The sequence below is a fragment of the Peribacillus frigoritolerans genome (genome assembly GCF_040250305.1).
In the GTDB taxonomy this organism is placed as follows: Bacteria; Bacillota; Bacilli; order Bacillales; family DSM-1321; genus Peribacillus.
Map to the genome: position 1 here is coordinate 2,879,801 of NZ_CP158190.1, position 115,343 is coordinate 2,995,143.

General features: G+C 39.3%; 108 protein-coding genes, 2 pseudogenes and 1 riboswitch (2 of these 111 running past the window's edge). Of the genes and pseudogenes, 20 read left to right on the forward strand and 90 right to left on the reverse strand.

Annotation, left to right across the window (positions count from 1 at the left end; translation table 11 throughout):
• On the reverse strand, nucleotides 1-453 hold the 5' portion of the coding sequence (locus tag ABOA58_RS14135; protein ID WP_350298894.1) for a hypothetical protein. It extends 327 nt beyond the left edge of the window; only the first 453 of its 780 coding nucleotides appear in the window; the start codon lies at nucleotides 451-453; its stop codon lies beyond the left edge, outside the window.
• Nucleotides 454-677: 224 nt separating this feature from the next.
• On the opposite strand from ABOA58_RS14135, the pseudogene ABOA58_RS27765 reads away from it, so the two are divergent.
• Nucleotides 678-769 (forward strand): annotated as a pseudogene (locus tag ABOA58_RS27765) (hypothetical protein); the annotation flags it as partial.
• Between the two features lie 485 nt (nucleotides 770-1,254).
• Here the strand turns inward: ABOA58_RS27765 and ABOA58_RS14140 are convergent.
• The 7 genes from ABOA58_RS14140 to ABOA58_RS14170 all read right to left on the reverse strand — a co-directional run bounded on the left by ABOA58_RS14140 (nucleotide 1,255) and on the right by ABOA58_RS14170 (nucleotide 5,802).
• Nucleotides 1,255-1,680 carry a VOC family protein gene (locus tag ABOA58_RS14140; RefSeq protein WP_350298895.1) on the reverse strand — a complete coding sequence of 142 codons (426 nt, stop codon included), beginning with the start codon at nucleotides 1,678-1,680 and terminating at the stop codon, nucleotides 1,255-1,257.
• Nucleotides 1,681-2,126: 446 nt separating this feature from the next.
• Nucleotides 2,127-2,555, reverse strand: coding sequence for a DoxX family protein (locus tag ABOA58_RS14145; protein ID WP_350298896.1), 429 nt, complete (start codon nucleotides 2,553-2,555; stop codon nucleotides 2,127-2,129).
• A gap of 71 nt (nucleotides 2,556-2,626) precedes the next feature.
• Nucleotides 2,627-3,454 carry a M56 family metallopeptidase gene (locus ABOA58_RS14150; RefSeq protein ID WP_350298897.1) on the reverse strand — a complete coding sequence of 276 codons (828 nt, stop codon included), beginning with the start codon at nucleotides 3,452-3,454 and terminating at the stop codon, nucleotides 2,627-2,629.
• A 23-nt stretch (nucleotides 3,455-3,477) separates the two neighbouring features.
• Nucleotides 3,478-3,894 carry a BlaI/MecI/CopY family transcriptional regulator gene (locus ABOA58_RS14155; protein ID WP_101225362.1) on the reverse strand — a complete coding sequence of 139 codons (417 nt, stop codon included), beginning with the start codon at nucleotides 3,892-3,894 and terminating at the stop codon, nucleotides 3,478-3,480.
• A 251-nt stretch (nucleotides 3,895-4,145) separates the two neighbouring features.
• Nucleotides 4,146-4,817 (reverse strand): NAD(P)H-binding protein, encoded by a 672-nt coding sequence (locus ABOA58_RS14160; protein ID WP_350298898.1) that lies wholly within the window; start codon nucleotides 4,815-4,817, stop codon nucleotides 4,146-4,148.
• Between the two features lie 41 nt (nucleotides 4,818-4,858).
• Nucleotides 4,859-5,392, reverse strand: a complete 534-nt coding sequence (locus ABOA58_RS14165; RefSeq protein WP_350298899.1) for a histidine phosphatase family protein — start codon at nucleotides 5,390-5,392, stop codon at nucleotides 4,859-4,861.
• A 65-nt stretch (nucleotides 5,393-5,457) separates the two neighbouring features.
• Nucleotides 5,458-5,802, reverse strand: coding sequence for a n-acetylglutamate synthase (locus ABOA58_RS14170; protein ID WP_350298900.1), 345 nt, complete (start codon nucleotides 5,800-5,802; stop codon nucleotides 5,458-5,460).
• Nucleotides 5,803-6,041: 239 nt separating this feature from the next.
• On the opposite strand from ABOA58_RS14170, the gene ABOA58_RS14175 reads away from it, so the two are divergent.
• Entirely contained in the window at nucleotides 6,042-6,563 is a 522-nt protein-coding gene (locus tag ABOA58_RS14175) for a DUF2179 domain-containing protein (protein ID WP_350298901.1), read from the forward strand.
• A gap of 41 nt (nucleotides 6,564-6,604) precedes the next feature.
• On the opposite strand, the gene ABOA58_RS14180 is transcribed toward ABOA58_RS14175, so the two are convergent.
• From ABOA58_RS14180 to ABOA58_RS14240, 13 genes are all read right to left on the reverse strand, one after another.
• Nucleotides 6,605-6,883, reverse strand: coding sequence for an HNH endonuclease (locus ABOA58_RS14180; RefSeq protein ID WP_350298902.1), 279 nt, complete (start codon nucleotides 6,881-6,883; stop codon nucleotides 6,605-6,607).
• A gap of 15 nt (nucleotides 6,884-6,898) precedes the next feature.
• Nucleotides 6,899-7,303, reverse strand: a complete 405-nt coding sequence (locus tag ABOA58_RS14185; protein ID WP_350298903.1) for a cytosolic protein — start codon at nucleotides 7,301-7,303, stop codon at nucleotides 6,899-6,901.
• A gap of 63 nt (nucleotides 7,304-7,366) precedes the next feature.
• Nucleotides 7,367-8,122 (reverse strand): exodeoxyribonuclease III, encoded by a 756-nt coding sequence (locus ABOA58_RS14190; RefSeq protein ID WP_350298904.1) that lies wholly within the window; start codon nucleotides 8,120-8,122, stop codon nucleotides 7,367-7,369.
• A 75-nt stretch (nucleotides 8,123-8,197) separates the two neighbouring features.
• Nucleotides 8,198-9,703 (reverse strand): cardiolipin synthase, encoded by a 1,506-nt coding sequence (cls, locus tag ABOA58_RS14195; RefSeq protein WP_350298905.1) that lies wholly within the window; start codon nucleotides 9,701-9,703, stop codon nucleotides 8,198-8,200.
• A 126-nt stretch (nucleotides 9,704-9,829) separates the two neighbouring features.
• Nucleotides 9,830-11,266 (reverse strand): glycogen synthase GlgA, encoded by a 1,437-nt coding sequence (gene glgA / locus ABOA58_RS14200; RefSeq protein ID WP_350298906.1) that lies wholly within the window; start codon nucleotides 11,264-11,266, stop codon nucleotides 9,830-9,832.
• Nucleotides 11,267-11,282: 16 nt separating this feature from the next.
• On the reverse strand, nucleotides 11,283-12,389 hold the full coding sequence (gene glgD / locus ABOA58_RS14205) for a glucose-1-phosphate adenylyltransferase subunit GlgD (protein ID WP_350298907.1): 1,107 nt from the start codon (nucleotides 12,387-12,389) through the stop codon (nucleotides 11,283-11,285).
• A gap of 17 nt (nucleotides 12,390-12,406) precedes the next feature.
• Nucleotides 12,407-13,573, reverse strand: a complete 1,167-nt coding sequence (locus ABOA58_RS14210; protein WP_350298908.1) for a glucose-1-phosphate adenylyltransferase — start codon at nucleotides 13,571-13,573, stop codon at nucleotides 12,407-12,409.
• Nucleotides 13,573-15,501, reverse strand: a complete 1,929-nt coding sequence (gene glgB / locus ABOA58_RS14215) for a 1,4-alpha-glucan branching protein GlgB (RefSeq protein ID WP_350302875.1) — start codon at nucleotides 15,499-15,501, stop codon at nucleotides 13,573-13,575. The genes ABOA58_RS14210 and glgB overlap by 1 nt, the downstream gene beginning before the upstream one ends.
• Nucleotides 15,502-15,759: 258 nt before the next feature.
• Nucleotides 15,760-16,773 (reverse strand): glycoside hydrolase family 15 protein, encoded by a 1,014-nt coding sequence (locus ABOA58_RS14220; protein ID WP_350298909.1) that lies wholly within the window; start codon nucleotides 16,771-16,773, stop codon nucleotides 15,760-15,762.
• Between the two features lie 320 nt (nucleotides 16,774-17,093).
• Nucleotides 17,094-17,291, reverse strand: coding sequence for a hypothetical protein (locus ABOA58_RS14225; protein ID WP_350298910.1), 198 nt, complete (start codon nucleotides 17,289-17,291; stop codon nucleotides 17,094-17,096).
• 686 nt (nucleotides 17,292-17,977) lie between these two features.
• Nucleotides 17,978-18,496 (reverse strand): mismatch-specific DNA-glycosylase, encoded by a 519-nt coding sequence (locus ABOA58_RS14230; protein ID WP_350298911.1) that lies wholly within the window; start codon nucleotides 18,494-18,496, stop codon nucleotides 17,978-17,980.
• 400 nt (nucleotides 18,497-18,896) lie between these two features.
• Nucleotides 18,897-19,112 (reverse strand): hypothetical protein, encoded by a 216-nt coding sequence (locus ABOA58_RS14235; RefSeq protein WP_350298912.1) that lies wholly within the window; start codon nucleotides 19,110-19,112, stop codon nucleotides 18,897-18,899.
• A gap of 13 nt (nucleotides 19,113-19,125) precedes the next feature.
• A complete protein-coding gene (locus tag ABOA58_RS14240; protein WP_350298913.1) occupies nucleotides 19,126-19,434 on the reverse strand; it encodes a DUF2642 domain-containing protein in 309 nt (102 codons plus the stop codon).
• A gap of 446 nt (nucleotides 19,435-19,880) precedes the next feature.
• On the opposite strand from ABOA58_RS14240, the gene ABOA58_RS14245 reads away from it, so the two are divergent.
• Together ABOA58_RS14245 and ABOA58_RS14250 are read left to right on the forward strand one after the other, a co-directional pair.
• Nucleotides 19,881-20,168 (forward strand): hypothetical protein, encoded by a 288-nt coding sequence (locus ABOA58_RS14245; protein ID WP_350298914.1) that lies wholly within the window; start codon nucleotides 19,881-19,883, stop codon nucleotides 20,166-20,168.
• Entirely contained in the window at nucleotides 20,165-21,310 is a 1,146-nt protein-coding gene (locus ABOA58_RS14250; RefSeq protein WP_350298915.1) for a glycosyltransferase, read from the forward strand. The genes ABOA58_RS14245 and ABOA58_RS14250 overlap by 4 nt, the downstream gene beginning before the upstream one ends.
• A 303-nt stretch (nucleotides 21,311-21,613) precedes the next feature.
• On the opposite strand, the gene ABOA58_RS14255 is transcribed toward ABOA58_RS14250, so the two are convergent.
• The 15 genes from ABOA58_RS14255 to pdxS all read right to left on the reverse strand — a co-directional run bounded on the left by ABOA58_RS14255 (nucleotide 21,614) and on the right by pdxS (nucleotide 34,051).
• Nucleotides 21,614-22,513, reverse strand: coding sequence for a sulfite exporter TauE/SafE family protein (locus ABOA58_RS14255; protein WP_350298916.1), 900 nt, complete (start codon nucleotides 22,511-22,513; stop codon nucleotides 21,614-21,616).
• A 162-nt stretch (nucleotides 22,514-22,675) separates the two neighbouring features.
• The gene (locus ABOA58_RS14260) at nucleotides 22,676-23,290 is read right to left on the reverse strand and encodes an NAD(P)-binding protein (protein WP_241590770.1); all 615 of its coding nucleotides are present in this window, start codon (nucleotides 23,288-23,290) and stop codon (nucleotides 22,676-22,678) included.
• Complete coding sequence (locus ABOA58_RS14265) at nucleotides 23,271-24,032, reverse strand: sirohydrochlorin chelatase (RefSeq protein ID WP_350298917.1); 762 nt, start codon at nucleotides 24,030-24,032, stop codon at nucleotides 23,271-23,273. The genes ABOA58_RS14260 and ABOA58_RS14265 overlap by 20 nt, the downstream gene beginning before the upstream one ends.
• Entirely contained in the window at nucleotides 24,032-24,808 is a 777-nt protein-coding gene (gene cobA / locus ABOA58_RS14270; RefSeq protein ID WP_350298918.1) for a uroporphyrinogen-III C-methyltransferase, read from the reverse strand. The genes ABOA58_RS14265 and cobA overlap by 1 nt, the downstream gene beginning before the upstream one ends.
• 19 nt (nucleotides 24,809-24,827) lie before the next feature.
• A complete protein-coding gene (locus tag ABOA58_RS14275; RefSeq protein ID WP_350298919.1) occupies nucleotides 24,828-25,043 on the reverse strand; it encodes a DUF3906 family protein in 216 nt (71 codons plus the stop codon).
• Between the two features lie 20 nt (nucleotides 25,044-25,063).
• The gene (locus ABOA58_RS14280) at nucleotides 25,064-26,689 is read right to left on the reverse strand and encodes a nitrite/sulfite reductase (RefSeq protein WP_350298920.1); all 1,626 of its coding nucleotides are present in this window, start codon (nucleotides 26,687-26,689) and stop codon (nucleotides 25,064-25,066) included.
• 17 nt (nucleotides 26,690-26,706) lie between these two features.
• Nucleotides 26,707-27,306, reverse strand: a complete 600-nt coding sequence (gene cysC / locus ABOA58_RS14285) for an adenylyl-sulfate kinase (RefSeq protein ID WP_283914658.1) — start codon at nucleotides 27,304-27,306, stop codon at nucleotides 26,707-26,709.
• 42 nt (nucleotides 27,307-27,348) lie between these two features.
• Nucleotides 27,349-28,497: a sulfate adenylyltransferase gene (gene sat / locus ABOA58_RS14290; protein WP_350298921.1), complete on the reverse strand. Its 1,149-nt coding sequence runs from the start codon at nucleotides 28,495-28,497 to the stop codon at nucleotides 27,349-27,351.
• Nucleotides 28,498-28,572: 75 nt separating this feature from the next.
• Nucleotides 28,573-29,277 (reverse strand): phosphoadenylyl-sulfate reductase, encoded by a 705-nt coding sequence (locus ABOA58_RS14295; protein ID WP_387549249.1) that lies wholly within the window; start codon nucleotides 29,275-29,277, stop codon nucleotides 28,573-28,575.
• Nucleotides 29,278-29,448: 171 nt separating this feature from the next.
• On the reverse strand, nucleotides 29,449-29,592 hold the full coding sequence (locus ABOA58_RS14300; protein WP_072273036.1) for a YezD family protein: 144 nt from the start codon (nucleotides 29,590-29,592) through the stop codon (nucleotides 29,449-29,451).
• Nucleotides 29,593-29,763: 171 nt separating this feature from the next.
• A riboswitch (SAM riboswitch) is annotated at nucleotides 29,764-29,872 on the reverse strand.
• A 281-nt stretch (nucleotides 29,873-30,153) separates the two neighbouring features.
• Nucleotides 30,154-30,687, reverse strand: a complete 534-nt coding sequence (gene ssuE / locus ABOA58_RS14305) for an NADPH-dependent FMN reductase (protein ID WP_350298922.1) — start codon at nucleotides 30,685-30,687, stop codon at nucleotides 30,154-30,156.
• A 211-nt stretch (nucleotides 30,688-30,898) separates the two neighbouring features.
• Nucleotides 30,899-31,486, reverse strand: a complete 588-nt coding sequence (locus ABOA58_RS14310) for a TetR/AcrR family transcriptional regulator (protein ID WP_350298923.1) — start codon at nucleotides 31,484-31,486, stop codon at nucleotides 30,899-30,901.
• Between the two features lie 173 nt (nucleotides 31,487-31,659).
• Nucleotides 31,660-32,406 (reverse strand): SDR family NAD(P)-dependent oxidoreductase, encoded by a 747-nt coding sequence (locus ABOA58_RS14315; protein ID WP_350298924.1) that lies wholly within the window; start codon nucleotides 32,404-32,406, stop codon nucleotides 31,660-31,662.
• Between the two features lie 156 nt (nucleotides 32,407-32,562).
• On the reverse strand, nucleotides 32,563-33,162 hold the full coding sequence (pdxT, locus tag ABOA58_RS14320) for a pyridoxal 5'-phosphate synthase glutaminase subunit PdxT (protein WP_260357991.1): 600 nt from the start codon (nucleotides 33,160-33,162) through the stop codon (nucleotides 32,563-32,565).
• Nucleotide 33,163: 1 nt separating this feature from the next.
• Nucleotides 33,164-34,051 carry a pyridoxal 5'-phosphate synthase lyase subunit PdxS gene (gene pdxS / locus ABOA58_RS14325; protein ID WP_350298925.1) on the reverse strand — a complete coding sequence of 296 codons (888 nt, stop codon included), beginning with the start codon at nucleotides 34,049-34,051 and terminating at the stop codon, nucleotides 33,164-33,166.
• 134 nt (nucleotides 34,052-34,185) lie between these two features.
• Between pdxS and ABOA58_RS14330 the strand changes: the two genes are divergently transcribed.
• A complete protein-coding gene (locus ABOA58_RS14330) occupies nucleotides 34,186-35,580 on the forward strand; it encodes a PLP-dependent aminotransferase family protein (protein WP_350298926.1) in 1,395 nt (464 codons plus the stop codon).
• A 499-nt stretch (nucleotides 35,581-36,079) separates the two neighbouring features.
• On the opposite strand, the gene ABOA58_RS14335 is transcribed toward ABOA58_RS14330, so the two are convergent.
• The 9 genes and pseudogenes from ABOA58_RS14335 to ABOA58_RS14375 form a co-directional block, all read right to left on the reverse strand.
• A complete protein-coding gene (locus ABOA58_RS14335; protein WP_350302876.1) occupies nucleotides 36,080-37,411 on the reverse strand; it encodes a D-serine ammonia-lyase in 1,332 nt (443 codons plus the stop codon).
• Nucleotides 37,412-37,512: 101 nt separating this feature from the next.
• Nucleotides 37,513-39,261 (reverse strand): aminodeoxychorismate synthase component I, encoded by a 1,749-nt coding sequence (gene pabB / locus ABOA58_RS14340; protein ID WP_350298927.1) that lies wholly within the window; start codon nucleotides 39,259-39,261, stop codon nucleotides 37,513-37,515.
• A gap of 92 nt (nucleotides 39,262-39,353) precedes the next feature.
• A complete protein-coding gene (locus tag ABOA58_RS14345) occupies nucleotides 39,354-40,376 on the reverse strand; it encodes an LLM class flavin-dependent oxidoreductase (protein ID WP_350298928.1) in 1,023 nt (340 codons plus the stop codon).
• Nucleotides 40,377-40,469: 93 nt separating this feature from the next.
• Entirely contained in the window at nucleotides 40,470-41,468 is a 999-nt protein-coding gene (locus ABOA58_RS14350) for an LLM class flavin-dependent oxidoreductase (RefSeq protein WP_350298929.1), read from the reverse strand.
• 386 nt (nucleotides 41,469-41,854) lie between these two features.
• Nucleotides 41,855-42,112 (reverse strand): annotated as a pseudogene (locus ABOA58_RS14355) (transposase); the annotation flags it as partial.
• Nucleotides 42,113-42,399: 287 nt separating this feature from the next.
• Entirely contained in the window at nucleotides 42,400-44,646 is a 2,247-nt protein-coding gene (locus tag ABOA58_RS14360; RefSeq protein WP_350298930.1) for an AAA domain-containing protein, read from the reverse strand.
• 229 nt (nucleotides 44,647-44,875) lie between these two features.
• Entirely contained in the window at nucleotides 44,876-46,672 is a 1,797-nt protein-coding gene (gene pepF, locus ABOA58_RS14365; RefSeq protein ID WP_350302877.1) for an oligoendopeptidase F, read from the reverse strand.
• 117 nt (nucleotides 46,673-46,789) lie between these two features.
• Complete coding sequence (locus ABOA58_RS14370) at nucleotides 46,790-47,416, reverse strand: FMN-dependent NADH-azoreductase (RefSeq protein ID WP_350298931.1); 627 nt, start codon at nucleotides 47,414-47,416, stop codon at nucleotides 46,790-46,792.
• Between the two features lie 229 nt (nucleotides 47,417-47,645).
• Nucleotides 47,646-48,380 (reverse strand): YqcI/YcgG family protein, encoded by a 735-nt coding sequence (locus ABOA58_RS14375; protein ID WP_101225402.1) that lies wholly within the window; start codon nucleotides 48,378-48,380, stop codon nucleotides 47,646-47,648.
• Between the two features lie 225 nt (nucleotides 48,381-48,605).
• On the opposite strand from ABOA58_RS14375, the gene ABOA58_RS14380 reads away from it, so the two are divergent.
• Entirely contained in the window at nucleotides 48,606-48,860 is a 255-nt protein-coding gene (locus ABOA58_RS14380) for an alpha/beta-type small acid-soluble spore protein (RefSeq protein ID WP_350298932.1), read from the forward strand.
• A gap of 147 nt (nucleotides 48,861-49,007) precedes the next feature.
• Here the strand turns inward: ABOA58_RS14380 and ABOA58_RS14385 are convergent, their stop codons facing one another.
• Together ABOA58_RS14385 and ABOA58_RS14390 are read right to left on the reverse strand one after the other, a co-directional pair.
• Entirely contained in the window at nucleotides 49,008-50,219 is a 1,212-nt protein-coding gene (locus ABOA58_RS14385) for an iron-containing alcohol dehydrogenase (protein ID WP_350298933.1), read from the reverse strand.
• A 125-nt stretch (nucleotides 50,220-50,344) separates the two neighbouring features.
• Nucleotides 50,345-51,232, reverse strand: a complete 888-nt coding sequence (locus ABOA58_RS14390; protein WP_350298934.1) for a R2-like ligand-binding oxidase — start codon at nucleotides 51,230-51,232, stop codon at nucleotides 50,345-50,347.
• Nucleotides 51,233-51,363: 131 nt separating this feature from the next.
• On the opposite strand from ABOA58_RS14390, the gene ABOA58_RS14395 reads away from it, so the two are divergent.
• Complete coding sequence (locus ABOA58_RS14395; protein ID WP_350298935.1) at nucleotides 51,364-52,050, forward strand: response regulator transcription factor; 687 nt, start codon at nucleotides 51,364-51,366, stop codon at nucleotides 52,048-52,050.
• Nucleotides 52,051-52,422: 372 nt separating this feature from the next.
• Here ABOA58_RS14395 and ABOA58_RS14400 read toward each other — a convergent pair whose 3' ends face one another.
• The gene (locus ABOA58_RS14400; protein ID WP_350298936.1) at nucleotides 52,423-53,511 is read right to left on the reverse strand and encodes a branched-chain amino acid aminotransferase; all 1,089 of its coding nucleotides are present in this window, start codon (nucleotides 53,509-53,511) and stop codon (nucleotides 52,423-52,425) included.
• A gap of 663 nt (nucleotides 53,512-54,174) precedes the next feature.
• Between ABOA58_RS14400 and ABOA58_RS14405 the strand changes: the two genes are divergently transcribed.
• Both ABOA58_RS14405 and ABOA58_RS14410 read left to right on the forward strand, forming a co-directional pair.
• Nucleotides 54,175-55,443 carry an L-lactate MFS transporter gene (locus ABOA58_RS14405; protein WP_350298937.1) on the forward strand — a complete coding sequence of 423 codons (1,269 nt, stop codon included), beginning with the start codon at nucleotides 54,175-54,177 and terminating at the stop codon, nucleotides 55,441-55,443.
• Between the two features lie 482 nt (nucleotides 55,444-55,925).
• Nucleotides 55,926-56,993 (forward strand): AI-2E family transporter, encoded by a 1,068-nt coding sequence (locus tag ABOA58_RS14410; RefSeq protein WP_350298938.1) that lies wholly within the window; start codon nucleotides 55,926-55,928, stop codon nucleotides 56,991-56,993.
• 231 nt (nucleotides 56,994-57,224) lie between these two features.
• Here the strand turns inward: ABOA58_RS14410 and ABOA58_RS14415 are convergent, their stop codons facing one another.
• On the reverse strand, nucleotides 57,225-57,674 hold the full coding sequence (locus ABOA58_RS14415) for a YueI family protein (protein WP_350298939.1): 450 nt from the start codon (nucleotides 57,672-57,674) through the stop codon (nucleotides 57,225-57,227).
• A gap of 225 nt (nucleotides 57,675-57,899) precedes the next feature.
• Between ABOA58_RS14415 and ABOA58_RS14420 the strand changes: the two genes are divergently transcribed.
• Nucleotides 57,900-58,643, forward strand: a complete 744-nt coding sequence (locus ABOA58_RS14420; RefSeq protein WP_350298940.1) for a L,D-transpeptidase family protein — start codon at nucleotides 57,900-57,902, stop codon at nucleotides 58,641-58,643.
• A gap of 399 nt (nucleotides 58,644-59,042) precedes the next feature.
• On the opposite strand, the gene ABOA58_RS14425 is transcribed toward ABOA58_RS14420, so the two are convergent.
• The 10 genes from ABOA58_RS14425 to ABOA58_RS14470 all read right to left on the reverse strand — a co-directional run bounded on the left by ABOA58_RS14425 (nucleotide 59,043) and on the right by ABOA58_RS14470 (nucleotide 66,242).
• The gene (locus ABOA58_RS14425; RefSeq protein WP_272492815.1) at nucleotides 59,043-59,165 is read right to left on the reverse strand and encodes a hypothetical protein; all 123 of its coding nucleotides are present in this window, start codon (nucleotides 59,163-59,165) and stop codon (nucleotides 59,043-59,045) included.
• Between the two features lie 109 nt (nucleotides 59,166-59,274).
• Nucleotides 59,275-59,697 (reverse strand): nucleoside 2-deoxyribosyltransferase, encoded by a 423-nt coding sequence (locus tag ABOA58_RS14430; protein ID WP_350298941.1) that lies wholly within the window; start codon nucleotides 59,695-59,697, stop codon nucleotides 59,275-59,277.
• Between the two features lie 644 nt (nucleotides 59,698-60,341).
• Entirely contained in the window at nucleotides 60,342-60,662 is a 321-nt protein-coding gene (locus tag ABOA58_RS14435) for a type II toxin-antitoxin system HicB family antitoxin (RefSeq protein WP_048686335.1), read from the reverse strand.
• A 111-nt stretch (nucleotides 60,663-60,773) separates the two neighbouring features.
• Nucleotides 60,774-61,055, reverse strand: coding sequence for a DUF4190 domain-containing protein (locus tag ABOA58_RS14440; RefSeq protein ID WP_350298942.1), 282 nt, complete (start codon nucleotides 61,053-61,055; stop codon nucleotides 60,774-60,776).
• Nucleotides 61,056-61,286: 231 nt separating this feature from the next.
• On the reverse strand, nucleotides 61,287-61,937 hold the full coding sequence (locus ABOA58_RS14445; protein ID WP_034307000.1) for an amino acid ABC transporter permease: 651 nt from the start codon (nucleotides 61,935-61,937) through the stop codon (nucleotides 61,287-61,289).
• 14 nt (nucleotides 61,938-61,951) lie between these two features.
• Entirely contained in the window at nucleotides 61,952-62,590 is a 639-nt protein-coding gene (locus ABOA58_RS14450) for an amino acid ABC transporter permease (RefSeq protein ID WP_350298943.1), read from the reverse strand.
• 105 nt (nucleotides 62,591-62,695) lie between these two features.
• Nucleotides 62,696-63,523, reverse strand: a complete 828-nt coding sequence (locus tag ABOA58_RS14455; RefSeq protein ID WP_101225415.1) for a transporter substrate-binding domain-containing protein — start codon at nucleotides 63,521-63,523, stop codon at nucleotides 62,696-62,698.
• A gap of 19 nt (nucleotides 63,524-63,542) precedes the next feature.
• Complete coding sequence (locus ABOA58_RS14460) at nucleotides 63,543-64,271, reverse strand: amino acid ABC transporter ATP-binding protein (RefSeq protein WP_048687119.1); 729 nt, start codon at nucleotides 64,269-64,271, stop codon at nucleotides 63,543-63,545.
• Nucleotides 64,272-64,693: 422 nt separating this feature from the next.
• Nucleotides 64,694-65,104, reverse strand: coding sequence for a hypothetical protein (locus ABOA58_RS14465; protein ID WP_350298944.1), 411 nt, complete (start codon nucleotides 65,102-65,104; stop codon nucleotides 64,694-64,696).
• 235 nt (nucleotides 65,105-65,339) lie between these two features.
• Nucleotides 65,340-66,242: an AEC family transporter gene (locus ABOA58_RS14470; RefSeq protein WP_350298945.1), complete on the reverse strand. Its 903-nt coding sequence runs from the start codon at nucleotides 66,240-66,242 to the stop codon at nucleotides 65,340-65,342.
• A 258-nt stretch (nucleotides 66,243-66,500) separates the two neighbouring features.
• On the opposite strand from ABOA58_RS14470, the gene ABOA58_RS14475 reads away from it, so the two are divergent.
• From ABOA58_RS14475 to ABOA58_RS14485, 3 genes are all read left to right on the forward strand, one after another.
• Entirely contained in the window at nucleotides 66,501-66,953 is a 453-nt protein-coding gene (locus ABOA58_RS14475; RefSeq protein WP_350302878.1) for a nucleoside deaminase, read from the forward strand.
• 31 nt (nucleotides 66,954-66,984) lie between these two features.
• Nucleotides 66,985-68,736, forward strand: coding sequence for an adenine deaminase (gene ade, locus ABOA58_RS14480; RefSeq protein ID WP_350298946.1), 1,752 nt, complete (start codon nucleotides 66,985-66,987; stop codon nucleotides 68,734-68,736).
• A 149-nt stretch (nucleotides 68,737-68,885) separates the two neighbouring features.
• Nucleotides 68,886-69,944, forward strand: a complete 1,059-nt coding sequence (locus ABOA58_RS14485; protein ID WP_350298947.1) for a lactonase family protein — start codon at nucleotides 68,886-68,888, stop codon at nucleotides 69,942-69,944.
• 60 nt (nucleotides 69,945-70,004) lie between these two features.
• Here the strand turns inward: ABOA58_RS14485 and ABOA58_RS14490 are convergent, their stop codons facing one another.
• The 5 genes from ABOA58_RS14490 to ABOA58_RS14510 all read right to left on the reverse strand — a co-directional run bounded on the left by ABOA58_RS14490 (nucleotide 70,005) and on the right by ABOA58_RS14510 (nucleotide 75,432).
• Complete coding sequence (locus ABOA58_RS14490; protein ID WP_350298948.1) at nucleotides 70,005-70,802, reverse strand: endonuclease I family protein; 798 nt, start codon at nucleotides 70,800-70,802, stop codon at nucleotides 70,005-70,007.
• A 94-nt stretch (nucleotides 70,803-70,896) separates the two neighbouring features.
• Nucleotides 70,897-71,511 (reverse strand): NUDIX hydrolase, encoded by a 615-nt coding sequence (locus ABOA58_RS14495; RefSeq protein WP_101225421.1) that lies wholly within the window; start codon nucleotides 71,509-71,511, stop codon nucleotides 70,897-70,899.
• 284 nt (nucleotides 71,512-71,795) lie between these two features.
• A complete protein-coding gene (locus ABOA58_RS14500) occupies nucleotides 71,796-73,136 on the reverse strand; it encodes an aspartate aminotransferase family protein (protein WP_350298949.1) in 1,341 nt (446 codons plus the stop codon).
• Nucleotides 73,137-73,207: 71 nt separating this feature from the next.
• On the reverse strand, nucleotides 73,208-74,665 hold the full coding sequence (locus tag ABOA58_RS14505; RefSeq protein ID WP_350298950.1) for a CoA-acylating methylmalonate-semialdehyde dehydrogenase: 1,458 nt from the start codon (nucleotides 74,663-74,665) through the stop codon (nucleotides 73,208-73,210).
• Between the two features lie 218 nt (nucleotides 74,666-74,883).
• Nucleotides 74,884-75,432: a GNAT family N-acetyltransferase gene (locus tag ABOA58_RS14510; RefSeq protein ID WP_350298951.1), complete on the reverse strand. Its 549-nt coding sequence runs from the start codon at nucleotides 75,430-75,432 to the stop codon at nucleotides 74,884-74,886.
• Between the two features lie 123 nt (nucleotides 75,433-75,555).
• Here ABOA58_RS14510 and ABOA58_RS14515 point away from each other — a divergent pair, with 123 nt between their 5' ends.
• Together ABOA58_RS14515 and ABOA58_RS14520 are read left to right on the forward strand one after the other, a co-directional pair.
• Nucleotides 75,556-76,512, forward strand: coding sequence for a D-2-hydroxyacid dehydrogenase (locus tag ABOA58_RS14515; protein WP_350298952.1), 957 nt, complete (start codon nucleotides 75,556-75,558; stop codon nucleotides 76,510-76,512).
• Nucleotides 76,513-76,696: 184 nt separating this feature from the next.
• On the forward strand, nucleotides 76,697-76,897 hold the full coding sequence (locus ABOA58_RS14520) for a cold-shock protein (protein WP_029714163.1): 201 nt from the start codon (nucleotides 76,697-76,699) through the stop codon (nucleotides 76,895-76,897).
• A 218-nt stretch (nucleotides 76,898-77,115) separates the two neighbouring features.
• On the opposite strand, the gene ABOA58_RS14525 is transcribed toward ABOA58_RS14520, so the two are convergent.
• The 8 genes from ABOA58_RS14525 to ABOA58_RS14560 all read right to left on the reverse strand — a co-directional run bounded on the left by ABOA58_RS14525 (nucleotide 77,116) and on the right by ABOA58_RS14560 (nucleotide 85,723).
• A complete protein-coding gene (locus tag ABOA58_RS14525; protein ID WP_350298953.1) occupies nucleotides 77,116-77,970 on the reverse strand; it encodes a crotonase/enoyl-CoA hydratase family protein in 855 nt (284 codons plus the stop codon).
• A gap of 204 nt (nucleotides 77,971-78,174) precedes the next feature.
• The gene (locus ABOA58_RS14530; RefSeq protein WP_076369598.1) at nucleotides 78,175-79,167 is read right to left on the reverse strand and encodes an ABC transporter ATP-binding protein; all 993 of its coding nucleotides are present in this window, start codon (nucleotides 79,165-79,167) and stop codon (nucleotides 78,175-78,177) included.
• Between the two features lie 13 nt (nucleotides 79,168-79,180).
• On the reverse strand, nucleotides 79,181-80,194 hold the full coding sequence (locus tag ABOA58_RS14535) for an ABC transporter ATP-binding protein (RefSeq protein WP_350298954.1): 1,014 nt from the start codon (nucleotides 80,192-80,194) through the stop codon (nucleotides 79,181-79,183).
• A 48-nt stretch (nucleotides 80,195-80,242) separates the two neighbouring features.
• On the reverse strand, nucleotides 80,243-81,172 hold the full coding sequence (locus ABOA58_RS14540) for an ABC transporter permease (RefSeq protein ID WP_076369602.1): 930 nt from the start codon (nucleotides 81,170-81,172) through the stop codon (nucleotides 80,243-80,245).
• On the reverse strand, nucleotides 81,172-82,101 hold the full coding sequence (locus ABOA58_RS14545; protein ID WP_034311122.1) for an ABC transporter permease: 930 nt from the start codon (nucleotides 82,099-82,101) through the stop codon (nucleotides 81,172-81,174). Before ABOA58_RS14545 ends, ABOA58_RS14540 begins: the two co-directional genes overlap by 1 nt.
• A gap of 133 nt (nucleotides 82,102-82,234) precedes the next feature.
• The gene (locus ABOA58_RS14550; protein ID WP_230175882.1) at nucleotides 82,235-83,869 is read right to left on the reverse strand and encodes a peptide ABC transporter substrate-binding protein; all 1,635 of its coding nucleotides are present in this window, start codon (nucleotides 83,867-83,869) and stop codon (nucleotides 82,235-82,237) included.
• A 685-nt stretch (nucleotides 83,870-84,554) separates the two neighbouring features.
• On the reverse strand, nucleotides 84,555-84,989 hold the full coding sequence (locus tag ABOA58_RS14555; RefSeq protein WP_137017639.1) for a DMT family transporter: 435 nt from the start codon (nucleotides 84,987-84,989) through the stop codon (nucleotides 84,555-84,557).
• 155 nt (nucleotides 84,990-85,144) lie between these two features.
• The gene (locus ABOA58_RS14560; RefSeq protein WP_350298955.1) at nucleotides 85,145-85,723 is read right to left on the reverse strand and encodes a GNAT family N-acetyltransferase; all 579 of its coding nucleotides are present in this window, start codon (nucleotides 85,721-85,723) and stop codon (nucleotides 85,145-85,147) included.
• 522 nt (nucleotides 85,724-86,245) lie between these two features.
• On the opposite strand from ABOA58_RS14560, the gene ABOA58_RS14565 reads away from it, so the two are divergent.
• The 3 genes from ABOA58_RS14565 (at nucleotide 86,246) to ABOA58_RS14575 (ending at nucleotide 89,035) form a co-directional block, all read left to right on the forward strand.
• A complete protein-coding gene (locus tag ABOA58_RS14565; RefSeq protein ID WP_350298956.1) occupies nucleotides 86,246-86,872 on the forward strand; it encodes a CAP domain-containing protein in 627 nt (208 codons plus the stop codon).
• A gap of 268 nt (nucleotides 86,873-87,140) precedes the next feature.
• A complete protein-coding gene (locus ABOA58_RS14570; RefSeq protein ID WP_350298957.1) occupies nucleotides 87,141-88,022 on the forward strand; it encodes a helix-turn-helix domain-containing protein in 882 nt (293 codons plus the stop codon).
• A gap of 413 nt (nucleotides 88,023-88,435) precedes the next feature.
• On the forward strand, nucleotides 88,436-89,035 hold the full coding sequence (locus ABOA58_RS14575; RefSeq protein ID WP_350298958.1) for an exonuclease domain-containing protein: 600 nt from the start codon (nucleotides 88,436-88,438) through the stop codon (nucleotides 89,033-89,035).
• Between the two features lie 17 nt (nucleotides 89,036-89,052).
• Here the strand turns inward: ABOA58_RS14575 and ABOA58_RS14580 are convergent, their stop codons facing one another.
• The 9 genes from ABOA58_RS14580 to ABOA58_RS14620 form a co-directional block, all read right to left on the reverse strand.
• Entirely contained in the window at nucleotides 89,053-89,235 is a 183-nt protein-coding gene (locus ABOA58_RS14580) for a hypothetical protein (RefSeq protein ID WP_350298959.1), read from the reverse strand.
• Nucleotides 89,232-91,628 (reverse strand): YhgE/Pip domain-containing protein, encoded by a 2,397-nt coding sequence (locus ABOA58_RS14585; RefSeq protein ID WP_350298960.1) that lies wholly within the window; start codon nucleotides 91,626-91,628, stop codon nucleotides 89,232-89,234. The genes ABOA58_RS14580 and ABOA58_RS14585 overlap by 4 nt, the downstream gene beginning before the upstream one ends.
• A 407-nt stretch (nucleotides 91,629-92,035) precedes the next feature.
• Nucleotides 92,036-93,034 carry an NAD(P)H-dependent flavin oxidoreductase gene (locus tag ABOA58_RS14590; protein ID WP_350298961.1) on the reverse strand — a complete coding sequence of 333 codons (999 nt, stop codon included), beginning with the start codon at nucleotides 93,032-93,034 and terminating at the stop codon, nucleotides 92,036-92,038.
• A gap of 151 nt (nucleotides 93,035-93,185) precedes the next feature.
• A complete protein-coding gene (locus ABOA58_RS14595) occupies nucleotides 93,186-93,929 on the reverse strand; it encodes a Cof-type HAD-IIB family hydrolase (RefSeq protein WP_350298962.1) in 744 nt (247 codons plus the stop codon).
• Between the two features lie 167 nt (nucleotides 93,930-94,096).
• Nucleotides 94,097-95,092 (reverse strand): cation diffusion facilitator family transporter, encoded by a 996-nt coding sequence (locus ABOA58_RS14600; RefSeq protein WP_350298963.1) that lies wholly within the window; start codon nucleotides 95,090-95,092, stop codon nucleotides 94,097-94,099.
• Nucleotides 95,093-95,381: 289 nt separating this feature from the next.
• Nucleotides 95,382-96,134: a hypothetical protein gene (locus tag ABOA58_RS14605; RefSeq protein ID WP_350298964.1), complete on the reverse strand. Its 753-nt coding sequence runs from the start codon at nucleotides 96,132-96,134 to the stop codon at nucleotides 95,382-95,384.
• A gap of 229 nt (nucleotides 96,135-96,363) precedes the next feature.
• Complete coding sequence (locus ABOA58_RS14610; protein WP_350302879.1) at nucleotides 96,364-97,782, reverse strand: amino acid permease; 1,419 nt, start codon at nucleotides 97,780-97,782, stop codon at nucleotides 96,364-96,366.
• A 777-nt stretch (nucleotides 97,783-98,559) separates the two neighbouring features.
• A complete protein-coding gene (locus tag ABOA58_RS14615) occupies nucleotides 98,560-99,702 on the reverse strand; it encodes a histidine kinase N-terminal domain-containing protein (RefSeq protein ID WP_350298965.1) in 1,143 nt (380 codons plus the stop codon).
• 232 nt (nucleotides 99,703-99,934) lie between these two features.
• Nucleotides 99,935-101,767, reverse strand: a complete 1,833-nt coding sequence (locus ABOA58_RS14620) for a sigma-54-dependent Fis family transcriptional regulator (RefSeq protein WP_350298966.1) — start codon at nucleotides 101,765-101,767, stop codon at nucleotides 99,935-99,937.
• Between the two features lie 501 nt (nucleotides 101,768-102,268).
• Between ABOA58_RS14620 and ABOA58_RS14625 the strand changes: the two genes are divergently transcribed.
• Nucleotides 102,269-103,750, forward strand: coding sequence for an aldehyde dehydrogenase family protein (locus tag ABOA58_RS14625; RefSeq protein ID WP_241590872.1), 1,482 nt, complete (start codon nucleotides 102,269-102,271; stop codon nucleotides 103,748-103,750).
• 189 nt (nucleotides 103,751-103,939) lie between these two features.
• On the opposite strand, the gene ABOA58_RS14630 is transcribed toward ABOA58_RS14625, so the two are convergent.
• The 4 genes from ABOA58_RS14630 to ABOA58_RS14645 form a co-directional block, all read right to left on the reverse strand.
• Nucleotides 103,940-104,644, reverse strand: a complete 705-nt coding sequence (locus ABOA58_RS14630) for a TerC family protein (protein ID WP_350302880.1) — start codon at nucleotides 104,642-104,644, stop codon at nucleotides 103,940-103,942.
• Nucleotides 104,645-104,966: 322 nt separating this feature from the next.
• Nucleotides 104,967-106,454, reverse strand: coding sequence for a tagaturonate reductase (locus ABOA58_RS14635; protein WP_350298967.1), 1,488 nt, complete (start codon nucleotides 106,452-106,454; stop codon nucleotides 104,967-104,969).
• A gap of 82 nt (nucleotides 106,455-106,536) precedes the next feature.
• Nucleotides 106,537-107,550, reverse strand: coding sequence for a zinc-binding alcohol dehydrogenase family protein (locus ABOA58_RS14640; protein WP_350298968.1), 1,014 nt, complete (start codon nucleotides 107,548-107,550; stop codon nucleotides 106,537-106,539).
• Between the two features lie 45 nt (nucleotides 107,551-107,595).
• The gene (locus ABOA58_RS14645) at nucleotides 107,596-109,101 is read right to left on the reverse strand and encodes a UxaA family hydrolase (protein WP_350298969.1); all 1,506 of its coding nucleotides are present in this window, start codon (nucleotides 109,099-109,101) and stop codon (nucleotides 107,596-107,598) included.
• 194 nt (nucleotides 109,102-109,295) lie between these two features.
• Between ABOA58_RS14645 and ABOA58_RS14650 the strand changes: the two genes are divergently transcribed.
• Entirely contained in the window at nucleotides 109,296-110,162 is an 867-nt protein-coding gene (locus ABOA58_RS14650) for an AraC family transcriptional regulator (RefSeq protein ID WP_350298970.1), read from the forward strand.
• Between the two features lie 68 nt (nucleotides 110,163-110,230).
• On the opposite strand, the gene ABOA58_RS14655 is transcribed toward ABOA58_RS14650, so the two are convergent.
• The 5 genes from ABOA58_RS14655 to ABOA58_RS14675 all read right to left on the reverse strand — a co-directional run.
• Nucleotides 110,231-111,472: an MFS transporter gene (locus ABOA58_RS14655; protein WP_350298971.1), complete on the reverse strand. Its 1,242-nt coding sequence runs from the start codon at nucleotides 111,470-111,472 to the stop codon at nucleotides 110,231-110,233.
• Nucleotides 111,473-111,630: 158 nt separating this feature from the next.
• A complete protein-coding gene (locus tag ABOA58_RS14660) occupies nucleotides 111,631-112,632 on the reverse strand; it encodes a LacI family DNA-binding transcriptional regulator (RefSeq protein WP_350298972.1) in 1,002 nt (333 codons plus the stop codon).
• A 186-nt stretch (nucleotides 112,633-112,818) separates the two neighbouring features.
• Entirely contained in the window at nucleotides 112,819-113,655 is an 837-nt protein-coding gene (locus ABOA58_RS14665) for an SDR family oxidoreductase (protein ID WP_350298973.1), read from the reverse strand.
• Nucleotides 113,652-114,728 carry a mannonate dehydratase gene (uxuA, locus tag ABOA58_RS14670; RefSeq protein WP_350298974.1) on the reverse strand — a complete coding sequence of 359 codons (1,077 nt, stop codon included), beginning with the start codon at nucleotides 114,726-114,728 and terminating at the stop codon, nucleotides 113,652-113,654. The genes ABOA58_RS14665 and uxuA overlap by 4 nt, the downstream gene beginning before the upstream one ends.
• A 12-nt stretch (nucleotides 114,729-114,740) precedes the next feature.
• On the reverse strand, nucleotides 114,741-115,343 hold the 3' portion of the coding sequence (locus tag ABOA58_RS14675) for a bifunctional 2-keto-4-hydroxyglutarate aldolase/2-keto-3-deoxy-6-phosphogluconate aldolase (RefSeq protein WP_350298975.1). 18 nt of this gene lie beyond the right edge of the window; 603 of the gene's 621 nt are visible here — the last part of the coding sequence; its start codon lies beyond the right edge, outside the window — the gene reads right to left on this strand; it ends in the stop codon at nucleotides 114,741-114,743.

Here is a 115,343-nt window from a genome sequence, read left to right on the forward strand (position 1 = left end):
GAACATATCCCTTTGCTGAATCAATATTCTTTTTGCAGTTTCATGAAGTTCTTCGATTCCTTCTATATGCTTATCTTGAGTTTGTATTTTCAATTTTAATCGGTGTATGATTTCGTCCTTATTTTGATCTATAAAATCATTTATAGCCAGCTTTGAAGCAGTTTCATCGCTTATGTATCCAGTGTTCCTCTTTCCGTTTCCCGCCTTTTTAATTTTACCTTCACGAAGCCAGCGCCTAACAGTTTGTAAGCTATTACTTTCTGTTATTCCTGCATCTTTTAACATTTCAAATGCTTGATCTGTGTCATCCATTATGTATCCAGTTTTTCTAATCCCGTTTCCTCCCTCATATTTAATCTTACCTTCACGAAGCCAGCGTCTAACAGTTTGTATACTGCTGCTTTCTGTTACTCCTGCATCCTTTAACAGGTCGAAAGCTTGATCTGTGTTCACGTTGTTCCCCCTTCCCCCTTATTACGCAATGTAATATTACTTCGATTGATATTAGCCTATTAAAAGGAATATATTTTACAAACAATGCGGCTAATTTGTATGCCAATGTTTTAAATGATAGCATAGCCATTTTCTAAACAAAGAACAAACAGATGAAGAATATATGACGAATATCACAGAGAGATAACGATAAGGTATCAAAGTTAAAAGTGGACCAGCACGGAGCACGGAAAATTGTAGATAAGGACAAATGACAGCGAGAGCCCGTATGGCAGTGAAGAAAGCACGTGAATTGACCCGGAGGAAAAGTGTTTTATTTTGGAATCTTTCTGAAGGCCTATATAATACATAAACGTGGTCTTACCTGACATGATATCCTACCGCCGGAATGAACTTAGACAGCATGGGAAAAGCGATAGGTATCATACCTATAATTCCATAAGCAGTAATGTTAAGGATACACACCAATATTAAAAATCCCAATCCCTCAGTGATATTTAATTGAGAAATTGGGTTTTTTATTAAAGCTGTTTTCGCATACTTTGTTGCTATTTACTAAGTAGTGCGGTGTGGTTGATTTCCCCTCCAGATGCTCGCTTCCCGCGGGGCGGGCGGTGAGCCTCCTCGGCGTAAACGCCTGTGGGGTCTCACCTGTCCCGCTGCTCCCGCAGGAGTCTCGCACTTCCGCTCCAATCAACCTTAAATAGTTTCGTTTTAAAAACAACAATCTTTACGAAAAGAGCCTTTAATAACAGTTGTAACTAATATTCACCAAAGCAGCTGCTATTATTTTACTAGAGATTATTGTTGACCCTCTGTATACACTTGAAAGGTTACACCGAATTTGTCTGTTACAATTCCATATGCAGGGCTGAAAAAAGCTTCCTGCAGCGGCATTTTCACTTCTCCGCCTTGAGACAAAGTTTCAAAGATTCTTTTTGATTTTTCAATATCGTTTATTGAAATACAGATCGTGACTTGATCTCCAGATTGACTGGGTTGACCTGGAAACGTATCGGAAAACATGAGGTCCGTTTCCCCAACCCTTAACATTGCGTGTGCCACAAGATTTTTTGCTTCTTCTGGCAGAGGAAATTCCGGATTTTCTGGCATTTCTCCAAAAGATTGATTAAAAAGGACTTTTGCATCCAATGCTTGTTCGTAAAATTGGATCGCTTCCTTCGCATTTCCGTTCATCATTAAATATGGAGATAATCGCATGGTCATAATTAAATTGCTCCTTTTGCTATAAATTTTTATAAAGCGTAACTCAAATTCAAAGTTTCCTTTTGAACTGGTCAGTGGAATCAACCACTATACCATTATTACCCATGATTGTATTTTATAATAAAGAACATGTGTTCGTCAACAAAAATTCACTGGAAACTATCAATTATTTTGTTTGTTAACGAATGAATAGATGATTGTTTCAACCTTGCAGTATTGTCATCTCGCAAAGTATGTCACGATAACGTAGTCATGGGAAGCTTCTGTTGATTAACAAAATCTGATTTGATTTATTACTGTTTTTCAAATCATGAAGATTTTCAAACTAGAACAAGGTTAAATGAAAAAGGCATGCCCCCAGTAGATTACCGGTTTCATGCCTTCATGACTGCCTAATAAAGAAAATGTTCAATTTTTCAAAGTCGCTGTTATAACGTTCATTCTTATTAACTTGCTTTTATTTCTGAATCTTGTTCTTTTTTAAGGGCAGGTAACTTAGAATCTATCGATAGGAATCGACTTCCATTTAAAACTAGATGAAGTGCAATAATCATAAGAACGAGATCCAGTTCGTACCCTGAAGCTTCTCCACTCCCCATAAAACCTGCAGGGAATTTCACATAAACAATTGCACCAGCCATGATGAATACAAGGAGGGCAGATATTATTCTTGTTCCAAGACCTAAAATTAAAGCAATTCCTCCAAACAATTCAATAACACCGACTACATAGGCCATAAATCCCGGAATGCCTATACTTTGAAACCATCCAGAAGTGTTCTCCAATCCACCTTGGAATTTTGACAATCCATGTAACAAAAATGAAATTCCCAACATAACTCTTAATAAAAAGGTACCGATCTCTTGTTTATTCATGTCACATCTCCTTTATTTATTTTACACTACAAAGTGTAGTGTAATGTGGTAAAAAAATCAAGTGAAAGTCATCAGACAATCACTATAGTCATTCCCAAAAGTATAAGCAAAACATAAATAGAAACAAAAATCGTAGCAGTTTCAGCCCTCAAAGGAATTTTTTTATGGGGATCGATTAATTGCTGAAGTCTATAGTTAACTGATTCATTGGAGAAGTGGACAAGGACGGGCGAGGATTTATCAGTGTAACCATGTTTAATTAACTTCAACAAAGCAGAACTTATGCCTAATTCAGTCCCCATTTTATTTACCGCATTTTCGTCGGCTGATAATTCACTTATTATTTTGTAATTTTTATGACACCATTTTGTCAGTGGGACAAACCATAAAGCATCCGATATCAACTGTAAAATAAAGATTACCAGCGGATGATATTTTTTTTGGTGAAAGGCTTCATGCTCTACTACCGCTTCTAGTTCATCCAAATCCAATAATTTAATTAAACCCGAACTGAACACAATGAATGGCCGCCAAAAACCAAGCGTAAACGCAAGAGGCTGATCAGCATTCACGACTAAGATATCATCGTTGACCCGGTTGAATGTTTCATTTATAAACCTTGTCTTTTCAACATTTTTGGAAAGAAAAAGCTTTTGTTTAAACCTTCTGGATAAGAAATATTGCTCTGCAATTTTGAATAGGGTGCTCAATATGCTATATGATATTATTAAACTAAGCAGGGTGACGACTACAAAATAGTATACTGAATCTTCCTTGAATAGACTAAAGCAAAATTTAAAAAAGTTGGCTTTAATATTCACACCAAAAAAGATGTGTACCAAAAACGCTCCCATTTGGCACCATACTACACAGGCAATTAAAAGACTCAGGCTTATCACAAAATAAGACTTCCTCTTCCACATTATAATTTATCCTTTTTTAACGATTGGATTTTTTGTTCCAATTTTTCAATTAAACCTTGGTCAGCGTCTTTCATGGCATCCAGCATATGGCTTATGACCGCTCCACCAAATTCATCGAGCAAATTCTCAGTCAGTTTCTTTGACTGCTCTTCTAAAAACTCCGCTTTTGATTGTACCGGGCGAAATAATGAGAGCCTTCCTTCAGACCTCTTTTCAAGAATGCCTTTTTCGACTAAACGATTCATTACGGTCATTACTGTGTTGAAATTGATAGGTTTGTCAAGTTCCAATGATTGCTGAACCGCTTTGATGCTCTGTTCATCTTTATCCCATAAATATTCCATGATATTAGCTTCCAATGGACCAAAGAAACGATTCAGTCCAACTTCATCATATTTAAAATTTTTAATATTCATCCTTTACCACCTCCCACTACAAATTGTAGTGGATATCACTGTTACAATCAAGTTTCATCTGGAAGATTAGTATCAAGGATTTCTCTAGATTGACTTTAATTGATATTAAAAAATCTTTTGGCCTTGCTTTTTCTTCTGGTTAACTGCCTCTATTACACTTCACTACCTTTTTTCAGTAGCAAAAGGTCATCCGTTCTTTTTCCTTTTAAGCGTATTAGATTAAAAAACGAGCCTTTTGCAGGCTCGTTTCACTAATTAACCCTTTGTGCAAGTTTCTCTATTTCATCAGAATTATAAAAATGATATCCTTTTGCCGTCGTTTGGGCAGCAGCGTACATTGCAGCAGCTACTTTGTTTGCTTCTATTGCACGATATGGGCGTAAAGGGCCTACAAAGACAAATTTAGCAAAATTGCTTAACAGCCCAGAAATCTTTTCACCTGCCCTGAATTCCTCGCGTTCTCCAAGAAGTAAGGAAGGGCGGAATATATGTACAGTATTCAATTCCAGGTGTTGTAGTGTTCCTTCCACATCTCCCTTAACACGACTGTAAAAAAACTTTGATTTGGAATTGGCGCCCATGGCCGTTATGACGAGTAATTTTTCAACATTGGATGTCTTCGCCATTTTAGCTGCTTCGATTATATAGTCATAATCAACTTTACGAAAAGCTTCCTTCGATTTAGCCTTTTTGATCGTTGTACCCAAACAAATGAAAACATCGGTGACATTGAACAAATAGGCATACTGGGACAAATTATCGAAATCCACAACATGTCCTGTGCACTTGGGCTCCGCGAATTTCATTTCCCTTCTTGTCAGCAAATGAATTTCACTATATTTATTGCTGTTGCTCATTTCTTTAACCAACTGGGTGCCGACCACACCTGTAGCGCCTAAAATCAATGCCGTCTTATTAGTCATGATATCCCACTTTCCTTCATTAGCTGCTGAATAATATAGGACTAGGATAAATGATTCACTTGATTGAAATCATCAATTATCCAAGAATCGACTTCAAATCTAATCGTACTCAAACATGCATTGAACAAGCGCATTTCATTTGATACGATTGACTCGTTTGACATCAAGCGTAAAATAAAATGAATGACTGCACCATGTCCAACAAGGATAACTTTCTTCTCAGGATACTCCTTCTGAATTTCCTGAAGTCCATTCATCAGCCTGCTTCGTAAAGATTCCTGAGTTTCCTGACCAGGATATTCTTTATCAATGAATGCTGACGCCCTTTCAGCTGCTGTCATTCCTTCAGCGACGCCAAAGTTCTTTTCAATGAATTCCATTTTTTCAATGACCGGGACTTCAATATAATGCGAAATGATATCTGCCGTTTCCCTTGCCCTTTTTAGGGGGCTCGAGATAATCACATCCCAAGTAGCCTCTTTTGATAAAAATTCACCACATTGCCGTGCCTGTATCCTTCCTAGTTCATTTAAAGGAATATCAGTCTGCCCCTGCAGTTTCCCTAGTGCACCCAATCTGTTTGACCATGCCGCACTAAACAGATAGTAGTAATTGTCCTCAAACCCTTCTATGTAGATTGTTATTTTTTCACTTCTTCAATGATGGAGTGTCCTTCAGTCTGTTCTAGATCTGACCATTTCCATTTTTCATGCAAGCGTATCCTACCATCTGGCAATAGTTCAGGAGTGGAAAGACAGCTGCCTCCTCTAATTTCACCTTTTTCATTGATATGATTATACCTGAATTCTAAGGAACCATCCATATTGACAAGCCCTATTAAAGTTCCTTTAACAATCTCTCCACCATGATAACTTGCTGAAAGAATTGAGCCTTCTTGTGAATAGTGGAAGGAAGTATTTCCTGATACTTCTCCATTTTCAGAATTGACTAAAGCTTTGAAAATCCTACCATCATAATTAAACATCATCATTCCCCCATATGAATTAATAAGGATAATGATACCAAATTTATCAAAAAATGAATATTCAAAAATCTTTCGGGGTTTTAGTTTTGTGTCAATGGAAATGACAAAAAATACATAATATTCCCCATTGAATTCCCCTATTATGTTGTGGTTAGATTATGGAAGATGTTACTTATGGAATGAACAATTCCTTAGTTGAAACGTCTAATCAAACTGGAAGATGTTGGTGAGGTGCTCAATTGAAAGAAATACTTCTGATTCTACTATTACAACTTATTTATGTTCCGATTTATACGTTGCGAACCATTTTCTTAGTAAAAAATATTACCATACTTGCCTCGATACTGGGTATCGCAGAAATGTTAATATACGTTTTTGGATTATCCCTAGTATTTGGCGGTGACCAAAGCATACTCGCCATGGTTGTATATGCAGTCGGTTTTGGAATCGGAATAATTTTTGGTACGAAAATTGAGCAAAAACTTGCCATCGGTTTTATTAATGTAACCGTAAATACTCAAACCAAAAATGAACAGTTGGTAGATACATTGAGGAACAACGGATTTGGTGTGACTCTTTATACGGGCGAGGGCCGGGATAGCAACCGTTATCGGATGGAAATTTTGACAAAACGCAATCGGGAACAAGAATTGATAGCAACCGTTGAAAAGTACGAACCTAAGGCTTTCATCATTTCATATGAACCACGTTATTTTAAAGGTGGTTTTTTATTGGACCGGTTGAAAAATAAAGCAAGCTGAATGTAATGCAAAAGCCCATCTTTTTAAGATGGGCTTTTGCATTATTTCGTTTTTGATTTTCTAATCTTCACTGCCCTCGTTACCGGCTGTTTTTTGATCCACTTTAAGTATTTTTTTAATGCTTCATCATCTTTTAACAAAAGCACGGTATATAGTCGGATGGCCAGCTCTCGGTTTGAATACAGTGCGTGAATCTGTTTGTGACAAGATTTACAGAGATAGGCAATGGGTAAATGGCTGCCACCTAATTCTCTAGGTGTTAAATGATGGATGGTCAGTTCTATCTCACCCCTGTCACAAAGCTCACAAGTACCTTTCATCTCATTAATCGACCGTTAAGGCTTAACGGATTTTCCTTCTTCAACAATATGAAACATCAAATGGGCAAGATGATGGATTGGTCCATACTCTTCATTGGCATCATCTTCTTCATCTTCCACTTCCACTTCATCCATGCCTTGTAAATAAAGTGCCATGAACTCATAAAAATCATTTTTAGTAAAAGAGTAACAATCACTTGGATCCTGATTATCTTCTTCATACTGTAAAACTAGATGAGATAAATCACCCTCATCATCTTCAGCATCAAAAAATACAAAATATCCGATATTTGTATCCAGTTCAAATAGTCTGCGAAAACCGCGTGATGTTGCTTTTTCAAACTCAGCCGCCGTCAATTTTTGCACTTGCATGCTGTCTACATTATCTTCTTGATGAAAGCCCACGATAAATGTGTTCATAATCAAACCTCCTGTTGAATATGGATAACCATTAGTATCCCCATTTAACCGAATTTATTCCATTTAGAGGTTTGTTTCCAAGACGACCGGGCAATGATCGCTGCCCATGACATCACAGTGAATATTAGCCTTTTTTAAATATTCCGCCAGACGTTTTGAAACAATGAAATAATCGATTCTCCATCCTATATTCCGCTCCCTAACTTTTGCCATATATGACCACCAAGAGTAAGCACCTTCCTGGTCTGGATAAAAATGGCGAAATGTATCGATAAACCCTGCATCAAGTAATTCAGTCATCTTTCCACGCTCTTCATTAGTGAAACCGGAATTCCCAATATTGGATTTTGGGTTTTTCAAGTCGATTTCCTGATGTGCAACATTGAGGTCCCCACAAAAGATAACCGGCTTCACCAAGTCCAGTTCACTAAGATAATCTATCATCCCATCTTCCCATTCAAGACGATAATCAAGCCTTGATAAATCCCTTTTTGCATTGGGGGTATAAACGTTCACCATATAGAATTTTTCGAATTCCAGTGTTATGATCCTGCCCTCCGGCTCCTCGTCCAGCTCCCCTACACCATATTTCACTGAAAGCGGTTTTTCCTTCGTGAAAATGGCTGTACCTGAATATCCTTTTTTCAGTGCATAATTCCAATATTGATGGTACCCTTCCAATTCAAGTGTAATCTGCCCTTCTTGAAGCTTAGTTTCTTGAAGGCAAAAAATATCTGCATCCACATCTTTAAAGTAATCTAAAAATCCTTTTTTAACACAAGCTCTAATTCCATTCACATTCCAGGAAACCAATTTCATATTCTCTTAAATTCTCCTTATGGCCAATTAATTTCTTTACATTTCAACTATACTATTTATCTGCTGTTTTTCCCATTAGAGTACATTTGAAAACAATCTGGCAAATGATTCTTTTGAACGTTCCAGCAAACCCCGATTGTTATATCTAATAGGATCTAGTTTGTCACTATCCATCATATCCTCTTTGTAGTGAGTGATGAGATCTTCGATGGAACGGCTGCCCATTAGAAAGACATTCACTTCAAAATTCAGGTGAAAGCTCCTCATATCCATGTTTGCCGTCCCTATGGAAGCCATATCACCATCTACGATAATAAGTTTCTGATGTAGAAAACCTTTTTTATACGTGTATACCTCTACACCGAATTGAAGCAGCTCCCCGAAATAGGAGCGACTGCCGTATTGGGTTAAAAACCCATCATTTACTGCCGGAACCATAAGCCTAACTTGTATCCCCTTAATTGCGGCATGTTTAATTGCTGCTTTAATCGCTTGATTTGGTACGAAGTATGGACTTGCAATCCAGATTGATTTTGTGGCGCTTGTAATAAGTGAATAGTAAAAATCACTCATGATTCCCTGTTGTGTATCAGGTCCGCTTGCCACCACCTGGACAGCTCCATCCCCTTGTTCCACTATATTGTTGAATTCTGGACGCTCTTCTAATACATCTTCCCCACTGACATATTCCCAATCCAAAAGGAAAACAGTATGAAGCATATATACCGCTTCACCTTTAAGGACCATATGTGTATCTCTCCAAAATCCGATCGTTTTATTTCGCCCTAAGTATTCCTCTCCTACGTTTAAACCTCCTACAAAGCCAACTTCCCCATCAATGATGATTATTTTCCGGTGATTCCTAAAATTAAACTTTTGATTAAAAAAACCATGTTTCAATGGTGAAAATGGATAAGCCTTTATCCCTGCATTTTTCATCCGTTTAACTTCATTATTTGAAAGGCTTAAACTACCGGCAGCATCAAAAATGAATAAAACTTCAACACCATTTTTCGCTTTTTCAATAAGGATATCTATAATTTCAGTACCAAGCCTGTCGGAACGAAAAATATAATATTCTATATGAATGAACTTTTCAGCTTTTTTTAACTGTTTAATGATTTCGGTAAACGTTTCGTTACCATTTTTCAACACTTCCGTTTGCGATGATGTACTAATGGTGGTCTCAGATGCATTTTTGGCAAAAGCTGCGAATGATTGCTGATGATCATTCAAGAACGATAAATCTGGAGATGATACATGTGTAACAAGACTCTTCCATTCTTCGCGATCTTTTTTCCTTTTACTTTGAAATAAATACCCCTTTAAATAGAGCTGACCTGAGAATAGATAAAACACATATCCAAATACCGGAAAAAACAAAAGCACATACATCCATAAAAGTGTCTCGTGGGCAAATCTATTTTCGAGCATGAGTGAAAATAGGGTAATAAACATGACCAAAATATATAATCCAATAAAAAATAGCTTCACGTCGAAGCTAACATGAGTGAACAGGATCATATAAACTGAAGCAATTAAAATAAATAAAAATACAATTTCCATCCTTCTTCTTTTCATCTTTTCATTCTCCTACACAGCAATATTTTATATATAAATTACATATACCCATATTTGATGGTAAAAGAAACAAAACACTTACGAAAACAATGTTCGCAAGTGCTTTGTGTATTACCTATCCAATTATCACTTCATGACAGGAATCAAACTTTCATACAGCTCCATATACTTTAATGAGGATGATTTCCAACTGAAGTCTAACTTCATTGCATTTTCGGCCATTTTCCTCCATCTTTTCGGCTGGAATTTGTACAGACCAACAGATTGCTCAATTGTATGGAGCATATCGTGTGCATTATAATTCGTAAAACTGAAGCCATTGCCTTCACCAGTAAATTGGTTATACGGGATGACCGTATCACGAAGTCCGCCAGTTTCCCTCACTAAAGGCAGTGTACCATAACGCAGTGCCAAGAGTTGGCCGATACCACATGGTTCGAATTGTGACGGCATCAGGAATAAATCAGAACCTGCATAAATCCTTCTTGCCAACCCCTCATCAAAATATGTATGGACTGAAACCTGATTTGGATATTGGTCAGCTAAATGACGAAATGCTGATTCATATTGCTCTTCACCCGTACCTAAAAGAATGAATTGAACTCCTTGGTTCATCATTTCATGAAAAACATGAAGAATAAGATCTATTCCTTTTTGATCAACAAGCCTCGTTACCATTGATAAAACCGGTACGTCATCATTGACAGGAAGACCCAGCGATTCCTGTAGCTGACGTTTATTCTCCATCTTACCCTCATAAGAATCGAATGGAACAGCAAGATGTTCATCTGCTGCAGGATTATATTCCTCATAATCGATTCCGTTGATAATTCCTTTAAGCTCACCTTTTCTCTTACGTAAAAATCCATCCAGATTTTCCCCGAAATAAGGAATCTGAATTTCTTCCGCATAACTTGGGCTTACAGTTGTGACTATGTTAGAAAAAGCTAGGCCGGCTTTCAAATAACTTACATTCCCATGAAATTCAAGACCATCGATATTAAAATATAACTCACTCAAATCGAGTAATTCAGCTAATACAGCTTTAGGATAAACTCCTTGATAGCGTAAATTATGTATCGTAAATATCGTTTTAATATCCTGATAGAACGGATGGTTATGATAATGGGCTTTCATCAAAACGCTGACAAGGCCCGTTTGCCAATCATGACAGTGTATAACATCCGGTTTTTCTTCTAAATAGGGTAAAGCCTCTAAAATTGCACGGGAAAAGAAGGCGAACCTTTCGCCATCATCGAAGAAACCATAACTACCATGCCTTTTGAAATAATATTCATTATCCAGAAAATAATATGTAATTCCGTTAGCAACAAGTTTTTCGATGCCGCAAAATTGCTGGCGCCAACCAACAGGAACTTCAATACTCGTCATATGTTCCAATTCCTGTTTGAATCGGTTAGGAAGATCCCCGTATTTAGGAAGGATGACACTTACATGGACTCCCTGTTTTTTCAGCGCTTTCGGGAGCGCGCCTATAACGTCTCCGAGCCCTCCCGTTTTTATAAAAGGGGCGCATTCTGAAGCAGCAAATACAATATTCATTGCCGCACCTCCTCTATTAAATTACTTCCGCTTTTTTTATTACAGTAGGCTGTTTTAAACCAATAACTGATTTTTCACTAGTAATTCTCACTTCTTTATCAGTTATGATATTTTCAACGATGGCTCCTTCTTCAATCACGCCTTTTTGCATGATGATGCTGTTTCTTATTATCGCTCCCTTTTTCACCTTTACCCCACGGAAGAGTATACTGTTTTCCACAGTCCCTTCAATATCACAACCGTTGGCTATCAATGAATTGGTAACCTTCGAAGAACTTGAATATTTGGTCGGTGCCTCATGTTTGATTTTCGTATAAACATCCCAAGTATCCCCGAAGAAAGAACGGATTACCGAAGGGTTCAGGAAATTCATATTACTGGAATGAAAGCTTTCAATGGAATGAATGAATGGCATATCTCCAGTAAAATTGTAGCCTTTAACGGTAAAACGATGAAGATTGGCTTTCACGGCGTCTTTCAAAAAGTCATATTCCCCACTCGCAACACAGCTTTTGATCAAATTCACCAATAGCGTTTTACTTATGATGAAAGTTTCCAGACAAACATGGTCACCAGGTCTAGGGATCGTATAAAAGCTAATGTCAGTAATGTCTTCATCCGAATCTACCGAGCAGGTGTGATAGATTGGTTTTTCAATCAATTCCCCTACATAATCCTTATATACGACCGTGATATCCGCTTTATGTTTTTTGTGATAATCAAGCACTTCATTAAAATCCAATTTGCATACATGGCTGCCAGGGGAAATGATGACAGTATCTGCCTCTGCACGTTCGAAAAAGCTGAGGTGATCATAAAATTGCTTCATATCGCCTGTTACCGTTTCATCCGGGTGGATAGGGGGCAAGATGTATAAGCCTCCTGAACGCCGATCCAAGTTCCATTCTTTACCTGAGCCAAGATGATCCATAACTGAAAGATACTTTTCTTTTGGAAAAACGGCTACTTTTGATACATCTGCATTAATGAGATTCGACATCGTAAAGTCAATCAAACGGTAGCGTCCACCAAATGGCACGGATGCTACATTACGGTGAGCAGTCAGATCTTTTAAATGTTGTCTTTCATTGATTAAGTTAATAATACCCAACACATTTTCCATAGCATCTTCCCCTTTTTCTAGTTAAGAGTGATCTTTTTTTTGTTTGGATTGATAATGGTCTGATTTTCACCAATTAAGGTTATATCGGATGTAACCGCTGAATTGCCAACTATGGCACCATCTTCAAGTACACAATTGCTGGCTATGATGCTTCTTTCTATATGAACGTTTTCACCAATCGTAACATTAGGCATGATGACTGAATCTTTTATGGTTGACCCGTAGCCTACCTGTACATTATAGGATAAAACCGAATGTTCAATGTTCCCATGAATCATGCACCCTTCATTGATAAGCGACTGACTGACCTTGGCATCCGGTGATATATATTGCGGCGGGTGATTTGCATTGCGGGCAAAAATTTTCCATTGCTGATCATCCAACTGGAAATTTGGCGTATCCTCCAATAAGTCCATATGGGCCTGCCAAAGGCTTTCGACCGTTCCAACATCTTTCCAATAATCATTAAAACGATAGGCAAATAGCTTTTTTCGGTCTTCAAGCATCTTTGGAATGATGTTGCTGCCGAAATCATTGGATGAATTTTCATCTTTTTCATCATTTATTAAATACCTTCTTAAGGTTTTCCAATTGAAAAGGTAAACTCCCATGGAAGCAAGATTACTCTTTGGATACTTTGGTTTTTCATCGAATTGAGTGACTTTATCATCATCATTGGTATTCATGATTCCGAAACGACTTGCTTCCTGCCATGGCACTTGAATGACAGCTATGGTAGCCTCGGCATTTTTTTCGATGTGATAATCCAGCATCTTACTGTAATCCATCTTGTAAATATGGTCACCAGAGAGAATCAATACATGTTCCGGATCATAGTTATCAATGTATTGGATATTTTGATAAACAGCATTTGCCGTCCCTTTATACCATTCACCGCCTTCTTTACCTTGATAAGGAGGAAGTACGGAAACTCCGCCAACATCAAGATCAAGGTCCCAAGCTTTGCCATTACCAACATAATCATTTAGAATCAATGGCTGGTATTGGGTCAGTACCCCAACCGTATCAATACCAGAATGAGTGCAGTTACTTAATGGAAAATCGATGATTCTATATTTACCGCCAAAGGGAACAGCTGGTTTTGCCAAACCGATTGTCAATTCACCTAACCTTGAACCCTGGCCTCCTGCCAATAACATTGCTATCCATTTTTTTGCTCCCATTATTCGTTCACTCTCCCCCGCCTTTTTTTTGTTTGCTTCATAAAAATAGAAATGCCTAATGGAGGTACAGTTATTTCCATGCTGTATGGTTGATTATGGTATGGTTCCTTTTTGACATTAATGGGTTCTTCATTGATCTGACCCGATCCACCGAAAGCTGCTGAATCACTGCTGAAAACCTCTATATATTTGCCTTGGGATGGTACACCTATTTGATATTGAGCATGAGCCTGCGCAGAAAAATTACAGACAACGATGCAATAGTCGCCTTTCCGTTTACCTTTTCTTATAAAGGTAATGACACTCTGATTACTATTGTTCGGATCTATCCATTCAAAACCTTCCGGGTCATGATCCAATCTCCATAAAGAGGAAGTTTGCCTATAAAAATCCTGGAGAGTACGGAAGTAATAGGCCAGCGTGTCGTGTGATTCATATTCCAAAAGCAGCCAATCCAATTGTTCCTCATCTTTCCATTCTATGAATTGGCCAAATTCACTGCCCATAAATAGAAGCTTCTTTCCAGGATGCGTCATGAAATACCCAAAGAGCAACCGTAAATTTGCAAACTTCTGCCAGTAGTCACCTGGCATCTTATTCAATAATGACTTCTTGCCATGAACCACTTCATCATGTGAAAAGGGCAAGACGAAATTTTCTGAAAAAGCATAGAAAAATGAAAATGTTAAGAGGTTATGATGATATGGCCTTTCATGTGTTTCAAGTTTCATATAACGAAGGATATCGTTAGTCCATCCCATATTCCATTTATAATTAAAGCCCAGTCCGCCTATATCGGTAGGAGAAGTAATGAGCGGCCGGTCTGTTGCTTCTTCAGCCATCATTAATGAATTGGGATATTTTTTGAAAACCACTTCGTTAAGTTTTTGCAAAAACTGTATGGCTTCAAGGTTTTCCTCACCGCCAAACTGGTTTTTCAGCTTGACCGGCAACGGATTATCATGATTAAGATAAACCATGGACGATACCGCATCGACACGGATCCCATCTATATGGTATACATCCATCCAAAACATAACATTTGAAATAAGGAAACTGATTACTTCCGGTTTGGTAAAATCAAAATTGTATGTCCCCCATAACGGGCGATCTGCTCTAGTGTGTTCAATTGGTTCATAGAGAGGCGTACCATCGAAACGGGAAAGTCCATGTGCGTCTTTACAAAAATGGGCGGGAACCCAGTCAAGGATCACACCTATGCCCTTTTGGTGGCAAAGGTTAATTAAATATTTAAAATCTTCAGGTGAACCGTACCGACTGGTTACCGAATAATAGCCCGTGACCTGATATCCCCACGATTTATCAAATGGGTGTTCCATTATGGCCATGATTTCAATATGTGTAAAACTATTATCAATCACATAATCAACTAATCTATCAGCCAATTCACGGTACGTATAAAATTCGCCATCTTCTTTCTGTTTCCATGTTCCTGGGTGCACTTCATAAATGGACATGGGTTTATGATAAATGTTTTCCTTTTTCCTATCGGCTATCCACTTCGAATCTTGCCATTCAAAATTATCCAGCTTTTTAATGACCGAGGCTGTATTTGGTCTGACTTCCGAATAAAAGGCATATGGATCGGCTTTTAGGATACGTTTATTTCCAGGTGTATGTATTTCATATTTATAGAGTTCCCCTTCTTGTAGCCCTGGTACGAACAACACCCAGATACCTGAACGCTCGATCCGTTTCATCGCATGATCTTTTCCGTCCCAATTATTAAAATTACCGACTACTGAAACTTGCTTCGCATGGGGGGCCCAAACGGCAAACCTTACTCCTTCATTACCTAATGATGTCACAATGTGTGCCCCAAGCATCTTATAGCTTTCATAAAGGGTGCCTTCATGAAACAAATATAAATCGAAATCGCTTGGATAATTCTCTTGCAGCTGGTCCATAATTGTACTCAATAAAACCCCTCCATCAGTATTAACTCGATAGTATTTTACCCATCCTTCCCCAGTTATTATATATATTCGGTAAAAATGGTATTAATCCTTCAAATGGAGGTGAAGTTATTGTAATAAATGCCCGTTTTTTTGATAAATAAAACATTTTTTTGCGAAAAATAGTCATTTATTGTAAAAATATTATTATACCAATAAAAACTCTTCCCATTTTTCAGGAAGAGCTTTAAGGTATCAAGTATGAATGCTTCATGTTATTTGTTCAGTTCGAATACTGTGAGTCTTCGTCAAGAATAAATAGGATAATGAGACTGACCATGCCAAAGGAGTATTCCTGTTTGGTACATTACTGCCTCCTATATATAACTCGGGAACTTCCCAATTTTCCGGAATGATCATTTTCGTTTTATCTATATACTCCTTAACTTTGTTCATCATGCCAAGTTCAAGGTAGCATAAGCCCAGCCATGGAAGCCCGAAACACCATTCCGCTTCTTGACCGTCATTATAATAAAGGTCATTTTCATATCTAATGCAACCTTTTGTTCTTTCTAGGCGCTCTGTGACATTCTTCAATATTTTAAGCGCTATTTCACGGTCTACCAGACGATAAGGATAAATTAAGGATAAAAGGGCTAAATCCGTCTCTTTTGAATAACTTTCCCTTGGAAGCAGGAAACGAAGAGTTTCTTCTCCTTTTTTAATCAGTTCTTCCTTGACGTTGACCAGCATTTTGACTGAATTCAAACCAGCAACACATGCCCCTATGCTTGAAGCATGTATTTCGATATTCTCTTCCCACATCCCGTTATCTTCCGCTTGCCAATATTGCAGGCATTCCAAGTAACTGACCAACTTTTGAACGATCTTTAAATCACGTTGGTTTCTTATCACCTTTTTCCCATGCCTATATCCTTCACCGACACCCCATAAAAAGGCACCTATCGCATCATTTTGGGCATGGCCCCACTCATCGGGCAGTTCTTTAAGCTCAGTGGAATACCGTGCATGGATATGTTCAAATAGAAACTGGGGTTTCTGTTCCGTATGAATATCTATCTTCCACTCATAGGATTGAAATAAGTCGAATAAAGCATGATATGCTTTCTCATAACGACTGGACGGATCATTTATAAAAGGTATTACTGTATAAACGACATCCCTTATCCAGACATAATTATAATCATCGGAAATACTTGCAGTATATGCGCCATTAGGAAGCCGCATCCGATCAAGAACCTCTAGGGCACCATTTACATTCATTAATTGAACACCTCCATAGTTATTTGCTTATTCCCATTGTTGACAGACTCCCATTTTCTAAACGTTGGTTGTTTCATTTTTCAATTAAAAGCGCTTTCAATTCAGTTATCCAAAACGACTTTTTCAGAAGTTCATTCACCATAGTTTATGTAATCACTGCCCTTTTTGATAATCAAGCTTCCAATGTTCATTAAAAAAGCGTCATTTGCCTAACCGTAATGAAGTTGCCGTTATGAAATACGTTCTTTGGAAAATAAAAACCCAGTAATGGCAATCCATTACTGGTTATATCGGCCTATCATTCAAATGTTTAGTAGTTATTAAAAGAATAATCGCAATATCATCAATGAAAGCACGCCAATCATTACCGTACCCAATAGACATCTCGTAAACATCGCAACCAGGAAAGCTGGTAAAAGCTGCGGCCAATTATAAAGCATTACCCTTAATTGAAAAGACCTGTTCCGCACAATTGATGCGCCAAGGATGGGGGCAAGGCTATACCCGCTTATTTCCATCTGTCAATCCTCATCGCTGAAGCTATTACCTTTGCAACTATGACGCCAGTACTGCCAGGAAAGAAGAAACCTACTGCAACATCGATTAATACGCTGCTAAAATCGACTGCAAGATCTATAAAAAGTTTTTTTACTCAATATTCACAAAACTATAAAGGCCGATGAACATGGCTGTCAGGGAGAAATCCATCCCATATTTTTCTCGGGATTTGAAACCCATTGGCGCAAAGAACCGCCGGCATATTTGGTAGTAACCAATTTAAATAGGCTCCAGATTCAGACCTAGCATCCATTTAAAATCAAGCTGTTTCCTCTGCTGTGCCGTTGTGACGGCCACTCCAAACGTTTCTTCAGATAGTAAGGCTCCAAGTTATCAGGTATTGTTTCAAACCTTGCTGCCTGAATTACGGAGCCAATGCAGCAATAGATGACGACTGTTAACAAAAAAATCGTAAAAATCATGGACGAGACTGGATGACTAGCAGCTATCATCCCTGCCGCTATGAATTGTCCAGAGCCTGCATAGAGAAAAAAGCGACATTAGTGCCGCTTCAATTATGCTTAATCCTGATGTATTTTTCGATTACCCCTGCAGCGAAACCGATACATTACTCCTTGCTCAAAGCATTCCCCATAATTGGAAAAGCCATCGCTTTTCCAATCCACCCTTATATTAATAATTTCCTTCAATTGCTTTTCAGCTTGCCAAGCAGAAGTGGCAACTCACTATATATTTCGATGATCTCATCTATCGGCATTCTAACTAAGCCGCTGGAGGAAGGGGCAACGAATTCCATGGATTTATTCGATGAAGGTTCTTCTTGCAGCCCCCAAGAGATTTTTCGTAATTGACGGTATTCCTGATAAACACCCTTGCCTACAAAACAGACAAGTTTTGGTTTATACTTTTCAATTTTCCTTTTTAATTGATTCCTTCCTATTGTGTACTCTTCTTTAGTGATATCTTCCGCACCTTTTGTAGGCCTGGAAACGATATTGGTAAACCCATAACCTAACTCCAGTAATGACGAGTCTTCAGTTGGGGCATATTTCCTTGGTGTCAGCCCGGACTCGAAGAGGATTTTCCAAAAGCGGTTGTTTGGATTCGCATAATGATGGCCAGTCTCGCCTGAACGAATGCTTGGATTGAAACCTACGAACAATATATCCAAATTTTCCTTTAAATGATCAGAAATGCCTTCCATTTTAAAACTCCTTTTCAAATTTCCTATTTAATCATTGTACAAAACTGAAAAATAATTGACTACCTTTTCCGCCATTTACACAACATACACGTTTCTTGGAGAATGAGGGATGATTGTTTCATAGTGATAACCTTATTATTGATAACATATAATTCCGCTTTTAATTTACATATAAGATAACTGCCTTTTAAACAGGAAAAAACCAAATTCATGTCTCTGTCTTGACATGAGTTTGGTTTAGAAGTATCAAGAATCATAGGTGATCCCGACCTTTATTAACACAGTTCCTTTTATTTACGAGTGGAATGGCTGATTATGAAATATAAAAGGTAGGGAAACGATGCATTTTACTCGTTCAAAAGAAACAGCCACCTTATAGATGGCTGCTTCTTCATATAGCTTATTGTGCGTGACTTACGCGAACATAATTTATTTGATTTAGTGGAATGGTTATGATATCTAGATTGTCTTCATAACCTGGTGACGTTTCTGTTAATCGGCAAACATCATCAGTTACTTCATGTAACACTCCCTCGAATAAATCACTGCTCGTTGCCACTGTGACCGTGTTCCCAATGTAATGTCTTAATTGTACATAAAAAATACTAGCTAACAATGCATTCTCCCCCTTATATAGGCTCTCTAACAGAATTGATGGCACGGAACGGAACAAATACTACAGTTCCTGCAGTTTCAGTAATTACAATATAATCAGTTTGAATTGAACTTAATATTCCCGTTACCGGGGCTAAATCAGTTGAAATAGTTACCGTTCTTCCTAATAATCTTCCTAAAACACTTCTCAAATCATAGTACAGATCCCCTGAAGTATCAGGTGTCCTTGGTGTTGTTTGACCATTTTCAACAAGCCATTTATAGTAAAGATAGTCGCAACTATTCTTTTTACATTGCTTCTCACTTTGCTTCTCAGTGTTCATTTTTTTACCACCTTTTTTATTGTCTATTTTATTACCTTCGTCATGGTTCTCTTCTTATTTCCTTCATCCCCATGCTCGCATTTCTTTCCCTTCTCTCCTTTTTGCAACGGTCCCCCCTTCCTTATCTTTACTGCAGCACTGAACTCGTTGTCGACCGAGAATGTGAAACCTTTTATGTCCAACCGAAAATGAATTTCGATTGAATTTTTGCTGAATATTTTGCCTGGATTCGATCTCCTTGAATTCCTTGATCCACTTGATTCCTTTGAGGATCTTGACAATTTGCTGCTGCTTCTATATCGCTTCAAAAGTAGTATATTGATGACTGATGTTTTCGGCTTGGACTAATCAACCTTTTTTTAAATTCCTTTACTTTTTTTTGAAGGTTTTACGAAATCATGTCCATTTCTTTAATGAATGAATATGATACGGTTGAGGTGATAACTATGACAAACAAACAAAAAAAGGATTACATAGGCATTGTAATCCCTTCATGTCACAAAGAGTCTGCATTAAAAGCAGAATGTATGGAACAATCAAAATCCCTATTTTTCAAATATTCTCTTCCTATTAATAAAGGTTTTTCTGAAGCGGACGATACTAATTGTTGCGCACTTATAAATGAGCCAGGTTCCCACATTAAATTGTTACTTTCACCATTAAAATCAAATAAAATTAAGCTTCATTCAATTCCTGGATCGGATGAATTTTCCCAAAGAGGTAAGGCATCATGAAATCCATAAGAGTCCTGATGGTGTTAGATACAATGGATGTAAGCGGAACGGAAACGCATGTATTGAGTCTTGTGAGGGAATTACAGTCTAGAGGAATATATACAGCAGTTGTTACTGGAAAAGGCAGCATGATTAGCCGGTTACGAGAAACGGGATGTAAAGTTCACCAAATGAATTTCCCTAAAACATTAACGATTAACTCGAATGAGGAATCTCCATTATTGAACAGCTTGGTAGAATTGTTACGAAAAGAACAGATTACACTAGTGCACGGGCACCAGATTATATCCGGCTACCTCTCTGCAAAGGCAGCTAAGCTCTCCAATATTCCCTTCGTCTTCACTCTGCACGGGACATACTTCCAGAAATCGGATATAAAAAGTGTGTTACAGTTTACAGATGCTGCGGTTGCAGTTAGTGAACCGGTAAAAAAACATATTCAGCCACTTTTCCCAAAGAATATTTCAGTCATTGCAAATGGAATTGATACAGCAGATTTTTCCCCTTCCCCTTCATTAGAATTAAGAAGAAAAATGAATATTCCCCTGAATGCAAAAGTAATTCTTTACTGCAGCAGGATAACTCGGCATAAAGCAAAGATCTGCATGCTTTTAATCAAAGCTTGCAGGGATTTAAAATTAAAGGATATCCCCAACCTTCATGTAATCATCATCGGTAACGGCAGCCAGCTCAAGGATATTAAGAATGTGGCGGCGAGCATCCAATCTTTATATAAAGAAGAATTCATTCATTTCACTGGGGAACAAAAGAATGTGAAAGACTTTTATGCACTTGCAGACTATGTTGTAGGTACGGGCAGGGTTGCTTTGGAAGCAATGGCATGCGAAAGACCCGTTATTTCTTGTGGAAATCTCGGATATTTTGGGGCAGTGAATAAGAAAAACTTTCAACAAGCCTGGGAATGCTACTTTGGGGATCACGCTGCAAAACAGACTTGCAGCCAAGCCATTCTTTATCGGGACTTACGCAACCTCCATCAATCAAATGCCGGTGCTCAAACAGGCAGGGATTTAAGGAAATTGGTATTGAAACAATTCGATATTAAAAAAAATATATTACCGCTTATTGAATTATATGAAAGTACAATTCAATCATTTGAACAGCAGCAGGCCATAAATTAATGGTTCTGCTGCTGTTCAAACTCTCACGATGGCCATCTTTAGTATAAGGGTTCTATTGATTCTTTATTAGGGGAATTAACTACATAGATATTGGCGGCATAAATCTCTCGATTAAAAACAGCCAATAAATGGTTCTAGAAAATGAATGAATCTATTAAATAGAGTTTAGAACAATATTAAAATTTAAAGGCGGAATCCCATTTGTCAAATGGCTTTACTCGTAGGTATTTATGTACCTACGAGTTTTTATGTTACGTATCGCAATATACTTTTGAGTAAATTCGCTTCTATCAAACTCGGGGTTCAGGAAACATTCTGCCGTTGTTCGATATGATCATGTTTTCTCGCATTGGACATCTTATTGATGGTAACAAGAATTCCAGAAAGCCATATAATCACGATGCCTGTATAAATATATATGTGGGCTTCAATCGGAATCCATGTAGCTAATAATGTTCGTACATTGATCAAGATAATGAAACCACCGACTAAAACACCCATTAATTGAGCAGGAAGCATCCGGACTAACCAGGCTGCAATTGGTGCAGCAACCACCCCGCCAATTATCAACGCTACGACCCAAAGCCAATTGACAGCTTCCCATCCAAGCGAAATGATAAAACCAAGACTTCCGAAGAAAGCAATGGCAAATTCACTCGTATCAACAGTCCCTACAGCTTTCCTCGCCGTCATTCCTTTTTTTGACAATAAAACAGGCGTTGCAATAGGTCCCCAACCGCCTCCGCCTGTTGCATCACAAAAGCCTGCAAAAAGGCCTAACGGAATGGATTGTTTTGCGGTCAATGGCCTTACGGTTTCATTGTCCTTTGACGGTTTAAAAATAAATAAAAAGCGGAATAAAACGTATACACCCAGGCCAAATAAAAATATGGCAATATACGGTTTAGCTAATTCGGCTGGCAGGTTACTCAGGAAACATGCACCTACAAATGCACCAACAGAACCTGGAATGATCAAGCGATAGACCATATTCTTATCCACGTTCCCAAACTTTATATGTGAAGCTCCGGATACGGCTGTGGTCACTACTTCCGATAAATGTACGGATGCTGATGCTACTGCAGGGGCAATCCCGAATGTCAACAATAAGGAAGTGGAACTCACTCCATACCCCATTCCAAGCGAACCATCGATTAATTGGGCTAAAAACCCGATAAAGGCTAAAACGATTAACTTTTTCATGACATTCCCCTTTTTCCACTTAAATAGAACCTAGATAACATCGACCCGACGTTGCAGCCTGTATAGATTATTTTGATCTATAAGACACAAAGAGGCACCTAACCAACATGAAATGACATGTTGGTTAGGTGCCTTCAGTTTTTCTGATCAGCCCATATTTTTTTATTCAGCTTCTACTGGCATAAGCCTAGCTAAGAAACGATATCTTTCTTTTAGGGAATATTTATAAATATCCTCTATTGAATCTTTCAATAACTTAGATTTTTCCTCTTTTGAAAAGGAACCACTTTTAATGATCATCCTTGCTTCGAAAAGGAATTCAAGATAATCTTCATAAGATTCATCATATACTTTACCTAGGTCATTCCGAATTTTTTTTGCGAGAGTTGGACTTGCTCCATTGGTAGAAACACTAATGGAAAGCATGCCTCTATTCAATGTGGCCGGTATATGAAAGTTACCCAGCTCATGATTGCTGATTACGTTCACCAGCTGACTTTGGGATGCATTCTCGTACACTCGTTCATTAACTTCAGTAGAATTTGTAGCAACAATGATTAAAAACGCATCTTTATAGTCAGTTTCTTCCACTTCTTTAAGTAAGACTCGAATCTTACCTTCTTTCTCCAACAGTTGAAAACCCGTGCATATCTCGGGGCTTACGACGGTCACTTCGGCACCAGCTTCCAATAAGGGGCCCGCTTTAAAGTAACCTATTTTACCACCGCCGATGATGACACACTTTCTGTTCTCAATATTAAGCGTAATTGGATACATAGGCTCCCTCCCCACTCACTTCATGAATTCGTTCCGATATTGCTTGTTCAATCTTTGGATGATAACCTAGATATCGGCAAAGTATGATTTTTTGCTTCCCCTTTTTTTGGTTCTTTTTTATACTATTTTCAATCGACTGCATTAAGAGACCGGTAAACAATAGGTAAGGAATGATAAATACTTGGTTTGATCGAGATTCCCCTGCAAATTCCAATGCTTCTCCAAAGCTTGGTGTGGCAGCTGTCAAATAACACTCTTGCACACGGATTTTAGGAAACCTGTTCCTTAGCAAATCAGCCAATCGAGACAAATCTCTTTTCACGTCGGGATCGCTGCTGCCCCTTCCAACCAATAAAACCAAGGAATCCTCCGAAACCCTTACATTTGTTTCCTCCAACCGTTCCACTAAAATGTCAACCATTTTATCACTGACACCAATCGGTCTCCCATATTTCAATTCAACGGCAGGGTACCGTTCTTTCATTTTGTTCAAAATGACCGGAATATCATGTTTTGCATGTACAGCCGTTAGCAATAGAACTGGAATGGCGATGATTCTCGTCGCACCTTTTTGCACGCATCGTTCGTAGGCCTCTTCTATCGTAGGAGTTTCCAATTCCAAGAAGCATTGCTCCTGAATGGAATTTGGCTGTGCTTGCATACAAACTTTAATAAAATCAATGGCTTGGGCTGAAGCTTCTTTAACGCGGCTTCCATGGCAAATATATAAAATGGCTTCCATTAAAAGGCCTCATTCGCCAACAAATTTTCGGTTTGTTTTCCTTCAAACCATTTAATTTTTTCCCGTAAATTAACGACATCGCCCACGACTATCATGCAAGGATTGGAAATCTGTTCGTTATTGGCGGTTTCCACTACATTAGCCAACGTACTGACAGCTGTTCTTTGCGTTGTTAATGTCCCCCAATGGATAAGGGCTACCGGAGTCTCTGGATTTTTTCCATGTTCCAAAAGTTTCCCTTGAATATATGGCAGGTTTTTAACACCCATGTAAATGGCTAGTGTATCGATACCTTTGGCAAGGGATTCCCACTTGATATTATCCTCTTCATCCTTTTTCCGATGACCGGTAACAATTGCAAAAGATGAAGCGTGGTCCCTGTGTGTAACTGGAATTCCCGCATAAGCTGTAGCGGCGATTCCGGCCGTAATGCCTGGTACGATTTCAAAGCTCACGCCACTTTTGGCGAGGGCTTCAGCTTCCTCCCCGCCTCTGCCAAAGACGAATGGATCGCCGCCCTTCAAACGGGTGACCACTTTTCCCTTTTTTGCATATTTGACCAGGAACCGATTGATGGTATCCTGTTGCAACAAATGATAATCCGGAAGTTTACCGCAATTAATCAGCTCGACACCGTCTTTTGCATGATTCAAAAGTTCTTTATTGACAAGTCTATCATATAAAATGACATCAGCTTCTTGAATGCATTTTAATCCTTTTAATGTAATTAAATCTGGATCTCCGGGACCGGCTCCTACTAGATATACTTTCCCCATTTTTGCAACCTGCCTTCCCTTAGAGAATCGTTTCGAATTCCGATAAAACGAAACCTGCTCCATTTTTAATTTTCTTTTTTTCGTATAATGAGATGTCATCCACTTCAGGCATTTTCAAATAATGCTTTTCCAACTCGATATCAACAAGTTCAAACGCCTTTTCATCTGAATCGGCAACAATGATGACATGAATCGGTTGTTCCTTGATAGTGACTTCAAAACGGTATAGATTCATCGATTGCTTACCTTCCCCTATTAAACGGCCACTTCCGTTAATATATCATCAAGCTTACTTTGTAACTCGGATATCCCTACCCTTTCCACAAAATCAAGAAAGGTTTCCGATAGAAGTTTTGTTTCTTTGAAAAATAGAATCAGTTCTTTCAGAACATGATAGAGCTTTTCAGCTTCCACTTTCCCTTTAAGTTTTTCATTGAATTTCCCGCCCTCATTCAGCGTTCCACCGACGTATATTTCAAAAGCCTCGACCATCTTTTTGTCCTGGTTTTTCATTTTTATGCCTTGCAGGCCAATTTCGGCGATGGCTCTTTGACCGCAATTATTCGGACAACCGACCATATGCATCCTTACAGGAACATCGAGATCTATTTCCTTGTCCAATGATTCAGAAATGGTCCTCATTCGTTCTTTTGTTTCAACGAGTGCCAGGTTGCAATACTCGATGCCTGTACAAGAAACGGAATAACCAATGAATTTTTTTGGGTGGTATGGAAATCTTTCAAAGATGGATTCCTGTTTTAATTCCTCAAGTTTTGCATCCGGCACATTTGGAATGATAAGATTTTGAGAATTACAGTTTCGGATTTCACCATTTCCATATTTCTTCGCAAGTTCGGCAAACTCGATCACTTCGTCTGGGTTTAGGCGACCAACTGGTATATTGACTCCAACATAGTTCAGACCATCTTGTTTTTGTTTATGGATGCCGTAGAAATAACCTGCATTCCATCCCTCCACCGCACTTTCACCCTTTTCAGGAAGCGGACCGGTGTATTCCAGCAGCTTTTCCTTGAATTGTTCAGGACCCCAATCAGCGACAAGGAATTTCAATCGTGAGCGATGACGTTTTTCACGGTACCCGAAGTCACGGAATATCGTCGTGATGGCTGCCGCTACTTCGACTGTTTTTTCAGGTAAAATGAATAAATCAAGTTCCTCTGCCAGCATCGGAACGGAGGACAGCCCACCGCCTACTTTTACGTGAAAACCAACTTCCGTTACTCCATCAATTTCTTTAGTTGCTGGATTGAAAGAAACGCAGTTGATTTCAGCATTTGATGCATTATGGATATTAGCACTTATGGACATTTTATATTTCCTAGGAAGGTTCGAATAGTCTTCGTTAAGGCGGAAATACTCAAATACATCATATAGAACCTCGCGTGTATCGAAAAGTTCGTCAGGATCGATGCCTGCCAATGCATTCCCGATGATATTGCGTGTGATATCACCACAAGCACCAGCCGTAGTCATTCCAACCTTTTCCAAACGATTTAAGATATCCGGGACTTGTTCAATGGTCAACCAATGGAATTGAATGGCTTGACGGGTTGTAATGTCATATACACCCCTCCCGTAATCTTTAGCGATGTTTGCCAGCGTAATTTGTTGATCATAAGTCAGGATACCGCCGGGAATAACGACACGCATCATCCAATAACCAGCTTCTTTTGGCCGTTGCAGGTAGAGACCTGCCCACTTGAACATATCCCAATTTTCCTTAGGGATGGAATCAAAACCATTTGCTGCGTAATGTGGAATATCATCAAATATCTTCAAGCCGTCTTTTTCCAATTTCCAGACTTCCGTTTTATTTTTAGCGATTAGTGGATTTTCCGACCAAAATTTCTCGTAAACCATTATATTATCCTCCTTGATTAAATCGCTTTCTTTGCTGACAAATAACCGATTACCTGTTCAACGCACTCTTCAATGCTGTATTGGTCGGATTCTAAAATGATTTCCGGTTGTTCAGGTTCTTCGTAAGGAGAGTCGATTCCGGTAAAATCTTTAATGATTCCCTTACGCGCCTTGTCATAAAGACCTTTAGGATCACGCACTTCGCACTCTTCGATTGGACACTTTATGTATACTTCAATAAACTCCCCTTCTTCAAGTAAATCACGTACAATCTGCCGATCTGCCCTGAAAGGTGATATGAAGGCGGTCAATACGAACTGCCCACTATCCACGAATAACTTGGAAACCTCACCGATTCGCCTAATATTCTCGGTTCTGTCCTCTTCAGAAAAACCTAAATCTTTATTCAAACCATGACGGATATTATCACCATCCAAAACATAACTTCGAATATTCCGATTATATAACTCTTTAGCGACTGCATTCGCAATCGTCGATTTTCCGGAGCCCGAGAGACCAGTGAACCATAGAACTGTGCTTTCATGGCCGTTCTGCTTCCGGCGGAGCTCCTTGGTCAATGACGTTTCATGCCAAGTGACATTCGTACTTTTACTCATTAAAAATCCCCCTCTTCATGTGATCCTTCAATTTATGTCCGATCAGTTATAAACTTCATTCTTTTTTAGACCTTCAATCAACACCTCGATGACTTCTTTACGGCTAAAGGTAGCTGGAGGAATTTCTCCGTTACGCAGCATTTCCCTTACCTTCGTTCCAGACAGGATGACATGGTCTTCCTTGCCATGCGGACAAGTTTTAGCGGAAGCCATATTGCCACATGCTTTACAGTAAAAGCTATGTTCAAAGAATAATAGCGTGATCCCTAACTCATCTGCGTTGAAATTCCCAAAGATTTTTTGAGCATCATATGTTCCATAATAATCGCCCACACCCGCATGATCACGTCCGACGATAAAATGTGTGCAACCATAATTTTTACGGACCATCGCATGGAAAATGGCTTCCCTAGGTCCTGCATAACGCATGGCAGCAGGGAAAACTGCAAGGGAGACGCGATCCTTAGGATAATATTTTTCAAGCAGCACTTTATAGCTTTCCATTCTTACATCTGCCGGAATGTCATCTGATTTGGTGGCACCTACAAGAGGGTTTAAGAATAAGCCGTCGACTATCTCCAATGCTGTCTTTTGAATGTATTCATGTGCACGGTGAACAGGGTTCCTCGTTTGGAAGCCGACAACCGTTTCCCAGCCTTTTTCAGCAAAAGCTTTCCTTGTCTCGACTGGGTCCAAATAGTGAGCTTGAAACTGCGGACGCTCTATTCTCTTGATCAACTTTATTTCCCCACCGACATATACATCACCGCGGTTATATAAATTTTTCACTCCAGGATGCTTCTCATCATCCGTTTGATATACTAATGTCGCTTCCAATTGCTTATCTGGCGTGTAAATATCGGAAACGGAGAGAACCCCGTATGTTTCACCTTCATGAGTCAACGTTACTTCTTCACCTATAGTAAGGGTTTCTGCAGTTTCTTCGGTCAAAGGAAGCGTAATTGGGATGCTCCATACATGACCGCTGCTAAGCCTCAAATCCTTGACCACTGTCTCGTAGTCACTTTTTGTAAAGAATCCTTTAATTGGACTGTAGGCACCAGTGCCTATCAATTCAAGATCACTTAAAGCAATTTGATCGATTTCGATTGACTTTGTTATTTTACTAATATCATAATTTGGTTCCCAAAGATCGATTAATGTTCCTCCGTGCGGTAAACTGATTGTCATGCTAATTTCCCCCTATGGTTTCTATTTATTTAAGCCTATGGTTTTTATTTATTTAAGCCTATGGTTTTTATTTATTTAAGATAAATGCAATCCGCATTCCGTTTTTTGAGCTCCTTGCCAACGGCCAGAGCGTAAATCATCTGCATTGAAGGCTGGTGCTGTACATGTTTTACATCCAATGCTCGGATATCCATTATCATGCAGGATATTATATGGAAGTCCGTTTTTGTGGGCGTAGCGCCAAACATCTTTCCATGTCCAATGTATGAGTGGACATATTTTAACTGACTTGAACTTATTATCCTTATTGATATACTCGGTTAAAGCCCTTGTTTCGGATTGCTCCCTCCGCAGTCCCGAAAGCCATGCTGTTGCCGTTGAAAGCACATCGGTAAGCGGAATGATTTTACGGATATTACAGCACTTATTTGAATCTCTAACCCATAATTCATCCCCATATTCCGCTGCTTGTTCCTCTAGCGTCAAGGCAGGTTTCTTCATTTCGATCGAAAGCTTTGGATATCGCTTTTTCACTTGCTCGATCAATTGATAAGTTTCCTCAAAATGAACATCTGTATCAAGGAAAACTATTTTGGCAGAAGGATTGACCTTCGCCAATAAATCCGTAAGCACGATGCCTTCTATGCCAAAACTGCAAGCATAAATCAGTTCGTTTCCATAATGGTCATTCGCCCATTGCAGAACTTCCAAAGCACCTTTTGTCTCACTGTCTTCGGGAAATACAGGGAAATCCCCAGTGTTGAAATTTTCATAGTTTATTAATGCAGCCAACTTTGTAGCCCCCTCTAAAAACTTGCTGTATCAGGTTAGAGTAACTGTTGATCAATGCCCGTTGTAATTGTTTGACTCTAGGAAAAAAGAGACGAATCTAACCAATACTCTCTTTATATCAGTTAAACCCGCCTCTAGTTTTTCTAGTCAGCAGATACCTTATTTAATTCTTAATTTTTCATTTCTTTCCATTTGAATGATTTTACCATCCTGGACAATAAGTGTAATGGATCCATATTTCATAGAATTAAGCATTTCTTGAAGTCGTTCAAATATTTCTTCAAGCTGATTCTCTTTATCCAAGCCTGTTCCTCCTTTAAGAAAATCCGCGAATTTCTTATTTTCACCGCTGATTCAATGAATTTCTTAGATTTATATAATTCCAAACAACCTTACATTGTTATGGTTTGCCTACAACTTTCCCAAAAAACAAAAATCTTTCCATGATGGAAAGATCCCAAGGTAAATATCTTTACCTTATCTTCCAAAATGATCAACATTTTGTTGGAGGTAGCACCTTGCATCGATCATGCAGGTTGCTGGACTTCAAAGGGCCAATTCCCTCCGTCGCTCTGGATAAGTTTTATTATTTTAAATATTAACATATATTTAATCCTTGTCAATGGAGTTTTCTTATAAAATAACTTGGTTTAATATTATGGATGAACTGTTATTTTTATACACACTATTCCGATTATGATTTTATGTTCATGTAAATACGAAAATAGACTCGTCTTTTTAGATAAAGCATCCAAAAAAATGAGTCTATTTTCATTAACAAACCTATTATTGGCGCCTGTCATTCTTTGAAAAAATAATTTCTCGAATTCCAGTCCTTTTTATAGAAGGAATTACTCGAATTCATTAATTTCTTAACTGTATCGCTTCTACAAATTCTTGAACTTGACTCTGGACGCGATCAATTAAATGCAAATCATTTATCGGGTTTTCTGAATTCTGTTTATCTATTTCTTTATCAACGAAATAAATCCCCTGCAGCGGCTCGCCTTTTAATATTGAAATTAATGGTTTAAGTGCATAGTCAATCGCCAATAGATGCCTGTTACTTCCGCCAATCATGATTGGCAGTACTGGCTTACCCTTAAAAGCACCTTCTGGCAGCAAATCGATCAAGGCCTTCAATACACCTGTATAAGAAGCCTTATAAACCGGTGAACCAATAATGACACCTCTAGCTGCTTGAATTTTCTCTGAAAGCTTTAAGATATCTTCGCTATTATATTTTCCTTGGAATAAATCATCTGCTGAGAAATCCGTAATTGAGAAATAAGCTGTGGTAAAACCTTCGTTTTCGACTAATGATTGAATATGTTTTAGTGAAATGTCCGTTCTGGACGGAATAGCCGGACTTCCTGATAAAATTACGATATCGGTCATTTAATCTCCCCCTCCAATATTACATGATTTCAAGATAAAATCTTCGTAAGCATTTCGTACAGCATGCATTTATCGTAATAGTCTGAAAAATATAAGTCAAATCTTACACTCTGGTTTAAAAAATTTTCAAGTTTACTCCATCGGATCTTAAGGAAAATAAAACGGTCATATTGAAGGGCTTGAGCATCAAGCCGCAAATATGACCGTTTCATTATGTATGTTTTTGTTTGCCATGAATACCATATACCAAAAGTTGAGCAATGCTCTTAATTCGTTCAGAAGTAAAATATGGCTCCTTTTTCTGCTGATGGATCTCATAATGTGTAGATAATGCCAATGTGAAAGAAATGATCCCTACATTAAATAGGATAATATCAGAGATATACTGTATCTCACCACTATCTATTCTCTTCTGTATTTCAATATGCCTGGCATTCGGCTTGAAAATCTGATCTACATATTGCTTAGAAATATCTTGATCAAATTGTGTTTCCCTGAATAGTATCGAAAACTGTTCTTTATTATCAAGAATTTTATTTATCATGGTGCAAACATGATTCTCCACTAGATCATCCGTAGATAGATGGCTAGTCCCATCTTCAGATTCCTCTTTCTCATCAGGGGTAATGGTAGCCAATAGCAAATCTTTTTTGCTGTCAAAGTATTTGTAAATAGTAGCTTCGGAAACATTGCAAGCAGAGGCAATTTCATTCGTTCTTGTCATGTCAAAACCTTTAGTGGCAAAAAGAGTCCGGGCTACATTTATGATTCGTTCTTTCGTTTGCTGCCCTTTTTTCAAAAATATCAACCTTCTTTTATAATGATAAGACCGGTTTCACCAATCTATTTTCCATGATATCCCGATGGTATCAATCGGTCAATATTACCTTTGATTCATTAGAATTCAATATTCCCATATATCATAAATAGAAAACATCGTCTGATTGGGACGATGTTTTCTTATAGAGAAAATCACTTAAAGGATGCATAGCCATCATCGACCATGACTACACTTCCATTGATCGCATCCGCTTCCTCTAAAGATAATAGATAGACGGCATTTGCAACGGCTTCTGGCTTAATTAATTTACCGCGCATTTGACTTGCATTCAATTTATCGATGATTCCCATATCTTTATAGCCTTGAATGATAGGAGTGTCAACCCCGCCTGGCGCAATGCCCACTACCCGTATGCCATAAGCACCTAATTCCAAAGCAGCTGTCTGTGTCATCATTCTTACAGCTCCTTTAGTCGCCTGATAGGCAAAGGTTCCGTGGGAAGCTAAGTAACCAAACACAGAAGCCGTATTAATAATGACACCCTTGTTACCTAGCTCCTTCATTTTCCGTCCTGCTGCCATGATTCCAAAGGCAACTCCGTGCTGATTCACTCCAATCGTTTTGAAGTAACCCTCCATATCTTGATCGAGGATCATACCGCCTGCACCGATGCCGGCATTATTAAACATGATATCGATCCTTCCGAATGTTTCCACTGCTTTATTGATTAAGGATTCAACATCTTCCTGCTTAGAAACATCCGTTTTTACAAAAATGGCCTCTCCGCCATACGCTGTAATCTGTTCAACGGTTTCCTGTCCCATTCCTTCATTAAAATCCGCAACAACGACCTTGTCCCCTTTTGCTGCAAATTTCAAGCATGTGGCCCGGCCAATACCGCTTGCTCCTCCTGTAATAACTGCAACTCTTGCTGTCATGTACATTCCCCTTTCAACACTAAAAATATAGTAAGTGTTTACTTACTTTTTTTTATTATAAAAGTAAGGAATATTTAATTCAAGCAATATGTATTTATATAGGGTTTTGAGCTTTCATAAGTAAAGCTGTCCTATTACTAGGACAGCTTCATTTTTTTAACAGGTTTTCAATTCGGCCTTACTTATGGATGTCTTCACCATTTCAATGAAAAGCTGCATAAAACGATCATCACCTGTTAATTCTGGATGAAACGCACTAACGAGGACATGGTCTTGTCTCGCAGCCACTACATTCTCTTCATAAACAGCCAATACTTCTACACCTTCTCCAATTCCATCAGCAAATGGCGCCCGGATGAAAACTGCCTTATAAGGGGTTTCCATTCCTTTGATTGATAGTTCAGCCTCGAAACTATCCTTTTGACGTCCAAATCCGTTCCTTTTCACGGAAATGTCCATTAGTCCAAGATAGGCCTTCTCATCGCCAGTCAATTCATTGGCCGCTAATACCATCCCTGCACATGTACCGAAAATTGGTTTTTTATCTTCGAAGAAAGTTTTGACCGGTTCCATAAATCCATAGCGATCCATTAGTTTCCTCATCGTCGTGCTTTCTCCGCCTGGAATGATCAAGCCATCGATTTCTAGCAACTGCTCCGGCTTTTTTACTATAACTGCTTGTTCGCCGGCAGCTTTGATTTGATTCAAGTGTTCTTCAACTGCTCCCTGTAAACCCAAAACACCGATAGTTATCATATTACCATCCACGTTCCTGCATCCGTTCTGCCGGAGCTAGTTTGGAAATATCAATTCCTTTCATTGCACTGCCTAACTCTTTGGACAACTTGCCAATCAATTCATAATCAGTGAAATATGTAGTCGCTTGAACGATTGCCGATGCGAATTTTTCTGGAGTTTCAGATTTAAAAATACCAGATCCAACGAAAACGCCATCTGCTCCCAATTCCATCATCAATGCTGCATCTGCTGGAGTCGCAATTCCACCGGCTGCAAAATTAACTACAGGCAATTTACCTGTGCGTTTGATTTCTCTTAAAATTTCATAAGGGGCTCCAAGATTTTTTGCCTCTGTCATTAATTCATCATCACTCATGATGCTCACTTTACGAATTTGTGACTGTACCTTTCTCATATGACGCACAGCTTCCACAATATTACCCGTTCCTGGTTCTCCTTTTGTACGAAGCATTGATGCTCCTTCACCAATACGGCGTGCAGCTTCACCTAAATCACGGCAGCCACAAACGAAAGGTACGGTGAAATCACTTTTTAGAATATGGTATTCTTCATCAGCAGGAGTCAGCACTTCACTTTCATCGATATAATCCACTCCCATGGATTCCAGGACCCTTGATTCAACGATATGACCAATCCTTGCTTTAGCCATGACCGGGATGGACACTGCATTCATTACTTCCTCTACAATTCGCGGATCTGCCATTCTTGCTACGCCGCCAGCCGCACGGATGTCGGAAGGAACCCTTTCCAATGCCATGACAGCCACAGCACCTGATGCTTCTGCGATTTTTGCTTGTTCTGCGTTAATGACGTCCATGATTACGCCACCCTTTTGCATTTGTGCCATTCCTCTTTTTACTGTGTCAGTTCCTAATAATTTTTCCATTTTTCTCTTCCCCCTAATATTTGCATTTTTTAGATTTGTTAGACTTAGTATAAAAAAGAGTTGACCGCATTGAAAGTGTCAGTTTTAATAAATTTAATAGGGTCAGTAAATTTATAAAAAAAGGTGGAAACAAAATGAATATGCTTTCTTGCGATTTAAATCGGTTAAGTGAAGTACCTTTGTACGAACAATTATATTCATATATTAAAAAAGAAATCATTGATGGCCGTCTTCTTTACGGCACAAAACTGCCTTCCAAACGGAAATTGGCAGAGTTCCTGCAAATAAGTCAAAATACTGTCGAGACTGCATATGAACAATTGACTGCTGAAGGATACGTTGAAGTCATACCAAGAAAAGGGTACTATATTCAAACATTCGAGGATTTAGAGTATACACAAACTAACCAAGTATCAGTGGAACAAATCAATCATAAAGAAGGGGAATTGCTATATCATTTTCATCCCAGCCAAATTGACACAGAACACTTCCCATTTGAAAAATGGAGAAAATACATGAAAAGCAAAATCGATGAATCACATCAAGATCTTCTTTTACTTGGGGATTCTCAAGGGGAATATGAATTACGATGTGAAATTGCCCATTATTTGTATCATGCACGTGGTGTACGCTGTGTTCCCGAACAGATTATCATTGGTGCAGGAATGGAAATTTTATTGCAGCAGCTTGTCCTTCTATTCGATAAAAATGCCATCTATGGTGTTGAAGATCCTGGGTATCACTTGATTCACCGGATTTTACGAAGCTACCCAAATGAAGTCCATCCACTGCAAATTGATGAAGAAGGCGTAAAGGTGAACCAAATTGAAGATTCAAACATCGACGTCGTGTATGTCACTCCCTCACATCACTTCCCCAATGGGACAATCCTATCCGTTAACAGACGGACGCGATTGTTGAACTGGGCTCAAGGGGCTGCAAACCGCTATATTATCGAAGACGATTATGATAGTGAATTTCGTTATAGTGGAAAAACAATCCCTTCCTTACAAAGTATGGATGCTAGTGATAAGGTGATTTATTTAGGGTCATTTTCAAAATCATTGATGCCATCAATTCGAATCAGTTATATGGTTCTTCCCGCTCCATTGTTACAAATGCATCAACAGGAATTATCTTTTTACCATTCAACCGTTTCTCGGATTGATCAGCATGTATTGACACAGTTCATGAAGGAAGGGGATTTTGAAAAGCATTTGAATCGGATGAGGAAAGTGTACCGTCGCAAGTTGGATAAAGTGATCGAGCTGTTTAAACCCCATCAACAAATAAAAATCATTGGAGAGCGTTCAGGATTGCATATCGTCCTCATCGTTAAGAACGGCATGGATGAACAGACACTTATTCAAAAGGCAAATGAAGACCATATTAAAATTTATGGCTTATCGACATATTCGATCGAAAAAATTGACGAACATCCTCCAAAAATCATATTGGGCTTTGCAGGGATCCCTGAATCCGAATTGGAAAAAGCCATTCACCTTTTATTGAACTCATGGGGTTTATAAAGAAAAAAGAAGTTCACTTTCGTGAACTTCTTTAAGTTTGTCGACAAAATGGGGTTCGGAATGGTCTTTTCCTAATTCCCTTTCATGATTTTAACCAATACTTTTATTTGGAATGAAACCACAACAGATTGAACCTACACTCTTGCCGAATGCTGGCTAGCCGAGACCCGCCTAAATGCTTGCTTTGATGAGGCGAGGCAGGAAGTTGGCGGAAGGGAACGGTTTCAATATATGACCGCAAAATGAATGCACGGGGTCCGAATAATACGGTGAACGGTCGAATAATGTGCGGTGTGGATCGGATAAAATGGGTGAACAGTCGAATAAAGCACGGTGTGGGTCGAATAAACTGCGTGAACGGTCGAATGATGTGTGGTCAAGGTCGAAAAACTGCTTTGGCTGAAACAACTGAGACGTTTTTTCAATAAAAAACTGCAGGCAAACTCGCTTTTCTTCGAGTTTGTCTACAGTCTGATAAATTAACTCTAGTGAACATTTTTTACCTTTTAGATAAATACTGGTCCATCATATCCTTTGGCACCATGCTCCCGCCGGTCGCCCAGATGATATGCGTGGACTGGTTCATTTTATCCACCAGTTTTTGGTCCATGAGATATTTCTTTCCTTCTGGAGCTTTAAAAAGTTGTACCGGACCCAATGCTCCTGCGAGGGCAGATGGCTCTAAATAATGACCTTCCGTCTCTGCCATTCCCCTGAGCAGATCGAATAACCTTTTATCCTCTATGGTATAGCTGCCGCTTAACATGGTCGTCATCATACGGGAAACCAATTCTGAAGGCCTTCCGACAGCAAGACCATCAGCTTCCGTCTTATTATCGATGCCAAAGTCCTGCACCGAGATTTTGTCATGAAGGCCTGTCATCAATCCGAGCGTCATGCATGGTGAATGTGTCGGCTCTGCAAAAAAACAATGTACATCATCTTCAAAGGCTAACTTGAGCCCATATGTAATACCACCGGGCCCGCCGCCGACTCCGCATGGCAGGTACACAAACAAAGGGTGATCTTCGTCTACTGGTATGGACATATCTTTCAGTTGTTTCTTCAGGCGCGTTGCAGCTGTCGCATAACCTAGCAGTAGATCCATTGAATTTTCATCATCAATAAAATGGCAATCGGGATCAAGTGATGCTTCATTACGGCCTTCTTCTACAGCTTTACTATAATCATCATCATATTCCTTTACAATGACTCCAAGACTTGTTAATTTATCCTTTTTCCACTGTTTGGCATCTGCCGACATATGGACCGTTACTTTGAATCCCAGCTTAGCGCTTATTATTCCAATACTCATTCCTAAATTGCCGGTTGAACCGACTGCAATCGAATATTTTGAAAAAAGCTCTTTGTATTCATCGCTCGCAAGTATCCCATAATTATCAGTCCGTTTTAAACCACCATGCTTCATTGCTATTTCCTCAGCACGTTTTAAGACCTCATAAATACCTCCGCGAGCCTTGATGGAACCTGATATTGGTAAATGACTGTCACATTTCAGCAAAAGTTTCCCAGCCATTTTAGTTCCATAGGATTTTTCCAAGTTTTTTTGCATGGAAGGAATCTCGACTAGTGGTGATTCAATGATCCCCTCCATTGGTTCGGTTTCTGGAAAGGCTTTAATTATATAATTGGCAAATCTATTTAATCTTTCTTCAGCAGATTTAACTTGTTCAGCTTGGACGATTGGGTTTTCTTGCTTGTTACCGTAATCTGGATTCGTCCAGAAGACTTCGTTCATCTTTATCACATTATTAAGTATAGGATCTTTCGCTTTCCAATCCATGATCGATAAACCTGCGATTTTATGCATCTCCACAGCAGTCCCTCCCGGAAATGTAGTTTTCATCTTCTACTATAACTCAACAAACTGCGATAAAGATTACAATTTTCACTTTTTTACGAATAATCAGCTTAGAAAGTCAAATTCACTTTTAATTTCCCTCGCACACTATTAATAAACCAAATTTCCTCAGCGTTATTAAGGTCAGCCTTTGAAATGGGTTTTTCCATGATTTCCTTCTTCCTGATCAAGTCTTGACGAAATGTTCCAGCAAGCAGACCTGCTTCCACCGGAGGGGTATAGAGTTCACCATTTATCTTCACCACCACATTTCCGTTCGTGAATTCCGTGATGAATCCTTCTTCATTCCAAAGCAAAACATCATGGAAGTCAGGATTATTCATTTGAAAGCCTTCATATACATCACGATTGGTGGTCTTATGAAATAGAAATGGATTTGCACTTGATATTGGAGTTTCAGCCAAGATAGCCGTAAATTCTGATTCAATGGGCTTGATTGCTTGTCCAGAGACTTCAATTTCACCATTTTCATGAAGTAATACCCTTACCTTTTGTAACGTCCCTTGATTCATATCCGCATACTTTTGGAGTTGATCTCTAAGATTCAATTCAGGGAACCGGTAATCGAAGTAATCAGCGGATTGTTTCATCCGATCGATATGATCAGTCAACAAATAATATTCGCCATCGCTGAGCTTCATCGATTCCAATAGTTTGTAAGCAGGCCTTTCCACCGTCAATAATTTGGCTTTTAAAAACGCTTCGTCATATTCTTCAGATAGCTCGGAATCCCAAGTGATTCCACCTCCTACCCCATACTCGGCTTTCCCGGTTTCGTTATCGATCACGACCGTACGAATCGGCACATTAAAAACGGCTTCGGATTCAGGGGTGATGAACCCGATTGCACCGCAATAAACTTCCCGTGGTGAATTCTCGATATCAGCGATGATTTCCATCGTTTTAATTTTAGGTGCCCCTGTTATCGATCCACAAGGAAAAAGAGCCCTGAATATATCAATGATTGTTGTTCCTGGATTCGTATCGGCCGTAATCGTGGATGTCATTTGCCAAACGGTCGGATATTTTTCAATTGCCTTAAGCTGTGGAACCTTGACGCTTCCTGGTTCTGCAATCATTCCCAAATCATTTCTGAGCAGGTCCACAATCATGTAGTTTTCTGCTTGATTCTTTTCCGAGGCTGCTAACCAGTCTGCATTAAGCTGATCCATTTTCAGTGTCGTTCCCCGCTTTACCGTTCCTTTCATTGGCCGAGTAATCAGCTGACCATCTTCCCAACGGAAAAACAACTCGGGTGATGCAGATAGGATTCGATGTGTCCCCACATTCAAATATGCACTATAGTTCGAGCGTTGAGCTCTCTTCAAGCGATCAAAGAAAGCGAAGTCATCTCCTTCGAACCTGGATTGCAAACGCATCGTGTAATTGACTTGATACGTATTGCCTTTCTCGATTTCCGATTTTATCATTTGAAACCCGGAATGATAGTTATGTGAATTCGTTTCTGATTGCCATTCAGCTAAATTAAAAGCCCCTGTCATTTTTTCAGGTAATTCTTCTTCCGGTTTATCGAAAATCCCGAACCATAATAATGGCATTTTGGCTCCATCTTTTACTTTAAAAGATTTTTCAAAAGCAGGTGCCGCTTCATAGGAAACGTATCCCGCTGCATAATGCCCCTGTTCTATCGCTTCCTGGACTTTTTGGAATTGGGGAATGACATCCTCAATTGAATGGGCGGTGAACACTTTTTTCGGGTTCGTAAAATATAGAGGCCTGCTGTCACCTTGTTTATCTGTGAAGTGAAATATTAATGATAAAGGATCTTCTCGTTTCATTCTTGTCTCCTAACTTTGTTTATGAAGTAAATCGGTATGTATTTTATAAAAAAGCTTGCAGACACGGAATCTGCAAGCTCATTCTTTGACACTTATTTCATTCCAGTAACCTCTGCAATGATTTCATAAGAACGAAGTCGTGCAACCTGATCATAAATGGCAGAGTTTATAATCATTTCGTCCGCCTGCGTTTCATTTAAAAATGCCTGCAACTGCTCTTTAACCTCTTTTGGATTTCCTATGATGGAAGCGTTCAGCTGCTTCATGACAATGGCCTTTTCATATTCTGTCCAAAGGCCTTCCATTGTATCAACTGGAGGAGCAAGTTGACCGGGCGTGTTCCGTATCAAATTCAAGAACTGCTGTTGATAAGATGTAGCAATCCTTTGCGCTTCTTCTGTAGTATCAGCTGCAAAAACATTGACACCAACCATGACATAAGGTTTATCGAGAACGTCGGATGGTTGGAAATTATTGCGGTAACGGGCTAAAGCTGGTTGAGTATTTTCAGGGGAAAAATGACTTGCAAATGAAAATGGCAATCCCAGCTGTGCTGATAATGCTGCACTGAAGCCGCTTGAACCAAGCAGCCAAATCGGGATATCCTGTCCTTCGCCAGGGATGGCGCGAACACGATTATGTTTGGAATTCGCATCTAAATAACTGCGGAGCTGCGCCAATTGTTCAGGAAAATCCTGACCGTTATTACGTACGTCACCCCTGAGTGCCATGGCTGTATATTGGTCGCTTCCCGGAGCTCGCCCAAGCCCTAAATCTATTCTACCAGGATACATTGCTTCCAATGTCCCAAATTGTTCTGCGATAACAAGCGGTGCATGATTCGGCAGCATTATGCCGCCAGAACCGACGCGAATTCTTTCCGTCTTTCCCGCAACATGGCCTATAAGCACGGACGTTGCAGAGCTTGCGATCCCTGGCATGCTATGGTGTTCTGCAACCCAGAAACGGTTATAATTCCATTGCTCCACATGCTTGGCTAAATCTACTGTATTTTTAAAAGCTCCCGAAACTGTACCACCCTCAACGATTGAAGCCAGGTCCAGAACGGAAAAAGAAATGTCGCTAAGTTTTTTTGCATGTTGATCAGCATTCATATCTTCATCTTCTTTCTTTCAATTATGATAAATTGGACGCAAAGCCATCATATAGAAAATGCACACAAAATGCACACAAAATGCTCGAACGGATTAACTGTTAAGAATTTCCCTGGCAATCAAACGAAATGAATTAAGCCTATCCTCCAACTTATGAGTGATGGTTATCAGCATGATTTCATCTGCTTGATATTTCTCCTGAATCTCGTATAGCCGATACTTCACTTGTGAAGGAGTACCAAAAATCAGTTTTTCATGCATCGTTTCCATCAGTGCTTTTTCTTTTTCAGTCCAATCATGGCTCCTTACCTCTTCTATGCTTGGAACCTGCTTTCTTCCACCTTGTCCACTTTGAATTTTCCATAGAATGTTGCTAAGGGCAATTTCTTTCGCATGTTCCTCCGTTTCTGAGCAAATGGCCGAAACCGTAACGATCGTTTTAGGTTCTTTAAGCAACCCTTTTGTTTGAAAGTGTTCACGGTACTGATGAAAGCTCTGCACTCCATCATTTTCACTCATGAATTCACCAAACGCGTATGCAGTCCCATTCTCAGCGGCAAGATTTGCACTTTTCCCGCTTGTTCCCAATATCCATGGTTCAGGCGGCACCTTTGGGATAGGAGCAGCAGAGACATTTGAAAATGGATGTTCATTCGGAAATTCATCTCTTAGAAAATTCAACAGTTCTTGAACTAGTTCAGGCATTTTATAAACATTCTGAAGAAAATTATCGGATAATGCCATCGTTGCTTCGGCAGATCCACCAGGAGCACGCCCGATTCCCATATCAATCCGGCCAGGAAAAAGTGTAGCTAGCATATTATAAGTCTCTGCTATCCTGTATGGCTTATAATGTGGAAGCAGCACTGCCCCTGAACCAATTCGGATATTTTTTGTTTGTGCACCAATATAGCTTATCAAAACCTCTGGAACGGAACAGGCCAATCCTGGGAGATCATGATGTTCAGTTAACCAGATTCTGCTATAACCAAGTCTATCTCCTTCTTGTGCGAGTTGCAGTGAAGCCTGTAAGGCTTCTTGTGCTGATTGTCCTGATGCAATTGGTGATTGATCCAAAATGCTAAGTTTCATTTTGTTACCTCCTTTCTAGTCTTTCGTAATTTAATGGTAAATCATAACTAGTCGAAAGTCGCCTGAAACGCTTGCTTTGTTATTTTAGTTTGCGGCCTTTAGCAAAAAATATAAGGAGCTGAATTCAAATTTGGGAGTATGAGTAAATGGTATATTCTAGCGAGGTTTTTGATTTAATACATCAAGAAGGCAAGTGACATAAATGGTCGTCACTTATTCTATCGAGGTCTTTTTAGGGATATATGTAAAAAAGAAAAGCCCTTTTAAGGGGCTTTCTAGTTTGTAGACAAAAGGAGTTCGGAATTAAAAAATTTTGAACCCCTTTTGAAATTCCCTCTGAATTTCGCCTAAAGTTAAGAGATTGGGGGCTCTACGAGCCCACTATCTTATGCCATTTTTGGTCCTCGCCATGTCCAATTGGTCATCTTCTTTAAATTAATGGCAGCGAAAGTAAGCATCGCCTGCATCGACAATTTTTTAAGTCCCCTTAAAGTAGTCCAACGCATACCATGCTTTTCTTTTGCATCTGCGAATACACGCTCATTCGTTTCTTTACGCTTCGCATATATAGGTTTTACATTTTGATGATGACGCAGATGATCTGCTTCTTCCACATGTGTTTGCCAGATATGCCGTGTCACCAGGTTTTAATACTTCTATTTTAAAACAAAAATAACTCTAGGCAAAAGTGTTCTATCTAAAAGGTAAGACAAAGTTGATTGGAACGGAAGGTACGAGACTCCTGCGGGAAAAGCGAGTCTAGGGGAGACCCCGCAGGCGAAAGCCGAGGAGGCTCCCGGACCGCCCGCGGAAAGCGAGTGCCTGTAGTGGAAATCAACGTCCAAATTGTACAAGCCATAAAAATAGACAAACTCGATTTTCATCGAGTTTGTCTACAGTCTGAAAAGCCCTTTTAAGGGGCTTTCCAAAGCTATTCACTTTTTTTGAATTGAGATAGTAATTCATCCGCCATTATTTCCGAATCCAAACGAGCCGCTATATATGGAGGCTGGACCCGATTATTGGACTCTACGGGCAAACCTAGCCAGACAACTCGTTTATCCAAGATGATAAACGAAAAGGAAACAGGTGAACAAATAAATTGATCAGAGTGGATATCAGGGTTTCTTTTTGCTGAAATGATCGTCAATTTCACTGCAGGGTTTCGTTTCATTAAATATTGCTGCCATTCTTCTGACAAACTGTTCAAATCCGGAACAGCAAAAACCATCTCTTGTTTTGTTGAGTCTATATCTTCCTGAAGGTCCCCCAATTTACGGGCATGCATCCATTGTAATCTCGGATGCTGATGTTTAACCCATTTTCCAATGTCTTTCTTTGATACAATCTGATCATTTTGAATTTGATGATCGACAAGCTGACGAAGTGTTTTGCTGCGATAAACGTGTTTGTTAACAAATGAAGTGTCACATACATGTACGAACTTTCCCTTTGTCCTTGTTATGGCCACGTTAATGAGCCTTTCACTTTCTCTCCCTGTCAATAACATTCCAGCCCTGTTTTGCGGATAACTATCAACTGTGTCAAAAATCATCATCTCCCGTTCACTTCCCTGGAACCGATGTACAGTTGCAGCGATGATATCCGCCGTTTGCCGTTCTTTGTCATATAAGTCATCCAATAGTTTTTCCATCAAATCCGCCTGGGCACGATATGGGGCGACATAACCGATTGATCTTGCCCCGCCCACATAAGCTTCATGAATCAGTTGAAAAGATAAAAGCAATTGCCATATATTCATTCTCGAGTGGGATGTGCGTTCAGTGATGCAATATTCCCCTGCTAAGCTAGTATCGAGCAGTGCCGCTGCCTTATTGGCAAATGGTTCCGCCAGCATTATTCCCTCCCTGCTGGTCGCAACACTTTTATGATCGCCAACATAATTGTTATAGACGACACGATTAGTGAATGCTGAAATATCCGGATGCATGCGGCGCTGTTCCTTTAATAGGAATAAATGGGGATGAAGTTCTCCTTCTTCAACAGACTGGGCGACACCAGCCCGATGAAAAATGTCTTCCTTCAGCCAAAGTTTCACTAGGGAATCTCGAGCCGAAGCAATAGGCGGCAATTGTTTGAAATCACCACAAACGATAATATGCTTGGCTAACGCTGCAGCAAAAGCCACCTGAGGTACGTATGCCATACTCGCTTCGTCCAAAATGACCAGATCATATTCCTTTTGATAAACCGTTTCATCATTTGCGGCTTTAGCCAAGGTCGTTCCGATGACTTTTGCTTCTTTTACGAATTGAATCTCTTTTTGGCGGATTTTCTCCAAGACTTTGGCCAGCTTTTTCTCTATCTCAATTAATTGATCTGTATCCCTTTTACTGAAGGACCCTGCCAAGTCATGCTTTAACAGACGTTTCTCTTCGCCAAGCTCTTCTTTTTCTTTAATTAATGTCGGTTCATGTTTACCTAATAATTGCCCTGTAACAATATCATCATGAATGGCTAGTGATTCACCGATTTGAGATCCATAGCGAAGCACATCGCCTTCTTTGAAACGATCTTTCTTTTTAATGAATGACGAAATTTCAGCCATCAAAACATCGACAGCCTGGTTGCTATGGGACAAAACCAGAACTTTTTTATCCTGTAAATAATGATTGGCTACTGTACGAGCCAATGTATAGGTTTTTCCTGTTCCAGGGGGTCCCCAAACAAAAGTGACAGGGTTGAATTTCGAGCGCGCATATAATTCTTTCACGCTGCTTTGTTTTTCAATTAAAGGATGTTTTTGCGGCATGGACGGATCCATCAGGCGCTTGATCCGAAGCCTTTTCCTTTTGCTTCTCTTGGTTTCATCCAAGCGGATGATCAATTGCTCAAGCAATTCCCAGGGGTCGTGGTATAAAAAGGCTTCATCGATCATATCACCTAGCGAGCGATCAAAAACAATGATTATACTTTTCCCTTCAGATGAGAGGATTCTTCCCTCCTGCTTAATCCCTCCCCATTCCAGTCGAACGAGGGAACCGACAGGGATTTTTATCGATGAACCTGTTTCGAAATAATAGTTGAAAGAATCGTCACCTGTAAGCAGATGGCCGTTCGAAACCAGGTATTTTGTACTGCCATATTTTTTTAAATGCAGGATTTCAAGTTGAAGCGCCTGCTGCCATTCTTTTATATAATTAACTGTCGAATTCATTTTTCACTTTCCTCACAAAATATGCCATTGAACAAAGAAACTGGCCCATTGGCTAGGCTCCGAAGTAGAAAGTAACGCTGTTACCCAGACTTTTTTTGCGCATTACCTGTTTCATAAGCATATAAAATAAGGCCCAATCAATAGATTGGGCCTCTCCTACGCCAATGTTTTAACTATAGCATTTTTTAAACATACATACCATGGGCTCTTTTGGAAGAAATGGTTTAGATTAGCCTTCTGTCAACTCAGTGAATTGGTCGACAAGATCGCTGAAAATCTTCATTGCGTTTTCGATTGGATCAGGTTTAGTTAAATCTACGCCTGTTTTCTTAAGCAGCTCCAATGGGAAATCGGAACTCCCGCTTTTCAAGAAGGTCAAATAACTTTCAAGTGTTTTTTGGTCCCCAGAGAGGATCTTATCAGCGATAGTGATGGCTGAAACGTAACCAGTAGCATATTTGTAGACATAAAATGGACGATAAAAGTGTGGGATTCGTGACCAGCCATACTTCACTTCTTCATCGAAAATCATTTCATCTCCATTATAAGCCCGAAATATCGATTCATAGGCTGTATTAAAAACCTCGGCATTTAGAGGTTCATCATTTTCAGCTTTTTCATGTACGATCTTTTCGAACTCCGCAAACATCACCTGTGTGAAGAATGTTCCTTTAAAACTATCTATGAAATGGTTAAGTAAGTGTTTTTTCTTCTGCACGTCTTTTGTAGTCTTGATTAAATGGCGAATCAAAAGGATTTCATTCACAGTGGAAGCAACTTCAGCGACAAAAATGGAATACCCGGCACTTATTTGCGGTTGATATTTTGAACTATAGTATGAATGCATACCATGTCCAGATTCATGTGCAAGTGTAAAGACACTGTCTAAATCATCACGGTGATTTAATAAAATGAAAGGATGAACACCATAAAGTCCTAAATTGTAAGCACCTGACCGTTTTCCAGGTGTTTCCCTGACGTCGATATATCTTTTTTCCTTAAAGGTTTTCAAGATTGTGATATACTCTTCGCCAAGAGGCTTCAGTGCTTCAACCATCAAAGAAAAACCATCATCGTAAGAAATCTCCTCTTTAGCGCCTTCGACTAATGGCACACTTAAATCATAGGCACGCAATTCTTCTACACCCAGCAATTTTTTTCTTAAATGAATGTATTTATGCATGGGTCCGATATTTTGCTTAGTAGACATAATCAAATTATCATAAACCTCTTTTGGAACTTGATCCCCAAATAAGGATTTTTCCAAGGCTGATGGATAATTTCTTAGTTTTGAAAGATTCACATTATTTTTGATTGCCGTGGCAAGTGTGGAAGCGATTGTATTCTTCAACTGTACATATGGCTGATAATAGGCGAAATAAGCCTCTTTTCTTTTATCGCGATCATCGTCTTCAATCAATTTGGAATACATTCCCCGCGTCAGCTCTACCCTCTCGCCGTCTTCATTCGTAACTTCCCCAAATTTTATATCCGCATTGTTGATCATCCCGAACGTTTTTTGGGGTGCTGAAAAGGCTTCGCCTATTTGGGAAAGCACCTCTTCTTGTTCTTTCGTTAACACATGGGCTTTATAGCGGAAGGAATCCAGTAAATCCTCTTCAAAATATTTCAAACCCTCGACTTCTTTTATGTACCCTTTTAATGTTTGTTCTTCCAGGCTTAGAAGAAACGGCATGAAGAATGCAGAAGCATTACTTATTTTCTGCCCTAACTTACCAGCTCGATCCAGCAATGCTTGTGATGAGGTGACCCGTGTATCCAAATCGGCTTGAAGCATGGCAAATACATATAGCTTGTTATAAATGTACCCAACTTCCTCACTTAACCGTAAATACTCAAATAAATCTTGAGCGGACTGAATATGCCCATCGTAAGTTTTTAATTTTTCTGTCATCTTAAGGACTTCTTGATAATCTTTTTCCCAATTAGCCTGATCTTCGTAAATATCCTTTAAATTCCAAGTTTCTTCTATCTTTAATTCGTCACGTGATTTAAACGTTTGCATATCGTCTGCACTTCCTTTCATGCTTATAGCTTACCCTTTATTATAATCGACTTTCAGAAAAATCTGCATAGAAAAACCAGTATGCTAAAAATACATACTGGTTTCCCCTTTAAAGAATTAGAATTTTGCTGCAGTTTCAGCAACTTTCGCCAATCCTTCTGCAACGATATCCTGTGAGCGATCTGGGTATTGATTATGTCCCTCGATTACGACCGTTTCTGGGTTTTTAATGCCCCATAAGTTTAAATTCATCGTTACGTATTTCTCAGCCATTTCGCCAGCATCCATTCCAGGCAATGCATAATCGGATCCGCGTGCATTAAGTAAAGCCACTTTTTTATCTCCAGCTAAGCCGACTGGGCCTTCCGCTGTATATTTGAATGTTGTTCCCGCTTGGGCAAGATAGGAAATATAAGTTACCAATGGTGCTGGAACCGTTGCGTTCCATAGCGGGAAGGCAAATACCACTTTGTCTGCAGCAAGAAATTGATTCAAGTATTGTTGCACGATATCGGCAATCTCCACTTCTTCTTCTGTCAATTCCATGCCTTGGTTGCGTTTATATAAGGCAGTGATTGCAGTATTTCCGTAGTAAGGCAAGTTCAGTTCAAATAAATCCAATTCAGTTATTTCATCGCTACTATTTGCTTCCTTATATGTGTTCAAAAACGTTTCATACATTTTGACACTGATTGCTTGATCCGCTGGACGGTCATTTGATTTAACAAATAATACTTTAGACATTTTTGTTCCCCCAATTGTTAATTTTGTATGTTTTTTTTAAAATAGCATTTAATCCGTATATCTCGAATTAACTGCAATTACTACTTTCACATTATAAAACTGAAAATCTCATAAGGCAAGAAATATGTTTTTTATTTTCATTTTACATTTCATGAATTTGCGCGCCTGTATTATTTTATCCCGACGCCCTCTAAGTAGCGCGAAAAAAACCGAGAGCATTTGCCCTCGGTTAAGTTAACTCTTTATGATGGAAGGGGCACTTACCTTTTATCGGTTCTATATCATCCCCTATGAAAAATTGTTTCCATTCATTATGATTTACATCTCCAAAGTGACTTATATCCGGATGTTTAGGAAGGTTATCCCATTTCTCCACTCGTTCACGAACCTTTTCACGAGACATGATTCCGCCTTTTTCCGTTCCTTCCAAGCCTTCAAATATCATCCGGGGTTGGAATCCAAGTACAAGGCTATTTCCTAAATCACGGGTTTTACGCTGTTTATAAGCAGGTGCATTACCAAAGACAAAGATTGGCTCCCCTGCAAAATGATAGTCCCATAAATAATGCTCAGGGTCTTTCGGCTTTTCAATTGGCCAAGGTTTTTCATCCGCTTTATGCAAGTATTGCAGGATATCCCAAAACCTTTTACGGTAAAATTCTATATCACCCTCTATTGATTCAGGCTCCATAAAGACGAAAAGGCCGTGCCTGATATATGGCGGTTCCTGAAATAAATCAAGAAAGCTTTCCACTGCTTTTGGGAGATTGGACCAATCTTTCTGTGTTATATAAGCATAACGAAGTTCCCCTTTATTTTCAGCTTTCATACCAAAATAACAAGGAAAGGTTTTATCGGTCACTGTATTATGGAATGTTTGATATTCCTTAATTAGCCATTGCGGCACTCGATCGGGATTTGTCATATCTTCTTTTGTTAACAAACTTGAATTAGCAGTCAGCATCATTTTTCTCCTTAAATCGTTTTATTATATGTTACCCGCTTTAAATAAACTAAAACTTCTTCGGAGCGCAAAGCAGCTCAATCAGGTGCCCCTATATAATTACTTCTTTATTAAAGAGTTTATGACTTCCTCAAGGTTCATCGTAATTCAATTAAAAAACATTCATTCTGCATGTTAATCATTTTTTTTTAGGATAACCTAAGAAAAAAATAGGAGTGATTTTTTATGGCAAGGAGAAGGAAAATTCTAGTATCTGAAGCGAGAAAAGGACTCGATGATTTAAAAACCAAAGTTGCTGGTACAAAGAATCCCGAAGAAGCAAAGTTTGAAGTGGCAAAGGAAATTGGCGTACCGCTGAAAAAAGACTATAACGGTGAGCTGACATCCAAGCAGAATGGAAAAATAGGCGGAAAATTAGGCGGAGGCATGGTCAAGGAACTTATAAAGATGGCACAGGAAAACTTAGGAAAAAAACATTAACAAGAGTCGATCCCAGGTGGTAGTGCTCCACCTCAAAAGCTCATATATAGAAACGAACAGACTTAACGAAAAAAAATTTGGGACTTAACACTTTGGATGGCATTAAACTGTAAAAAAAGCCAACCTTTACGGGCTGGCTTTTTAATATTAACTAATTCTCACGGGTGAAACTCTTGAAACTACTGACATTATTAATTCCTCCGACATCGGGTAATTAGTGGCAGCTGGATCCGTCCTTACTGCTTTAAGAATTCTTTCCATATCGGATTGGTTAATTCCATAGGCGCTGAAGTCGGAGGGCAGCCCAAGATCGGATAGGAAAACACGGAGCTTTTCCACCACTTTCGCTAAGGTCCCTTTTGAATCTTCATCATGGATTTTCACATTAAAGGCTTCGGCTATCAAATGGGCCTTTGGAAGATATAAATCCGGGGTTGATTCCATGACGACCGGTAATAACACAGCATTTGCCAATCCATGAGGAATACGGAATAACGCCCCATATGCGTGGGCAAAGTTATGAACCGGGATCGCATTCAATGCACTACAAAATGCAGTGATTCCCATCATGCTTCCATGAAGCATTTCCATTCTGGCCTCAATATTCGTTCCGTCCTTTACGGCCCTTGGTAAATTTCTTTCAATAACTCGAATGGCCTGAAATCCATAAGCATCGGTTATTGATGTCGCCGCAGGTGAAACGATCGCTTCCATTGCATGTGTCAATGCATCTGCACCAGTAAACGCCGTAATGTCAGACGGCAGTCCGACTGTTAACTCGGGATCTAGAATGGCAACATCCGAACTTAAAAAAACATTGTATATATTCATTTTCACTTTTTTATGTTCATTATATATGACTGCGATCGGGGATACTTCAGAACCGGTTCCTGCTGTTGTGGGTACGGAAATATGCGGGATACTCATGGATTGGGCTTTTGGAAAACCCTCAAACAGATAACCGCTTGGAATCGCATCTTTAATTTCCGTAATTCCTTTGTATAATCCGAATTTCAATGCCTTTGCGGTATCAATGACACTCCCTCCACCGATGGCCAGTATGGCATCGGCATTCACTTCGCGTGCATATTTCAATGCTTCATTTACACATACACTCGCTGCGTCTTGTGTAACACCCAGAAACTGTCCAACTATTTCAGCTTTGGCACCTAATTTCTGCTGATCAAAAGTTTCGGCAACTTTCTTAACTACACCTGCATTTTCCAAGCCCGCATCACTTACGAGTAGAATCCTTTTGGCCCCGAGACCATTGAAAAGGTTTGGAATGAGTGATCGAGTGTTAGTGCCACTGTAAACCGAAGTCCTTAGCCAAAAATTCGAATGAGCGTTTACGTTCATACAGATCACCTCAGATATATTAGTCTATATTCACAGTTAAGGATTGTTCATACCCTGCCTCAAAGTTCCTGATGGCCACACATTAACAAATATACTAAATAGTAAGCTTGTATCTTGTATCGGCTTTACAAAACCCCATATTCCTTTTCGTTACTTTGATAGATCTCTTCAATCCCCTTCCCTTTTGCCCTGGCTAAAATCTCCATCCGCACCGTTAATTGTTTCATGGTAAAATTCAATATAGCTTGTTGGTCATTGCCAAATGGATTTCCTAACCGATCATATCCCTCCGTATTTAACGCAATGGCCAGAGGTGAAAGTTCCTCCATTCTCTTTTCAACCTGTTTAAAGATATGTGGATGTTCACTGATGATTCGCTGCAGCAGGAAGGTCCCATAAGCAATATGACGTGATTCATCCTTCTTCAAAAGACCCACGCCTTTTAATAAACCAGGCATCATTTTATTAGCTTCGAGAGTCTGATAAAACCCGAAATATCCAGTTTCTGCAAGAACACCCTCGGTAAACATATTATAAACAGTGGCTGCTTCTGCCAAAGCTTCAGGGGATTGGTCGGATAAAAGTTTCTCCATCGCTTCAGGCAATATTTCATAAAAAATCGATTTATAAGTGTCTGAGTGATAAACCGTCAAATCACCCGTTTCACCAATCTGATCTAATGTATAACGAAAGAACTCCATATGCTTCGCTTCCTCGAACAGAAATGTCGTTAAATACATTTCTTCTTCGATCCTGCCTTCTTTGGCTATCGTCATAATGAGGGGCAGCAAATCCAAGGTCACCGCTTCTTCTCCGCCCTGAAAAAGGGATATGATCCTTAATAACACTTGCCTTTCAATATCAGTAAATGACTTCCAATCTTCTTTATCCTGGCTGAAATCAATGTCACGAGGATTCCATATACCGAATTTCTTTGCCTTTTGATAAAGTTTAAATGGCAGGGTATCTTCTCTAAAACTCCGGCTGGTGGTCGTTAAAGTCTTTCTTTTCATGGTAATGCCTCCTTGAAATTATGAACTTTGATTCTCTAAGGATTTTTTTGATTTGTAAGAGTTTTCATTATATTGTAAGATATTAGTAGCATTTATCCTAGCACTGAAAATGTAGGGAGGAATAAAGTCGAATGCTTGAGGAAACTCTGATGAATCATGTAAAAAAGATTTCCCATCAAAAAGATATGGCAAATAAATCACAAATGATCGTAAAGGGCTGTGTGGATTTTTTTTCATTTCAACGCGCTTCTTTATTCAGTTACTCATGTTTAACAGGAATGGGTGAAGGAATATGTGCATGTACAAGTGAAGATACCTTTTCATTACATAATGTTAAAGAAAATATTCATGATATATACCCCATCCACCAAGCAGTCATCCATAACAAACCCATATACTTAACCATCCAACATGCGAAATCCTCCATCCCTGCAAAATACGTTAAAAGATTTTCCATCTCTTCATTGGCTATCATTCCGATAAATGTGAATGACATGGCCATCGGTTTAGTGTTGGTTGATCCCATTCACGCCAACGAGCCTGTTACCAAGAATGATTTAATGAAGCTTTCCCATTATTTAAAACTGGCTGTCGGTTCGACATTGGATTCCGCCCCTCCAACTTACCTTCTAAGCAAACGTGAAGTGGAGGTCCTTCAATATTTAGCCAATGGGTTGGGTTTAAAGCAAATGGCACCAAAAATGAGCGTTAGTGAATTTACAGTCAGAGATCATATTTCTTCTGCTATCAGGAAATTGGGAGTGAATCACCGGACCGAGGCCGTCGCTGTTGCCATAAGACACAAAATGATTATGTGAAACAAAAAAACCTTCAAAGAAGGTTTCGGACTGTAAACAAACTCTATGAAAATCGAGTTTTTTACGGTTTGTACAATTTGAACGTTGATTTCCTCTCCAGGCACTCGCTTTCCCGCGGGCTCCCCTGGACTCATTTTTCCCGCAAGAGTCTCGTACCCTCCGTTCCAATCAACTTTGTTTTAACTTTTAGATGAACCCTTTTGCCTATAGTCTTGATTTTAAGGTGATGAGGATGCTTTCTAAACCAGGATTTTATTCAGCGAAGACACGTAGGTCTCGTTGAGCCCCAATACTTAAATTTAGGCCAAAATTCAAAGGGAGTTTCAAAAGGGGTTCGGAATTTTTTAATTCCGAACCCCTTTTTTTTAAGTCTCATTGAGTCACTTTTTCTTCAACTTTCGTAGTCCAATTCAACTCGTCTGCGACTTTACCTGTTTGGACACCTGTCAGTGTATCATACAGCTTTCTGGAAAGTTCGCCAGTTTCCCCGCTTTGAACAATCATTTCTTCACCATTCCACAAAAATTCACCAATTGGTGATATGACCGCGGCTGTTCCCGTTCCAAAGGCCTCTTCCAAGTGACCTAATTTATGGGCTTCATGGACTTCCTCCATCGAAATGCGTCTTTCCGACACGGGAAGACCCCAATGTTTCAGCAATTCTATAATGGAATCACGAGTAATGCCCGGAAGGATGCTTCCATTTAAAGCAGGGGTGATGATTTCACCATTAATTTTGAAGAACACATTCATGCTTCCAACTTCTTCGATATACTTTTTCTCCACTCCGTCTAACCAAAGAACTTGGGCATAACCCATCTTTTCGGATACTTCCTGGGCTTTTAGGCTCGATGCATAATTACCGCCCGTTTTGGCTTCACCTGTACCTCCATTAACTGCACGTGTAAAAGCTGACTCCACTGCAATTTTAACTGGATGAATGCCTTCTTTATAATACGAACCTACTGGTGACATGATGATGATGAATTGATACTTATTCGATGGAGATACTCCAAGATAAGGCTCAGTAGCTATAATGAATGGCCTGATATATAAAGATGTCCCTTCTACCTGGGGAACCCAATCCTTATCAACGCTAATTAAAGTCTTTAAGGCCTTCAACGCAAAATCAACGTCGATATCCGGTATGCATAATCGGCTATTTGAACTATTTAAGCGTTGGAAATTCTTTTCCGGACGGAATAAGATAATTTCATCCTCTGGTGATGCATATGCCTTCAATCCTTCAAAAACGGATTGACCATAGTGAAAAATCATAGCTGACGGCTCTAATGAGAGCGGTTGATAAGGAACAATTCTTGGATCATGCCACCCTTGCCCTTGTGTGTAATCCATAATAAACATATGATCGGTAAACTGCTTACCGAACTCAAGCTGGTCCGCTTGTGGTTTTTCTTTCTTTGTTGTACTAAGCGTGATTTGCATGTCATGTTCCTTCATTACCAAAACCCCTTGTTGATTAAATTTACAAGATTTCACTTCCATAAAATCTATCTTTAATTAGTTTACTCCTATAAGGAATCATAGTTCAAGTCTTTAAGACGAAATTTTCGGAATTTTTTTAAAATAAATGGGTTTTTCTTTGATTTCCAGACTATGATTCCTGAAAAAAGAACCAATTATCCTGAAACCTCTAAAAATATCAATTCCGATTGTACGCTAAGATGTCTTGAATATTAGATTAATTTTATCAAAATAATCACATTAAAGCCAATGAGAATAATTCTGGTTCATGGCACCTCAAGAGTAAATTCAATCGTTTCCCCTTTTTGTAACCAGGAAAATCGATAAATGAAAAGACTTTTAGCAGATTCGTGAATAAAACACTAAAGCAAATACCTGCAAACCTTATATGTATAATAAAAAACCTAAGAATATATAACATTTTTAACCCGAATCCCTAAAGTGTTTTTTTCGTACCATTCCCATTTTTAAGCCAATGGAATATAGAGGGAATTTTTTCATGAATTGCAAATTAGTAGTTTACTACTAATTAATATTCTTATATACTTATTCCACAAGATAGATAAAACGCATGCAAAACGTTATATTATAGATAAAACGCATGCAACTTTCTTATTTTTGACGAAAAGGGGTAACAATATGACAAAAAACAGATGGTTAATCGCTTTATCCGCTATCGCCATTCACCTTTCAATTGGTGGGGCATATGCATATAGCGTTTACAAAAAACCATTAGTTGAGACTATGGGATGGTCAGAAACTGAAGTAACGTTAGCATTCACAATAATGATGGCGCTTGCAGGAACTTCAGCTGCTTTCTTTGGCAAATTCGTAGAAAAAAATGGTCCAAGGAAGTCAGCCATGGTCGCTGCTGTATTATTCGGTTTAGGACAAGCTGGTTCCGGTTTAGCAGTAATGGTCGATTCACTTCCGCTTTACCTATTGACATATGGGGTTTTAAGTGGACTTGGTATGGGGATCGGGTACATTTCACCAGTATCCACTTTAGTCAAATGGTTCCCAGATCGCAGGGGATTGGCAACAGGAATGGCAGTATTAGGTTTCGGGGCCGGAGCACTCATTACAGCGCCAGTAGCTGCAAGCCTAATGGAATCCGTTGGCATTTATTCTACATATTATATTTTAGGCGCAGGCTATTTCATACTGATGTTCTTAGGGGCATCCTATATTGCCCCTCCAAAGGCCAACTGGCTACCTGAAGGAATGAAGAAAGATATTGAGTCAGGTAAGAAAGAACTGAAGAAAGACCTAAGGCAATTAACTGCAAAAGAAGCGGTTAAAACTAAACACTTCTGGATGTTATGGTCCATGAAATTGATAAATACAAGTGCAGGTATCATGATGATTTCGGTAGCTTCACCAATGGCTCAAGACGTTGTTGGTCTGTCTGTAGCAGGTGCAGCAACATTAGTCGGAATTATGGGAATCTTTAATGGCGGAGGAAGACTTGGCTGGGCAGCAGCATCAGATTATATTGGACGTCCAAATGTTTTCGTCATTTTCTTCATCATTCAAATCGGAGCGTTCCTTTTACTTCCAACGACTACAAATACACTATTGTTCCAAGGACTCATCTTGTTGGTCGTTAGTTGTTATGGAGGAGGATTTTCAAATCTCCCTGCATTTGCCGGGGATTTATTTGGAACTAAGGAAATTGGTGCCATCCACGGTTACCTTTTAACTACATGGTCTCTAGGCGGGGTTTGCGGACCTATGTTAGTTACCGCAATCAGGGAAAGTACGAACAGTTATATCCCGGTTTTCTACGTTTTCGCAGCATTAATTGCAATAGCATTTGCCATCTCCATCTGGTTGCGTCTGGACATTAAAAAAATGCAAAAAGCACAGAAACAAGGAGTAACGAACACATTCAGTAAAATATCCTAATTTAAATCCTTGCAAAAAGGCATTATCAAGTAAAGTTCCATAACCGGAATTTACCTTTGATGATGCCTTTTTTGTTTATGACCTTAACGGTGGCTGCTCTTAAAAAGCCTTCGTATACCTTCCGAGATTGAGATAATTCGAAATCTTTTTGGAACTTTTTATGATTTATCATCCCAGCAGGATTCTTTGCTGGTGCAATTTTCAGCATTGCTTAAACTAAATCGCAATAGTCTAGGGAAATGCAGTTATTGGGATTATCGACTTATGAACGTGAGGACAGGTAAAAGTCATAGTGACCAAATATTTTTTTATGTTGACCTTCATTTTGCAATGAAAGTCTTGTTTTCGTTTGCTTGCCACTATTTTAACAGGCTGTATTCCCATTTCCTTCTGGTCAGCCCAAACAATTTGAACAAGTTATTTAGTTTAACATTAAGCTAAATCAGGGAATCAAGTAAGAGATGGAATTAGGGGGGATTGTCTTGTGGATCAATAAACCGTTTTTCAAATATGCATGCGCGATCATTTTGATCATTTTAATTATTTTTTTACTAGGTAAAATTGATTATGTTCTGCAGCCGCTACAAAAAATCATTGCTGCCATGTTTTTCCCTATTATTGTGGCTGGGCTTTTATACTATATATTACGGCCGGTCGTTAACTTTTTAACTGAATTTATCCCGAGGTCAGCTAGCATCTTCATCGTTTTTTTAATTATATTTAGTATGGTTGGGATGGTAGGTTACTTTGGCAGTCCTGTAATCGTGGACCAATTTCAAAAATTATCTGAAAACCTACCCAGCAAAGTGAAGGAATTCTCTAAAGAATCTGAAGTCATGATTGAAAAAAATGATTTTGGCATGGTTAATATGGAAGAATGGAAAGAAAAAGCGGTCACACATTTGAAAGATTACTCTGAAAAACTCATAGTGAATGTCAATACGATTTTTTCCACGATCACTAGTGTATTAACAGTATTGGTCATTACACCATTCATTTTATTCTATTTCTTGAAGGATGGAGATAAATTAAGACCATTTCTATTAAAATATATTCCGACCGATGTAGAATCAGAGGGAAACACGATTTTAAAAGACGTCGATAAAACCCTTTCAACTTATATTATCGGTCAATTCATCATATCAATCGTCATTGGGACTTTAATGTATATTGGCTACCTTATTATCGGTCTCGATTATGCACTTGTATTAGCCCTATTCGCCATGATTTTTACCGTTGTACCATTCCTTGGTCCATTAATAAGCATCATCCCTGCCCTCTTCATTGCCTTACAGCAAGACATTGGGTTGGCAGTAAAAGTACTCATTGTCCTTACCGTTGTTCAACAAGTCGAAGGGCACTTGGTTACACCGAATATTATGGGAAAACGTCTTAACATTCACCCACTTACCATTATCTTATTGCTGCTTGCTGCAGGATCAATATACGGTTTCATTGGCATTTTAATCGCTATCCCCACTTATTCCGTAGTAAAAACGATTATAGGAAATTTCAGGAAGTTTTATAACTTACGGAAAAGGGTTGCATAATCAGGAATGGTTGTCTACACAATTAATTAAAGACGCTATAAAAAATAAAAACAAAAATCATTCATCAACTTTTCAGACGTAGACAAACTTTAGGATAGGTGAGTTTGCCTGCAGTTTTTTGATTTTAAAAACGTTCCAGTTGGTTCATCCACATAAAACAGTAAAAAACAAGAAGGATAACCTTCTTCCGTGCCTCCTTTTGTAGACAAACTAAAAACGTTGATAATTCTATCAACGTTTTAATAATTTTTTAACAAAGCGTTTGAAAAACGCTTTGAAGCTTTTCTTTTTGATAACTTGCTGGGCATGAAATTTCTTCTCGATATGAATTTCCTCTTTGTTTATGGCATTATTTTCTGCTAATACCAAACCCAAATCGGAGTTGTGATCTTTGTTTAGGACAATTTTATAAGGAATATTATGACTCATTGCCAATTTAATATATTTCCCTAAATATTGATAGTCCATCTGACCATTTAAAAACAAATTGGAACGGGGATACTGCTTCATCATTTGCTCTATCTCGGGATATACATTCGTTTCAAAGACTTGGCTTTTTTTTAGTACGATGACGACGCGCTCCCGTAATGTGCCCAGAAATTCCCTTCGTTCGCCTGGCTTTATTTCTTTTGGACCATGGATTCCTTGTTCTAGATAGTCCTCCACATTTAGGCGTGACAATTCTTTTCCTCCTCCGCTTTCACTTCAATAATGTATGTAATATGGCCAAAAATAGTGCCCATCATTCTTTAAGTATGCATAAAAGTGAAATTTGGTCTAAGTTTGACTTTTCCCATAGTTAATTAGTCTACTCTTATTTTAAAAAAATGTCACTTTAGCCTTACTTCATGCATAGGATAGTATATGTGTAAATTTAGGTTGCTTAAATGAGGGACGGGGAAAAACATGAAAAAATTAATTGTATTTGTATTGATATTCGCCTTTAGTTTTTTGGGGTTCAGTAATACTTCAGGTGCGGCAGCAAGACAACTGATTATCATCAATAAAACCAATAATCAGCTTGCCTATTACGAAAATGATAAATTGGTGAGGGTATTTATCGTGGCGACTGGTAAGAAAGCCTCCTACACTCCTGAAGGAAAGTTCAAGGTAGTGACAAAGATTGTGAATCGTCCCTATTATAAAGGCAACATTAGAGGCGGAGACCCAAAAAACCCTCTAGGTAAAAGATGGCTGGGGATCAATGCAAGGAATACACCAGGAAATACGTACGCAATACACGGCAATAATGATTCTACAACCATTGGGAAATATATAAGTGCCGGTTGTATTCGTATGTATAACAATGATGTTCAATGGCTTTACGATAGGGTGAGAATGAACACTGTAGTCTTGATAGCCAGTTCGAATAAATCATTTGCCAACATAGCTGCAACGAATGGATATAAAGTGAGCGGATCTGTGAGCCTACCTGTAAATACCAACTCTACCCTAAAAAAAGGAAGCAGTGGCCCCCAAGTAATTGAACTGCAAAAAAGATTAACTAAACTTGGATTCAGCACTAAAGGAGTAGATGGGTCATTTGGAAAAAACACAGAAACAGCTGTAAAAAAATTCCAAAGTTCTAAAAAGCTTACTTCTGATGGGATCGTCGGACCAAAAACGAAAAAAGCGCTTGGACTTAAATAATTTTCATTGCCGATATCCACTTTTAGAGGATATCTTTTTTGTGTTTTAACTTTCCGGCCTATACATTATTACCCATATCGTCTTTAATTTTCCACCATCAGTTATTGACTTTATGTTATAATTTATACATCAACAGCTAATCATAATCGCACTGTCATTACATACAAGGAGGTAATACAAATGTACGATGAAATTCTCGTAAATTCCATTAAAGCAATTTTTGTTATTGGCACCATCTCGATGTTCGTGATATTAGGATTCGTAAAAGGACGACGGTTTTAACTTTATCCAATTCTTTAAAATATCCTCACTTGCCTGATTACTTGTATTTTTTTCATACCGGTAATCAGGTTATTTTCAGTCAGAAAAAAAGCATATCCTCTCTGGGCATGCTTTTCCTTACCAATTATCCGTTTTATCTAAAAGTTGATCGATGTCAAATGTATCAAGATGGAATGGAACTGACTCTTCTGCAATCGCTTCAGTGGCTAACAATAATTGGTCGATATCGATAATGGCCAAAACAGTCCTCTCCCTTTTTTAATGGTTTTACCCTCATTTTTAATACACTAAACAATTCGTTCAAAAGATATATTATTAGAGGGTATCCTTTAAATTTTACATTTGACAATTATTTTAGATGCAGAGAATCCTTTTCAGATCCTTCCGGAGAAAGCGTATGTATCAATTTAACCAGCTTATAAAAGGTCCCGCTGCATATTGTTACCTCGGGAAGATTATGAAATATTGATTTTTTATTAATATGATAATTGTCTTTCTCAGGTGAATACACAATAATTTTCTTATTTAAAGACAAAGCATATCCAAGCTCATATAGATTACCTTTTCCTGCTGTTAGGAAGATCAGCATGAAATCGGCTTCCTCAATCCCCTTTTTCTCATATTCTCCAATGCCGTCCGTTATTTGGTTTTTCTCATCATTCGTAATTAAATTCAAGTCATTCACACATGTAAACCCTTTTGAAGTCAATTTCTTGATCAATGATTTGACTTGCTTTAAATTTTTTTCATCTGATGCTATATAATATTTCACACATACACCTCCAAAAAATATAACTATTGATACTTTTTACCTACGTTACCTATACTATACATATTCGTTATAAAGAACGCAATATCCTTTCCCAAAAATTAAAAAATAATTAATTGGAAATTTTAAGCGAAATAAAAAACCATCATTCCTTTACAGGTCATGATGGTTTCAGACTGTAGACATACTCAATGAAAATCGAGTTTGCCTGTTTTTTTAGGGGTTTGTACAATTAGACTGTTAATTTCCTCTCCAGGCACTCGCTTTCCGCGGGCTCCCCAGGACTCGTTTTTCCCGCAGGAGTCTCGCACACCCGCTCCAATCAACTTTGTTTAACTTTTAGATAGAACCCTTTTTTCCAAAAGTCTTCATTGTTTTAAATAGAATGATTAAAACTTGAGGTGATGATGGTGCTTTCTCCTGGATAAATACTTGGGCGTCCTACTCTGAAAACATATCTTTCACCAAATCATAAATGAAAGTGAAGTCGATCCGGGGTATTTTATACAGGGAATCAAGATCACCGTCGAGTTCTCATTACTACAAAAAATAATACTATGTACGTATTGACATTCCGAGTTACAAAATTTCCATAGAATTTCAAGAAATACAAAATAAAAACCTTGTCCTTTAACCGGCAAGGTTTTTTATTTTTCATATGTGATATTTTCTATTTCAATCCTGAAGGGTGCAGCCTCACAAATATTGATTCCCCTATCCAGATTTACCTTTTCCATTTCACTTGCATCCGGAATTGTTTTTTTATCGTGAATAAAATGTTCGACCATGGATTCCAGCAATTCTTGAGCACAAGCTAAGGCATCTACCCGATTCCTACCGCTAACGGAAGAAATAATTCCTTCTCGCCTAAAATCCGGGAAACAAACCTGAACGGAAAAAGAGTCGATAATTAACGGGTGTTTTTCATAATAGAATACGGCTGGGTACTCAAAGATTTGAATGGTCAAAATATCATCCCTTCATACAAAATTTAGGCTTTTATATTAATTATAACATGAATTTCCATTTTATATAGGTTTAATTTACTTTTCTTTGTTTTGTCAAGTTAATTTTAGCACTCAATAGGTTGTTATGTCCGTATTTACTGTGAAATAAAAAAACACCAGGAAAATCAGAATCACGAGAACATTCAAGATTATACCTACAATGCTGCACACTTTTCCGGCTGTCACCAATCCATCTCCAGATTCACCAGTAAGCTTAATTTCTTGTTTACTCTTCGATGCAAATATTAAACCGAGAATACCTAATATGATGCCTACGAATGGAATAAACAGGGATAATACCCCCATGATCAATGATACAATTGCTTTGCTATTGCTTCTTTTAATTTCCGACATGCATTCCACCTTCTTTCTTCCATTATATATACGGTTATTAAAAGCAAAAGATTCATTTTTTGTGTACTCATTCATCACTAATATTCCAGTTGATTCCAGAAGTCCGCTCCCTTTCCGCCGACTGTATGGATCATGGAGTATAATCGAGTCTTCTTTTAAAACAAGGTTGAGGGTGAGACACTTCCGAACCTCGTAGACAAGTAAAAAACGACTCATTTCTGAGCCGTTTTTTTAGGTTCGTTTCAATTCAAGTCTCTGGGCTACCAAAGAAAGACTATAATTCACAATGAAGTACATGAGAGCCACCAGGATCAAAATCGGTATTAAATACTTTTGACTTTGTCCATATATGATTTGACCATGATGGGTCAGCTCCGGCAAAGAGATGACAACAGCTAAAGAGGTATCCTTTAATAAAGAAATGAATTGGCTGACAATGGGAGGAACCATACGGCGCAGCGCTTGGGGCAGAATAATATGTATCAATGCCTGTGTATAGCTCAATCCTGATGAACGGGCAGCTTCCATTTGGCCTTTATCAATGGATTTTAGCCCACTTCGAATGACTTCAGAAAGCATGGCTGACTCAAAAATTGTCAAGGCAACTATGGCTGCTGGAATGATTTCCAGTTTAATCCGTATCTCCGGCAAAGCAAAATAGGTAAAAAATATTATTAATAACAGAGGCAAATTACGAACCGTTTCTACAATCAGAGCTAATATTTGTGATAACACCGGCACTTTTGCGTATCGGATTATACCTACAAGGCCGCCAATAATGAAACTTAGAATAATGGATATAAAAGCTACCTGGAGCGTTACCCAAAATCCTTCTAATAAAAACTTAAGATTATCTGGTGTATAGGCACCTGCAAAATCCATATCTTATACCTCCCTCAATTACTCTTAGCCAGACGTTTTTCCAAATAACCAACGCCAAAACTTAAAGGAATGGTAAGAATTAAGTAAAACGCTGCAACGAAAATGTACACATCAAACACGACAAATGTCCTTGAAGAAATCAAATCCCCGTGGTACATAAGATCGAGTCCTGCAACAACGGCTAAAATGGAAGAATTCTTTACTAGATTGATAAATTGGTTTCCTAAAGGAGGAATGACTATTTTAACGGCCTGCGGCAGAATGACGAACCTCATTGCCTGTCCATATGTCAGGCCTGAAGAACGGGCAGCTTCCATTTGACCCTTTGGCACAGAAAGTATACCTGCTCGAATTGCCTCAGCTATGAAAGATGATGTGTAAATGGTCAAGGCTAATGTCCCGGCGTATAGACCGCTTAGTTTAAGACCGAGAAAGAAGAAAAAGGTAATGATCAATAACGGTATGTTCCGAATGAACTCGACATAGGCGGTACCCAGCCAGTTTAGTAGCTTTATTGGCGCAATCCGCATGATGGCAATTAGCACACCAAGAATCAAACTCGCTATCAACGCGACCAAGCTCGACATGATCGTATTTTTAAAGCCTAATAAATACATATCCAGATTCTCTGTTAAAATGGAGAAATCAAGCACGGCATACACTCCTTTAACTAGTAAGGATGAGCAAAGCGCTCATCCTCACAGACAAATGTTCAAATGTTATTTTAGGTCAGCTTTCCTTATCAATTGCTAAAATGTTTAATGTTTAATCCATTTATCATGGATTTCATCGTACTTGCCTGAATCTTTAAGTGACTTAAGGGCTTTATTCAACTCTTCAACAAATTCGGCATTTCCTTTTTTCACGGCAATTCCATAAGGTTCTTCCGTAAATGTACCGCCAACAAGCTCATAACTTGGATCTTCATCTGCCATTCCATAAAGGATGGAATCATCCGTGGTCAATGCATCTCCTTGTCCGGATTTAAGTGCAGCGAACGCTTCGGAATAGTTTTCAAATTCAAGCACTTGTGCCTCAGGAGCTTTTTCACGGATATTTATGGAAGAAGTAGAGCCCTTGACAGCCAATACCTTTTTACCTTTTAAACTATCAATACCCTTGATATCGCTGCCCTTTTTGACTAACAAAGATTGTCCGGCGTCGAAATAAACATCAGTGAAGTCTACTTCTTTTTTACGATCTTCCGTGATTGTCATGGTCGCTACAATCGCATCAATATCACCATTATTCAATAATGCCATCCTGGTTTTAGATGTCACTTCTTTAAATTCAACTTTATTCTCATCACCAAGGATTTCTGCTGCAAGAGCTTTGGCAATATCGATATCAAAGCCTTCAACCTCTCCTGTACTAGGATTCTTCAATCCGAATAGCCTTGTATCATTTTTCACCCCAAAAACGATCTTATCCTTTTCCTTCACTTGTGCGAGAACATCTTTTTCTTTGTCTTTGCCTCCACCCTCTTCAGCTTTGTCTGAATCGTTCCCCCCGCCGCATCCAGCTAATAAAATGACAGCCAGTAAGGATAGCAAAGATAATTTTAACCATTTCTTTTTCTTCAACATGTAATTCACCCCTGTTTTTTTAATGATTTAATATACGGCTAAGGAATAAACGAGCCCTCTCTTCACGAGGATTGGCGTAAAACTCAGCCGGTGATGCCTCTTCTAAAACCCTGCCTTCGTCCATGAATACAATTCGATCCGCTACTTCACGGGCAAATCCCATTTCGTGCGTGACCACGACCATCGTCATTCCTTCATGGGCAAGTGCTTTCATTACATCCAGTACCTCGCCAATCATTTCTGGATCCAAGGCTGAGGTAGGTTCATCAAATAGCATGATTTCGGGGCCCATTGCCAAACCTCTGGCAATCGCTACCCGTTGCTGCTGTCCACCTGAAAGCTGAGAAGGAAATGAATTCGCTTTATCTCCAATCCCCACTTTGTCCAGATACTTCAGTGCAATCTTTTTCGCTTCCTCTTCAGATTGTCCTAGAACCTTCCTGGGAGCAAGCATGATATTCTCGAGCACTGTTTTATGGGGATACAAGTGAAAATGCTGGAAAACCATACCGATATTCCGACGAAGTTTGTTTATGTCCGTTTTTTTATCCGCTACATTTAGACCATTTATGGAAAGGGAACCTTGCGAAATGGTCTCTAGACGATTAATGCATCGAAGCAGTGTACTTTTCCCTGAACCGGAAGGACCGATGACCACTACCACCTCCCCCTTCTTAATTGTAAGATTAATTTCTTTCAATACATGGAAATCACCATAATACTTATTCACTCGGTCAAAAACTATCATAATTAGCCCCCTGCCCAAAACTGAAAATTTATAATAATCAGAATTCTAAAAGCGTAATATAGCACTCTCTTAACTCGAAACAAATCTTATGTATAATCCTTTCTTCAAATATTATTTCCCAATATTTCATAATTCAAAGTGAATAGTCCATTTTTATTGTTATTTTAAACTAGTAATTTAAATAATATATTCAATATTCACATTTTTTATTATATATAATATTTCTTAAAATTACCATATAAACTTTAAATTGTTAAAAACGATATTATATTTCATGATATTATTGCTATATTTCATAAAACTGATAAATTTAAACTGATATCCTATTAAAAAATTCCCTCTTTTTGTAAAAAAATATTTATTTCCCGAGGGCTTAATCAGCTCTTAAAAATACAAAAAGACAGCAATCGCTGTCTTTTTCATCATTCCTTTATCGCGTCTTCAAATGGCGCTGAATATAAACCCCTCGGCGCCAGCATATCCGTATCAGATTCACGGATTTCCCCGCCGTGAGTATATGGACCTGCTGGAAAAAAATCAAACAAATCACTTTCCTTATGTATGATCAAGAAATAATCGTATAAATCATCCATAAGTTCCTGATGTTCATCTATGTTCATGATTTCACCACATTCATCAATTTCAAAGTTTTCATTTATCGCATCCTGAAGTTCCTCATTATTTGAATACGCGATATAAAAATCGACATCACCGCACTCCATACATAGCAAGAGTTTTTCTTCTAGTGACTCTTCATAGGTTTTCAGAACGATTCCCTTTAAAATGGTATCAATCTTTCCAGTATTAGTCAGTTCAATTTTAGTCTGGAACATAAAACCCCTCCAATCAAATACAGGCATTAAAAAAGTAAACGCCATGTTTAACAAGCTTGCCCTTTAAATTTAAATGAAAATTTTTGGACACCTAAATCCAGTCGCCAAGTCCGTTCACTAACCGCGAGTTCAAGGGTTATTCATATAATCTTTCCGGATCCCACTTTTAATTAGGCAGGATTCCTCCGCTTCTTGTATATAATAAGTTTGCCCACATAATTAGAATGATAATCTCCTATAATACAAAGAAAAAGATGATTGGCAGAGTAATCAGGCTTAATGATGTACTTATGAACGTAGCACTTGATACGAATTCAGGCTCCGTGTTGAATTGGAGCGCATACATCGTAGTGTTGGCCGCCGTTGGCATGGCAGCTACGATGATCATGATATGCCTGACCATTTCACCCACTGGCAAGGCGAGAGATAACAGGAAGGCAATGGCCGGTGACACGGCAAGTTTAAGGACCAGCGAAACTGATAGCTTCCGATAGGCTATTTTTTTCAGCGAAATGTTGGCCAGCTGCATTCCCAGTGTAATCATTATTGTGGGGATCGCTGCATTTGCAACAAGGTTAATAGCTTCCATAACCGAATTGCTTAAAGGTATGTTAACGAACTGAAATACTGTACCGGCAATAGCTCCATAAACAATTGGCATTCGACATACTGCTTTAATCGCCGTTTGAACTCCGTTACCTTCCGGGCTGCCCTTTGCTGCGAAATAAATGCCGATCGTGCACATCACTAACTGCTGTCCCACCATAAGGATGATTGCATAATCGAGTCCTGCGGCTCCGAATAACAGGAAAATGACGGGTGTTCCGTAATTTCCGTTATTCATGAATGCCGATGCCAATATCATGCCGCTCGTCTCAGTGACTGTATAATTGCGAAAATAAGATATGATGTAGACCACCAGTATAAGAGAAAGACAAAGTACTATCGTGAATAAGAACAGGTAGAAATAATTAATCGTAAATTCTGCGGAATAAAAAGTCCTGAACACAAGAAAAGGTGACATTAAATATAATGCCATCGTGGAAATCGATTTTGTATCAAGTTTGAACTTTTTCTGACCGATGAACCCTAAAACAAAAATACCGAATATCGGTAAAAGAACTCCCAAAAACCCCATGCACATCACCTTCATAATCCCAATGATTTTCTTCTAACAATATCAGTTTTATTATTATTTGTAAAAAATCTTTTAAACCATTTTGCTTGCACGTCATATATTCTAACACAAACTGATTTTTCTTTATTTTCAGAAAATAATATTCCATTTTCCCATGCATATGGTATATTGTTTATTATATTTACGTTATTAAACGTAACATCAGTACTTTGGGTTATAAATATATATGAAGGGGTGTTTTTATTGGATGTAAAATTCATGGAGATGGCTGTTCAGCTTGCAAATGAAAATGTATTGGCGAAGAACGGAGGTCCTTTCGGTGCTATAATCGTAAAAGATGGCAATGTCGTAGGCAGAGGATGTAATAATGTGACAACGGCCAACGATCCTACTGCTCACGCCGAAGTACAGGCGATTCGTGACGCATGCAGGAACCTCGACAGCTTCCAGCTTACAGATTGTGAAATATACACTAGCTGCGAACCTTGCCCCATGTGCATCGGTGCTATTTATTGGGCACGTCCAAAAGCCATTTATTACGCATGCACTAAAGAAGACGCTGCAATTATTGGTTTTGATGATCACTTTATATACCAAGAACTTGCCCTGCCAATGGAAAATCGCAGAATTAAAATGAAACAATTGTCTTTTAATGATCATGATTTACCATTCCGAACATGGGAAACCAATACTGAAAAAGTGAAGTATTAACCGGATATATTTTGCCAAAGGGGTTACGAATATGAAAAAAAACTTGCTTAAAAGGAGAATTGACGTTGCAGCAGGAAGAACTCCAGCAGATAGCGTCATTAAAAACGGGCAAATCATAGATGTTTTCAATGGGGATATCTATACAGGCGACATTGCGATCGTCGATGGTTACTTTGCTGGAATTGGGCGTTATGAGGGTATTTCGGAAATCGATGCTGCAGGAAAATTCCTATGCCCTTCATTCATTGATGGCCATGTCCATATTGAATCATCGATGGTCAGGCCTTCTGAACTCGCAAAAATCCTACTTTTACATGGTGTGACCTGCATCGTTGCAGATCCTCATGAAATTGCCAATGTTTCTGGCAAAAAGGGCATGGAATATATGATTGAACAATCCGATGAACTTCCTTTTGACTTTTACTTCATGATGCCCTCTTGCGTACCTGCTACGGAGTTTGAGCATTCTGGTGCTGTCTTAAGAAGTGAAGATTTAAAATCATTTTATCAAAACCCGAGGGTGCTCGGTTTAGCCGAAGTCATGAATTTCCCTGCTGTTTCACATACGGAGGAGGATATGCTGCAAAAAATATACGATGCAAATAGACTAGGCAAAAGCATCGATGGCCATGCAGCCGGATTATCCGGACAACAGCTCGATGTTTATATGAGTGCAGGCATAAAAACGGATCATGAATGCACTACTGCGGAAGAGGCAAAAGAAAGACTGCGTAAAGGAATGTATCTTATGATCAGGGAAGGCACGGTTGCCAAAGACTTAATAAACCTGATTCCGGTTATTAACGAGAAGAACTCCCGCCGTTGTTTATTCGTCACCGATGACCGGCACCTAGATGATATTGCATCTGAAGGAAGTATCGATCACAACGTTCGACTTTCCATAGAAACAGGTGTCCCGCCAATTACCGCCATTCAAATGGCGACCATTAATGCAGCAGAATGCTTTGGTTTAAAGGAACATGGTGCAATTGCACCTGGATACAAGGCAGACTTCCTTCTATTGGATGATCTTGATTCTATCAACATCCACTCGGTCTTTAAAGATGGAAAGCTAATGGTTCATAATAATCATTTACTTAACTTTCCAGATGATAGGAAACAGGTTGTTGACGACGGGTTGAAGCACTCCGTTCATTTTCATGAAATAACCAAAGATGATTTGGCGATACCTTTTAAAAATGAGTTAGCTAATATTATTGAAATAACTCCAAACAGCTTGATTACAAAGCATGCGATTGAACCGGTCACACCTAATCATGATGGACTATTCCATTTCTCCGAACATGTTGATCATTTAAAACTAGCTGTAATTGAAAGGCATCATCTGACCAAACAATTAGGTCTTGGAATCGTCAAAGGGCTCGGGTTGAAATCAGGTGCAATTGCCACTACAGTAGCCCATGATTCACATAATTTGATCATTGCCGGAACGAATGATCAGGATATGCTGCTGGCAGCAACGGAAATCAAAAAAATGCAGGGTGGATTGACCGTAATCCAAAATGGGGAAATACTCGCTTCCCTTCCCCTTCCAATAGCTGGATTGATGAGTGAATGTAATTATATGGATGTGGTCCATTCATTGAAAAAAATCGATGAAGCCCTATTGAAACTCGGTGCTAACAGGCATTTCAACCCTTTTCTTACACTTGCATTCTTGGCGTTACCTGTCATCCCTGAAATCAAACTGACGGATCAGGGTTTATTTTCCGTTTCTGAGTTTAGGCATATACCCATCGAAGCCTCAAAGCCAGTCGATTAAATTTGACCCCCTAGTCGGGGTTTTTTCTTCGCACCAAAAACTTCTAAATAAAAAAAGGTTCCAACTCAACAGAATACGGGAAAAGGATATATGGGTATCATCTATGTTAAAATAAAAATAAACACAAATCTTTCTTGGAGGAGATAAATATGGTAAAACATGATCAACAGAACATTATTGGATACATAGGCACTTACACAAAAGGAAACAGCAAAGGTATTTACCGATTTACTTTAGATACAGCAAAAGGAAAACTCAGCACACCGGTTCTTGCAGCAGAATTGACCGATCCGACTTATGTCGCCATCAGCCAGGACAAAAAGAATCTCTACGCCATTTTAAAAGAATCGGGCAGTGGAGGAGTTTCAGCCTATTCGATTAATGAAGATTCAGGTGAGCTTACCTTCTTGGGCAAACAACTGACACCAAATGGCTCTTCCTGCCATATAAGTGTCGACAGCAAGAAACAGGTTTTGGTCACTTCCAGTTATGGAGAAGGCGTGATTGAATCATATCCGCTTCATGACGATGCGACCCCTTTGCCTGTATCATCAACTGTTCAACATGAAGGTCAAGGACCGAATGAAGAACGTCAGGAAAAAGCACACACTCACTTCGCTGGTTTCACACCAGATGAAAGGTTCATTGCTGCAGTCGACCTCGGGATAGATAAAGTAATAACCTATAAAATACATAGTGGGGTTTTGGAAGAAGTAAACAGCTTATCTGTTGCTCCCGGCAGCGGACCACGGCATCTGACTTTTCACCCAAACGGAAAATTTGCATATGTTATGGCAGAACTGGTACCAGAAGTCATTGTTTTGAGCTTCGATAGTCAAACTGGAAGTTTTTCTGAATTACAAACTGTTCGGACCGTCCCGGAAGATTTTAAGGAAAATAACCAAGGAAGCGCCATTCATATTTCTGATGACGGGCAATTCGTATATGCCGCAAACCGGGGACATGATAGTATTGCCGTTTACCAAATCAATCAAGAAACAGGCAAACTGGCATTCGTGGATCTGGTTTCTACCGAAGGTCATTGGCCACGTGATTTTTCATTGGATCCTAGCGGAAAATTCCTGATCGCTTCTAATGAACAATCAGGAAACCTGACACTATATGCACGGAATGAACATGACGGAAAATTAACATTATTGCAAAAGGATGTTCAAGTTCCCTTCCCTGTTTGCGTAAAATTCTTATAATCTTTAAAAAGAGGATTAAAGCTTGTACTACAGCTTCAATCCTCTTTTTAAGATTTTTCTTTAATTCCATATCTCCGCCATTTCGGGAAAATCTATATATGGGTTACGATTACCCTGCATTTCATGTATAGCCTGATTTCTATGTTTTTCATAAGTGCTGACGGGAAAAAGCCGATGCCATTCCAAAAGCAGCGCTAGGTCGATTTTGCCGCTATCGATGATTCCCTCATATCTGAGTAAAAAATACAAAGATGCCCTCGCCACGATTCCTTTTCCATATTCAGGCTCGAATTTACTTTCGTCTGATTTCCCGCAACCCGCTTTTATACCGGCAGCGGATCTTTCAGGGATATAATCCTCAAAATCATGGTATGGATAGTTACTACGGCTGCTATTACACGTTGGTTCACAGGCAAACAGATGATGCAAATCCCCCCTCATCGGTTCTTTTTTATCGAACCATGATTGAGGTACTACATGTTCACAATTAACGAGAGTGTTCTCCGAATTTGTTGATTCAATATCTCTTGACAACACTTCCAGTATACGGATATCTTCCTCAATCACTTGTACGGGATCCATCCCTTTACCGGAATACAGACTTTTCAGCTGGCCATTTTCCTGTAAGTCCACCCATGGGTAAACATGACGATGCGGTGAGTAGTTCAGCTGGTTTTTATGGGTTGCCACAAGTAGGTCCTTCAATCCTTCCCGGTCCAATGAACCATCTTTGTAGTATGCTAGCTTAAGTTCCTGATCTTTGGTTTCATCATAGTATTCGCGGTTATCATTGAAGTTGACTAGTGCAGCCATTGCCATTTCCCGTTCTTTTTCAAGTACTTCAAAACTATACTTCATCTACTCATCCCCCCGCTTCTATTAAAAACCTAACTTTTACCATAATTAAAGCTTAATAGAAATAGACCGAAAAAAAAAGGTGCTTTAGAAGTGTCTAACGAAGAATTTCAATAAAATGGGTAAGGATTTTCGCCGTCATTCCCCAGATTACCCGACCATTATATAAGTAAAAATATTCTTCCATCTGTTTCGGCTGCCATTTATAATTCTCCCCGCCAACGACTAAATCATGGGGGAAGTTTTCATGCGGTTCCACTTTATATTCCACATGGTAAATTTCTGGCGGTTTTTCCATGAAGAAGGATAGCGGGACCGTAAAAATGGTTTCCACCTCAGCTGGATTGGGTATTATCCGTTGATGGTTACGAACAAACCCTGCATAAGGATAGACGATCATCCCAAATGGAGATACCAAATAATCGATAGGAAAGACATTATCGATATCTTCTTTTCTCAAATTAAGTTCCTCATATGTTTCCCTTAAGGCCGCCGCCTGTTCATCATGGTCCAACTTGTCTATTTTCCCGCCCGGAAAACATATATCCCCCGGCTGCCTCCTCAGTTTGTGTGAACGTTCTTCGAAAAGTACATGAATTCCATCTTCTTTCTCTAGAAGCGGAACCAATACAGCATACTTTGAAAAATTCCCACTCCCTAAAATTTCAGGGATATGTAATGTTAGTTTTTTTGTTATATCTTCATTATTCATGTCCCTCACCTCTTCTGTCGGTTAATATTGAGTTTCTACTACTCCTTATCATTCCATTTTCGAACATCTGCTATAACTAAGCAAGGAAAACGATTCCAAAATATTGCCTTTGATTCTACTAGATTCCTTTTCCTCTTATTCTTCCTTGTCAAAGACAATAGCACCGTTCAAAGTTCTGAACGGTGCTAAAAATAAACGTATCAGTACCATTTAAAAAGCATAGTATGTGTATCAACAGGTACGCGCAAGAAATTAATTCAATATTCAGGTTTTTCTCCTTATTTTCATAGTTCAGCTAGCGTTCGCTTTACCGTCGTTATGATGAATGAAAAATCCTCTTCAGTTATACTAAGTGGGGGAGCAAGAGTCAGGACATTATTGAAACCTGCGACTGTATCACCATTTTTACCTATGATCAGCCCCTTTTCTTTACATGATGCAATCACTTTATTGATTTTGGAAAGTTCGATCGGTTGTTTTGTCAGTTTATCTTCCACTAGTTCAATCCCTACCAACATGCCTTTCCCTCGCACATCCCCAACATTGGGATGAGTTTTGATTTCTTCAAACTCTTGCAGAAAGCGTAGCCCTAACTCCTTAGACCGTTCTATAAGCTTTTCATTTTCATATATTTCAATATTCTTCAAAGCGACGGCACATGCAGCCGGATTGCCTCCAAATGTATTTACATGCCGAAAGCGGTCATATACGTCAGAACCAATATACGCTTCATAAATTTCACGTTTGACGGCTGTAGCGGATAATGGCAGATAAGCGCTCGTGATTCCTTTAGCCATTGTTACGATGTCTGGTTTTACATCATAGTTCATAAATCCGAATCTCTTACCAGTACGGCCAAACCCGCAAATGACCTCATCCGAAATGAGAAGGACACCATTTTTCTCACAAATTTCTTTGACACGTTTCATATAACCATCAGGTGGCATTAAAATTCCGCCCCCAGTGATGATTGGTTCCATGATGACCGCAGCCACCGTTTCGCTCAGCTCCCATGTAATGGTACGTTCAATTTCCGCTGCACTTTTTTCACCGCTTTCATACTCAGGATTTCTGTAAGAATCTGGCGGTGATACATGAAGAAATCCTGGGGCAAGCGGTTCATATTTATATTTTCGCTGCGCCTGCCCGGTAGCTGACAGGGCACCCATTGAATTGCCATGATAGCCGCGATAACGCGAAATGAATTTATAACGTCCATGTTCACCTTTTTGCTGATGATACTGCCGCGCAATTTTAAAGGCAGTCTCATTTGCTTCTGAACCGCTGTTAGAGAAGAAAATCACATAATCCCCACCAAGCCATTCATTTAATTTCTCTGCTAGCTTAATAGCCGGAATGTGGCTATTCGTTAAAGGGGCATAAGGAAGTTCCTTCAGTTGCTCGTAAGCTGCTTCAGCCAGTTCCGTGCGGCCATAGCCAACGTTGACACACCATAAACCTGACATCCCATCCAGGAATCGATTCCCATCAACATCCGTAATCCATGCTCCTTGCCCTTTTTTTATCACCATTGCCCCAGGGGTGGGATCAGCCCCTTTCATATGATGCCACACATATTTACCATCCATCGCTTTAAGATCCTGACCCTGTTTTTCAACCTGCATAAGCTACACTCCTCCTAAAAAGATGTATAAAGGAAGGCCGACCACAATTTGAGCCGACCCCCTTTTTCCTATCAGTATCTTGCCGTTAACATTTTCTTTCTAGTGTAAAATTCCACTCCGTCTTTCCCGTTGGCATGAAGGTCTCCATAAAATGAACTTTTATAGCCGGAAAATGGAAAGAATGCCATTGGCGCGGGTACCCCAAGATTAATGCCAAGCATCCCTGCATCAATTTCTTCGCGAAATTCCCTGATGGCTTTTGCACTATCCGTATAGAGGCAGGCACCATTGGCAAATTCGGATTGATTGGTCAATTCAATTGCTTCTTCAAGGGTATTGACCCGTACTATGGATAAGACAGGAGCAAAAATTTCATCCCTCCATATTTTCATGTTTGTTTTTACATGATCAAATAATGTCGGTCCAACATAATAGCCATTTTCCTGATCGCCTTCATTCCTGCCATCACGAAGGAGGACAGCTCCTTCTTTCTCCCCGATTTCAATATATTGTTCTGTTCTCTTTTTATGAGTATCACGAATCACAGGCCCCAAGAAAACGTCCTTATCCATTCCATTTCCTATCTTGATGTCATCCGCTGCAGCCTTTAATCTCTCAACGAGTGAATCTCCCACTTCTCCCACCGCAACAACCACTGACGCAGCCATGCAGCGCTCGCCTGCAGATCCGAAAGCGGCATTCGTAATGTTCGTTACCGCATTATCCAAATCCGCATCAGGCATGACGATTGAATGATTTTTCGCTCCTGATAAAGCCTGGACACGTTTTTTATTGGCAGCTGCCGTTCTGTATACATACTCTGCGACAGGCTGGGATCCAACAAATGATACCGCTTTAATGTCTTCATGTTCCAATATCCCATTCACGACATCATGGGCACCATGGACAATATTGACAACACCATCCGGAACACCGGCTTCTGTCAATAATTCCACAAGACGGTTGGCTAATAGCGGTGTCCGTTCTGAAGGTTTTAAGATAAACGTATTTCCACAAGCTATTGCCAGCGGGAACATCCAACATGGCACCATCATCGGGAAATTAAACGGCGTAATCCCTGCAACGACACCCATTGGATAACGATACATGCCAGATTCAATACCTGGGGAAATATCAGGAAGCTGGCTGCCCATCATCAAGGTAGGCGCACCTGCTGCGAACTCCACGCATTCAATCCCACGCTGAACCTCACCATATGCTTCTGTATAGCTTTTTCCATTTTCGATTGTGACCAGCTTAGCAAGCTCATCCCAGTGTTCTATCAATAATTGCTGATAACGGAATAAGAAGCGGGCTCTTTTTGGAACGGCGACTTTTTTCCATTCTTTATACGCCTTTTTAGCAACCTGCACCGCTTGGTTTACATCTTCCTTTGTTGAAAGGGGAACGATCGCCAAAGCTTCTCCTGTTGCTGGATTAGGCACTTGTTCATGTTTCGATGTTGTGGAATCCACCCATTTGCCACCGATATAATTTTTCAACGTTTTTACTTCATTTATTACTGCCATTAAAGAAACCCTCCATTTCAACACGATTTTATAGTTTCATTATATTTTTCAAACGGACTTTTTACATTAGACGTTTTGTATAGTTTTTGATTCAATATTTGCACATATTGTTCGTTTTTGATTTTCCAATATTCATTATAATCATGAACAGAAATTCCCGCTGTCAAAACCGATGTATTTTTCCTTATTTCTTCTTTAATCAGCAGACTTCAAAGCCATCATTTTATAATGGAATATAGCTTTAAGTCTTGATGCTTTCCCTTAACAAACATTCCTTTTCTTATGACTCCCTCAAAAGACATACCAGCCTTTTGCATGACCCGCTCTGAACCCAAATTTTCAACGAAGCACCTTGCTTGTATACGAACTAGGTTCATATTTTCAAAGCCAAAGGCGATTATTTTTTGCGCTGCCTCCGTCATCAAGCCACTCCCCCAATATTCGGGTGCAAGCACATACCCGATTTCTGCACTATGATGATCAACCTGCCATGAAACAAAATCAATAGTACCAATCAAATTACCACTTTCCTTGTGTTCTATGCCCCATGGAGCGATTTTCTTATCCTCATAATTTTGCTGGATAAATTTGATAAAATCTTTTGTGTCACTTAGGGAACGATGAGCTTCCCATGTAACGTAACGGGAAACTTCACTGTTGGATGCATAAGCGAACATGTCTTCAGCATCATTCATGGTGACTTTCCTCATGACCAAACGTTTTGATTCTATAATAGGCAGCTGTCCATATATGTCTTTCACGTTCATGAATACACCCCATTCCATTGATTATTAGTATTATAGCAAGATTTTTTTAAGCAATCGCTTACCCAATTGAAAGATTTTCGAAACTTACGTATAATTCAGAAAAATAGATACAGGAGGTTAGTTATGCCAAAAAGGAAACTCATAATAAGCCAAAATTTGAATGAGATCTTACTACAGAAAATTAAAGAATTGGTTCCCGAGTGGACGGTTATCACCGGAAGATCTCCGGAAGTATGGAGAGATCATATAGCCGATGCTGAAGTGATTGCAGGCTGGAAAGCGGAAATGTCTGTATCGATTGATGCAAGCAAAGTAAAGTGGATCCAGACATGGAGCGCCGGAGTGAATGCTTTACCCCTGGAAAATTTAGAACAAAAGAATGTTCAGATTACAACTGCAAACGGTGTTCATGCGTATCCCATTTCAGAGACTATTTTTGCGTTAATGCTTGCCTTAACAAGAAAAGTAGATACATATATTAAACAACAGCAGACAAAGACTTGGCATCACGCACATATGAAGCAGGAAATTCATGAAAAGACCATAGGAATCATCGGTGTCGGAAAAATCGGAAAGGAAACCGCAAAAATTGCCAAGGCTTTTGGCATGACCGTATTAGGAATGCGCCATTCCGATAAATCAGAAGAATTTGTCGATGAGATGTTCACACAAGAACATTTGAATGATCTTCTTCCTAGATGTGATTATATTGTCGTGACATTACCTTTGACCCCAGAAACAAGAAATATGTTCGGGAAAAAGGAATTCAGGTTAATGAAGCGCTCCGCTTTTTTCATTAATATTGGAAGGGGAAACCTCGTCATTCAAAACGAATTGATTCAAGTGCTTAAGGACAAAGATATTGCAGGTGCTGGTCTTGATGTGTTTGAAACTGAGCCACTTCCTGAGAATAGCCCATTATGGGAGCTGGACAATGTAATCATCACGCCGCACACATCCGGAAATACGGAATTTTACGACCAAAGGCTCATTCATGATATTTTCATGCCGAATTTAAAGAACTATCTAAATGGTAAAACACCTTCAACAAATTTACTTGATTACAAAAAGGGGTACTAAGAATGGTTCATTGAATGCGTACATAAATAATCTTCCCATGTTAGCTTGCAGATTCCGACATTATCTGTTATATTTAATAAGAATTATTTTTGTTCGGGAAGATTGATAAGTGAAAAACTTTTCGTCTAATGATTGAGCAAGGGTAGTAACACAATGTGTGGATTCACACTAGGAGGCAACAACAATGGAACAAGGTAAAGTAAAATGGTTTAACGCAGAAAAAGGATTTGGCTTCATCGAACGCGAAAACGGAGACGATGTATTCGTACATTTCTCAGCTATCCAAAGCGAAGGATTCAAATCATTAGACGAAGGTCAAGAAGTTACTTTTGAAGTTGAGCAAGGTCAACGTGGACCCCAAGCTACTAACGTTCAAAAAGCATAATTTTAAATACAATATATAACGGACCCTACTTGTAGGGTCTGTTTTTTTGATTAAAAAAGCAATCATAAAAAAACCCTATTCACGGGGAATAGGGAACATGAAACAAGTTTAGTAAATGGTAAACCCAGTATAACACACTAAGAATAGAAACCCTAATTTATCCGAAAAGTAAAAATTATCACGCACTTCCCCTGGTTTCCCTGGCCCATTCCACTCAATCATTTCTTATCCGCTTCATATGTTCGATCCGTTCCCCAAGGATAAAACGGAGGCATATCACTACTGCTTTTCATCTTGAAATCAGCTTTCCTTTTTTCGAGGAAAGCTTCGATCCCTTCTAGTGCATCCGCTTGTTTTCCGGTCCAATGAATCATTTTCGATTCTATTTTGTGTGATTCAACAGGATGGTTTGCACCGAGCATGGTCCACATTAATTGCCGGGATAACGTCACAGAAACGGAAGATGTATTTTCCGCAATATCTGTTGCAATTTCCATTGCAGCAGACATCAATTCGTTTGGCTCGACGATCTTGTTTACCAACCTTCCCTCATATGCTTCACTGGCCGAAATCATCCTGCCGGTAAAAATCCATTCGGAAGCTTTGCCCATTCCGACAAGCCTGGGTAAGAACCAGCCGCTGCATGCCTCCATCGTTATCCCCCGCCTCGCAAATACAAAACCCATTTTTGCATCTGTTGAAGCGATTCTAATGTCCATGGGCAAAGTCATTGTTATCCCAATCCCGACTGCCGCTCCATTAATGGCCGCTATAATAGGTTTCTTCATCTCGAAAATCCGTAATGACAACATTCCCCCTGCATCGCGATATTCAACCAGAGGAGTGTGATCCATAAAGGTTTCTGCGCCTTTTTCCAAGTCCATTCCAGCACAAAATGCATCCCCTGCGCCAGTTAAAATGACGGCTCGTACGTCATCATTTTCATCCGCTTCATTAAAAGCGTGAATCATCTCCTCACACATCTTTTCATTGAAAGCGTTCATTCTCTCAGGACGATTCAGAGTAACAATCATGACACGATCGACGATTTCACTAGTTATCGTGGAATACAATAACAGTCCCTCCTTCTCTCACAAATTGAAACATTCAACAGAATTTAATATTTACATATAATTACATATTATATGTTTTATTTTCAGATTCCTAGTTTTTTATTTTGACATACTGATAAATAATTTGATAATCGTTTCTATTCTAAAAATATTTTACATAAATGTGTAAAAAAAGACCAGTCGCAAATGCAACTGGTTTTTTGTTTACCAATATAAATGACAAGCAACGAAATGCCCTGGTTTTTGTTCTTTCCATTCAGGTACAGCACTGGAGCATATCTCCATCGCCTTAGGGCAGCGAGTCCGAAATACACAGCCGCTCGGCGGATTGATCGGACTTGGTACATCGCCTTTAAGGACGATTCTTTCCCGTTTAATAGTCGGGTCTGGTATCGGCACTGCGGATAGCAAGGCCTGTGTATATGGGTGTAGCGGATCTTTCGTTAAAGAATCACTATCCGAAAGTTCCATCATCCTTCCAAGGTACATGACTAAAATGCGATCTGAAATATACTTGACCATCGATAAATCATGCGCGATGAATAAATAAGTCAATCCCATTTCTTTTTGTAGCTCTTTTAATAAATTGACCACTTGGGCCTGTATCGAAACATCCAAGGCAGAAATTGGTTCATCACAAACAATGAATTTAGGATTTAGGGCCAACGCCCTTGCAATTCCAATCCGTTGGCGTTGTCCACCACTGAATTCATGCGGAAAACGAGTGATATGTTCGGGACTTAAACCAACCAGCTTTAACAGGTCTTCCACCCGTTTTCTTCGTTCTTTACCTTTTGAAATCCCATGAATGGCAAGTGGTTCCCCTATTAATTCCTCCACCTTCATCCTTGGATTCAAGGATGCGTAAGGATCTTGGAAAATCATTTGTATTTCACGGCGGATATGTGACATTTCCCCGGGTTTGTAATCGAAAATATTTTTCCCCTGAAAAAGAACTTCTCCATCTGTCGGTTCATATAATCGAGTGATTGTACGACCTGCAGTCGACTTACCGCAACCGCTTTCCCCAACAAGTCCGACAGTTTCCCCTGGATAGATTTTGAGATCCAAACCATCTACCGCTTTCAGCGATTGAGAACCAATAGGAAAATGCTTCTTCAGATTCTTTATTTCAACAAGAGGAGAATTTTCGTTGTCTGTCTTTTCTTTTACGGCCTTATTTTTCAGTGAAACCATTGTTTCTCCTCCTTTATACATTAGTCGGTGCTTGTACCTGTGCTGCCTTGGCCATCGGGTGGTGCAGCCAGCATGCGGCTGTCTGACCTTCTTCCACTACTTCAAGCTCCGGATCATGGTCTTTGCACACTTTCATTGCTGATTCACATCTTGGGTAAAATGGGCATCCTTTTGGCGGATCCAATAAATCCGGTGGTGAACCGATAATCGGAACCAACGGAGCCGTTTTTTCCATATCCAGCCTTGGCACCGTTTTAAGCAGACCTCTTGTATATGGATGCTGCGGGTTTGAAAATATAGCCTCTACCGTACCCGTCTCAACAACCTTGCCTGCATACATGACGACTACCCGTTCACAAGTTTCCGCAACCACACCTAAATCATGAGTGATTAAAATGATGGAAGTATCCATTCTTCGTTGGATATCTTTCATCAGTTCCAAAATTTGCGCTTGTATCGTTACATCCAATGCAGTTGTAGGTTCATCGGCAATCAGTAATTTCGGTTCACAAGCAAGGGCCATCGCTATCATTGCCCTTTGGCGCATACCACCTGAAAACTCATGCGGATATTGCTGCATCCTTTTTTCAGGCTGTGGAATACCTACCAGTTTCAGTGTTTCCAACGCCCGTTCGTATGCATCATTTCGGGACATGTTTTTATTATGCTTTAAAATGCCTTCCATGATCTGGCTGCCGATTTTTGTCGTTGGATTGAGCGAAGTCATCGGATCCTGGAAAATCATGCTGATTTCATTTCCACGAATCTTCTGCATTTCCTTTTCACTCATTTTAAGAAGGTCTTTACCCCCAAAGTTTATCGACCCTTTTCCATACTCTGCTGGGGGTGTTTCCAATAATCTCATGATAGATTTCGCTGTAACACTTTTGCCGCATCCGGACTCCCCAACAATCGCAACGGCTTCCCCTTTTTTCACGTCAAAATTCACACCGCGAACCGCTTGCACTTTTCCTGCATAAGTATGGAAGGTGATTTGTAAATCGTTGACTTCTAATAGGTTCTCCATCATCGTCCCTCCTATTCTAGTAATATCACATCATTATGTTAGGACTCATTATTTCCGTAGTTTTGGATCTAAGGCATCCTGCAATCCGTCACCAGCCACATTGAACGCGAACATCGTTAAGGAAATCAATATTGCCGGAATTAAAAGTTGATAGAAATTCCCTACCAGAATGCTTCCCAGTGCATCACTTGTCAATGTTCCCCAGCTTGCCTGAGGTGCCGGAACTCCCAGTCCCAAAAAGCTAAGTGTAGCTTCGGCAAAAATGGCAGTAGGTACAGTCAACGTTAAATTGACAAGGATCGGTCCCATTGTATTTGGAATCATGTGTTTTCTTAAAGTCCAGCTCGTATTGGCTCCAGAGATTGTTGCAGCATGGATATATTCATTCTCTTTCAGTTGTAAAACCTGTCCCCGTACCAGTCGCGCCATTGGAATCCACCCCGTAATCGACATTGCAATGATGATTGGCAGAATACCAGGTTTTAATACGACCATCATTAAAATAACCATCAATAGGTAGGGAATCGCATAGATCACCTCAGCGAAACGCATCATGATATTATCCGTGCGTCCACCGCGAATGGCTGAAATCCCGCCATAAAGGACACCAATTAAAAAGTCAATCAACGCGGCCATCAATCCAATGAACAAGGATATCCTCGCACCATACCAAGCTCGCGTAAATAGATCCCTTCCTGATGAATCCGTTCCAAACCAATGCTCGCTATTTGGGCTAAGATTCTTTTTCTCGAAATCTTGTCCATAATAAGTATATCCGTTAATGTACGGACCAAAAATCGCCATCAAGACCAAGAGGATTATAAGAATAAATCCAGTCATGGCCAGCTTATTTTCTTTAAATCGACGCCAGACGTCAGACCAATATGAAACTGTAGGTCTTGCTATTTTTTCAGCTTCCTTAAAGTTGCCTTCGGCGGGTTGAAACATATCTTCGGTTAAATGCACTTTATCTGCCATTATTTCTTCTCCCCCGTCACTTTAATTCTAGGATCAATCAACGTATAGGCTATATCAACGATGAATATCAATAGAATAAGCACCGCACTATACACAATTGTGGAACCAAGAATCACCGGGTAGTCCCTGTTGGATATTCCCTTTACGAACATATCTCCCATGCCAGGAATACCAAAAATACGTTCAATGATGAAGCTTCCTGTCACGATATTAGCCGTAAGGATGCCCAGAACCGTGATAATCGGCAATAACGCATTCCGAATCGCATGTTTGATTATGACACCGCTCCGTTTCAATCCTTTGGCTTTTGCTGTCAAAATGTAATCCTGCCCCATTACTTCAAGCATGCTTGTCCGCATCAGTCTCGCGATGAAAGCAAGCGGCATCATGGAAAGGGCAATGGATGGTAAAATGGTATGCTGCCATGTCGCCCATGTAGCAACAGGGAATATATTCCATTTAATTGCAAAATAATTGATTAAAATAGTCGCCAGGATAAAGTTAGGAACGGAAATTCCTACGATGGCAATGATCATTGATAAATAGTCGGGCCATTTATTTCTTTTCAGTGATGCCACGACACCCAAAATGAGCCCAAAGAAGATGGCAATCACCAAAGCTTGTGCCCCTAAGTGCAATGACACCGGAAACCCCTTCAAAATGTAATCATTCACGGAAATGGATGAAGATTTCAATGAAGGACCAAAATCAAATTGAACGACTTCCAATAAATAATTCCCATATTGGGTCAACAACGGCTTGTCCAATCCATAGTGGACTTGAAGGTTTTCATAAACAGCAGGAGGCATGGCTCCTTCTTTTGCAAATGGATTTCCCGGAATCGTATGCATTATGATGAACGTTAATGTAATAACAGCCCATAAAGTAATAATCGCCCATTTAAAACGGTTTAATGTATATCTCAACATGGTAATCACCCCAATCATCGATTTTCTAAGAAGTTGAAAACGGAAATGAATTCATGAAATATTCAAATTCGCAATTGAAAAATGGAGTATGTCCTTAATCGGACATACCTCCCATTTCACTATTATCCTTCTATTATTTTTTATCCGCGTAAATAAAGTTCGGATAAGCGTTAATTGGAGCAAAAACTCCAGTAACATTCGATTTAACCATATATGGTTTTGTATAGAAGTAAACCGGAAGGATCGGCATTTCGTCAATCATGACTTTCTCTGCTTTATGCAAAGCATCCATGCGTTCTTTTGGATCCATTGTAGATTTTGCTTCTTTTAATAAATTATCATATTCTTTGTTTGACCAACCTGCATCATTATACGCGCCGTCCGTTTCCCAAAGCATGAATGTCATCGGGTCAACATAGTCACCAACCCATCCTGCACGGGAAATTTCAAAGTCACCAGCTTTTTCACGGTCAAGCTTAACTTGGAATTCTGCATTTTCAAGTGTCACTTCAACACCCAAGTTATCGCGCCACATTCCTTGAACCGCTTCAGCAATTTTCTTGTGTGAATCTAAAGTGTTATACAAAATTGAAAACTCTGGTAATTCTTTCATGCCTTCTTCAGCAAGTCCTTCTTTTAACAATTTCTTAGCTTCGGTAACATCTTCCTTAAATAGGTTACCTGTATTTTCCTGGAAATCTCCAGATGCATCAGGAATACCCGGAGGGACTACGCCGAAAGCAGGCTTTTGTCCGCCTTGAGCAACATTTTCGGTGATTTTTTGACGCTCGATAGCCATTGAAAGCGCTTTCCTTACTTTAGCATTATTGAAAGGTTTCACTTCTGTATTAAAGTTGTAATAGTAAACGGCAAGTTCTTTGCCCATTTTGAATTCTTTATCATCAGAATTGACCATTTGACCTTGAATATCCACTGGCAGTGGATAAGCGAGGTCCAATTCACCACTCTGATACATTTGCCATGCTGTATTTTCATCTTCAATTAGAGCAAAGTTAACTGCATCCAATTTGATTTTATCTTTATCGTAGTAATTTTCATTCTTTTCGATTTTCAGGCTTTCTTTATGTTTCCATTCCGTTAATTTGAACGGCCCGTTTGAAACGTGAGTTTTTGCATCCAAAGCCCATTTTGGATTTTCTTCCTGTACCTTTTTATTGATTGGATAGAAAGTATAGAAAGAAGTCAAGTCAAGGAAATATGGTGTAGGCTGTTCCAAAGTAACGACTAATGTATGTTCGTCTGTCGCTTTAACTCCTACATCCTCTTCCTTCCCTTTCTTACTGTTGTATGCTTCCCCGCCTTTAAGATAATAAAGTTGGTAAGCATAATCTGCAGCCGTTTCCGGTTTCAAAGCATATTTCCAAGCGTATTCGAAATCATTGGCTGTAAGCGGATCTCCATTTGACCATTTCAAACCATCTTTCAATTTGAATGTCCAAGTTAATCCATCTTCACTGATTTCCCATGATTCTGCAGAACCAGGGACGATTTTGCCTTCCTCTGTTTTCTTTGTCAGCCCCTCGAACGTATGTTCAAGAATCCATGATTCATGAGTACCTTGAGCATTTGCAGGGTGAAGCGAACCAGGTTCACTCGAATTGTTTACGTTTAATACTTTTGATCCGGATGAGTCACCCGAGCCTCCTTCTTTTTCATTCGAAGTTTCCTTCGAACCGCCGTTGCACGCCGCAAGCATAAGCATGATGGCCATAAGAAGAGCAAGCACTGAAAATTTAGACTTTTTCAAAAAATATTCCCCCTCATCTTTAATCTTTCTTAGAATATTCCCATTTAAGAGATTATCCTTCTAACACCTATTAATCTTCCGTATAGTACATATAATGATTGCGAGGAAAAGTAGAAGCATTCATTGCAAAAATTCACCCAAAACAATTAGCGAACCGTTTGCATAAATCTTAATTTCTACCTAAAAAAAGCAATTAATGCAGTTTACTAGGTAAAAAATCACCTTTTTTTCACCTCGCCAAGGATACTATACCTCGAATTAAAGATGTTGAATTTTAAGTATATTACGAATAAATCAAAAAATCAATAAACCGGTGAGTACTTTTTCACAATATAGTAATTAATTGCTAATCAATTCGATCTAGATACTAGGTAAATAGAAATGATCACCTAAAAGGACTTCCGACTTCCAGGTGTTTTTCCAAACACCTCTAAATCAGTATTCATATAGGTTCTCTCGTCTATTTATTTCTAAATATTCTAATAATTCATATCAGGTTGATTACTAAGACAACTTTCCTAGCAAACCATCCCCGCTCAAATAATATATTTTAGCAGGATAATGCATTACTTCATTAAAATATTTAGTTCTCTTTAATCATTCTCCAAATAATAGGCATTAACTATAGGGGAATAGAAATATTCCCCTATATGTACCCGTCGTTTCAATGAAAAATGACCCTTCTTCATTTATGATTAAATAAATATAATGACACGAAAAGTAAACATATGCCTGCCACCTTTTTTGCGTCCAATGGGATGCGTACCCCTCCAAATAAACCGAAATGGTCAATGACAGCCCCGATCAGTATCTGGCCTGCGATAACCCCGACCAATGCAGGTGCCACTCCGATCTGAGGGACAACCAATATTATAACAATGACATAAATAGCCCCTAACAGTCCGCCTATCAATTGCCATTTTGGTACAGACGCGACCGCCGAAATATTTCCATTTCCTGCAAACAAAACAATAAATAATAAAGCGAGTGTCCCGATTCCAAATGAAATGAAAGAAGCTTCAATGACCCCCACTTTTTTCCCTAATCCACCATTGATTTGTCCTTGTATGGCAATGGTGATGCCGCCTAGGACCGCAAGCAACGGAAATAGTATCTTCACAATGATTTTTGCTCCTTTTTATGTCCAGCCGGACTGATTAATGAATCCGCATTCCATTTTAACATGAAAAATATGTATATTGTCCTTTACTGATATAAAATCATCTGCAAATAAAAAAACTGGCACTTGGGCCAGCTGCAATCTTCTATATTAAACTAAAATCTATTTGATCCCTGAACACTTTGTTGCCGTAACTGGCAATACTCCGTACTCAACAAGGAAAATACCAGGGCATCATGCGACTGATCACGAAGGAATAGGTAACTTCTGAGGCTGCCTTCCTCTTTGAATCCAAATTTCTTCAGAAGGTTTCTGGATGCAATATTATCCTTGAAAGTTAAAGCGGCGATTCTGTTTAGTCTCAATTCTTCAAAGCAATAGCGCAATACTTCGTTGACAGCTTCAGACGTAAAGTGTTTCCTCCAATATTCAGGATGGATTTCATATCCTATTTCGGCGCGTTTGTTGGCTAGGCTCAATTGATGCAGGCCAACAGTACCGATGAATTTGCCTGAATCCTTTAGAATGACTCCCCACCGCATCCCTCGTTTGTTTATATAAGCACTTTTAAACGAGTCGATTAAGCGGCGGGCATCTTCTACTAGAGTTAAACTTTCTATCCCATCATATTTGGTCACTTCATCTTTAGAGAGGATTTCAAACAGACTCTCGGCATGATGGTGACCTATTTCGATTAAATGCAGCCTTTCTGTTTCCAATTCCTTAAACCACATCGAAGAATCCCTCCGTATATTCAGCTGTCTACTTAATTCTATTCATGATGAAGAGATACCTGTCTTAATGGACAATACTTTTTGAAAAATTCCTTTCCTTAACGTACAATGCCGAGTCCTCATGTCCTCCCTTTGTAATCAAATCCTGACGATTTATGGCACATTAAGCCGTCCGTTTCCACCATAACAATAATAAAAGTCCTAATAGGATGATATTTTTCACTTAGTTCCATATAACCACTTATCATTTTTGATGTCCTTATTATTTACCCCTGACAAAATAGTCAGCAATCGTAAAATGATTCTTTTTCTGCATGATATATTTTTTCCGCTCTATCAAAAAGCCCTATGATTTTGGTTTACCATTAACACTTACAGGGTTATAAGGACCCTTATAATTCTGTTCCCATTTGATACCTTTTCCCCATAGCAACCAAGAATTTCAATGAGCTAATTTTACACAAAACTATTTTTATAGCATACTATACTTCCAATCCAGATATTCTACTAGGAGGAATCAAAATGAAGAAAATCATCCTTATATCGGCACTGTCCCTATCCCTACTATCTCCAAAAGTTGCAATGGGAGCCAATACTTACGAGGTGGCAAAAGGAGACACCTTAACGAAAATTGCTTCTGAATATGATGTCAGCCTTGACGAATTACTCAAAACGAACTCTGCTATAAAGGATGCAAATCAAATTCGAATCGGACAAATCATAAATCTTCCGGCATCCAACACCACAGTAAATCAAAAAGAAAGTCAATCAGTTGAACAACGGGTTCTTAATTTAGTTAACGAAGAACGTTCAAAATCGGGCCTCCCTCCCCTTGAAATGGATACAGCCGTTTCTAACGTAGCAATTCTGAAATCTGAGGATATGCGTGATAATAATTATTTCAATCATACAAGCCCGAGTTATGGATCGCCTTTCGATATGATGGAATCCTTTGGGATCAGCTACGAGTACGCAGGGGAAAATATCGCAGCAGGTCAACCTAGTGCGGATGCTGTCATGAAATCATGGATGAATAGCCCCGGACATAAGGCCAATATCCTGAACAAGAACTATACACATATTGGAATTGGGCATGTGACAGGAGGGAAATACGCCCACTATTGGACCCAGCAATTCATTGGAAATTAAAATCGTTAGAGGCGGCAGATTGCCGCCTCTTTTTTTATCCTTATATTCCTAATCTAATGCTTGCTATTATCCGTGATTATATACCTTTCTCACTTTTTATTGATAAGACGGCATATTAGTTCGCTTCAATAAAAAAACGTAATTCATAATTTTTTGTGGTGGGGATACGCAAAGTAGTTATATCATACTATCTTTCAATTATCTTACTGATAAAAATTAAATTATGTTAAAATAGAATTCTAGACATAGGTACAAAGGAGCAATTGTAATGAAAATAGAGGTTGGCTCTGTTATCAACGAATTACGAATAAAACAAAATCTTACAAGGGAAGAACTTGCTAGCGATATATGTGAACCTAATGCCCTGTCAGATTATGAAAGAAGCATCACTTCTCCAAACATTGATGAATTGGCACTTTTTGCGGATAAACTTAAAGTTGACCTGCCGTATTTCTTCACTTCCAAAAATGAACCGATTTATAATTACATAGAAACCATTAAACTTTTGGTAAACAAATACAAACGGACACGTAATTATGAAGCAATTTATGAAATCGTCCAAAAAGAAATGGCAACTGCACCGGAAAAATCGATATCATTTTATCAATTCTTAAAATGGCATGAAGGTATCTCTTTTTTTTATTTATACAATGACAAACAAAAGGCTATAGAATTATTGAATGAGGCCATTCAGATTACGATGGGTAAACGGGTCATTCTTCATCAACAGGAGATAGAAGTTTTAAATAGTATCGGGATCATCCATTTTAAAACGAAGAATTATGAAGAGGCCATCACCATCTTCAAAGAAGCACTGGAATTTATCGAGAATATTCCCCATGTGAATCAAGAAGGTACCATAATCGTGAAGATCATTCATGGATTAGCACAAACATTGACTGAACTTCATTATTATCAGGAATCATTAAATCATACTCTTAAAGGGATTAACATTTGTAATTCGATAGAATCGTTATATTTATATGCGGAACTCCATCTTTTAACTGGTAAGAATCTGGTTCATCTGAAACAACCTGAAGAAGGACTGCACTATATAAGGCAATCCAAGAACATTTTCAGCCTTCAAAAAAATGAAGAATTCGTACAAATTGCCGAACATGAATTGGAAAGCATTTTGCAATGCTTATGAACTTCATTGGATAAAAAAAGATAGAGATTGCTTAAAATTTCTATCTCAGTTTGTAGGCAAAAGGAGTTCTATCTAAATTTTTAAACATAGTTGATTGGAACGTAAGGTACGAGACTCCTGCGGGAATAGTGTGTCCAAGGGAGACCCCACAGGCGTATATGCGCCGAGGAGGCTCCCGGACCGCCCGCGGAAAGCGAGTGCCTGAAGTGGAAATCAACGTCCAAATTTGTACAAGCAAAAAAAACTGTAGCCTCTAAGATAGTGATTGCTTAAAATCTCTATCTTTTTTTAGTATCGTTAGTTCACCCTTACCTTTTATCAATTTCAAATCCTTTAAAACGATCATTACACTTTCAATAGCTCTTCTATGTCAGCTATAATAGAAGAATGTAACCCAACTGGAGGAAAAAAAATTGTCTAATAGATTAGGTTTAGTACTTGACGTAGAAACAACTGGTTTACGTCCCTCTTCAGATGAAATTATCGAGCTTGCCCTTATACTCTTTACATACAGCAGTGAAACAGGGGAAATCATTAATCTTATTGATCAAGAATCATTTTTAAGGGAACCTCTCTCCTATGGAGCAAGAAGGAATTATGATCAAGCATACAGAATTCATGGAATTCCATACAGCTCTGTAGAAGGAAAAAGTTTTCACGATGAAAAAATTAAATCTTTCATTGCCCGTACCGATTCGATTTTCGCACATAATGCTTCTTTCGACAGAAGTTTTCTCTACCAAATGTATCCGGAAATCAATGATCAAAAGTGGTTCTGTACGATGCGGAATGTACCTTGGAAGCAATACGGATTTGAGAATAGTAAACTCTTAACATTACTGCAGGCACATAGTATCACCAATTTTCAAACACACAGGGCCATGGACGATATTTCTTACCTAATGGAACTTATGAGAAAACCAGGTCCTTCTGGCCATCCTTATTTAAAGGATGTCATTGCAAAAAATCCGATGAAGAAATATGCACCTGCATCTCAAAAGACAAGGGTATAGCCGTTTAAATATTTACTTCATTGTTCAGGCTGCACCAATGTTTTGTCACAATCAACCGTTGCCCATCCCGTTAGAAAATGAATACATATCTTTACGATTGGTGTTATTTTAGGGGCACTTTTATATTCCTGCATTTCACTTATTACCTGATATTTATCAAAAAACAGCGACCCGTGACGGGTCGCTGTTTTTTTGATCATTGTACAGTTACTTCTTCCTGTTGTTCTTTTAACGCGCCGTTCAATTTCTTATACCGATAAATAAAGTAAAGAAGTGATAATATTAATGCAGCAACGAGGAATATGGCCAATATGCCAAGATTATGCCACATGAAGCTATAATCTCCTGTTGAGATGACTGCCCGAAAAGCATTAATAGAATAAGTCATCGGTAAGAACGGTGTGAATCCTTGCAGGAAGCCAGGAACCAATTCATTTGGGAATGTTCCGCCACTGCTTGTCAGTTGAAGAATCAAAATCAATAATGCTATGAAACGGCCAGGATTGTCAAAGGCTGAACCAAGGAACTGAATGATTGCCATGAATGTGCAGCTAGCAAGAATGCTTACTGCAAAAAATAGTGGCAGGCTCGTAACATTGATTCCAAGGCCTAAAATTAAAATCGAGTCCACCAATATGGCTTGACAGATTCCTATGAGAGCCATGACGCTGTATTTACTAATAAACCAGCTAAATCCACTCGCCGGTTTAACAGCAGGATCTCTTAACGGGAAAATGATCGTCAGAACGATAGCCCCGATAAATAAACTTAATGAAATTAAATATGGTGCAAAACTTGTGCCATAGTTCGGGACATTATTAATTGGTAATTTATCCACTTTAACTGGGCTTGCAAACATGTCATATACTTCTTCATTGGATTTTATCTTGCCTGCTTCGTTTGCCCCATCATTCAATTCCTCATGCAATTCTGCAGATCCATCTGAGAGTTTGGCGATTCCATCTTGCAACTTAATGGCTCCATTCGCCAGTTCTCCCATACCGCTTGTAAGGCTGGAGGAACCTTCTTTCAACTTATCCGTTCCCGTAACCAGACCTTTCGAACCTTCGGAAAGCTGTGAGGTTCCACTTGATAATTGCTTGGAGCCACCTTCAAGCTGATCAAGCCCGCTTACCAAGTTATTGCTGCCTTCGGTTAACTGTCCAAGCCCACTTTGCGCTGAATCTATACTATCGCCAAATGTTGTCAAACCAGACACCAATTGGCCTTGACCATTTTTCAGTTCATTCGCCCCATTGGCGAGTTTATCCTGAGCTTGCTTTAATTGAGTGAAACCGCCGCTTAATGCACTTGTGCCTTCACCTAACTGATTTGCTCCATCACTAAGGCTATTTGAGCCTTTAGCAATTTCAGTTGCACTGGCTGATAGTTTCCCTACTCCTTCAGAAACTCCTTTACTACCTTCACTGATGCGGGTTAGAGAAGAAATCACTTCCTGCAAACGCGCTTTCTCCGCAGGATCATCTGTAGCTTCAGATTGTTGTTTCAATCCGGAAATAACCTCATCCAAACCTGCCGACACTTCTGATGCCCCCGCTTTTGCTTCGTTCGATGCTGCGCTCCAATCAGACAATGAACCTGAAAGCTGGGCAGCACCAGCCGCTACACCATTTGCTCCCTCAGTCAAAGCGGGCAGCTTTTCTTCTATTTGATTGAAGCCCTCTAATGACTGCTGCAGTCCAGAGGCCAATTCACCAGTTCCTGCTTCAGATTTCTTGGCTCCTTGCAAAAGCTCGGATTGCCCATCTTTCATTTGTCCAACACCAGAGCTAAACTGTTGTAACCCTTGATTGAGTTCTTTTGATCCCGCAGCCGCCGAACCGACCCCATTCGAAAAGGTCAATGATTTTTCAGCTAATTTTTCCAAGTTTTCGTGGATTTCTACAGAACCTGAATGAAGGGAATCAATTCCTTCATCCACTTTTTTGGAACCTTCTTTAGCTGAGTTAATCCCTTCACCAAGTTCACTGGATCCGTTCTTCACTGTATCTGTCCCATCTTTCAATTCCCCAGCTCCATCACTGGCACTTTTGAGTCCGTCAGCCACTTCGTTCAAATTATCGAACATTGACTCCGCATAGGTTTTCGTAACGGCTGACGATACCTCACCTTTAATTCTCTCCGAAGCTGCGTCACCTATTTTAGTCGATATATAGTTGAACCCTTCATTGGACGTATAAATTAAATCAAGTTTTTCCGGATTGTCCTCCTGTAAGGTCGTTGCATTCTTCGAAAAGTTTTTCGGGATTTCTATTTTCATGTAATAATCTTGATTTTCGAGGCCTTCATTGGCTTCTTTTTGACTGACGAAATGCCAATCGAAATCCTTCTTTTCCTTTAATTCCTTGACTAAATCTTTTCCTATTGTAAGTTCCGAGTCATTGAACTCCGCACCCTCATCCATATTGACAATGGCAACAGGCAATTGGTCGACCTTACCATATGGATCCCAAAATGCCCACAGGAACGTGCCGCTATATAATAAAGGAATCAGTATGATCCCTATTATGGAAATGAGTATCATAGGATGTTTTATTATGGCTAAAAATTCACCCTTTAAAGATTTTAACACGCTTACCAAGCCCTCCTATACGGCGAATATGCCGTTTATTAATCTATCTAGGTGAAAACTGATTGAAGAATAGATAATTAAGTCATTTGCTTCTGCAATATATAATTTAAATTCTTGTTCACCTTAATATATATAATTTTTAAACAAACAATAATTACTGACCGTATTGTTCATTTGGTCAGTATCACGAAAATAATATAACATTTATCCTTCTTTTTATCAATATTTTTTCACAGTCTTATATCGTATATTTACTGCTTTTCTCTTTATATCCTATTTAGATTGCCCTTTTAGCTGATTACGAACTTATCATGAAATATCTCTGATATTACATGGCAAAAAAGGGTATCCATAATGGATACCCTTTTTGTTAGCTATATTAGCATAATTAATAAAGCGCTTTCATATCATTTCGATATAATTCCTTTTAATTTTTCCGCCTGCCCGGTCAATTTCTCCAAGGACTCCTGATACTCTTTTTCCAATTGTTTAATGATGCCGGCAGCGGTATCTATTTTTTTAATTGCCCCTACACCATGACCCGCTGACCAAATATCACGCCACGCTTTAGATTCCGATGGTTTGGACATGCTGTCAAAATCGACTTTTTCTTTTTTGGCTAATTGTTCCGGGTCCATGCCTTCCTTTCTGATGCTCGGTTTCAGCATATTACAATTAACGCCTGAAAATGCATCAGTCAAGATGATGTCATCATGATCACAATCGACAAGCATTTCACGATATTCATCATTTGCCCTGCTCTCTTTCGCCACGATAAAACGAGTACCCATATATGCAAGATCCGCTCCAGCTGCCTGAGCTGCCAAAATACTGTGACCAGTACTGATGGATCCGGCAAGCAAAATGATTCCGTCCCAGAATGTCCTTACGCTGTCCACGAAAGCAAAGCTATTTATCTCACCCGCATGACCACCGGCTCCCGCGGCAACCAAGATCAATCCGTCCACACCTGACTCCGCAGCTTTTTTTGCAAAATCCACAGAGCTGACATCCGAAAAGACCAAGCCGCCATAGCTATGTACGACATCCACCACATGTTTGGGTGAACCTAATGATGTAATGACGATGGGAGGCTGATGCTTTTTGACCAATTCCAACTCTTCTTCAAGCCGGCTATATGTACGGTGGACAACCATATTCATTGCCCATGGAGCAATCTTAGAGCCTGGTTCTTTAGCCTTTGCTGCAATCAATGTGTCGTTTATGTCACCCATCCATTGATCCAGTACCTCTATCGGACGCGCATTCGGTGCTGGAAAAGAGCCGATCACCCCATTCAAACAGCATTCTTTCACTAACTCAGGACCGGATATTAAAAACATAGGTGCTGAGATAACTGGTAAAGATAATTGATTCCACCACTGTTCAGGCAAACTTCTAGTCATCCATTAAACCTCCCATTATTAATATATTACCAAAATATAACACTACAAGATTATCATACTTCTAAAATACACAATTTTCAAGAAATTAATTCGGCAGCGCCATTTTAATAAAAAAACTGTATATGGAGTAGTTCCCATATACAGTGTCGATTCAATTTGAAAGCACCCATTTGCGAATGGCCTTAGCCACACCATCTTCTTCGTTTGTCGCTGTAACCCAGTCTGCTTTTTCTTTCACAATTTCTTGGGCGTTTCCCATTGCCACACCCACTTTTGCTTCAGAAATCATTGCAAGGTCATTAAGGCTGTCACCCACTGCCATAACATTATCCATAGTAATATCGAGCAATGAACATACGAGCTTTATCGCTTTCGCTTTATTTACGCCCATGGCATTCACTTCAATATTCGTCGGGCTTGAATTACTTATTTCAAAGTTTCCTTTTGATACCAGTTCATCCATGATGATTTTGCGAATGCTTTCATCATCTGTATCAAATCCGAATTTAAGCCATTGCGAATCATGGATTTTCTCAGGCATTTCAGCCCTGTAAATATTATCGCAGCTTATTGCCCAGAAATGAGTACCATGTTTTTGGCTTAATTCCCACATCCATTGTATGGAATCGCTATCGACGATATTCCTTTCCACCAGTTTTCCTTGATTATCGTAAATTTCGCTTCCGTTTACCGTAATGAGGTATGATTGAAGTTCCATTGACTTTGCAAAATCACTGCATGTCGCATAGGATCTTCCTGTGCTCAATACCACAAAAACCCCTTGATTTTCGGCTTCTTTTATCGCTCTGCGATTTTCTTCAGATATCTCTCCAGCCTTATTGAGAAGCGTGCCATCCATATCAAGTGCAACTAGCTTAATATCTTGTTTCTCCAATCTTTTTCACCCTTTCATAATCCTTCTTTATGTAACTAAGTCCATGATAGCTTATAATGCATACGTAAGGAAAGTACGTGAAGAATTGAACAGGCATTATCATTAGTGTCATGATATTTATAACCCAACAAATTTCTATCATGACACTTTATATTCTGCCATTCTTTCTACTCCCTGTCTTTTTTCATTTCATTCAATTCTTTTTTTATTTGACCTTCCCATTTTGGGACACCATCATTTTCATCAAATTCTATAATGACATCCGTTACCCCTCTTTCCTTGAATATCTCATTAAACAGCCGATCTTTAATGTCATCCGCTTGGGCGATTGAAATATGGGGATCAAGTTCGACTTCAAGTTCAACATGGAAGTCTTCCCCTTCTTTTAATACGGCCAGTTTCTGTATATCCCTTACGTCTGGATCATCCATGACCATCGTACCGATTTTTTGTCGCATTTCAATATCGGCTTCCCCAAGAGCACCTGCAGCATTATCAAGAAAAACCCTTCCAACCACATAAAACATACCGAGACCGATCATGACGGAAGCAACTCCTTCCGCTTGGATGAAGGGAGTGAAGTTTGCTAATAAAATGGCAATTATCGCAAGCACCCCGCCACCGGTCGCTACCATATCTTCCATGAATACCAATTTCGTCGCTGGTTTTGCTCTTTTTAAACCAGAGAAGCTCTTAAATATGACGGCTGCTCCTTTAGCTTCGATTCCAGTCTCATGCACCACTTCTTTCATCGCTTTAAATAATACATATGATTCCAACACAACCGCTAACGAAAGGACGGACAAGTTAATAAGGATACCAGTTGATTCTGCAGGGTGCAAAATGTGATGAAACCCTTCTTTAATCGTTTCATAAGACATGATCCCGACAACCAATACTGCCCCTAATAATACGAGGTTAACTAAACGTCCAAAACCATCAGGGAATCGATCAGTTGGTGCCTTTTTACTTAGTGCGGAACCAATGAAGACGAAAAACTGATTCGCAGCATCGCCCAAAGTATGTAAAGTTTCAGCAAACATAGCTACATTCCCTGTCATGAAGTAAGCAATCCCCTTTAGCACAGCGATGATACTATTCACACAGGCAGCAATGAACGCCGATTTATTACCTTGTTTCAATAACCGAAATAATTCTTTCATTTAAAAACCCCCCCTAATCTTTTTATAAATCCATTTTCATAATGTATTATCCCCAACACTGGAATATATGAAACCACAAAAGCGAAACCCTTAACTATACGATTGGCGAATAATTTGCATTACTTTGGTTTTTAAGTTATATCTCCCACAAACGAATATATTCCAGAATCGGACTCATCTATTCTAATTAGTTCACAATGAACGCATCCATTTCTTTAGAAGACTGATTAATGAAACAAAAAAGGAGTAAGCGGCGGCTTACTCCATATCATCCAAGAACTTCAAGCGTTTATCCTTCCTTTTTCACTAACTTAGATGGATTATTTACTTTATAGCGTATTTCTTTATTATATTTTTTGTCGACCACTTTTCCATCAAATTCGATTTCGTCCCCTTCTTCGAGCTCAGCTTTTTTCAATGTCTTGCTATATCCACACCAAGCATCGCCGATGGTCAATTCAGGTTCCGTTGTCACTTTGACATTCTCCAATAGTATGACTTCATCTTCTTCACCAGTGAAATGGTTCATTTTCGCCGTGAACTCCTTGACGGTCGCGGTGAAATGCACTTTTTCCCCAGGTAAGTCCAACTTAGGTTTTACTGTCGTTTTTTTAGTTTTGGCCTTTGCCTTTTTTGGTTCTTCACTTAGTTGATCGGCGTTTTCCGTAATTGGCGCTTCCATCACCTGCTCAGTTTCACTTGGAACTGCGGCGGTTTCCGAAACAGGTCCACTCAACAATTCTTTTCCGAAACTGGAGCTTTGCATTTCCTTTAAATAGGAAGGGTTAATGCAACTAAGCTTACCATTTTCAAATTGAACGACTACAGTGTCAAGTCCGTTGCCATATTGTTCATAACCTGCCAATTTGACTTTTGCTTGAAAACTTCCGCTTTTATATACTAGTTCTCTTTTTACCGAACGGGCAGTGAATAATTTCCATTCCAGTCCTTTAGCGATATAGTCCGTATCATCTAAAAAAGGGATATATTCTCCTTTTGGTGCGATATAATGAATCAAATCTTCAGCTGGAGTTTCAGCCACAGTAACCACTCCTAATCTTTTCTATAGATTATATTCTAGCAAAGGATTTCAAAGTTGCAAATGAATGAGTATCGTCATGGGTTGATTGCAGCCAGAAATCCGAATACGCTTAAATCCTTTCCATGAAATGAATGCGATCATTTTTGGAACCAGAAAAAAAGCTGCCCACTAAGAGCAGCCTTTTTATTTGAATAGTCAATCTTTTATTTATGTAATTGGAAAAACTACTTTACCCTTCCTTAACGTGAATTTTTTTTAATTTTGCATCTTGTTCAGGAGTAATTACCTTTTTCTTATGATAAAACAGAAAGTATGACCCAATTACTAGAATCGTGAGAAGGGTTGTAAGAAAAAATTGCAATCTCATGGAATCAATAAACGCTTGAGCAACGAATATTATAAATAATACGGCAATGGTCACGTAGGTTAAATAAGGGAATAGCCACATTTTCACTTTGAGTGTCCCTGGGTTTTCTTTTTCCGTCTTTTTCCGTAAATATAGATGAGAAAATGCGATAAAGATATACATGATCATAGTGACTCCTCCAGAGCTGTTTGCGAGAAAAGCAAACAATTTATCAGGAGAAACAAATTTAAATGTCGTGAACACATAAGCAAAGAAAACACTTGCCATTAACGCCCAAATCGGGATTCCCCGCTTATTCACTCGGGAAAGGATTTTCGGTGCATCACCTTTTTTTGATAAAGAATATAACATACGAGAGCTTGTATATAGGCCTGAATTCAAAACAGAAAGCAATGAAGTGAAGATTACGATATTCATGATTTGCCCCGCTGCCGGCAGGCCTGCCATGTCAAATACGCTGGCATAGGGGGTTTTCAGTAAATCTTCAGCACCTTGGGGGATTACGAGAACCAACACGGTCACTGAACCAACAAAGAAAAGAAGGAGACGCCATACAATACTGTTTATGGCTCTAATAATATTTTTTTCAGGGTTTTCAGACTCTCCTGCAGCAATGGCAGCTACCTCACTTCCCGATAAAGAGAAAGTAATGAATATCACACTAAGAAGGACAGGCAGAAAACCTTTTGGTAAAAATCCTCCATCTCCAGTAATGTTTGAAAGGCCTGGTGAATCAAAACCCGGAACTAATCCGAAAATCATGGCGGCACCCAGGAAGAGGAATATTACAATGGCAGCCACTTTCATGAAAGCTAACCAGTATTCAAATTCCCCATAAGCTTTAACTGAATAGATATTCGTAATCGTCATTAATATAGGGAAGGATAGACTAGCAGCCCACATGGGTATACCAGGAAACCAATCATGAATCATAGTACCCAATAACGTAGTTTCTATAGCAATGATGATAACCCAGTTGAACCAGTATAACCAGCCGATCGTGTATCCGGCCCAGGGACCAAATGCTTGATGCGCATATGTTGAAAAGGATCCGCTATCAGGATTTACCACTGCCATTTCACCCAGCATACGCATTATAAGCACGATCATCAATCCTGCAATTATATACGATAAAATAGCACCAGGCCCAGCTGAATCTATTATTGTTCCGCTTCCGATAAATAGTCCTGCCCCAATTACCCCGCCAATGGAAATCATTGTGACATGCCTGGTCTTGAGACCATGTTTCAATTCATTTGTTTGAAGTGCCACTATTGTCACCATCCTTTAAAACTGTCTAATTACCGTTTTGTAAGCAGTAAACCTTTGCTCATGGGTACCTTAGTAGAAATCTTTCATTCAATAACAATGTAATGAGGCCAAATTCACTATCGAAATATGTATATTGCACAGCATATACTCTATTAACCGTAACCGCTTTTCTATTTATACTCCTTCTTTACTAACATCAGCACCTCAACGGAAAGTAAAAAGAACCTTGCTGATTTTGCACTTTTTGCTTTTTGTTGAGTGAAGTCCTTTTATGTAAAAATATAGTTACCCAGCTCTATCCTCTCTTTCCTTACACTTCTTTTTTAATAAAAGCACCCTCTCTCACTAAAATTTTGTACATATATAAATAAAAGCAATATCCATGCCAAAAAAAGGATAGTTATTTTATTAGGGTTTAACGCTTTTATGTATTTAAAACGATTCAATATTGAATTATAAATTCAATTTTCGATTCATACATTAATTATCGACCCTTTTTGATTCATAATCGAATCAAAAAATGACAATTTACTTGTTTTCATTTCGACACATATATACTGAAAAATAACCGGGATAAAAAAGAAGATGCTAAAATCCTAATTGTGATTTCTTGGCATCTTCCAAATAGATTTATTTTCACTGAGAATGATTTTATGTAAAATACCGGCAGAACCGGAATGCCCTCCTGCTAATAATTAAAATACTATGTTTACAAGCTTCGAAAAAATTCGATATGTATATAATGCTGTGAAAATTATCCTATGATATGGTTGAAACACTTATGATTCAATTCTGAACTTCAGGGAAATGGATGCTGAATGTGGTTAAATTTTCATTGGAGACACAATTCATATATCCATCATTACTTTCAATGATCTTTTTACACACGTATAATCCAATTCCCGTTCCTAACTCTTTCGTTGTGACAAAGGGCTCAAAAATAGATTCGATCAATTCACTGGCAATGGCCGGTCCATTATTTGAAATTCGAATTATTCTTTCATTCGCCTCAATTAAAGAGTTTATCCTCAAAATTCTAGGATGTTCCTTATCCTTTAAGGCATCAATGGAATTTATAAAAAGATTCAAAAACACTTGTTTTAACCCATCCTTGCTCGCTGTCATGACGAAGTTTGGATAAATATCTATTTCCACATTAACGCTGGCATCCACAATATTTGCATAAGTCAATTCTTGTATTTCTTCAATTAACTTTAGTACGGAAATTTCCTCTCTTTGTTCCTCATTAAAATCAGATTTAGAGGTATGGAGGAATTGGGTTATCCTGAAATTCAGCTGATTTAACTCATAATCAATGATATCCAAATATTTCAAGTCGGGATTCTCCCTCTTCAGTAATTTATTGAACCCCATGATTGCTGTAAGAGGGTTACGGAACTCATGTACAAAGCTTGATGATATTTGACCCAGTACCGCTAATTTATCTTTGTGGTTTTCACTAATATAAGACTTTTTTTCCTCAATCACTTCATTTGTAAGATTCGTATATCTAGTTACTGCATGGTAGCTGAACGTATCAAAGTGCAGGTTAATGTCATTAATGAATCTCTGCATATATTTAATTGGGATATTGGCGCCAAAAACATTTCTGATTATGATATTTCTCCCTAAATTGATATTATATAGAAAATCCCCAATGTTGATATTTGCTTCAAGACGTTCTTTTGCAACCCGGTAAGCCAATTTTATCAGCACATCATCAGACAATACCTCCTTGAACGTTTGGATGACCAGTGAGTACATCCCATAACCATTTTCCTTAATTCTTTCTTTGTAGGGGTCTATTTCATTGATCTTAATAGTCTCGTTCCATTCATTTAAAAACACAGATTCATTTTCTTCCAAATATTGAATCAATACATGTTTATACTTCTTATGTTCAGATGACAACTCCATACTATTGATCACACATCCCCTTGCGGAATTTAGTTACTACATCAATAACATCATTCTATATGAGATTTTGATATCCTGCACTTCATTATTTATTGTTTTTCAAGGTGAAATGTAGCTTATAAGGAAACAGGTATGCTGGTCCGCATATAGTTACTTGCGATAACAAAGAACCGACCATATCAGGTCGGGAATCTGAAATTGTCATAAAAAGATTCTTCATATTTTTTTATATACTGAGAGTCTCTTACTTTTGAGGGTTGATTCCATATTTTTTCATTTTTCTATATAGCGTATTACGGCCGATGTCGAGCTGTTTCGCTGCGTTACTGATATTCCCATTTGTTCGTTCCAATGCATTCCTGATAAGTAGGGTTTCTTGTTCTTGAAAGTTTCTTGGTTCTCGATCGGCATTTGCCCCTTCCTCATGTGTCATGGAAGAAACAGGACAAAGTGCCGCAAGCAATTCCCTTGTAATCGGGCCATTATCAGCTAGGAATGCAGCCTGTCCCAGCACATTTTGCAATTCACGGAAATTACCTGGCCACGAATATTCCAAAATGAATGTTTTAGCTTCGTCAGTTAGTTCTGCATGTTCGCTCTTATAAGGTAAATCCGCTAAAATATATTTTGCTAACAGCAATAAATCTTTACGACTCCTTAGATTTGGAAGTTTTAAAGATAATCCACAAAGTCGGAAAAATAGATCTGCTCGGAATTCTCCAGCTTCAATTTCTTTTTGTAAGTCTTTGTTGGTGGCGGCAATGACCCTTACATCGATTGGAATGGAAGCATGTCCTCCGACACGCGTCACACATCGTTCCTGAAGCACGCGGAGCAAAGTCGCTTGAGCTTTAAGCGGCATGTCCCCGATTTCATCCAAAAACAGGGTTCCGCCATCTGCAGCTTCGAATTTCCCCTTATGCCCGCCGCTTTTTGCGCCAGTAAAGGCACCCTTTTCATATCCAAATAACTCACTTTCCAATAAGTTTTCGGGAATTGCGCTGCAATTGATGGCGATGAATGGCTTATCACTTCTTAAGCTAACCCCATGAATGGATTGAGCGAACAGCTCTTTTCCCGTTCCGCTCTCCCCAGTGATTAGCAGGCTGATATCAAGCGCTGCAGCTCTTTTAGCAATGGATATGGTTTGATTCATTTGCGGATCATTACTTATTATATCGGTAAATTGATAACGATTAGTTTTTAAACCATCAAACAATTTTTGTTTTTTTAACCTTACGATCACGTTGGATTGATGTTCTATATTTTTGCCAAGGGTTTGAACCAGGAATTCCTGGTCTTTAATTGAAACCTTCTGTTCTAAAACAAGTGGGTTTGTTCCTGATATTATATTCGATACTGGTTTTTCCATTGTGCCGATAACATGTGACGCCGCTATATTGATATCTGTAACTTTTCCCTCTTTATCAAGGGTAATTAACGGATCAGGGTATGAATCATATATAAAATAAAGGTTTTTCTCCCTTTTTTGTGTATGTGACAATAAGAGTGCTTGTTTGATGCTATCAGCCACCCTCTGAACTAAACTAATGGAAAAAGGATGATAATTCTGTTGATGACTGCTTAAATTCAGAACACCAAGCAGATGCCCCTCAGGGTGATAAATGGGCGATGCGGCACAAGTAAGGAAATGGTTATCCTGATGAAAGTGTTGACTGCCATGAATTAGTACAGGGTTTTTCTCTACTATGGCTGTTCCTATTGCATTTGTTCCTTTTGATTCCTCTAGCCAATTGGCCCCTTTTCTCAGGGAAACATTATCTGCATGTCGAATGAAAGCTGGATCCCCAACTGTTTCGATGATATATCCTTCAGGAGCAGCAAGTAATAAAATGGACTCCAAACCATTAATCGAGCGATAAACTTCTTCTAAAATGGGAGAAGAATGGTACAGGAGTTCCGCATATCGATCGTGGTATTCGGCCAACTCTAATGCACCAAGAATATCTTCCTTATCCATCATGCTTGGCTGAAGTCCCTTCGAAATGCACCGCTGCCATGATTCTTGAATAAATGCCGGTACGGTTCCTTTATCCGCGCTTATATTAACAGACATTGAATAATCCTCCCCGTATGTATAATCCAGTAAATCGGCCACTGTTTTTTATTCAATTTCAAAACTCTATGTAATCAAAAGTTTCAGAGCATTCAGGGTTCGTTCATTCAGTTTAATTATAGCAGAAAATTCAGATATCCACCAAAATGAAAACGCATTATGCCAACTACTAAACTTTTTTTGTTCCATATTGGTACAACTTCCTGTTCCAATATGGAACAGTTTGCTACCTTCCCATGTCCCTCCAGCATCTTCTTTAGCTGGTATCATTGGTTTTTTGTGATGGCATAAGTCTTGCATAATTACATGTCGAGAAATTGATTCCTTATGATAAGGGGGGAAAGAATTCAAGTAATCCAGTTTGATAATCTGACTTGCTGCAAGTCAGCCAAAGAGAAAGGTATCAAAAACATAAGATTATGCCTGGTCCTTTTACTTAGAGGAACGCCATTGTCCGAACAAATATCGAACTTAAAATCCAAATGAAAAGGGGTATTATACATGGAACAAACTATTAAGCTTAATCCAAGAGTGCAAGAATTCTTGAAGGGAACTAAAAAGCTTTTGATTAATGGGGAATTGGTGGAAGCTGCTTCAGGAAAAACCTTTGAGACCCTCGATCCTTCAAACGGCAAGGTTTTAGCGGTTGTGAGTGAAGCAGGTCCGGAAGATGTAGATAAAGCAGTCAAAGCAGCTCGTAAGGCTTTCGACAACGGTCCATGGAAAAAAATGAGTGCATCGGAACGCAGTCGCCTCATTTATAAATTAGCGGACCTCATGGAGGAACATAAAGAAGCGTTAGCACAATTGGATACCCTGGATAATGGCAAGCCGATTGGCGAAACCACCAATGCCGATGTCCCCCTTGCAATCGATCACTTCCGTTATTATGCTGGATGGACCACTAAGATAGTGGGACAAACAATACCTGTTGCTGGGAATTACTTCAATTATACCCGTCATGAAGCAGTCGGGGTGGTAGGGCAGATCATCCCTTGGAATTTCCCTTTACTTATGGCCGCATGGAAATTAGGCGCAGCCCTTGCAACCGGATGTACGATCGTATTAAAACCAGCGGAGCAAACGCCGCTTTCAGCATTATATTTAGGTCAATTGGCGCTTGAAGCAGGTTTTCCTCCTGGCGTTCTCAATGTCATACCTGGATTTGGTGAAACAGCTGGGTCTCCGCTTGTAGACCATCCTGATGTCGATAAAATTGCCTTTACCGGTTCAACCTCAGTAGGGAAAATGATCATGCGCCAAGCTTCGGGAACCGTGAAAAAAATCTCGTTGGAATTAGGCGGAAAATCACCTAATATCATTTTACCGGATGCAGATATGAGTAAAGCCATTCCTGGAGCTTTAATGGGCATCATGTTTAATCAAGGACAAGTCTGCTGTGCCGGTTCCCGCCTGTACATTCAAAAGAAATCCTATGATAACGTGGTAGCTGACCTAGTGTCCCATGCAAAGAACATTAAACAAGGGGCCGGTCTTGATCCATCTACCCAGATAGGGCCTTTGGTATCCAGTGAACAAATGGAAAGAGTCGGCGGTTATATTGAAAAAGGAAAATCTGAAGGAGCTGAAGTGGTTACCGGGGGCAATTACGGACAAGGAGAGGGTTATTTTGTAACGCCTACAATATTTGCAGGCGTTGAAGATGAAATGACAATCGCTAAAGAAGAAATCTTCGGTCCTGTTGTAGCTGCGATGCCTTTTGACGATTTGGATGATGTGATAAACCGTGCAAATAACTCAGAATATGGATTGGCTGCAGGTTTATGGACACAGGATGTAAAAAAAGCCCATTATGTGGCTAATGAATTAAAAGCGGGTACAGTTTGGGTAAACTGCTATAACGCATTTGACGCGGCTTCCCCATTTGGCGGTTATAAACAAAGTGGAATCGGTCGGGAAATGGGCAGTTATGCTTTGGATAATTATACGGAAGTCAAAAGTGTATGGATTAACTTAAACTAAATAAAAGAATGAATGCACCATATGATCATTTGGCTCAGATATCGTGATTGAAATGCATGTTATCGTTTCCTAATTCGCAAAAGGATGTACCAAAGTGCTGACTTTGGTACATCCTTTTTCTTGTTTTGTACTTATATGGCGCAGACAAAAAGAAGAGACCTTTCATTTCGAAAGGTCTCTTTGTATCGATTATCCATTACGTTCGATTTGCAATTTTTCTCTGTTTGCTTTTTCTTTTTCGATATTTTTCTGTCTTGAAATCCCGGCAACCAGGATTCCAATCACCACTATTGCTTCAAATCCATATTTAATGAAGGGATTTGCAAAGTAGTCGTGCATGAAAGGTTCAGCTACGATCATTTTAGCAGCTGTCCAGCCTAGTATTCCCGCACCAATTATTATGATGAATGGGAAGCGTTCGATCAGTTTAAGGATCAAAGTGCTTCCATACATCACTACTGGAATTGATACAAGTAAACCGATTACCACTAAAGTGAAGTTACCATGAGAAGCACCTGCCACAGCTAGGACATTGTCCAATCCCATCAATGCATCTGCAATAATGATAGTTTTTATGGCAGCCCACATCGAGTCTGCAGGCTTCACATCATGTTCTTCTTCATCGATAAGGAGCTTATAAGCAATCCATACAAGAAGTAATCCCCCTATTAAATGCAGTCCTGGCACCTCTAAGAGCCAAACAACCAGCAGCGTTGCGATGATCCTTATCACTATTGCCCCGACCGCTCCCCATATTATCACCTTTTTTTGCTGTTCTTTTGGAAGCTTTCTTGCAGCCAATCCAATAAGGATCGCATTATCACCGGCTAGAACCAAATCTATCATAATGATCGCTAAAAGTCCTGAAATGAATTCACCTGTTAAAAAATCCAACATAATTTCCTCCTTTTCACAAAAATAAAGAGACCTCTGCCATAAATGGCAAAGGTCTCGCTAAGCACTAAATGAATTAGGCCAATAAAGCCGGTGGGATTCCCACGTAATGACGACTTTATTTCAGGTTATCCCTGACGCTACTCCCCTTCACGGGAATAAAGAATATGTAATTCTTTTAATATCTTTCCATTAGGAAACTACCAAGAAAAAATATCACTAATTCAGTATACCAAAAATACAAATAAAATAAAGAAAAAAATAATAGATAGGAATGATATTCATGAACTTAACCTTGTCCAAATCCTTTCAACGGATAATTTCAGTCAATCATCCCTTCTAGATATTGGCATAATTCGTTTCCAAGGTTCGGGATATCGCTCAAATCCTTCCCCCATAGATATTGATTACTTAAGGTTGCCTCTACCAATTGTCTAAGCGGGAGTTCTTCCCTCTCATAACGAAGCCATTGTTCCCTGAAAAATTCAATTGCCTTTATATCATCTTTAACGACATAGACTTTACCCGCAAAGCTTTTACCAATATAACTCCCCTTGGTTTCGTTAACTCTATAAAATCGGATCAGGCCCGAAAAACCTCTTACGATACAGTCGGGCAGCCTTCCTTTCGCCTTATGATATTCCTCCAAGGTAGGCAGGAGACGAGCCTTGAACTTCGAAATACTGTTCAGCGAAATATCGGCCAGGAGGTGATGTACAAAAGGATTCTTAAATCGCTCAAGAACACTTTCCCCATATTGCTTCATCTCATTTTGATCAAAAGGTAATGAAGGAATTATTTCCTTTTCGATGGCATTGCTCAGAAATTGGTTGAATTCCGGATGATCGATTGCCTGTTTTACTTCTTCCAATCCAGATAAAATGCCTAAAGGAGCCAACAAGGTATGTGAACCATTAAGTATCCTTACCTTCCTCATTTGATAAGGTGTCAAATCTTTTACCCAATGCACATTTAAGCCGGATTGTTGTAAAGGAAGACGTTGATCAATACAAGGGTCACCTTCAATAACCCATAAATGGTAGGGTTCTGCCGTATTTAGCAGGGTATCCTTATATCCCCATGCCGCAAATAGGTTGTCCGACTCATTGGCTGGGAATCCTGTAACGATACGGTCTACAAGCGAGTTTAGGAATAGGTTGTCCCGGTCCACCCACTCCATGAATGGCTTTGGTAAATCCCAATCCCTGCTATGCTTAAGAACATATTGCTTCAATGAATCACCATTTCTCTCTAAAAGCTCACATGGAAGCATGATCAGTCCTTTTTTTGCATCTCCGTTGAAATACAGATAACGATGATACAAAAAAGCAGTCAGCTTTCCTGGATAAGATTCAATCGGCTTTCCTTCTTCCAAAGGAAACGGCTGGTATTTGAGCCCTGCTTCAGTCGTGTTGGAAACTACAAATTCCAATTCAGGATTTTCTGATAGTGCTAAAAATTCCATCCATTCTTCATATGGATCAATCACCTTTGAAAAAACGGAAATGATCTCTGTATGTTCCACTTTTTCGCATTGGTGAAAACCACGTAACATTAACGTATACAGTCCATCTTGCCGCTTTACTTCCTCTATTTTCCCTTTTCCGGCGGGGCGGGGCTGGGTAACTGCAATACTTCCCATGAAATGACCTTGTTTATTACATTCATGAATCATCCAATCAAAGAAGCCTCGAAGAAAATTCCCCTCCCCAATCTGCAATACTTTTATGGGAAAATCCATCATATGTGAATATTGGACAGCTTTTGTATCTTTACTCAGACGTTGCAGTTGACTTTTATTAATGTTCATGATCAAGGAACTCCTTTCTAATAGAAATATCCAATTCGGATTGCGTTTTATGTGGTTGCCTTTACGACAGCATACCTAATGATCATATTTCGACAATTGCCTTGATCACTTTAGCTTCAGGAGTTAACCAACCTTCAAACTGATTGATCATTTCATCCAAATGTGTGCGGTGTGTAATATACTGGCTCATATCCAACAAATCATTTTTCAGCGTATTCACGACATAATCAAAGTCATCCCTTGTTGCATTGCGGCTTCCCATTAATGTAAGCTCTTTACTGTGGAATTCTGGATCATTAAAGGAAATATCTGCTTTAACTAAACCTACATAAATCAATCTTCCGCCGTGAGCAGGATATTTAAATGAATCCATCATTGATTTTGCATTACCTGTCGCATCAAATACCACGCTTGGCATATCTCCATTCGTCAATTGGGCTAATTTCTCCATTGGATTCTCCAAAACGTTCAAAGTATAATCGGCATTTGCCCATTTGCCGGCAAATGCAAGGCGTTCATCATTTACATCCATTGCGATCACCTTCGCACCTTGTTCTTTAGCGAATGCCATGACTCCCAAGCCAATTGGTCCAGCACCAATTACAAGTGCAAATTCCCCTTTATGAATAGCAGCGCGCCTAACTGCGTGAGCCCCTATACTTAAAGGCTCTATCATTGCGGATTGGTCAAGTGTGAGACCCTCGGTTTTCACCAAATGATTATATGGAACCGTAATCCACTCACTCATGCCGCCTTCAGCATGTACACCCAACACTTTCATATCCGTACAGCAGTTCGTTTTTCCACTTCTGCAAGCCAGGCATTCTCCACATTCCATATAGGGGATGATCGATACTTGATCCCCGACATTAAGCCCTGATTCATTTTCCGGTATGGACTCAATATAACCGGATAATTCATGGCCAAGTATTCGAGGATAGCTAAAAAAGGGTTGATTGCCTCCATAGGCATGAATATCTGTACCGCATATACCTATGCGCCGCACACGAATCAAAGCTTCCCCTAAGTTTGGTACGGGTTTTTCCGACTGTATCATCTTAAATTCAAAAGGTTGTTCACAAACGATACTTTTCACTGATTAACACTCCTTTTTAATAACTTGATAGATATTGTGTATGTATTAGAGAATGACTCCTTCTTTAAAGATGCTTATCTCCCTATATCCGAATTTTTCATTATTCGTTTTCTTTTTACCGGATGAAAGCTCAAGAATGTAGTGGAATAAATCGTCCTTTAATTCATCGATCTTTTGACCTTCTATCAACCGCCCGGCATTATAATCAATCCAGTGCTTCTTACGATCGGCTAAATCCGAATTCGTAGCTATTTTTACAGTTGGCACCGGTCCCCCAAATGGCGTTCCTCTTCCCGTAGTGAATAGAACGATATGTGCGCCGGCTGCTGCCAAAGCCGTTACCGAAATCAGGTCATTTCCAGGAGAATTGATTAAATTCAAACCATGCTTCACTACTCGTTGTCCATACGGGCTTACATCCACTACAGTGGCATGGCCACCTTTTTGCGTGCATCCAAGTGATTTTTCCTCCAGTGTACTTATGCCGCCCTCCTTGTTTCCAGGTGAAGGGTTTTCATAAATTTCCTGATCATGGCGAATGAAATACTGTTTGAAATCATTAATAAGGCCAACGATTTTCTTAAAGGTTTCTTCATCCCCTGCCCTGTTCATCAATATCGTTTCCGCTCCAAACATCTCAGGAACCTCTGTCAATATCGTGGTCCCGCCATTTTCTACTATTAAGTCGGAAACCGCACCAACCAATGGATTAGCGGTAATGCCTGAAAAACCATCGGAACCCCCGCACTTTAAGCCTATTTTCAACTTTGAAACCGGTACGTCCTGGCGTACGAACCCTTCCGCATATTCCACTAATTCCCCCATTAAACGTAAGCCGCTCTCCAATTCATCTTGAACCTCCTGGGCTTTTAAAAATTTAATCCGATTAGGAGGAAAGTCACCTATGACTTCTTTAAATGATTCGATTTGATTGTTCTCACACCCTAATCCCACAACTAAAACCCCTGCTGCATTTGGGTGTTGAGCCAAGGCTGCCAATAGTTTCTGCGTATGGGTCAAATCATCTCCCAATTGAGAACAACCGTAGGGATGGGAAAAGTGATGAACCCCATCGATTTGACGATCTTTAAACTGCTCATTGCCCATTTTAGCTAGAAGTTCACATGTTTTATTGATGCAACCTACCGTATTGATGATCCAGATTTCATTCCGGATGCCCACTTCCCCATTTTCACGGATATATCCTTGGAAGGTATGATTTTTACTTGGCTCTTTTGTATCTTGAATGCTAGGTTGATAGGAATAATCCAATATACCATGCAAACCGGATGCTAGATTATGGGTGTGAACCCAATCGCCAATGGCGATATCTTCTTTAGCTTTTCCGATCGAGTAGCCAAATTTGATTACGTCCTCAGCTCGTTTAACCGGTTTCACTAACATCTTATGCCCTTTAGGAATGTCGTCATTTGCCTTGATATGGATCATTCCCCTGTCTTCTGTTTGAATCTGGAGACTCTGTCCTTTATGAATCCACTCCAAGGAAATAACAACATCATCATTTGAATGCAATTGAACAAATTTATTCATTTTGTCCCTCCTTATCATGAATAAGACGTTCAGAACCAAACGTCACTCCATTCCGAAAGCCCTTTCATTTTTCCCTTGAATTTTTTAATTTTTAAATCTATTTTAATTTTAACATCAATTTATGAAATATAAATTGCGTATTTTGCTATAAATATACTCATTCTTGTTGTATTATACTTTCAGGAGATGAACAAATGAAAAAAATTCATAATGCATTAAACCATGATTTACTCTTCCCATTCTCTTTTGTCTATCAAGATACGAAAAGTCCCCAGAATGAATTGTCCGATCATATGCATGACCATTATGAAATTGTTTATGTTTATAACGGTAAAGGGACCTTTTTTATCGGTGATGTGTTTTATGATATGCAGCAAGGGGATGTATTCCTGATCCCGAATAATACCATTCATAGGGCATTACCGAATAAGGAAGACCCTGTCACCTCCACCATTATTTTTTTCAGTCCCACATTAATATATAAAGATGTGGTTGATGATTCTTTTTCATATTTGCACTTGTTTAATCTGACAAAAAAGAGTAAGAATTATAAAATATCATTGCCGCAGAAGAAACAAGTAAAGATGGAGGAACAGCTACAGCTCATCCTGCAAGAAACAAATAGCCAATCAATAGGCTCGAGACATGCTTGTTTGCTGATCGTTCACCAGATCATACTTGATTTATACCGCACCCGGATAAATGGCAAAGAAGATTTATCCGAGGGCAGCTATAGTTCAGACTGGATCAAAGATATTTTAATCTATATTAATGAACATATTGATGAACCATTAACACTGACGGCACTTGCACAAAAAGCTTTGGTCAGTCCCGCTCATTTCAGCAGAGTTTTTAAGGAAACGACTGGAATTGGCTTAATCGTGTATCTAAACACGAAAAGAATCATCAAGGCAAAGGAACTTTTGCTGGAAACGAATCACACCATTGCCAATATTGCTGAAATGTGTGGTTTTGAAAGCATGCCCCAATTTTATCGTACCTTTAAGAAATACAATGAAAAGACACCAGCTACATTTCGAAAAGAAAATCGGATTCGCTAGGCGTGCCTAATACACATGAAAAATGGAAGTGTCTTCCCTTTGGGAGACACTTCCATTCTAACAATCTATTACGCAGGCTTTACTATCGGTCGTACAAAACGGATGACTGCAAGCGATGCAACGATGGCCAATCCACCAGCAAGCAAGAATGCAACTGTGTATGTGCCTGAGGTATCGACAATGTATCCTGTTAACGTCGGTCCGATGATTCCTGCTGTATTTGCCAAGAAATGCATAAAACCTCCAACAGATCCAACATTACCAGGGTCAACGACATCGTTGACGATTGCCCAGTAAATGGCACCAGTCAAATATAGGAAGAAGACGGAAAGTGCGACAAGCGTTACCGCACTGAGCGTCGTCGATACAAGCCCGGCAAAACCGATACATACTGCCGATAAGAACAAACATGTTACAAGCACGAGTTTACGTGAGAATAATACACCTTTTTGAGCGAATTTTTTATAGAAGAAATCCGATACAAATCCACCCAAAGCAAGTCCGATGAATCCAAAAATCCAAGGAATCACTGTAATGATACTCATATTTTCCACACTTAGGCCGCGTGCATCCACCAAATAGCTTGGGAACCAAGTTAAGAAAAAGAAGAGAATATAGTTATAGGAAAAAAAGGCTAGAGCTGTAAATAAAACCGTTTTTTGTTTTAAATAAAAGGTGAATTTCACCTTTCCTTCCGATGTTGCCGCTACATAAGATTTTCCTGTATGTTTCTGTTCCTTTGACTCTTCTGGTTTTTCTTTAACGAACTTCCACCAGCAAACCGCCCATATAAGCCCAATCACCATTATGGCAATGAAAGAAACTCTCCACCCATATGAGATTGCAATGAATCCAACTATCGGACCTGCGATGGCGCCACCAAGCGGCGTCCCGCTATTCGTCAAACCAACGACAGATGCCCGTTGATTTGCCGGGAACCAGTTATTGACCATTTTATTGATGGTTGCCGAAAGAGGGCCTTCGCCCATCCCGAACAAGATGCGGATGACTATCATACTGGCAAAACCGACAGCCAGCACAAGTGCGCCGCTGAATAAAGACCAAACGATCATCGCCACGAAAAGCGTAAGCTTTGCACCCCATTTATCGGACGCCATGCCACCAAGGAAGTTAAATACGGCATAACCAACTGAAAAGCTACTAAAGATAATTCCCATCTGTGTTGCTGTTAAGGATAAATCATCTTGGATGAACGGAGCTGCAATGGACAGTGCAGATCGGTCCAGATAATTAATTACCCCTGCCAAGAACAAGAAAACGATAACCATTCCTCTACCATTTGAAAACATAAAGTACCCCCCTATACGTTTCTACAAATGCAGCAGCATTTTTGGAAACGTTTCCATTTAATAACCAAGAGTAAAGCCTATATGATCCATAACTAAATCGGTTTAGAAGCCCCGTAAAAAAAGCGCTTTCTCTTTCACAGGAATTCTTACATCCGGTTCTAGCAAGAATTCCTTGAAAGCAAAGTCGGTTTCAAGCGATGGACGCTTGTATCCTCTTTTCCTGTTTTATTGATTTGACTAAGCAGTAACTCTGCTGCCAAGTTGGCCATTTCAATGGCTGGCTGATTAACCGTTGTGATGGTCGGTGTATAGAAACTGGCATACGGAACATCATCGATTCCTATGACTGCTATGTCATCAGGTATATTGATTTCGTGCTGTTTCATATAACGCAATACTTCATTAAGTACGATATCATTACCTGCCAATATGGCTTGAGGCGGCTTTTCCAATTCGAAAAATTCTGAAAGTGCAACCGGAATTTCATCTGCATTCACAGTTTTAATGTATTCTGAATTGAATGGTATCCCATGTGACTCGAGTGAATCCTTGTAACCTTGGATCCGTTCGATTCGAGGACTGATATCGCGTATTATTGAAGTGGTTATGATTGCAATGTTTTCAAAACCCTTTTCAATAAACCGATCGACCGCTAACTTGGAAGCAAGGTGATTATCGAGCATGACTGTAGCAATATTCAATTCTTCGATCGTCCTATCCATGAAAACAATCGGGAATTGATCACTCTTCATACGTTGATATAAATCAAGATTGTCCCCTGTGGGGAAAATGATGATCCCATCCACTTGTTTAGCCCTTAGCATTTCAATATAATTCTTTTCCTTTTCAGGATTGTCATCTGCATTGCATACGATAATGTGGAACCCTTGTTCATAAAAGTAGTTTTCTATAGCTCTAATAACTTGCGTTGAAAACGTGTGAAGGATATTGGCAACCACTACCCCAACGGTAAAAGTGGATTTTTGCTTTAAACTGCGCGCTATTATATTAGGCTGATAGTTTAACTCTTCTATTGTTTCTTCAATTTTTTTCCTTGTTTTTTCACTCATATATTCATAGCGTTTGTTCAGGTATTGGGAAACTGTACTTTTTGATACTTTCGCGTGATTGGCGACATCAGTAATTGTAATGGTTTTCATTTCATTCATTCCTGTCGTGTGATTTCAATTCTCTGCCTAATACCAAAATGGCTTATATATAAGGAATATTCTATTATAATAAGGAAAGCTTTACAATCACCTTCTGATGCAGAAAAAAGACAATTTCCCAACCCGTGGAACTAATTTAATCACGTTAACTTGTTCGCCTTTTTATTGGACCTGGCTTCAGACGCCCGAGTATGCCATGAAGCCCCCATCGACCGGTACCGTAATTCCTGTGACAAAGCCCGAATAGGATTCATCAACGAGCCAAAGCAAGGTACCAAGTAAATCTTCCGGCTGCCCGAAACGCTTCATGGGTGTTGAAGTAATGATTTTATCAGACCTTGCCGTCAGGCTGCCATCTTCATTAAGTAAAAGATCCCGATTTTGCTTCGTCAAAAAGAATCCTGGAGCAATGGCATTCACCCGTAAACCTTCTTCGGCAAAATGAACAGCCATCCACATGGTAAAATTATTTATCGAAGCTTTGGCAGCACTATATGCTGGTACTTTAGTCATTGGAGCGTAGGCGCTCATGGAAGATACATTTACGATAACTGGTGCTTCCACTTGCAATAATTCTTTTCCAAAAACCTGACTTGCCAAAAATGTACCGGTGAAATTACTGGCAAAAACTTGGGAGAAACCATCTTCATCCAGATCAAAAAATGATTTTCCTTCTGCTTCTTCCCCATATTTCTCTGGAGCTGTAATGGCATCAGGATGATTGCCTCCCGCTCCATTTATCAATAGATCCACTCTTCCGAACGTTTCTATTATTCTCCCTCTTGCATCCTCCAATGAGGTTCTATTCAAAACATCTGCCGCGATTGATATCGCAGTCCCCCCTGCTTGTTCAATCAGGCCGACCACTTCTTGCCCTTTTTCTGCCGTTCTGTTCAATATAGCTATCTTGACACCATGACGTGCCAATTCCACAGCCATTTTGGAACATAAAACACCGCTGCCTCCAGTGATCACTGCCACCCTGTTCGTTAAGTTTTCATGGATGGGAATCATGATTCCCCACCTGATTTACCAGCTTCATATGCATCCCATAATCCGAGCAAATACATGATTCCCAATGCTCGGTCATATAAACCGTAACCTGGGCGGCACTCTTCACCCCATATATGGCGGCCATGATCCGGTCTGACATAACCAGTATAATTTTGCTTATTCAATTCTTCCACGACGCCCTGTATATTGATGGATCCATCCTGGGTATGATGGGATGTTTCCACAAAGTCACCATTTTCATAAATCTTCACATTTCTTATATGGGAGAAAGGCGAACGGTTTGCATACTTTTTAGCCACTTGGACCATATCATTTTCAGGGTTTGCCCCCATCGAGCCTGTACACATGGTGAACGCATTCGACGGTGAATCCGAAATCGAGATCAGTTTTTCATAGCTTGACTCTCCGGTGATGATTCTTGGCAAGCCAAAAATGGACCATGGCGGATCATCCGGGTGTATTGCCATTTTTATACCGCAAGCCTCGGCAACAGGTAATATTTCCTTTAGGAATATTTCAAGATTCGCCCACAGCTGCTCTTCGTCCACAGTTTTGTATGCTTCGAATAATTCAGAGATTTGATCCATCTTTTCTGGTTCCCAACCTGGTAAAGTTAAATCTGAGGCTTCCGTTACCGTACGAATTAAATCTTGTGGATCTAACGTATCAACTTTCGCCTTTTCATAAAACAGGGCAGTTGAACCATCTTCCAAAGGATGGAACATTTCAGTCCGAGTCCAATCAAAGATCGGCATGAAGTTATAACAAATGACCTTCACTCCTGCTTCCGAAAGATTCCGGATCGTCTCTTTGTATTTCTCTATATATATCATGCGATCTTCGTTACCCAATTTAATCGATTCATGGACATTTACACTTTCTACGACATCCGTGTGAAAACCAAATGATTGGATATACTCGATTTCTTTTTTAATTTCTTCCTTTTCCCATACCTCACCAACAGGTTTTTGGTGTAGTGCCCAGACAATCCCTTTCACTCCGGGAATCTGTTTAATGTGCTCCAATGTAACAGTATCATTGTCTTTCCCGTACCATCTAAATGTAATGTTCATCATGCACCTCCATCATTCCGCAATTTTCTGCATGTATTTTTTGCTTAACTCCACTGCGGCCTCATAGCCGCCATTCTGATAGGCTTTGTTCAAGTCACTGCCGATACCGATTGCTACCGCGCCTGCATTAAGCCAGTCCTTCATGTTATCTAAATTAATTCCGCCGGTTGGCATGATCCTTACATTGGGCAGTGGACCATTAACCGACTTGATGAAAGAAGGTTCGAAATGGTTTGCCGGAAATAACTTTAAAACATCACAACCTGCTTCCAATGATGTAGCCATTTCTCTAATTGTCATGCAACCAGGCATATAGGGAACGCCGTATCGATTACAAAGTTCGGCTACGGCATTGACAAAATAGGGACTGACGATAAAATTGGCGCCAGCTAAAATCGCATGTCGTGCCGTTTCAGAATCAAGTACGGAGCCTGCCCCTAAGAGTGCTTCCGTATTTTGCAGTTCTTTGAAAGCTTCTTCAATTCCCGGTGTTGTATAAGTCAATTCGATTGCCCGAACACCGCCTTCCACAGCAGCTTTAGAAAGCTGTGCCGCCTCCTTTGCATCCTGTCCCCGGATAACAGCTACAACTTTCGTTTCCGTTATTCGATGTAT

Excerpts from the sequence above, each read along its gene's own strand:
- cobA (WP_350298918.1), bottom strand. The coding sequence starts at position 24,808 with ATGGGGAAAGTATATCTAGTAGGAGCCGGTCCCGGAGATCCAGATTTA.
- ABOA58_RS14465 (WP_350298944.1), bottom strand. The coding sequence starts at position 65,104 with ATGTTCCAGACTAAAATTGAACTGACTAATACTGGAAAGATTGATACC.
- ABOA58_RS14495 (WP_101225421.1), bottom strand. The coding sequence starts at position 71,511 with ATGAATAATGAAGATATAACAAAAAAACTAACATTACATATCCCTGAA.
- uxuA (WP_350298974.1), bottom strand. The coding sequence starts at position 114,728 with ATGAACATTACATTTAGATGGTACGGGAAAGACAATGATACTGTTACA.
- ABOA58_RS14255 (WP_350298916.1), bottom strand. The coding sequence starts at position 22,513 with ATGAAAAAGTTAATCGTTTTAGCCTTTATCGGGTTTTTAGCCCAATTA.
- ABOA58_RS14190 (WP_350298904.1), bottom strand. The coding sequence starts at position 8,122 with ATGAAATTGGTTTCCTGGAATGTGAATGGAATTAGAGCTTGTGTTAAA.
- ssuE (WP_350298922.1), bottom strand. The coding sequence starts at position 30,687 with ATGACCGATATCGTAATTTTATCAGGAAGTCCGGCTATTCCGTCCAGA.
- ABOA58_RS14370 (WP_350298931.1), bottom strand. The coding sequence starts at position 47,416 with ATGTCTAAAGTATTATTTGTTAAATCAAATGACCGTCCAGCGGATCAA.
- ABOA58_RS14180 (WP_350298902.1), bottom strand. The coding sequence starts at position 6,883 with ATGAAAGGTACTTGTGAGCTTTGTGACAGGGGTGAGATAGAACTGACC.
- ABOA58_RS14535 (WP_350298954.1), bottom strand. The coding sequence starts at position 80,194 with ATGGAGAACCTATTAGAAGTCAACGATTTACAAATCACCTTCCATACT.
- ABOA58_RS14530 (WP_076369598.1), bottom strand. The coding sequence starts at position 79,167 with ATGGTTTCACTGAAAAATAAGGCCGTAAAAGAAAAGACAGACAACGAA.
- ABOA58_RS14545 (WP_034311122.1), bottom strand. The coding sequence starts at position 82,101 with ATGTTGAGATATACATTAAACCGTTTTAAATGGGCGATTATTACTTTA.
- ABOA58_RS14590 (WP_350298961.1), bottom strand. The coding sequence starts at position 93,034 with ATGACTAGAAGTTTGCCTGAACAGTGGTGGAATCAATTATCTTTACCA.
- ABOA58_RS14540 (WP_076369602.1), bottom strand. The coding sequence starts at position 81,172 with ATGGCAGATAAAGTGCATTTAACCGAAGATATGTTTCAACCCGCCGAA.
- ABOA58_RS14475 (WP_350302878.1), top strand. The coding sequence starts at position 66,501 with ATGGAGATGGCTGTTCAGCTTGCAAATGAAAATGTATTGGCGAAGAAC.
- ABOA58_RS14160 (WP_350298898.1), bottom strand. The coding sequence starts at position 4,817 with ATGACTAATAAGACGGCATTGATTTTAGGCGCTACAGGTGTGGTCGGC.
- ABOA58_RS14440 (WP_350298942.1), bottom strand. The coding sequence starts at position 61,055 with ATGTCGGAAATTAAAAGAAGCAATAGCAAAGCAATTGTATCATTGATC.
- ABOA58_RS14280 (WP_350298920.1), bottom strand. The coding sequence starts at position 26,689 with ATGGTTTACGAGAAATTTTGGTCGGAAAATCCACTAATCGCTAAAAAT.
- glgD (WP_350298907.1), bottom strand. The coding sequence starts at position 12,389 with ATGGAAAATGTGTTGGGTATTATTAACTTAATCAATGAAAGACAACAT.
- ABOA58_RS14580 (WP_350298959.1), bottom strand. The coding sequence starts at position 89,235 with ATGATCAAAAAAACAGCGACCCGTCACGGGTCGCTGTTTTTTGATAAA.
- ABOA58_RS14455 (WP_101225415.1), bottom strand. The coding sequence starts at position 63,523 with ATGTTGAAGAAAAAGAAATGGTTAAAATTATCTTTGCTATCCTTACTG.
- cls (WP_350298905.1), bottom strand. The coding sequence starts at position 9,703 with ATGAAAAGAAGAAGGATGGAAATTGTATTTTTATTTATTTTAATTGCT.
- ABOA58_RS14260 (WP_241590770.1), bottom strand. The coding sequence starts at position 23,290 with ATGTATCCAATTACGCTTAATATTGAGAACAGAAAGTGTGTCATCATC.
- pepF (WP_350302877.1), bottom strand. The coding sequence starts at position 46,672 with ATGCAAACGTTTAAATCACGTGACGAATTAAAGATAGAAGAAACTTGG.
- ABOA58_RS14210 (WP_350298908.1), bottom strand. The coding sequence starts at position 13,573 with ATGGGAGCAAAAAAATGGATAGCAATGTTATTGGCAGGAGGCCAGGGT.
- ABOA58_RS14645 (WP_350298969.1), bottom strand. The coding sequence starts at position 109,101 with ATGAATAAATTTGTTCAATTGCATTCAAATGATGATGTTGTTATTTCC.
- ABOA58_RS14620 (WP_350298966.1), bottom strand. The coding sequence starts at position 101,767 with ATGTCTGTTAATATAAGCGCGGATAAAGGAACCGTACCGGCATTTATT.
- ABOA58_RS14500 (WP_350298949.1), bottom strand. The coding sequence starts at position 73,136 with ATGCAGGTTGAAAAACAGGGTCAGGATCTTAAAGCGATGGATGGTAAA.
- ABOA58_RS14560 (WP_350298955.1), bottom strand. The coding sequence starts at position 85,723 with ATGTGGTTTAAGGAATTGGAAACAGAAAGGCTGCATTTAATCGAAATA.
- ABOA58_RS14510 (WP_350298951.1), bottom strand. The coding sequence starts at position 75,432 with ATGAACGTGAAAGACATATATGGACAGCTGCCTATTATAGAATCAAAA.
- ABOA58_RS14625 (WP_241590872.1), top strand. The coding sequence starts at position 102,269 with ATGGAACAAACTATTAAGCTTAATCCAAGAGTGCAAGAATTCTTGAAG.
- ABOA58_RS14145 (WP_350298896.1), bottom strand. The coding sequence starts at position 2,555 with ATGAATAAACAAGAGATCGGTACCTTTTTATTAAGAGTTATGTTGGGA.
- ABOA58_RS14345 (WP_350298928.1), bottom strand. The coding sequence starts at position 40,376 with ATGAATGCTGATCAACATGCAAAAAAACTTAGCGACATTTCTTTTTCC.
- ABOA58_RS14570 (WP_350298957.1), top strand. The coding sequence starts at position 87,141 with ATGAAAATAGAGGTTGGCTCTGTTATCAACGAATTACGAATAAAACAA.
- ABOA58_RS14655 (WP_350298971.1), bottom strand. The coding sequence starts at position 111,472 with ATGTTTTCAAATGGTAGAGGAATGGTTATCGTTTTCTTGTTCTTGGCA.
- ABOA58_RS14155 (WP_101225362.1), bottom strand. The coding sequence starts at position 3,894 with ATGAATATTAAAAATTTTAAATATGATGAAGTTGGACTGAATCGTTTC.
- ABOA58_RS14170 (WP_350298900.1), bottom strand. The coding sequence starts at position 5,802 with ATGTTTAATTATGATGGTAGGATTTTCAAAGCTTTAGTCAATTCTGAA.
- ABOA58_RS14350 (WP_350298929.1), bottom strand. The coding sequence starts at position 41,468 with ATGAAACTTAGCATTTTGGATCAATCACCAATTGCATCAGGACAATCA.
- ABOA58_RS14400 (WP_350298936.1), bottom strand. The coding sequence starts at position 53,511 with ATGAAGGAACATGACATGCAAATCACGCTTAGTACAACAAAGAAAGAA.
- ABOA58_RS14405 (WP_350298937.1), top strand. The coding sequence starts at position 54,175 with ATGACAAAAAACAGATGGTTAATCGCTTTATCCGCTATCGCCATTCAC.
- ABOA58_RS14335 (WP_350302876.1), bottom strand. The coding sequence starts at position 37,411 with ATGCATAAAATCGCAGGTTTATCGATCATGGATTGGAAAGCGAAAGAT.
- ABOA58_RS14240 (WP_350298913.1), bottom strand. The coding sequence starts at position 19,434 with ATGAACACTGAGAAGCAAAGTGAGAAGCAATGTAAAAAGAATAGTTGC.
- glgB (WP_350302875.1), bottom strand. The coding sequence starts at position 15,501 with ATGGACCAGCTGCAAGAGAATTATCCAAGCGATTTCGATTTATATTTG.
- ABOA58_RS14600 (WP_350298963.1), bottom strand. The coding sequence starts at position 95,092 with ATGAAAGAATTATTTCGGTTATTGAAACAAGGTAATAAATCGGCGTTC.
- ABOA58_RS14650 (WP_350298970.1), top strand. The coding sequence starts at position 109,296 with ATGAAAAAAATTCATAATGCATTAAACCATGATTTACTCTTCCCATTC.
- ABOA58_RS14250 (WP_350298915.1), top strand. The coding sequence starts at position 20,165 with ATGAAATCCATAAGAGTCCTGATGGTGTTAGATACAATGGATGTAAGC.
- ade (WP_350298946.1), top strand. The coding sequence starts at position 66,985 with ATGAAAAAAAACTTGCTTAAAAGGAGAATTGACGTTGCAGCAGGAAGA.
- ABOA58_RS14360 (WP_350298930.1), bottom strand. The coding sequence starts at position 44,646 with ATGAATTCGACAGTTAATTATATAAAAGAATGGCAGCAGGCGCTTCAA.
- ABOA58_RS14515 (WP_350298952.1), top strand. The coding sequence starts at position 75,556 with ATGCCAAAAAGGAAACTCATAATAAGCCAAAATTTGAATGAGATCTTA.
- cysC (WP_283914658.1), bottom strand. The coding sequence starts at position 27,306 with ATGAGTAAAAGTACGAATGTCACTTGGCATGAAACGTCATTGACCAAG.
- ABOA58_RS14390 (WP_350298934.1), bottom strand. The coding sequence starts at position 51,232 with ATGAAAAGAAAGACTTTAACGACCACCAGCCGGAGTTTTAGAGAAGAT.
- ABOA58_RS14330 (WP_350298926.1), top strand. The coding sequence starts at position 34,186 with ATGAATATGCTTTCTTGCGATTTAAATCGGTTAAGTGAAGTACCTTTG.
- ABOA58_RS14445 (WP_034307000.1), bottom strand. The coding sequence starts at position 61,937 with ATGGATTTTGCAGGTGCCTATACACCAGATAATCTTAAGTTTTTATTA.
- ABOA58_RS14185 (WP_350298903.1), bottom strand. The coding sequence starts at position 7,303 with ATGAACACATTTATCGTGGGCTTTCATCAAGAAGATAATGTAGACAGC.
- ABOA58_RS14245 (WP_350298914.1), top strand. The coding sequence starts at position 19,881 with ATGACAAACAAACAAAAAAAGGATTACATAGGCATTGTAATCCCTTCA.
- ABOA58_RS14420 (WP_350298940.1), top strand. The coding sequence starts at position 57,900 with ATGAAAAAATTAATTGTATTTGTATTGATATTCGCCTTTAGTTTTTTG.
- ABOA58_RS14520 (WP_029714163.1), top strand. The coding sequence starts at position 76,697 with ATGGAACAAGGTAAAGTAAAATGGTTTAACGCAGAAAAAGGATTTGGC.
- ABOA58_RS14635 (WP_350298967.1), bottom strand. The coding sequence starts at position 106,454 with ATGAACATTAATAAAAGTCAACTGCAACGTCTGAGTAAAGATACAAAA.
- ABOA58_RS14665 (WP_350298973.1), bottom strand. The coding sequence starts at position 113,655 with ATGATTCCCATCCATGAAAACTTAACGAACAGGGTGGCAGTGATCACT.
- ABOA58_RS14505 (WP_350298950.1), bottom strand. The coding sequence starts at position 74,665 with ATGGCAGTAATAAATGAAGTAAAAACGTTGAAAAATTATATCGGTGGC.
- ABOA58_RS14660 (WP_350298972.1), bottom strand. The coding sequence starts at position 112,632 with ATGAAAACCATTACAATTACTGATGTCGCCAATCACGCGAAAGTATCA.
- pdxT (WP_260357991.1), bottom strand. The coding sequence starts at position 33,162 with ATGATAACTATCGGTGTTTTGGGTTTACAGGGAGCAGTTGAAGAACAC.
- ABOA58_RS14485 (WP_350298947.1), top strand. The coding sequence starts at position 68,886 with ATGGTAAAACATGATCAACAGAACATTATTGGATACATAGGCACTTAC.
- ABOA58_RS14275 (WP_350298919.1), bottom strand. The coding sequence starts at position 25,043 with ATGAATCTATACCGTTTTGAAGTCACTATCAAGGAACAACCGATTCAT.
- ABOA58_RS14565 (WP_350298956.1), top strand. The coding sequence starts at position 86,246 with ATGAAGAAAATCATCCTTATATCGGCACTGTCCCTATCCCTACTATCT.
- ABOA58_RS14315 (WP_350298924.1), bottom strand. The coding sequence starts at position 32,406 with ATGACAGCAAGAGTTGCAGTTATTACAGGAGGAGCAAGCGGTATTGGC.
- ABOA58_RS14385 (WP_350298933.1), bottom strand. The coding sequence starts at position 50,219 with ATGAACGTAAACGCTCATTCGAATTTTTGGCTAAGGACTTCGGTTTAC.
- ABOA58_RS14460 (WP_048687119.1), bottom strand. The coding sequence starts at position 64,271 with ATGATAGTTTTTGACCGAGTGAATAAGTATTATGGTGATTTCCATGTA.
- ABOA58_RS14225 (WP_350298910.1), bottom strand. The coding sequence starts at position 17,291 with ATGGAAATAAGCGGGTATAGCCTTGCCCCCATCCTTGGCGCATCAATT.
- ABOA58_RS14230 (WP_350298911.1), bottom strand. The coding sequence starts at position 18,496 with ATGGAAGGCATTTCTGATCATTTAAAGGAAAATTTGGATATATTGTTC.
- ABOA58_RS14380 (WP_350298932.1), top strand. The coding sequence starts at position 48,606 with ATGGCAAGGAGAAGGAAAATTCTAGTATCTGAAGCGAGAAAAGGACTC.
- ABOA58_RS14375 (WP_101225402.1), bottom strand. The coding sequence starts at position 48,380 with ATGCTGACTGCTAATTCAAGTTTGTTAACAAAAGAAGATATGACAAAT.
- ABOA58_RS14265 (WP_350298917.1), bottom strand. The coding sequence starts at position 24,032 with ATGGAAGCCATTTTATATATTTGCCATGGAAGCCGCGTTAAAGAAGCT.
- ABOA58_RS14220 (WP_350298909.1), bottom strand. The coding sequence starts at position 16,773 with ATGAATGTAAATGGTGCCCTAGAGGTTCTTGATCGGATGCGGCTTCCT.
- pabB (WP_350298927.1), bottom strand. The coding sequence starts at position 39,261 with ATGAAACGAGAAGATCCTTTATCATTAATATTTCACTTCACAGATAAA.
- ABOA58_RS14490 (WP_350298948.1), bottom strand. The coding sequence starts at position 70,802 with ATGAAGTATAGTTTTGAAGTACTTGAAAAAGAACGGGAAATGGCAATG.
- glgA (WP_350298906.1), bottom strand. The coding sequence starts at position 11,266 with ATGAATATTGTATTTGCTGCTTCAGAATGCGCCCCTTTTATAAAAACG.
- ABOA58_RS14395 (WP_350298935.1), top strand. The coding sequence starts at position 51,364 with ATGCTTGAGGAAACTCTGATGAATCATGTAAAAAAGATTTCCCATCAA.
- ABOA58_RS14140 (WP_350298895.1), bottom strand. The coding sequence starts at position 1,680 with ATGACCATGCGATTATCTCCATATTTAATGATGAACGGAAATGCGAAG.
- ABOA58_RS14470 (WP_350298945.1), bottom strand. The coding sequence starts at position 66,242 with ATGGGGTTTTTGGGAGTTCTTTTACCGATATTCGGTATTTTTGTTTTA.
- sat (WP_350298921.1), bottom strand. The coding sequence starts at position 28,497 with ATGACAATCAGTTTACCGCACGGAGGAACATTAATCGATCTTTGGGAA.
- pdxS (WP_350298925.1), bottom strand. The coding sequence starts at position 34,051 with ATGGAAAAATTATTAGGAACTGACACAGTAAAAAGAGGAATGGCACAA.